Source organism: Aquimarina sp. AWH4_224, from assembly GCF_056160245.1.
In genome coordinates, this window is record NZ_JBSWWU010000016.1 from 1 (window position 1) to 91576 (window position 91576).

69 protein-coding genes, 1 rRNA gene and 1 other RNA gene are annotated in these 91576 nt (G+C 35.9%); 39 read left to right on the forward strand and 32 right to left on the reverse strand.

The window, feature by feature from the left end; genetic code table 11:
* From rrf to trhA, 3 genes are all read left to right on the forward strand, one after another.
* A 5S ribosomal RNA gene (gene rrf / locus ACXAGJ_RS22520) occupies positions 1-75 on the forward strand; the annotation flags it as partial.
* A 131-nt stretch (positions 76-206) separates the two neighbouring features.
* On the forward strand, positions 207-725 hold the full coding sequence (locus ACXAGJ_RS22525) for a TlpA family protein disulfide reductase (protein ID WP_474843158.1): 519 nt from the start codon (positions 207-209) through the stop codon (positions 723-725).
* Positions 726-768: 43 nt separating this feature from the next.
* Positions 769-1395, forward strand: a complete 627-nt coding sequence (gene trhA / locus ACXAGJ_RS22530; protein WP_474843160.1) for a PAQR family membrane homeostasis protein TrhA — start codon at positions 769-771, stop codon at positions 1393-1395.
* Between the two features lie 22 nt (positions 1396-1417).
* Here trhA and ACXAGJ_RS22535 read toward each other — a convergent pair whose 3' ends face one another.
* The 5 genes from ACXAGJ_RS22535 to ACXAGJ_RS22555 form a co-directional block, all read right to left on the reverse strand.
* Complete coding sequence (locus tag ACXAGJ_RS22535; protein ID WP_474843161.1) at positions 1418-3631, reverse strand: ATP-binding protein; 2214 nt, start codon at positions 3629-3631, stop codon at positions 1418-1420.
* Positions 3632-3914: 283 nt separating this feature from the next.
* On the reverse strand, positions 3915-4715 hold the full coding sequence (locus ACXAGJ_RS22540) for a DUF8213 domain-containing protein (protein ID WP_474843163.1): 801 nt from the start codon (positions 4713-4715) through the stop codon (positions 3915-3917).
* 100 nt (positions 4716-4815) lie between these two features.
* The gene (locus ACXAGJ_RS22545) at positions 4816-5244 is read right to left on the reverse strand and encodes a DUF4268 domain-containing protein (RefSeq protein WP_474843165.1); all 429 of its coding nucleotides are present in this window, start codon (positions 5242-5244) and stop codon (positions 4816-4818) included.
* A 1-nt stretch (position 5245) separates the two neighbouring features.
* On the reverse strand, positions 5246-5923 hold the full coding sequence (locus ACXAGJ_RS22550; protein ID WP_474843167.1) for a ZIP family metal transporter: 678 nt from the start codon (positions 5921-5923) through the stop codon (positions 5246-5248).
* The gene (locus ACXAGJ_RS22555) at positions 5923-6654 is read right to left on the reverse strand and encodes a class I SAM-dependent methyltransferase (RefSeq protein WP_474843168.1); all 732 of its coding nucleotides are present in this window, start codon (positions 6652-6654) and stop codon (positions 5923-5925) included. The genes ACXAGJ_RS22550 and ACXAGJ_RS22555 overlap by 1 nt, the downstream gene beginning before the upstream one ends.
* Positions 6655-6708: 54 nt before the next feature.
* Between ACXAGJ_RS22555 and ACXAGJ_RS22560 the strand changes: the two genes are divergently transcribed.
* The 3 genes from ACXAGJ_RS22560 to ACXAGJ_RS22570 all read left to right on the forward strand — a co-directional run bounded on the left by ACXAGJ_RS22560 (position 6709) and on the right by ACXAGJ_RS22570 (position 12161).
* On the forward strand, positions 6709-7872 hold the full coding sequence (locus tag ACXAGJ_RS22560) for a THUMP domain-containing class I SAM-dependent RNA methyltransferase (protein ID WP_474843170.1): 1164 nt from the start codon (positions 6709-6711) through the stop codon (positions 7870-7872).
* Positions 7873-7995: 123 nt separating this feature from the next.
* Positions 7996-11268 carry a WD40/YVTN/BNR-like repeat-containing protein gene (locus tag ACXAGJ_RS22565; RefSeq protein ID WP_474843172.1) on the forward strand — a complete coding sequence of 1091 codons (3273 nt, stop codon included), beginning with the start codon at positions 7996-7998 and terminating at the stop codon, positions 11266-11268.
* A 47-nt stretch (positions 11269-11315) separates the two neighbouring features.
* Entirely contained in the window at positions 11316-12161 is an 846-nt protein-coding gene (locus tag ACXAGJ_RS22570; protein WP_474843174.1) for a dienelactone hydrolase family protein, read from the forward strand.
* 67 nt (positions 12162-12228) lie between these two features.
* On the opposite strand, the gene ACXAGJ_RS22575 is transcribed toward ACXAGJ_RS22570, so the two are convergent.
* From ACXAGJ_RS22575 to rlmD, 3 genes are read right to left on the reverse strand one after another with little or no spacing between them, the layout of a single operon-like run.
* Positions 12229-12945 (reverse strand): DUF6048 family protein, encoded by a 717-nt coding sequence (locus tag ACXAGJ_RS22575; protein ID WP_474843176.1) that lies wholly within the window; start codon positions 12943-12945, stop codon positions 12229-12231.
* On the reverse strand, positions 12911-13426 hold the full coding sequence (locus tag ACXAGJ_RS22580) for a DUF6452 family protein (RefSeq protein WP_474843178.1): 516 nt from the start codon (positions 13424-13426) through the stop codon (positions 12911-12913). Before ACXAGJ_RS22580 ends, ACXAGJ_RS22575 begins: the two co-directional genes overlap by 35 nt.
* Before the next feature lie 3 nt (positions 13427-13429).
* Positions 13430-14839: a 23S rRNA (uracil(1939)-C(5))-methyltransferase RlmD gene (gene rlmD / locus ACXAGJ_RS22585; RefSeq protein ID WP_474843179.1), complete on the reverse strand. Its 1410-nt coding sequence runs from the start codon at positions 14837-14839 to the stop codon at positions 13430-13432.
* Between the two features lie 100 nt (positions 14840-14939).
* On the opposite strand from rlmD, the gene ACXAGJ_RS22590 reads away from it, so the two are divergent.
* From ACXAGJ_RS22590 to rocD, 3 genes are all read left to right on the forward strand, one after another.
* Entirely contained in the window at positions 14940-15506 is a 567-nt protein-coding gene (locus ACXAGJ_RS22590) for an RNA polymerase sigma factor (RefSeq protein WP_474843181.1), read from the forward strand.
* Positions 15496-15882, forward strand: coding sequence for a DUF6768 family protein (locus tag ACXAGJ_RS22595; RefSeq protein ID WP_474843183.1), 387 nt, complete (start codon positions 15496-15498; stop codon positions 15880-15882). The genes ACXAGJ_RS22590 and ACXAGJ_RS22595 overlap by 11 nt, the downstream gene beginning before the upstream one ends.
* 205 nt (positions 15883-16087) lie before the next feature.
* Positions 16088-17365: an ornithine--oxo-acid transaminase gene (gene rocD, locus ACXAGJ_RS22600; RefSeq protein ID WP_474843184.1), complete on the forward strand. Its 1278-nt coding sequence runs from the start codon at positions 16088-16090 to the stop codon at positions 17363-17365.
* Between the two features lies 1 nt (position 17366).
* On the opposite strand, the gene ACXAGJ_RS22605 is transcribed toward rocD, so the two are convergent.
* Positions 17367-18266, reverse strand: coding sequence for a Brp/Blh family beta-carotene 15,15'-dioxygenase (locus tag ACXAGJ_RS22605; protein WP_474843186.1), 900 nt, complete (start codon positions 18264-18266; stop codon positions 17367-17369).
* A gap of 79 nt (positions 18267-18345) precedes the next feature.
* Here ACXAGJ_RS22605 and ACXAGJ_RS22610 point away from each other — a divergent pair, with 79 nt between their 5' ends.
* On the forward strand, positions 18346-19083 hold the full coding sequence (locus ACXAGJ_RS22610) for a bacteriorhodopsin-like (RefSeq protein ID WP_474843188.1): 738 nt from the start codon (positions 18346-18348) through the stop codon (positions 19081-19083).
* A 92-nt stretch (positions 19084-19175) separates the two neighbouring features.
* On the opposite strand, the gene ACXAGJ_RS22615 is transcribed toward ACXAGJ_RS22610, so the two are convergent.
* Together ACXAGJ_RS22615 and ACXAGJ_RS22620 are read right to left on the reverse strand one after the other, a co-directional pair.
* Positions 19176-19496, reverse strand: coding sequence for a CCC motif membrane protein (locus tag ACXAGJ_RS22615; RefSeq protein WP_474843190.1), 321 nt, complete (start codon positions 19494-19496; stop codon positions 19176-19178).
* A 20-nt stretch (positions 19497-19516) separates the two neighbouring features.
* Positions 19517-19798: a DUF2752 domain-containing protein gene (locus tag ACXAGJ_RS22620; RefSeq protein WP_474843192.1), complete on the reverse strand. Its 282-nt coding sequence runs from the start codon at positions 19796-19798 to the stop codon at positions 19517-19519.
* Between the two features lie 93 nt (positions 19799-19891).
* Here ACXAGJ_RS22620 and ACXAGJ_RS22625 point away from each other — a divergent pair, with 93 nt between their 5' ends.
* Positions 19892-20104, forward strand: a complete 213-nt coding sequence (locus ACXAGJ_RS22625) for a hypothetical protein (protein WP_474843194.1) — start codon at positions 19892-19894, stop codon at positions 20102-20104.
* Positions 20101-20667 carry a Smr/MutS family protein gene (locus ACXAGJ_RS22630; RefSeq protein WP_474843196.1) on the forward strand — a complete coding sequence of 189 codons (567 nt, stop codon included), beginning with the start codon at positions 20101-20103 and terminating at the stop codon, positions 20665-20667. Before ACXAGJ_RS22625 ends, ACXAGJ_RS22630 begins: the two co-directional genes overlap by 4 nt.
* Here ACXAGJ_RS22630 and ACXAGJ_RS22635 read toward each other — a convergent pair.
* Both ACXAGJ_RS22635 and ACXAGJ_RS22640 read right to left on the reverse strand, forming a co-directional pair.
* On the reverse strand, positions 20654-21178 hold the full coding sequence (locus tag ACXAGJ_RS22635) for a hypothetical protein (protein WP_474843198.1): 525 nt from the start codon (positions 21176-21178) through the stop codon (positions 20654-20656). The two genes, ACXAGJ_RS22630 and ACXAGJ_RS22635, sit on opposite strands and share 14 nt — an antisense overlap.
* Before the next feature lie 9 nt (positions 21179-21187).
* Entirely contained in the window at positions 21188-22087 is a 900-nt protein-coding gene (locus ACXAGJ_RS22640; protein WP_474843200.1) for a hypothetical protein, read from the reverse strand.
* A gap of 299 nt (positions 22088-22386) precedes the next feature.
* Here ACXAGJ_RS22640 and ACXAGJ_RS22645 point away from each other — a divergent pair, with 299 nt between their 5' ends.
* On the forward strand, positions 22387-23535 hold the full coding sequence (locus tag ACXAGJ_RS22645) for a cysteine desulfurase family protein (RefSeq protein WP_474843202.1): 1149 nt from the start codon (positions 22387-22389) through the stop codon (positions 23533-23535).
* On the opposite strand, the gene ACXAGJ_RS22650 is transcribed toward ACXAGJ_RS22645, so the two are convergent.
* The 3 genes from ACXAGJ_RS22650 to ACXAGJ_RS22660 are packed head-to-tail and all read right to left on the reverse strand — an operon-like array spanning position 23532 to position 28807.
* Positions 23532-26003, reverse strand: coding sequence for a TonB-dependent receptor (locus tag ACXAGJ_RS22650; protein WP_474843204.1), 2472 nt, complete (start codon positions 26001-26003; stop codon positions 23532-23534). The genes ACXAGJ_RS22645 and ACXAGJ_RS22650 overlap by 4 nt on opposite strands.
* Positions 26004-26018: 15 nt before the next feature.
* The gene (locus tag ACXAGJ_RS22655) at positions 26019-27707 is read right to left on the reverse strand and encodes a M23 family metallopeptidase (protein ID WP_474843205.1); all 1689 of its coding nucleotides are present in this window, start codon (positions 27705-27707) and stop codon (positions 26019-26021) included.
* Between the two features lie 53 nt (positions 27708-27760).
* Positions 27761-28807, reverse strand: coding sequence for a glycosyltransferase (locus ACXAGJ_RS22660; RefSeq protein ID WP_474843207.1), 1047 nt, complete (start codon positions 28805-28807; stop codon positions 27761-27763).
* A 175-nt stretch (positions 28808-28982) separates the two neighbouring features.
* On the opposite strand from ACXAGJ_RS22660, the gene glf reads away from it, so the two are divergent.
* The 5 genes from glf to rny all read left to right on the forward strand — a co-directional run bounded on the left by glf (position 28983) and on the right by rny (position 32560).
* Positions 28983-30107, forward strand: coding sequence for a UDP-galactopyranose mutase (gene glf, locus ACXAGJ_RS22665; RefSeq protein ID WP_474843209.1), 1125 nt, complete (start codon positions 28983-28985; stop codon positions 30105-30107).
* Between the two features lie 85 nt (positions 30108-30192).
* Positions 30193-30483, forward strand: a complete 291-nt coding sequence (locus ACXAGJ_RS22670) for a hypothetical protein (RefSeq protein WP_474843211.1) — start codon at positions 30193-30195, stop codon at positions 30481-30483.
* Between the two features lie 7 nt (positions 30484-30490).
* Positions 30491-30781, forward strand: coding sequence for a cell division protein ZapA (locus tag ACXAGJ_RS22675; protein ID WP_073314278.1), 291 nt, complete (start codon positions 30491-30493; stop codon positions 30779-30781).
* A gap of 51 nt (positions 30782-30832) precedes the next feature.
* A non-coding RNA gene (gene ssrS / locus ACXAGJ_RS22680) (6S RNA) lies at positions 30833-30939 on the forward strand.
* A gap of 55 nt (positions 30940-30994) precedes the next feature.
* Positions 30995-32560, forward strand: a complete 1566-nt coding sequence (rny, locus tag ACXAGJ_RS22685; RefSeq protein WP_474843213.1) for a ribonuclease Y — start codon at positions 30995-30997, stop codon at positions 32558-32560.
* 59 nt (positions 32561-32619) lie between these two features.
* Here the strand turns inward: rny and ACXAGJ_RS22690 are convergent, their stop codons facing one another.
* Positions 32620-33006 (reverse strand): hypothetical protein, encoded by a 387-nt coding sequence (locus ACXAGJ_RS22690; RefSeq protein ID WP_473280364.1) that lies wholly within the window; start codon positions 33004-33006, stop codon positions 32620-32622.
* 122 nt (positions 33007-33128) lie between these two features.
* Positions 33129-34169, reverse strand: a complete 1041-nt coding sequence (locus ACXAGJ_RS22695; protein ID WP_474843215.1) for a LacI family DNA-binding transcriptional regulator — start codon at positions 34167-34169, stop codon at positions 33129-33131.
* Positions 34170-34694: 525 nt separating this feature from the next.
* On the opposite strand from ACXAGJ_RS22695, the gene ACXAGJ_RS22700 reads away from it, so the two are divergent.
* The 7 genes from ACXAGJ_RS22700 (at position 34695) to ACXAGJ_RS22730 (ending at position 51223) form a co-directional block, all read left to right on the forward strand.
* Complete coding sequence (locus tag ACXAGJ_RS22700; protein ID WP_474843217.1) at positions 34695-36311, forward strand: sodium:solute symporter; 1617 nt, start codon at positions 34695-34697, stop codon at positions 36309-36311.
* Between the two features lie 132 nt (positions 36312-36443).
* Positions 36444-40598, forward strand: coding sequence for a hybrid sensor histidine kinase/response regulator transcription factor (locus ACXAGJ_RS22705; protein WP_474843219.1), 4155 nt, complete (start codon positions 36444-36446; stop codon positions 40596-40598).
* 505 nt (positions 40599-41103) lie between these two features.
* Positions 41104-43746, forward strand: a complete 2643-nt coding sequence (locus tag ACXAGJ_RS22710) for a glycoside hydrolase family 3 protein (protein WP_474843221.1) — start codon at positions 41104-41106, stop codon at positions 43744-43746.
* 61 nt (positions 43747-43807) lie between these two features.
* The gene (locus tag ACXAGJ_RS22715; RefSeq protein WP_474843223.1) at positions 43808-46945 is read left to right on the forward strand and encodes a SusC/RagA family TonB-linked outer membrane protein; all 3138 of its coding nucleotides are present in this window, start codon (positions 43808-43810) and stop codon (positions 46943-46945) included.
* A gap of 2 nt (positions 46946-46947) precedes the next feature.
* Positions 46948-48525, forward strand: a complete 1578-nt coding sequence (locus ACXAGJ_RS22720) for a RagB/SusD family nutrient uptake outer membrane protein (protein ID WP_474843225.1) — start codon at positions 46948-46950, stop codon at positions 48523-48525.
* A gap of 11 nt (positions 48526-48536) precedes the next feature.
* Positions 48537-49736, forward strand: a complete 1200-nt coding sequence (locus tag ACXAGJ_RS22725; protein ID WP_474843227.1) for a CIA30 family protein — start codon at positions 48537-48539, stop codon at positions 49734-49736.
* 92 nt (positions 49737-49828) lie between these two features.
* Positions 49829-51223: an endo-1,4-beta-xylanase gene (locus tag ACXAGJ_RS22730; protein WP_474843229.1), complete on the forward strand. Its 1395-nt coding sequence runs from the start codon at positions 49829-49831 to the stop codon at positions 51221-51223.
* Here ACXAGJ_RS22730 and ACXAGJ_RS22735 read toward each other — a convergent pair.
* The 3 genes from ACXAGJ_RS22735 to ACXAGJ_RS22745 form a co-directional block, all read right to left on the reverse strand.
* On the reverse strand, positions 51215-51595 hold the full coding sequence (locus tag ACXAGJ_RS22735) for a hypothetical protein (protein WP_474843231.1): 381 nt from the start codon (positions 51593-51595) through the stop codon (positions 51215-51217). The two genes, ACXAGJ_RS22730 and ACXAGJ_RS22735, sit on opposite strands and share 9 nt — an antisense overlap.
* A gap of 109 nt (positions 51596-51704) precedes the next feature.
* Complete coding sequence (locus ACXAGJ_RS22740) at positions 51705-52076, reverse strand: hypothetical protein (protein ID WP_474843233.1); 372 nt, start codon at positions 52074-52076, stop codon at positions 51705-51707.
* A 120-nt stretch (positions 52077-52196) separates the two neighbouring features.
* Positions 52197-54752 carry an ATP-dependent Clp protease ATP-binding subunit gene (locus ACXAGJ_RS22745; RefSeq protein WP_073314254.1) on the reverse strand — a complete coding sequence of 852 codons (2556 nt, stop codon included), beginning with the start codon at positions 54750-54752 and terminating at the stop codon, positions 52197-52199.
* A gap of 358 nt (positions 54753-55110) precedes the next feature.
* On the opposite strand from ACXAGJ_RS22745, the gene gyrA reads away from it, so the two are divergent.
* Entirely contained in the window at positions 55111-57654 is a 2544-nt protein-coding gene (gene gyrA, locus ACXAGJ_RS22750; protein WP_473280345.1) for a DNA gyrase subunit A, read from the forward strand.
* Positions 57655-57682: 28 nt separating this feature from the next.
* Positions 57683-58966, forward strand: a complete 1284-nt coding sequence (locus ACXAGJ_RS22755; RefSeq protein ID WP_474843235.1) for a tetratricopeptide repeat protein — start codon at positions 57683-57685, stop codon at positions 58964-58966.
* A 69-nt stretch (positions 58967-59035) separates the two neighbouring features.
* On the opposite strand, the gene ACXAGJ_RS22760 is transcribed toward ACXAGJ_RS22755, so the two are convergent.
* Together ACXAGJ_RS22760 and pheT are read right to left on the reverse strand one after the other, a co-directional pair.
* Entirely contained in the window at positions 59036-60805 is a 1770-nt protein-coding gene (locus tag ACXAGJ_RS22760; protein ID WP_474843237.1) for a serine hydrolase, read from the reverse strand.
* A gap of 187 nt (positions 60806-60992) precedes the next feature.
* The gene (gene pheT / locus ACXAGJ_RS22765) at positions 60993-63419 is read right to left on the reverse strand and encodes a phenylalanine--tRNA ligase subunit beta (RefSeq protein ID WP_474843239.1); all 2427 of its coding nucleotides are present in this window, start codon (positions 63417-63419) and stop codon (positions 60993-60995) included.
* Positions 63420-63632: 213 nt separating this feature from the next.
* On the opposite strand from pheT, the gene ACXAGJ_RS22770 reads away from it, so the two are divergent.
* From ACXAGJ_RS22770 to ACXAGJ_RS22790, 5 genes are all read left to right on the forward strand, one after another.
* Complete coding sequence (locus tag ACXAGJ_RS22770; protein ID WP_474843241.1) at positions 63633-63929, forward strand: hypothetical protein; 297 nt, start codon at positions 63633-63635, stop codon at positions 63927-63929.
* A 151-nt stretch (positions 63930-64080) separates the two neighbouring features.
* A complete protein-coding gene (locus tag ACXAGJ_RS22775) occupies positions 64081-65310 on the forward strand; it encodes a peroxiredoxin family protein (RefSeq protein WP_474843243.1) in 1230 nt (409 codons plus the stop codon).
* A 128-nt stretch (positions 65311-65438) separates the two neighbouring features.
* Positions 65439-66539 carry a DUF2911 domain-containing protein gene (locus ACXAGJ_RS22780; protein WP_474843245.1) on the forward strand — a complete coding sequence of 367 codons (1101 nt, stop codon included), beginning with the start codon at positions 65439-65441 and terminating at the stop codon, positions 66537-66539.
* A 178-nt stretch (positions 66540-66717) separates the two neighbouring features.
* A complete protein-coding gene (gene pta / locus ACXAGJ_RS22785; protein ID WP_474843247.1) occupies positions 66718-68811 on the forward strand; it encodes a phosphate acetyltransferase in 2094 nt (697 codons plus the stop codon).
* A 10-nt stretch (positions 68812-68821) separates the two neighbouring features.
* Positions 68822-70006: an acetate/propionate family kinase gene (locus ACXAGJ_RS22790; protein ID WP_474843249.1), complete on the forward strand. Its 1185-nt coding sequence runs from the start codon at positions 68822-68824 to the stop codon at positions 70004-70006.
* Between the two features lie 168 nt (positions 70007-70174).
* Here ACXAGJ_RS22790 and ACXAGJ_RS22795 read toward each other — a convergent pair whose 3' ends face one another.
* The gene (locus ACXAGJ_RS22795; RefSeq protein WP_474843251.1) at positions 70175-70366 is read right to left on the reverse strand and encodes a hypothetical protein; all 192 of its coding nucleotides are present in this window, start codon (positions 70364-70366) and stop codon (positions 70175-70177) included.
* A gap of 510 nt (positions 70367-70876) precedes the next feature.
* On the opposite strand from ACXAGJ_RS22795, the gene ACXAGJ_RS22800 reads away from it, so the two are divergent.
* From ACXAGJ_RS22800 to ACXAGJ_RS22810, 3 genes are all read left to right on the forward strand, one after another.
* Entirely contained in the window at positions 70877-73456 is a 2580-nt protein-coding gene (locus ACXAGJ_RS22800) for an endonuclease (RefSeq protein WP_474843253.1), read from the forward strand.
* A gap of 666 nt (positions 73457-74122) precedes the next feature.
* Positions 74123-75595: an SMODS domain-containing nucleotidyltransferase gene (locus ACXAGJ_RS22805; RefSeq protein WP_474843255.1), complete on the forward strand. Its 1473-nt coding sequence runs from the start codon at positions 74123-74125 to the stop codon at positions 75593-75595.
* Positions 75596-75707: 112 nt separating this feature from the next.
* Entirely contained in the window at positions 75708-77669 is a 1962-nt protein-coding gene (locus tag ACXAGJ_RS22810; RefSeq protein WP_474843257.1) for an AIM24 family protein, read from the forward strand.
* Positions 77670-77672: 3 nt separating this feature from the next.
* Here the strand turns inward: ACXAGJ_RS22810 and ACXAGJ_RS22815 are convergent, their stop codons facing one another.
* From ACXAGJ_RS22815 to recG, 3 genes are all read right to left on the reverse strand, one after another.
* Entirely contained in the window at positions 77673-78590 is a 918-nt protein-coding gene (locus ACXAGJ_RS22815; RefSeq protein ID WP_474843259.1) for an AraC family transcriptional regulator, read from the reverse strand.
* A gap of 137 nt (positions 78591-78727) precedes the next feature.
* Positions 78728-79180 (reverse strand): hypothetical protein, encoded by a 453-nt coding sequence (locus ACXAGJ_RS22820; RefSeq protein WP_474843261.1) that lies wholly within the window; start codon positions 79178-79180, stop codon positions 78728-78730.
* Between the two features lie 49 nt (positions 79181-79229).
* Entirely contained in the window at positions 79230-81332 is a 2103-nt protein-coding gene (gene recG / locus ACXAGJ_RS22825) for an ATP-dependent DNA helicase RecG (RefSeq protein WP_474843262.1), read from the reverse strand.
* A gap of 102 nt (positions 81333-81434) precedes the next feature.
* Here recG and ACXAGJ_RS22830 point away from each other — a divergent pair, with 102 nt between their 5' ends.
* The 4 genes from ACXAGJ_RS22830 to ACXAGJ_RS22845 all read left to right on the forward strand — a co-directional run bounded on the left by ACXAGJ_RS22830 (position 81435) and on the right by ACXAGJ_RS22845 (position 87119).
* Positions 81435-83555, forward strand: a complete 2121-nt coding sequence (locus ACXAGJ_RS22830; RefSeq protein ID WP_474843264.1) for a M1 family metallopeptidase — start codon at positions 81435-81437, stop codon at positions 83553-83555.
* Positions 83556-83563: 8 nt separating this feature from the next.
* On the forward strand, positions 83564-84457 hold the full coding sequence (locus tag ACXAGJ_RS22835; protein WP_073314222.1) for a patatin-like phospholipase family protein: 894 nt from the start codon (positions 83564-83566) through the stop codon (positions 84455-84457).
* A gap of 1 nt (position 84458) precedes the next feature.
* Positions 84459-85382 carry a patatin-like phospholipase family protein gene (locus tag ACXAGJ_RS22840; RefSeq protein WP_474843266.1) on the forward strand — a complete coding sequence of 308 codons (924 nt, stop codon included), beginning with the start codon at positions 84459-84461 and terminating at the stop codon, positions 85380-85382.
* A gap of 129 nt (positions 85383-85511) precedes the next feature.
* Positions 85512-87119 carry a hypothetical protein gene (locus tag ACXAGJ_RS22845; RefSeq protein ID WP_474843268.1) on the forward strand — a complete coding sequence of 536 codons (1608 nt, stop codon included), beginning with the start codon at positions 85512-85514 and terminating at the stop codon, positions 87117-87119.
* Positions 87120-87227: 108 nt separating this feature from the next.
* On the opposite strand, the gene ACXAGJ_RS22850 is transcribed toward ACXAGJ_RS22845, so the two are convergent.
* From ACXAGJ_RS22850 to ACXAGJ_RS22870, 5 genes are all read right to left on the reverse strand, one after another.
* Entirely contained in the window at positions 87228-87746 is a 519-nt protein-coding gene (locus tag ACXAGJ_RS22850; RefSeq protein WP_474843270.1) for a DUF7935 family protein, read from the reverse strand.
* A gap of 25 nt (positions 87747-87771) precedes the next feature.
* Positions 87772-89346: an FMN-binding glutamate synthase family protein gene (locus tag ACXAGJ_RS22855; RefSeq protein ID WP_474843272.1), complete on the reverse strand. Its 1575-nt coding sequence runs from the start codon at positions 89344-89346 to the stop codon at positions 87772-87774.
* A 15-nt stretch (positions 89347-89361) separates the two neighbouring features.
* On the reverse strand, positions 89362-90654 hold the full coding sequence (locus tag ACXAGJ_RS22860) for an amidohydrolase (RefSeq protein ID WP_474843274.1): 1293 nt from the start codon (positions 90652-90654) through the stop codon (positions 89362-89364).
* A gap of 5 nt (positions 90655-90659) precedes the next feature.
* A complete protein-coding gene (locus ACXAGJ_RS22865) occupies positions 90660-91190 on the reverse strand; it encodes a DsrE family protein (protein ID WP_474843276.1) in 531 nt (176 codons plus the stop codon).
* Positions 91191-91327: 137 nt separating this feature from the next.
* Positions 91328-91576, reverse strand: a 249-nt coding sequence (locus ACXAGJ_RS22870) for a T9SS type A sorting domain-containing protein (protein ID WP_474843277.1), incomplete at its 5' end; no start/stop codon positions are given.

Consider the following 91576-nt stretch of genomic DNA (forward strand, 5'->3'; position numbering starts at 1 on the left):
CCATTCCGAACAGAGTAGTTAAGCCCGTTAGCGCCAATGGTACTACAATCGTGGGAGAGTAGGTCGCCGCCTTCTTTGAAAACCCTCATCATAATCGATGAGGGTTTTTTTATACCCTAAATCCAAATTAAAGCTGTGCTATAGAAATGTGAAAGTGACCTCATAACTTTCGCAGAATCCGTAATTTGGTGCTTTAAAAAAGAAGAATGAAAAAGATAGTTAACTATATCATACTTGTTTTAGCGTTGGGATTTGGTTTGTTCTATGGATACACAAAATTTACTGCAGCTCAAAAGGGAGAGCAGGCTCCTGATTTCGAAACTACATTGGTAGATGGTTCCTCATTTCAGTTATCCAAATTACAAGGGAAGTACGTGTTGTTGGATTTTTGGGGATCCTGGTGTCCTCCATGTAGAAAGGAAAATCCAAGATTAGTACAATTACATACTACTTATCCTGATCAACTTACTATTGTTACTGTGGGCCTAGAAAAAGATGCTACTTCTTGGAAAAAGGCGGCAGAAAAAGATGGGTTTGTCTGGAAGAATCAGATTGTACATCAAAACAAATTTGTAATGTTGTCTCCAATAGCTAGAAAATATGGCGTATCAGAAATTCCATCTAAGTTTTTAATTTCCCCGGAAGGAAAACTATTAGGAAAACTATCTTTTGAGGAGATTGACCAAATATTGGCTAATACAAACCTACCCCAATCACTAAAATAGTTGTAGTTTTGGAAGCTATTTGAAGCTACAACTTTAAAACATTATGATAGAACAATCTCCTGTAGAAGAAAGATGGAACTGGATTACTCATGGTCTTGGGTTTGTAATGTCCATTATTGGCTTTGTATTACTTTTGTTTTATGATACGCATCAAACAGCATATAGTACATTTACTATCGTTTTGTATTCAGCCTCCTTATTAGTGTTGTATTTTGCATCTACGGCATACCATTATTCATCAACACCAGAGTTGAAACGTAAATTTAGAATAATGGATCATATAGGTATTTATCTTTTGATTGCGGGGACCTATGCCCCTGTTACTTTAATTACGCTATTAGATAGTAAAGGGATTCTTTTATTTACTCTAGTTTGGTCTTTGGCAATTGTAGGTTCGGTTTTAAAACTGTTTTTTACAGGTCGATTTCAACTGATATCGGTTGTACTCTACTTGCTCATGGGATGGCTAATCATGTTGGACATGGATACGCTTAGCGCATTAGTAGGAGATAGTGGAATTCATTATCTCATGCTAGGTGGAGCAGCTTATACTGTTGGAATCATATTTTATGCCCTTAAAAAAATGCCGTTTAGTCACGTAATCTGGCATCTTTTTGTTTTGGCTGGAAGTATTTTTCATTTCTTATTCATATTCCGTTTTATTATATAGAATAGGAATAATTACAGTTTAATTAAGAAGCTTTAGAAATTTTACTAACCAAGTAAGAGTTTATTTTCTTGAAAAACTCTTCTTTCTTAAACGGTTTTCTCATGTAATCACAGAAACCAGATTCAGCATTCAATATCTCTGTGATTGTATCCTTTGTATCAGAAGCCGTTAAAGCGATTATCGGAATGTCTAAATTAAATTCTCTTATTTTCTTAGTAGCTTCCATACCATTCATATTTGGCATGTTTAAATCCATCAAAATAAGATCATAGTGTTTTTGTTTCACCATATCAATAGCAATAAGGCCATCATCTGCAATATCAGAAACATACCCTTTGGTTTTTAGAATATTCTGGGTAACAATTTGATTGATCTTATTGTCCTCAACAATCAGAATACTGTGATCTTGACTATTATCTAAAGTGATTAAATTTTCTGAAGGGCGTTCTGTTTGTTCTTCTTCGTTTGCTTCATGGATTTTAAAAGGAATACTGAAATAGAAAGTAGCTCCTTCTCCAGGAATACTTTCTACCTTAATATCACCGCCGTGTAGTTCTACCAATTTTCTTACGATATTTAATCCTAAACCTGTTCCGGTAGTATGATCAGAAGAGTTGGCTTGAGAGAATTTCTCAAATATAAGTTCTTGCTTATCCAACGGAATACCTCTTCCATCATCTTTTACTTCAAAGGTAATTTCGACCGTATCGTTTTCTATTTTTGGATTTTTAAAATTTAACCAAATGTTTCCTTCTCGGGTAAACTTGTTGGCATTACTAATAAGATTGATGAAAATCTGTGATAATCGCACAGAGTCACCAATTAACAGATTCGGGATAGTAGGATCAAGGTTAAGGTGTAGTGTATTTCCATTTTTATCGGCCTGATATTCAAACGAGTTTTTAATATCATTTGCCAAATTCTTTATGTTATAAACGGATTCGTCTAGTTGAATTTCATAGGATTCCATTTTTGTAACCTGAAGAACATCGTTAATCAAGTTCAGTAAATGATCAGCAGAAAACTTCATCAACTTAATAAAGTTATGATTTTCTTCATCCTTAATGCGTTCCATTAATATGGAAGATAGTCCTATTACTCCGTAAAGAGGTGTTCTTAATTCGTGACTAACAGTAGAAATAAACTTGGTTTTAACTGCAGCCAAACGATCCGATTTTTCCTTAGCTATCTTTAATTCTTTATTTTTTAAAGCAAGAGATTCTCCCAGTACTTTAGTTTTTTTATGATTATAGACAAAGAAGCAAAACAACGTCAAACACAGGAGGAGTAGGGACAAGGTAAAAATAGATACTGTTTTGGATTGCTGTGCCTTTTGGGTTTCTATAGTTTTTTTCGCCTCACTTACTGTAAGTTGTTTTTTATATCTGTCTGCTTCTAGTTTTTCGCTTTCAAGGGCTGTTTGATGGTGTTTGGTATATTTTTTAAGAATAACATATGCTTTTTCCTTGTTTCCCATTTTGATCAGTAAGCTTTCATACTTCTGATAAATGATCATTGCTTCTCTGTAAAGCTCACTTTTTTCAGCAATAGATGCCGCTAATTCAAAATTTTGTATTGCTTTTTTGTACTGCCTTATGTATGAGTAATATTCAGCAATACTGGTATAGGTCATTACTAGTTTTGGGGTGTATTCTGCGTTAGTTTTAAAGAAGCTAAGGCACTTTTGTAATAATCTTTTTGACTTATTATATCGTTTCGTCTTTAAATAAATATTCGCAAGATTCAATTGAAGAAGATGTTTGGTATATTCATCTAAATTTGAAAAATTCTTATTGATGTAGTTGATTCTTTTAAGTGCTCGTCCTGGTTTGTTAAACCCTTCTAGATAGACCAAAGCAATATTGTTATTGATATCTATAGCCACTTCATCAAAACCACTGAGTTCTTTTGCGAAAAGGTCTGCAATTTTAAAATTTTCAAGAGCTTCTTTATAATCTCTTGAAGAAAGGGATATTTTACCTAATAGATTATAAGCACTTGCTTTAAGATAGTATTGTTGTTTGGTATTGAATTTTTCGGCAATGTCTATAATAGTCTCTGAAATCAGTATGCTATTAGCTCTTCCTACTGTGTTTAACTGTTTTTCAGTATGAGATAAGGTGTTTTTGAGCTCTGAGAAAGACATATCCTCATATTCTCGGGCATGAGTATCTATGAAGAATAGACAAGTCAATAAAAGGCATATAAAATATCTAAATATTTTAAGGCTATTCATTATTTCAGTTTTGGGGCGCTCAAATATATTAAAAAAAAGTTATGTAATGGTTAAAAAGCTTAAATAATATGTTGAAAAACCGTAATTAGAAGTGTTTATCATTAAAATTGTAGGAATAAAGCTTCTTTTTTGAATAAAAACCCTTGAAAAGTGATCTCTCTTCTCAAAATATAGTTAAGTTTTTGAAAATAAAGTAGATATCACCTTTATGTATTTGCTGATACTAAAAAGGCTATTGCTTTAAAACAATAGCCATTATTGATTTATTTTTTTAGAGTTGGGGCTATCCTCTGCAACCTCTTATTACTCCAAATACATAATCATCTGCAGCTTCATTAAATTCGTCACCGCAATTTCTATCACTGGCACCTCCACTTGCATTGTTTACATTGCTACATTGATCATGATCCATACAGTCCTTTGTCCAGGCACTAGGAATCCACCATCTACCACAATCTGCACCGCATCTACCCATACATCCGTAGTTGGTTCTTGGTTTGCTACCAACCCGAACCCGATCTCTTTGATTTCCACGGGCATCATCATATTCAGCGTTTACATAAGTATTTCGTCTGATACAGGTAATGCCTTCATTCCTACTTTTAAGATTTGTGGTATTTACTTCGGTAACTACATCCCTTTTGGTATAAACATAATCTATGGGAGACTTACCCCAGTATTCTATCAAAGTTAATAGCGTATATTCTGTCATAGAAATATCTCCTTCTTTGGTAGCTAGTATGTAATCTGCAATTAGACTACCCATTTTCAACAAAGCTTCTTTTTGGTATTCCTGAAATACATGGTCATGTCCGTCAATGGCAATACTTTCGTCATTGTAGTCTACAATAGCATTGATACTTTTATTATCGATAGCGATACGAACATCAAAAATGAGATCTGCTGTTGCGGTTACTGCGTATTTTAGAGCAACATTATCAACAGTTACTATTCCTTTAAAATGATTTTCATCTTGTGCTTCTAAGCCAATTTCTTGTGCTTGTGGTGTCGTTTCTTCTTGGGTACATTGAAAGCAAATAGCAATCAACAGCACCAATGCTGAGCATTTTAATTTGTTTTTCATAATAGTGAGTTTATGTTATAGCTCAATGTACAAAAAACAAATCAAATTACGATTTTGATAATTTAGCAGGTATTTTTTTGAGTAATACCCAAATTTTAATCTAATCTTTTATAAAATTTTTATATTCTATAAAAAATGTCTCTAAAAGATCCATTTTGGTATACAAGAACTCCATAGTTTGCTGCCAGGAATTTTTGTTATGAATGCTCACTTCATGGAGTTGGCAATAGACTCTGGAAATTATTTTTCCATTATCCAATTCGTATGTAGGGTCATAAATGATGTCGGCAATGTAATCTGTAGTTAGTAAGTTTTTTAAACTTACTAATTTATCGTAGTAGTATTCTCGAATCAAATCGTCCCATGGCTCAATGTCTATGGAGACTTCTGCTTTTTTGGTGGTAAATGTAAATTTAAGGGATACATCTTTGATTTTGGTATTATATAATAGCCATTTACGTGGATATGCTTTTCCAAAAGAGGTCCAAAATTCTTGTCGTATACGTTTTGATTCTTCTTTACTAAACATGTTAAATCAAAAATGCTGTCACTGTTGCCAATAGAATAATCATCAACTTTGTGATGTTGAACTTATGACCTTCGCTACTCTCAAAAAGAATTGTAGTAGATACATGAAGAAATATCCCAATGACCAAGGCTGTGATTTCTTTATAGTATCCTTGAACGATCTCTAAGTGCTCACTCAAAAAAGTACCTAGTGGAGTCATTAAGGCAAAAACAAAAAGGGTAATCCCGATGGTTACTGGTTTGATTTTGGTATGCAGTAAGAATGTGGTCAAAATCATCGCTACAGGTATCTTATGCACAATAATACCCAATAAGATTCCTTCGGCTTGATGAATTGGAAAACCTTCTAACAATGCATGAATACCTAAACTTATAAACAATAATTTGGGTAATCGTTTGGTGTCTTTGTCCAGATGTATATGGCCGTGTTCTGCTCCTTTGGAAAAGTATTCTAGTATTTTTTGCAATAAAATACCGACCATAATCCAGATCCCTGTTTGTTTCCCGAAGTGATTGTCTTCAAAGACCTCTGGTAGTAAATCAAACACGGTGATAGCCAATAAAAAAGCTCCACTAAATGCTAGAAGCAATTTTAGATTCTTTTGATTAGAAGGTCTGAATATGAAAACAATAAGACTTCCTACAAAAATGGCGGCTATAGTTAATAAGTAATGCTTCACTATTTAAAAATTAAGATAAGTCTCGGTGAAGTTTCTTTATAAAACTTTTGAAGTTGGTAGTCACCAAAGACATCAAGAAGATGTACATCGGCCTGATCAAAATAGTCTTTAAAGTCTTCCAAACTAATTGCTTTTACCCGTTCTGTAAAAAAGAAATCTTCTCCCTGATCTTTAAAACGAATTTCTTTGACGATATACCCATTCTCTACATACCTTTGGATATGAAAGTTGATTCCCTCAACCTGTTTTTCTTCTTCGGGCACAAGGTGTTTGATTACATAATCGGTATTCAAAAAATCAATAACGCCAAAACCAGTAGCATTCAAATTGGATTTAATAGCCTTGATAGTACTTAGATTATCTTCTTCTTTGTCAAAATAACCGAAACTGGTAAATAGATTAAAAACTCCGGAAAATTCCTCGGGATAAGGCTTGCACATATCATGTACTCGGAATTTCAAAGTCTCATTTTCAAACTGAGAAGCATAAGCGATACTGTTTTTGGATAAATCCACTCCAGTAACATCAAAACCCAGTGAATTTAAATAGATACTATGTCGACCTTTGCCGCAAGCAAGATCCAAAATTTTTTCTCCTTTTTCCAAACTGAGATAACGGGTTAGGTTATCCATAAAGTCTTTGGCTTCAGTTTGATCTCTATCTTTATATAAAATATGATAGTATGGTGTATCAAACCATGATGCATACCACATTGTAGAATCTTTTAGCATAGGGCGCAAAATTAGTGTATTTTTGCCTTTTAATTATAAGAGAATACGAAGATAGTGAGCAATTCATTCAAAATGGTAGCCAAAACGCTTTTTGGCTTTGAAGAAATTCTGGCAAAAGAATTAAGAGACCTTGGTGCGCAAAAGGTAGTTGTTGGTAACCGAATGGTCAGTTTTTATGGGGATACGGGGTTTATGTATAAAGCTAATCTCTGCCTTCGAACAGCCATAAAAATATTAAAACCTGTAACTTCTCGAAAAATTAAAAATGAAAACGAACTGTATGATTTTATACAGAGTATCCGCTGGAATGATTATATGACTGTGGATGATACTTTTGCGGTGTATGCTACGGTAAATTCTGATCTATTTAATCATTCCAAGTTTATAGCGCTCAAAACCAAAGATGCCATTGTCGATCGGTTCCGTAAAGAAAAAGGTAGAAGACCTAATGTGGATTTGAGTTTTCCTGATCTCTCTGTAGATGTTCATATACAGAGAGACTTGTGCACCGTATCTTTGGATAGCTCTGGTGGTTCGTTGCATTTACGCGGATATCGAACAAATACTAATATCGCTCCAATCAATGAAGTATTGGCTGCTGGATTGTTGCTGCTTTCCGGATGGGATGGGCAATCTGACTTTTTAGACCCCATGTGCGGTAGTGGTACCATTCCTATAGAAGCGGCTATGATCGCTTGTAATATCCCAGCAAATTTAAATAGAAAAGAATTTGCTTTTGAACGATGGCTGGACTGGGATATGGATCTTTTTGAAAAAATAGAAGAAGCATGCTTGAATAAAACTCGAAATTTTCGTCATTCTATTATCGGAATGGATAAGGCTCCTTCTGTAGTACGCAAAGCCAACACGAATATAGAAAATGCTAACCTTTCGGATTTCATTAAAGTAAAAGAGCAGAATTTTTTTGAAAGTGAGAAGGAAACCGAAGGACCGCTTCATATTCTATTTAATCCCCCTTATGATGAACGACTTGAGATTAATGTCCCTGAATTTTATGGAAATATAGGGGATACTTTGAAACGTGGATATCCGGGTACAAATGCCTGGTTTGTAACTGGTAATCTTGAGGCTTTAAAACATGTAGGACTTCGGCCGTCTAGAAAAATTAAAGTTTTCAATGGTAAATTAGAGTCTCGTCTATTAAAGTATGAAATGTACGCAGGTAGTAAAAAGGCAAAGTACCAACGTGGAGAATAGCAAGTAGGAGCTAATTTTTCTAAGAGTTTTCGAATAGTTTTATGTTTTTGTTAAGAGATAATTATTGAAATAGCGATAATTTTCTGGAATCAATTAAACTATTAACTAATCACCATAATTGATATGTATCGAAAATTCACACATTTCATTATTAGCTTTCTTTTATTGGTTTCCTCTAGTTCTATAATGGGACAACGATCCAAAAATACCAATACTCAAAATTCAGTACTTACAGATTCCATTTTTACCGGGCTCAAATTTCGTAATATAGGGCCTGCGTTTATGTCAGGGCGCATTGCGGACATAGCTATCCATCCGGAGAACGAAAGTATCTGGTATGTAGCCGTTGGTTCTGGTGGAGTTTGGAAAACGGTTAACGCCGGAACTACATGGAATCCTATTTTTGACAAACAAACATCTTATTCTATTGGTTGTGTAACTATTGATCCTACCAATCACAATATCGTTTGGGTTGGAACAGGAGAAAATGTAGGTGGACGACACGTAGGTTTTGGAGATGGAATTTACAGAAGTAAAGATGGAGGAGCCACATGGGAAAACATGGGGCTGAAAAACTCAGAGCACATTTCTAAAATCATTATTCACCCAGAAAACAATAATATTATCTGGGTAGCTGTTCAAGGTCCACTTTGGAAAAAAGGAGGAGAACGAGGATTGTATAAATCTACAGATGGAGGAAAAACATGGAAGAAAACCCTTGGCGATAGCGAATGGGTAGGAGTTACAGATCTACAAATAGATCCTAGAAACCCAGATCGATTGTATGCTGCTACTTGGCAAAGACATCGTACCGTTGCCGCCTATATGGGTGGGGGACCAGGATCAGGGATTCATAGAAGTAACGATGGAGGAGAAACCTGGGAGGAATTAAAGAATGGATTACCAAAATCGTGGATGGGTAAGATAGGATTGGCAATTTCACCACAACAACCTGATATCTTATATGCAGCTATTGAGTTAGACCGAAGAACCGGTGGTGTATATCGATCATCAGATAGAGGAACCACCTGGACCAAACAATCTGATGCTGTTTCAGGAGCAACAGGACCTCATTATTATCAAGAGTTGTATGCTTCACCGCATCATTTTGAACGATTGTATTTGGTAGATGTACGTATGCAGATATCAGAAGATGGAGGAAAGACATTCAAAAGAATGAAAGAAGAGCATAAACATTCGGATAATCATGCTATAGCGTTCAAAAAGAATGATCCTAATTATCTGTTAGTGGGTACAGATGGAGGTTTATACGAATCTTTTGATCTTACCAATAATTGGAAGTTTGTAGATAATCTACCGGTTACTCAATACTACAAGTTAGCGGTAGATGATGCGCAACCATTTTATAATATTTATGGGGGTACACAGGATAACAGTACACAAGGAGGTCCTTCCAGAACAGATAATGTACATGGTATTCAAAATTCGGATTGGAAAATTGTCTTGAATTGGGACGGTCACCAACCTGCTACAGAACCAGGAAATCCTGATATCATGTATGCCGAAAGACAGGAAGGGAATTTATCGAGAGTGGACCTAACGACAGGAGAAGTAATCGATATACAACCACAACCTGGGGCTAATGAAAATTTTGAAAGGTTCAATTGGGATGCTCCAATTTTGGTTAGTGCTCACGATCCAAAAAGAATTTATTTTGCCTCGCAACGTTTATGGAGATCTGATAATCGAGGAGATAAGTGGACGGCAATATCAGGAGATTTAACCAAAAACCAAGAACGAATTGAATTACCAATTATGGGTAAAAAGCAATCTTGGGATGCTCCGTGGGACTTTTTGGCAATGTCGAACTACAATACGATTACTTCGATTGCCGAGTCACCAAAAAAAGATGGCGTATTGTATATAGGGACAGATGATGGGATTATTCAAGCCACAGAAGATGGAGGTAGTAATTGGAGGCGTATCAATGTAAATGCATTACCAGGTGTTCCTGCCACTGCATTTGTAAACGACATCAGAGCGGATCTTTTTGATGCTGGGACTGTGTATGTAGCTCTGGACAATCATAAATATGGTGACTTTAGTCCGTATTTATTAAAGAGTACAGATAATGGGAGAACCTGGAAATCGATAAAAGGGAATTTACCAAATAAGACGTTGGTATGGCGATTGGTGCAGGATCATGTAGATCCAAATCTCTTATTCATTGCTACAGAGTTTGGTATTTATTTCAGTAATAACGGAGGAAACAGATGGGTGCAATTAAAAGGAAATGTACCAACTATATCATTTAGAGATATTACTATTCAACGCCGAGAAAATGATTTGGTAGCTGCTTCTTTTGGTAGAGGATTCTTTGTTTTTGATGATTACTCGGCTCTACGTAATATTTCGGCAACAAAACTAAACCAAGAAGCGACATTATTCCCTGCAAGAGATGCTTGGTGGTATATCGCTAAGCCAGATATTGATTTTGATGATGAAAAAGGAAGCTTAGGAGCGTCTCATTATGTGGCACCTAATCCCGATTTTGGAGCTGTATTTACCTATTATCTAAAAGACGGTTACCAATCAGCTACAGAAGCTAGAAAAAAATCGGAGAAAAAGAACAAAGGAAAAGATATTGCATTTCCTGGTTGGGACAAATTGGATGAAGAAAGTATTGCATCCAAACCAGCTGTGGTGATCACAATAACTGACGATCAGGGGAAAGCAGTACGACGTATTTATGGTCCTGTTACTCCAGGATTTCATCGTATATCCTGGGATTTAAAATACCCTACACCTGATGCAGTTTCTTTGGAGACACAACAGTATCCGTTTGGAGCGCCAGAAGGATTTATGGCAGCACCAGGTAGGTATACTGCAACCTTGTCTAAAATAGTAGACGGAGTAGTTACATCACTTTCTGAACCTATTACTTTTGAAGTAAAACAATTAAGAAAAGGTGCTTTGGAAGGAGCTTCTATCAAAGAGGTAACTTCTTTTTGGAGAGATTATGAAAATACCATTAAAGAAGTTTCTGCTACAGAGTTAAAGCTAAGCAAGGCAAACAAAAAGATAAAGGCTATGCATACTGCCCTAAAAAGGGCAACTGCAGCACCTAGTGATTTGGATTCTAGAATTGCTACTCTAAGAAAGAACTTGTTAGGCATTCAAAAGAAATTTAGTGGTAGCCCATCAAAAGGGCAAGTAGGAGAGAAAAGTATGCCTACCATTCAATCTCGCATGTTTGCCATTTTTAAGGGAGTACAGCGCTCTACCTATGGGCCTACAGCTACTCATATAGAAACCATGAGTATTATCAAGAATCAATTAGCTGCAATTACTACACAATTCAATGGAGTTCAGAATGAAATGAATTCTGTGTTAAAGGCAATGAAAGAAGCAGGAGCACCTTATGTAGCTGACTAAAAGAATGAAATGTAATTTTTAAACTAACTACGTTAATATTAATCATCATGAAATACTTTGTATTATTATTTTGCTCATTACTAATTTTGAGTTGTAAACAAAACCAATCAGAAAAAGAAACCACTGCAGAGGAGAAACAAACAGAAACAGTGGTGGAGAAACCAGTTAAAGTTAAAGGAGAACAGGTGGACTATACTTCTGATAGTTTAAAAATGAAAGGATATGTTGCTTTTAACGAAAATTCTGAAGAAAAACGACCTGGAATTATTGTGGTTCACGAATGGTGGGGGCATAATGATTATGTTCGTCAAAGAGCCGATATGCTTGCAGAGCTTGGTTATGTAGCAATGGCAGTGGATATGTATGGAGATGGTAAACTTGCAGCTCACCCAGATGATGCCGGTAAGTTTGCGATGAGTGTCATGGGAAATATAGATTCGGCAACCAATAGATTTAATGCAGCTTTAGAAATGCTGAAAGCACACCCAGCTGTAGATCCAAATAAGATTGCAGCAATAGGATATTGTTTTGGAGGTAGTGTGGCGCTTACTATGGCCAATGCTGGTTTAGATCTTGATGCTGTAGCGGCATTTCACAGCGGTGTTCAGTTGCCAGTAATGCCTAGTGATAAATTAAAGGCAAAAGTTCTGGTATGTAATGGTGCAGAGGATCCGTTTATTCCTGCAGAGAGTGTAGAAAACTATAAAAAAGCTATGGATAGTCTAAAAGCAGATTATAAGTACATCGCTTATGAAAATGCGACCCATTCTTTTACCAGTAAAGCTGCAGACTCTATAGGGAAGCAATTCAATTTGCCATTAGCTTATCAAAAGGAGGCAGACGAGAAGTCCTGGCAAGAATTACAACAATTACTGAACCGAGCGTTTGAGTAACCAAAAAGATTGAAAAGTCATCATATAACAGCCTTGTGAATGAACATTTACAGGGCTGTTTATCTTTTTATCTTTTCTTCTTGAAAAGCGGTAGCAAGTAACTAATAGAATAATTGTATCCCACTCCTATGTCGCTAAAATCATTTGTTCTTCCAAATCCAGGAATGTAAAGATTGTCAAAACGATCAGGAGTTTCTTCACTTACCAAATTTCTTAAAGAGATACTCGCACCCAGATAGAAATTATGAATAAGCTCTACTTCGAGTCCTAAAACAAGTTCTACCCAACTGGCAGTTAACCCGTCTTCACTTACAGGTTCGGTAATGGTAGTTTCTCCAAAGAAATTGGTTCCTGTAAAGATGTTGTATTCGTTTAGAGTTTGATCAAAAGTTGAAAATCCGTATCGTACTCCTACGTAGATACTATTTTGCATCCCATACCAATTGTCATAAATGTTATAATCTATTCCAGCTCTGATATAGCTACCAGATCCTTCTACATTTACATTTTCTTCATCTCTGATCAACGATTCATTACCTATCTCTCCAGCAATGTATAGTTTACGATAAACTCGGTAATCGGCTTCTATTTCAAAACCTGAATAGTTGTCATCTACAGAAGTTCTAAGTATTCGAGCAAGATCAACACCTGCTCTTAATCCATATTTTTCGCCAGGAGGTAAGGTATCTCTAGCTGAGATTTTTTTAGGTTCTTCATCCTGTGCAAAAATGCAACTGGTAAAAATAATACTAATGAAAAATAAATATGTGCGCAGTTGTTTCATCTGTTACGTTCAGTCGTTCAACATTAATATTTTGTATCCAAGCACCGTCATCGCCAGCTTCTACTGGAGAGTCTGTAAGTCCCAGAAATGTCACTCTAAAACCACAAGCACTGCTTACATACTCTTCTTCGGGAGTATATTGAATACTTATAGTATCGGTATTAGGAGCTACTTCATCGTTGGTAGTATCAGAATTGATGGTTAATTGATATTCGGTGATAGACTCATTGGTTCTTAGGGGAATCATGATGGAATCCGTTACGGTTCCAAAATTAAATGGACTTTCTACGCCAACCGCTCTTACTTCTAACTCTACAGGATTTTTTATCTCTGAAGAATTATCAAAATCCAGAAACTTAATAATAAGCATAGGAGTAGTAGGGGTCCCCTCGGCACAAATATCATCTCTCTCACAACCCCAAAAAGAAAGGCTTATACCAGCCAATAGGAATAGGAATAAAGGAAATCTGTTTATTCTCATGAGTTATCTTTTTTCTAATAGTACAACGTTCTCTACATGATAGGTTTGCGGAAACATATCCACAGGTTGTACTTTGGTTACTTTGTAGTCCCTATCTAATAACGCCAGATCTCTAGCTTGTGTTGCACTATTGCAGCTTACATAAACAATTTTTTGAGGTGAAATTTGTAACAGTTGTGCTACAACGTCTTTATGCATTCCGTCTCTGGGCGGATCGGTGATTACCACTTCTGGTTGACCGTGTTGATCTATAAAGTCCGAGGTAAAGACTTTTTTCATATCTCCTACATAAAACTCAGCGTTATCAATCTTGTTTCTTTGTGCGTTATCTTTAGCATCTTCAATAGCTTCAGGCACAGCCTCTACACCGATTACTTTTTTTGCGTTTTTGGCTACAAATTGAGCTATGGTTCCAGTACCTGTATATAAATCATACACTAATTCTTCACCCGTCAAACCCGCAAATTCCCTTGTGATCTTATATAATTCGTAAGCTTGTTTTGAATTGGTTTGGTAGAAAGATTTGGCATTAACTCTAAATCGTAAACCTTCCATTTCTTCTTCTATGTATGCCTTTCCTTTGTAACAAACTACCTCTTGATCATAGATGGTGTCGTTCCCTTTGGGATTAATAACATATTGTAAAGAAGTAACCACTGGAAATTGATCAGCAATAAAATCCATGAGAAGCGTCCTTTTTTCTTCATCATCATAAAAGAACTGAACGAGCACCATGATCTCACCAGTAGAAGCAATACGAATCATTAAAGTCCTTAATAAACCTTCTTGCTTTCTAGCGTTGTAAAAAGGAATCTGATGTTCGGTGGCAAATGCCTTTACTTCATTTCGAATTGCATTACTTGGATCTTCCTGAAGATGGCAATGCTCAATATCTAAAATCTTATCCCACATCCCAGGCATATGAAACCCAAGCGCGTTTCTATTGTCAATCTCCTGATTGTTTTGGATTTCTTCTAAGGTAAGCCATCGACTATCACTAAAAGAGAATTCCATTTTGTTTCTGTAGAAGTATTGATCTTTTGAGCCTAAAATAGGAGTGATCTCTGGTAATTCTATTTTGCCTAATCTTGTTAGGTTATTTACCACTTCATTTTGTTTGTAAGCAAGTTGATGCTGATAATCCATAAACTGCCACTTACAGCCACCACAAGTTCCAAAATGTTTACATTTTGGTGTAGTGCGTTTATCAGAATAGGTGTGAAACTGGGTAGCAATACCCTCATAATACGCCTTACGCTTTTTGGTGGTTTGTATATTTACTACATCTCCTGGTACTGCATTAGTAAGAAAAACTACTTTTCCATCGGGTGCCTTGGCGATACTTTTTCCTTTGGCCCCGGCATCAATAACCTCAATATGCTCAAAAATCTGTCTTCTATTCTTTCTTGCCATAGCGCAAAAATAAGAATAGAAAGCATATACTTATTAAATATTCAGGATATCTTACAAAAGAAATGAACCTAATTACTTTTTCTTCGTCTATTCTATAGAGATGAGTTCAAAACAGACACATAAAATCTTTGATGCTTTATTGGTGTTGCAATGTCAATCCGGAAATGATAAAGCAGCTACCTTATTAATTAAAAGATGGAACTCACGATTATATCGACACGCTTGCTGGTATACCAAGAATGAAGAAATTTCTAAGGATATCGTTCAGGAAAGTTGGACAAAAATTCTTCAGAAAATTAATGAACTAAAGAACCCAAATACTTTTGGGAGCTGGGCTTTGACCATAGTTACCCGTAAGGCGATTGATTGGCAAAGAAAGCATAAAAAAACGTCTGACTTTAAAAAGGAATTTCAACATCAACAAAATAATGAGAAAATCACTGCTGAAATTACAAATAGAGAAGAGACGGTGGTTCTTTTAAGAAAAGCAATAAAAGAACTACCAGAAAAGCAACAAATCGTTCTTCGACTTTTTTATGTAGAAGAATACAGTGTAAAAGAAATAAGCGATATCGTCCAGGTTTCTGTTGGAACTGTAAAATCTAGGCTATTTACGGCCAGAGAACAATTAAAATTAATTTTAAAAAATAAGAATTATGAAAAATGAGATAAAGGATATTGATAGGTTGATCAAAGAAACGTTGAATGAAGAAGAAGCAAAGTTCTATGACGAGTTAGATGAGCAAAACATTTTTGAAATGATTGGTGGATTGTACACTACCAAAAACCGATGGATCATGATTATGATGAGTATTGTGAATGTAATCGTATTTGGTCTTTTTGTTTACTGTATTATTCAGTTGTTCAATACCGATGATACTAATGAGTTGATCAGATGGGTTGGAGCAGGTTTTTTCTGTGCAATGATCACATCAATGTTGAAGCTGTATTCATGGATGCAAATCGATAAAAATGCGTTGCTAAGAGAGTTGAAAAGATTAGAACTTCAAGTATCTTCATTAGCTAGTAAAGTGTCTTCATAATGCGGTATTCGTAAAATTTAGGATCCTCTATTTAGATTTAAAAAAAACAAGCCTGTAATCGGGGTTAAAATTAATAATTCGATAAAGATTTAGTATTTTGTGGCACTTTTAGGGATGATTTCTCTCCCACGCTGAATTTTCGATTCTTTTCGAAAGGATAAAGGTACAGAAGGAATGGTTATTTTATCAATTTAAATTATTAAAAATGGCTGTTTTAGAAAATTTAACTTCGCAACAAGCAATTGATTTAGAGAACAAGTATGGAGCTCATAATTACCATCCGCTACCCGTGGTTTTGAGTAAGGGAGAAGGAGTGTATGTTTGGGACGTAGAAGGAAACAAATACTATGATTTTCTTAGTGCGTATTCTGCGGTAAACCAAGGACATTGTCATCCAAAGATTGTGGATGCAATGACAAGTCAGGCAAAGACCTTAACACTTACCTCTAGAGCATTTTACAATGATAAACTTGGTGAATACGAAAAATTTGCCACAGATTATTTTGGATTTGACAAACTCCTTCCTATGAATACTGGAGCAGAAGCTGTAGAAACAGCGCTTAAGGTATGTAGAAGATGGGCGTACCAAGAGAAAGGCATTGCTGAAAACGATGCTCAGATTATCGTTTGTGAAAACAATTTTCATGGAAGAACCACAACCATCATATCATTCTCTAATGATCCGGTAGCAAGAAAGAATTTTGGACCTTACACCCAAGGTTTTATTAAAATAGAATATGATAATCTTACTGCGTTGGAAGATGCGTTGTCTAATAACAAAAATGTAGCAGGATTTTTGGTAGAGCCTATACAAGGTGAAGCAGGAGTTTATGTGCCATCTGAAGATTACCTAGAAAAAGCAAAGGCATTATGTGAGAAACACAATGTGTTATTTATTGCCGATGAAGTTCAAACTGGTATTGCCAGAACGGGAAGATTGCTGGCTACTTGTGGAAACTGTTCTTGTCAGGATAAAAATTGCTCGGGAACTCCTCAGGTAAAACCCGATATTCTAATCTTAGGTAAAGCATTAAGTGGTGGAGCATATCCAGTATCTGCTGTTTTGGCTAATGATGATATCATGAAAGTGATCACTCCAGGAAGTCATGGTAGTACTTTTGGTGGAAATCCAATCGCTGCCGCAGTGGCTATGGCTGCTTTAGAGGTCGTAAGAGATGATGAGCTTGCAGAGAATGCATTTCAATTGGGAGCCTTATTTCGAGAAGAAATGAACAAATACATTGAGAACTCTGATATTGTTAAGTTGGTTCGCGGAAAAGGATTGTTGAATGCTATTGTAATTAATGATTCTGAAGACAGTGACACTGCCTGGAATATTTGTGTGGCTTTAAAAGAAAATGGTCTTCTGGCAAAACCAACCCATGGTAATATCATTCGTTTTGCACCACCACTGGTAATGAACAAAGAACAATTGTTAGAGTGTGTAGCAATTATCACAAAAACTTTAAAAGCGTTCGAATAAACTACCGTTTATTGAGTTTATTCATTACCCAAACATGAGGAAAGGTAATAGCGGCTATTAAGGTAAAGAATATAGATAGAAACAGCTTATCTTCATTCCTTAATACCCAATATAAGAGTAACAAACCCAAAATTGTTACCATCCAGTATATAAAAGAGGATTTCAAGTATTTAATGAAATCCTTTTTTTTGTGCGTTCCATACAAAAAAACTACTTGATCGGCTAAAGAAGGAATACTATGCCAAAAAATGAAGTATATCGCAAAAGCCCAAAGTAAAGAAGCAGTATGGAAGACAATGTAAAAGACCAAAAGAAAAAATAGCTCTTGCACAACTTCTATCCTAAGAGTCTTTATCAAAAACAAACGAATTCCTAAACCAATAAAAGAAGTAGCACAAAAGAGAAGGATATATAGAAACCAGGTAGGTTCTGTAGCTACTCCCGTTAAATTTTGAATTATAGGATTTACTTCGCGATAGTTGGTGAAGAACAAAAGAAAAAAGATAGTCAACCCATAAAACGTATAAAACAGATCTGAAGTCAGACTAAAATTTGTCAGCTTAGCATGCCAATGCTGTTCTCCAAAGTGATATGCGCTACACAAAATAAAAATGAGTAATAGAGGAAAAGGCAATACATAGAAAAGGGCAATTCCTATAAGAACAAAACCTATGTAGAGGATAAGTACATTAAAAAAAACTCCTAGCCCTTTAATGTTATTGGCTTTCTGAATTAGTTTAATATCATTTGTTCCATGCAAAATACCCAACGATAGGATCAATGTGTAAGCCAATACATCTTCAATATCATTTTCGAAATAAGTGGCTATCCAAAGTGAGAAAAACGTAGCAATCAAGGTGAAATTTTGCAGATAGTTAATTTTGTGAGCTTTATTTTTCATTTTTGTTTAATAAATTTTTATTAAAGTTAAACAAAATTTGTTTAATCTTTATTAATTTTAGTTAAACAAAATAATAACTATGAAAAATTTACAATTATTACTTTCGATGACCCCTGAAATATCCAATACTGATTATGTTGGATTTACGTTTTTTGTAGGTTGCATGGCCATGATGGCAGCTTCCGTGTTTTTTTTCTTCTCAATGAATAGTTATGATAGAAAATGGAGGACCTCTATTTTGATTTCTGGATTGATTACATTTATTGCAGCAGTTCACTATTGGTACATGAGAGACTACTGGTACGATAATGGATCGTCACCTACATTCTTTAGGTATGTGGACTGGATTCTAACAGTACCGTTAATGTGTGTAGAATTCTACTTAATTCTAAAAGTAGCAGGAGCCAAGAAGTCGTTAATGTGGCGTTTGATCATTTTATCTGTAGTGATGTTAGTCACTGGATACTTTGGAGAAGCTGTCTACAGAGATCAAGCTTGGCTTTGGGGACTTATATCCGGTATAGCTTACTTCATAATCGTATATGACATTTGGTTAGGAAAAGCCAAAAAACTTGCACAAGAAGCTGGTGGAGCAGTGCTTTCTGCACACAAGACGCTGTGTTGGTTCGTTCTTGTAGGTTGGGCAATTTATCCTATAGGATATATGGCCGGAACTCCTGGATGGTATGACGGAATTTTTGGAGGATTAGCAATGGATGTTATATACAACATTGGTGATGCAATCAATAAAATTGGATTTGGTTTGGTAGTGTATAACCTTGCTGTGACAGCTTCTACAACTACTGCAGAGGCATAGTATAAGCCTATTTTAACTGATCAATCTACATAAAACAAAATCCCGCATCAAGCGGGATTTTTTATGATAATACGTAGAATTAATCCTTTTGATTAACCACCGTAGTTTTTCATGATTTCTTGTTGCATTTCTAGAATACCATCGTATCCTACAGTAGCAAACATAAAAATTACATACGCTAGGTAAAGAGCACTAACGATTAAACCAATGATCGCTAAAATCTTACCAGTTTTTACATTTTGATAACCCGTATACAATTCTGGATTTTCATTATATAAAGCAGTTGCTTTTTTCGCCATAACGATTGCGATAATAGCAAAAATAATTCCGAATCCGTAACAACAGCATCCCACTATAGATAGAATACCAAATACTAAAATCAGGGTGGAATTGGGTAACGTCTGTTTTTCCATAATATTTATTAATTGATTAGTTAAAAAATAATTTTCATTTTGATTACATAACTTATAATCATAGTAAGTATGGTAGTAATCATGAGACCAGCTTTGATAACCTGATCATATCTAAACTTAACAAATAAGTTAAATCCTAAAAAAATAAGTAATAATAAAAGAGGATAAATAGCAGGATACATATGAAACGCTGCTGCAAACTCACCTTTGAATAAAAGAGCTATTGATCTCTGCATGCCACAGCCCATACAATCAACCCCAAAAATCTTTTTATTAAGGCAAGGAAGCATGTATTTTTCCAATAGAAAAGGTTTTATTGTTTACTGCAATATACATAATTATGTTATTTGTCCTATAAACCTTCACAAAAATCTATTATTTGATATTTTTGCAATATGATTACAGCTAAGTTAAAAAGAGTTATAAGTTTGTTGCTTATTCTTACCGGAGCAATTGCACTCATAAGTGAAATTGCCTCCGCACAAAAGAATTATTATATACAGAGTATTGGAGTTGTTTTGTTGATGTTAGGGGTGTTTATGGTAAATGCAAAATTGTCATCAAAAGCCGAAATACAACAGGAAGAATATTTGGAAGAAGAAGAATGATAAAAATTGGAGATACCGTATCTGTTTTAGATGAACCTATTACTGGTAAGGTTATAGGAGTAAATGCTTCAGAAGTTACTATTGCATCTGATGACGGTTTTGATATGACTTTTTTGAAAAGCGAAGTGGTTAAGATTGAATCTCAGGAAATGATCATTCCTTCATATGAAGAAGTGCATGAGAATCTTCAAGATAAAGAGATTTTTAAGAAAAAACCAAAAAGAAAGAGTAGTATCAAACCCAAAGAAAGGCATTTGCCTCCTATGGAAGTCGATCTGCATATCGATAAACTCATAAAGTCCACAAAAGGAATGACTAACCATGATATGGTTACTTTACAATTGGATACCGCAAAGCGACAGCTGGATTTTGCGATTCAGAAACGGATTCCTAAAATTGTATTCATTCATGGAGTAGGGCAAGGAGTTTTAAAAGAGGAATTAAAATACCTTTTTGGAAGATATGACAATGTAAGGATCTCAGATGCGAATTATCGAAAATATGGCTTGGGAGCCATGGAGGTATATATTCTTCAAAATCCTAAATCATCTACTTGGGAATAGTAATTTCATCAGAACCAAAATTGATTCGTTCCTGTCTTACTTCAATATCTACACCACCTAAGGTAATATTTTCAAGTACAATAGATCGTGTATAAGTAATATCAGTATCTGTTTGACTTAGCTCTGTATAGGTAATAGTAGCTGTACCATTTGAACTTATCAATTCTTGTGTCACTTGTATATTAGCGGGAGGAACACTACTACAAAAATATGTGTTCCCATCAATACTGGTATCAAACTGTCTGTAGACTAAAATGTTGGTCGTACTGTTTAAGGTTACTGAGAAAGTGAGATCTGTAGGGACAGTATTCAATTCAAAAGTAGTACTAGTGAAACTTAAAGATAACGCCTGATTGATGGAAGGGTCTACCTTAAAAAAAACAAAGTCATCTCCATTAGAACAGTTTTCTATGGCAGCAGTAAAATCGAAATTGTCTTCGATCACATCTCCTTCACTACATCCTACTATAAAAGTGATAGCTATTAATAGGCAATAAATTCTAAACTTCATATACTTGTTTTACAATTCTGTGGTAATAGAAATGGTTGTTTCTCTAGATCCAAATGAGAAATTATCGTCTTGAAAATTCCCGTTATTTCCATCAAACTGTATTCCTGTAATGTTTACAGTAGTGGTAAATGTGGTTTGAACAGTGTTGTCTTTTGAAGGGGCAACGATTACTTCAGTATTTGTCGACGCTGGATCCAAATAAAAAGGTAACTCTCCGGGTGCAGCACGATCATCTCTTGGGTTACCATTTTGGTCTGCGTCTTCATTTCGAGTTAAGATTCCATCATTATCATCGTCTTCTTCCAAATAATCTGGGATTCCATCTTCATCAGTATCCCTTGGATCATCATTATCAGGAATACTGTTTGCCAATTCCTCACTGGTTAAAATATTATCATTGTCATCATCCTGATCCAAATAATTAGGGATGCCGTCTCCATCTGTATCGTCATCATCGAAGTCCCCGTTTCCATTTAAATCCTCATCTTCTGCGGGGATTCCATCATTATCATCCTCCAACGTTATAAGAGTTTCAATAGCAGCGGTTCCTGCAATACCTACCATTTCTTCGACAACAATAACATCACCAGGGGGGATGTTAGAACAATAATAATCAGCAGTAATAGCAATATTAAACTGTCTGTAGATTAAGCTGCTGTTTGCGTCATTCAAATTGATCAAAATAGGCATTGTGGTTACTTCTGTTTCAGAAAAATCAGCATTTACAAAATTGAAAGATATCGCCTCGTTAACCCCCTGATTGATTTTAAAGAAAACAAACTCATTTTCTGCAGCTCCACTACACAATTGAAGGTCAACATCGTCAAATTCGAAACTTGTAATGATGATATCACCATCATCACAGGACCATAATAGGGTTATAAAAAGAAGAAAAACAAATCTTTTCATAGATATATACACTAGTGATATTTACTTTTAAAACATTTACACAACTAAAGACGATTAAAAAAAGTAAATGTTCACTGTTATTTTAATTATCGATGTTAATAAAAGTAAATATTCACGGTTATTTTAGTCATGATTTTTGACAAAAGTAAAGGAATTGAAAGATTATAACGTGTCTTGCTGAAAATAATTTTATTTGAGTAGTTTTGTAGTGCTAAAAATTATGGATTTCTTAAAATGTTAAAGGAATTTTTATAGTTTTTTTCAGTATTCTAGAATAAACAACTAATCAATTGATTTTCATGCAAAAAGTTTATTTTGATAGTGCCGCAACCACAAGGGTAAGACCAGAAGTCATACAAAAAATGATAGCAGTATTAGAAGAAGATTTTGGAAATCCTTCTTCTACGCATGGATTTGGACGTTCTGCCAAGAATCATATCGAGCAAGCTCGTAAAAATATTGCTGGATATTTGGGGGTGAAAGCTTCCGAGATCATTTTTACCTCTGGAGGTACGGAGGCGGACAATTTGGCGCTAAATAGTGCTGTTCGTGATTTGGGAGTGCACCATATAATTACTTCAAAGATAGAACATCATGCGGTGTTGCATACTGTTCAGGAAATCGAATCTAGAAGCGGTATTAGAGTGAGTTATGTAGAGATCAAAGAAGATGGAAGTGTTGACTACGATCATCTAACGTCTCTTTTACAGCAGACTACCGAAAAAACTTTGGTTAGTTTAATGCATGTGAATAATGAGGTAGGAACTATTCTGGATATTCAAAGAGTTGGGGAGTTATGCAAAGAGCACGATGCTCTTTTTCATAGTGATATGGTGCAATCCATTGGTCATTTGGAAGTGAATTTGGCAGAGCTTCATGTAGATTTTACAGCAGTGAGTGCACATAAATTTCATGGTCCAAAAGGAGTAGGGTTTGCCTACATTCGAAAGAATTCTGGTTTGAAGCCTCTAATTTTTGGAGGAGAACAAGAGCGCGGTTACAGAGCAGGTACTGAAAGTGTTCATAATATTGCCGGTATGGATGAAGCGCTGAAATTAGCTTTTGAACATCTTACCGAAGAAAAAACATATATCCAGGATCTGAAACAATACTTTGTGGATACTCTAAAGCAAGAAATAGAAGGCGTAAAGTTTAATGCAAAGTGTTGTCAACCTGATCATAGTACCTATACGCTAATTAATGTATGCTTGCCTGTTCCTTTGGAAAAAGCAGGGATTTTGTTATTTCATTTGGATATCAATGGTATCGCGTGTTCTAAGGGAAGTGCTTGTCAAAGTGGAAGTAGCAAAGGGTCTCATGTGCTTTCAGAAATATTAACTGATGAAGATCTACAAAAGCCTTCTGTCCGTTTTTCATTTTCAAAATACAATACAAAAGAAGAAGTGGATTATGTGGTAGGTGTGCTAAAGAAATTTATTGAAGACTAGAATTTCATCCCCATTCTTACATTAAATACTCGTGGTGTTAAGAAGTTAGGAACTGCAAACTGTCGTTGACTCGAAGCATCTCTTACAAAAGTATTGGTAATCGAGTTTTGATTATCAAAAATATTATAGATCTCTACACCAAGACTTAGTTCTCTGAATGTATTGAAGAAGTTTCCTTCTTTTAAACGCTTGTTAGCATCAACCACAACATAGGATACTCCCAGATCAGCACGGCGATAATCTCGTAGTCTTGATTGAAATTCGTATGGGTCTGCAAAACTTGGTGATCCACCAGGTACACCAGTCTGGTAAACAAGGTTGAGATATCCTTTTAAACTTGGTATTGAAGGGACATAATCCTGCAACAGAATTCCGACTTTCAGACGTTGATCCGTAGGTCTGGAGATATACCCTCGATTATCAATATTCTCTTCGGTTTTTAAATATCCAATACTTACCCAGCTTTCTGTACCGGGAACAAATTCTCCGTTTAAACGAACATCTGCTCCAGCAGCATAAGCTTCGGCGTTGTTTCTTGCTCGATAACGAATTCTTACATTTTCTATGGTGTATGGATTTACGTCAGTTAGCTTTTTGTAAAACACTTCTGATGTTAATTTGAATGGACGATTCCATAGCTTAAAACTATAATCGTTACCCAACACCACATGGATGGATTGTTGCGCTTTTACTTCAGGTCGCACCACTCCGAGAGAATCTCTTAATTCCCTGTAGAATGGAGGTTGATGATAGAACCCACCAGAAACTCTAAAAAGCATATCCGCTTCCCAATTGGGCTTAATTGCGAATTGTGCTCTTGGGCTAACGACAATTTGTGAGTCTGAACTACTAACTGTAGCTCCGAAGATATTCCAGTTGTGTGTACGAACACCAATATTTGCCCAAATTTCATTATCCTTGATCGTGGAGCGGATGCTATATTGAGCATATCCCGAAATTCTATCTACTTTGGTCTCGTTGATCGCTCTTACACTGGTAAAAGGTACAATTGGACTTGCAAAAGGAGTAAAAGGCTGATCGTTGACAAAGTCATTAAACGGTGGTCTTATGGCAAAGCCAGCAGAGTCCACAATTTCGAATTCTTGTAAACGGTCTTTGATGTCTTCGTGCGTATATTTTATCCCCCAATCAAATTGGTGTTGGTCTTTTTTATAAGTTCCGCGATGCTCTGCATTAAATATGAGTGCATCAAGATCGTTTCGCGCATGAGTGAGCTGAGAACCGATACCTTCGGCAAACTCTATTTCTCCCAAATCTTCACTTCCGATATCAGTATTAACCGTTCCCAGGGCGTAAGATGCCAAAATATCAAAATGTTCTTGCTCTTGTGTTTGATATGCAGATCCTATAAATCTTAGTGTTAGGTTCTCGTTGGGTTTGTAAGTTCCCTTTAAAGCTCCAAAATAAGTGTCATAACGATCTTCTTCCTGACCTTGATAATTTACTCTTAAGGCCTGAACGGTTTGTAAGGTCCCAAAGTTGATTTGCTCAGTTATGGGCTCGTAATCGTACTTATTGATGGCTAAATTCCCTAAGAATCCCAGTTCAAAAGTGTTGGAAATGTTGTACGATAAATACGTTTGTATATCTGCAAATAATGGTTGAAAATTAGTTTCGGTATTTCGGGCATCCACTAATAGTCGATTGTCTCTATATCGCACACCCACCATACCGGATAGTTTTTTGTTTTTTGAAATAGCTCCTGCGGCTACACTTCCTCCAAGTAGACTCAAGTTAGCAGTGGCATTTGCTCGGGTGGGTCTTTTGTACGTGATATCCAGAACGGAAGAAAGTTTATCCCCATATTTTGCCTGGAACCCTCCTGCAGAAAAATCTACATTGCGCACCAAATCACTATTTACAAAACTGAGACCTTCCTGTTGCCCGGATCGGATTAGAAAAGGACGGTATACTTCAATTTCATTGATATACACCAAATTTTCATCAAAATTACCTCCTCGTACTGCATATTGTGTACTTAGTTCATTATTTGAACTCACGCCGGGAAGACTTTTTAACAATGCTTCTACACCCGCATTAGCTGATGGTGTAGTACGGATGGTTTCTGGGTCTAAAGTAGTAATTCCTTCTACTGTTTTTCGTTCTCGACCCGATATGACTACAGTGCTTATTTGTTCAACGTTGGTTTTTAGAACCGGATTCAATTCATATTCCTGATTTTCTTCAAGATTAATAGTGAATTCTAAACTTTTAAGTGCAATATGAGAAACTTTAATTGTTACCTCCTTATTGGCGGGAATGCTTAGCTCATATACTCCGTTTTGATCGGATTGTGTACCAGAATTTTCAAAACTGATATTTGCTCCTTGTACTGGTGTGTTATTTTCGTCAAGTATGATACCTTTCAACAGTGCCTTTTGTGCAACCGTACTACTGCTTATGAAAAGAGTAAAAAAGGTGAAGAGAAAGAGTAAGCGATTTTTCAAAAAAGTGAGTTGGTTTTAAGGTTTTCTATAAAATGTGGTTTCAAATGTGGCTCGATTTCCTACATTATCTAACACTACAAGTTTAAAATTATTTTCTGAATCTGTAACAATTTTGTCGTTAAAATCATAAATCAGCATTCCGGTTTTGTAGTCGTACTCCATCAAAATAAACTTTCCATTCAGTGTACCACGATAGCTTTTTACCCCGGATCCAGAGTCATTGATTTTAATTTTTAAATGTGTTGCGTTCGAGATCCACTTTTTACTTGCCACATTGATCGGAACAATGACCGGCTTTTGCGTATCCGAAAAAAGCGAATAGGTACCAAATGTTCTGGTACGTGTAGAAAAACGTTTGCCTTTTTTATAGGTTCTGGAGTAGGAGTGTTTTTTATCGCTGATAACTCTTCCGATGTACATTTTCTTTAGATCCTCATCCTTGTATCTCGACACATCAAATGCCAAGGTCATATTTTTATGTAATGGAGTCTGATCATTATGAATTTTGGCAGTTTCTCCACTAACCGATATATCGAGATAAGTATCTTCATAGAGACTTCCTTTTGGAATTAGCAAATCAAATAAACCTGAAGTATAAGTAAAGTTTTGATTAGCCAACGCAAGATCAGGAGTTTCGATGGTTTCTTTTATTTTGATCTGATTTTCTTTTTTTCCTTGTATAGGCACCTCAATGGTAGTGCTATTGTTTTTGAAATCTTTAATCTCAATCAAATAACTATATGAGAGACTATCTTTTATGGTCAAAATACCGTTGTTATCTTTCTTTTTGTAAACGGATAATGGATTATTGGGTTCGACATACAATTTACTGATCCTAGAACGGTGTTTTTTATAGTGTTCGTAATCTATTAATCGATTCACATAACGAGTTTCAGAAAATGAAAATCGGTTCATTTGAAATTTAAGATTTTCTTGACCATTAATGGCGGTAGTAATCTCAAAAACACCATTTCTATTAGCTGCTAGATCCAGTTTATCAATGGTAGAAACCCCAAACCCAATTTCTCCTAAAGCTGTAATTGGCTCTGCTTTGTAGTTTCCATTCTCTTGTGGGGTAAGTGTAAGTCTGTAGGGGAGTTGCGCTCCATTTACATGAGAATTTTTCTCTAAGCTATATACCCAAAGACTATTGATAATAGGTCTTTTGGTGTCTTGAGCGTCTATTCCAAAAAGCATAGGATTCATTGGTCTGGATCTGCTATCTCTTATTTCAAAATGTAAATGAGGTCCTGAGCTTCCTCCTGTATTACCACTATAGGCAATAGTATCTCCTTTTTTTACCGTTAAGGTACCGGATTTTGGAAAGAGTTCTATTTCATAAGATTCCTTGTCATATTGTCTTTTCTTTACATAGGCTTCAATTTCGGGAGCAAACTTTTGAAGATGGGCATACACCGTGGTATATCCATTGGGATGAGCAATGTAAAGCGCTTTTCCATATCCACCATGAGAAACTTTTATTCTACTCACCCTTCCAGATGCGCTGGCGTATACATTCAGCCCTTCTTCACCATTGGTTTTAAGATCTAACCCCGAATGGAAGTGATTCGATCGGAGTTCCCCAAAGGTACCCGAAACAACAGATTCAATATCAAGAGGGTGGGCAAAATATCCTGTTTTGAGATCATCCTGACCGTGACAAAAGAAAATACTACATATGAATATCAAAAGACTTAAACGCATAGACGAAATAGAATAGGTGTTTACGGATTATAAAACTACTTATTTTTTTAGAGTTACATTTGTTTTAAAGAAGCATTTACAGCATCTTTAAGATATCCTCCACTAATTATTTTTGTTCTGGCTTTATCAACATTAGCTTTCATGGCTAGATAATCTTCGTGAGTTAGTCCTGCTAGTGTATCGCTCAGATCGGCTAGGTTGCTAATCGCAATACCAAGTCCATTTTCCAAAACAAAAGTACTTATGGCAGCTTTGTCCCAAACAATTATAGGAAGACCACATAGCAAATACAATGATGTTTTGTGAGGGTTGTTAAACATTAAATATCGACCATATTGTCCGCTACATTCTTCAGTAGAAATACCATCCCAAACCAAACCAAACGATCCTTCAATATGATAGGCTACTACATCTGAAGGGAAAGCTCCTTGATACGATAAAACCGATGTCTCTTTAGGAGCTTTTAGTTTTTCATAATCAAAACCAATGCCATAGAGTTTCATCTTGAAATCATTCTTTTCTAAAGTGTCTAGATCATAGATGTACGAATTTTTTCCTTCACCAAAACCTCCTGCATATACGATTTCATAAGGCTTTATTCCTTTGTTTTCATTGTTTTGTGTAGGTAATCCTTTTTGAAGTATATAATCAAAGATCCCTAGCACAACAACCGGGATATTGATATTTTGTTCCAGAAACCACTTTTTCATGGCTTCATTATGAACAATGATGACGTCGGATCCTTTGATTTTTTTTAAATCCTTATCTACATTACCAGTTCGACCTTTCAAAAATCGCACATCATGAACAATAGTAATGATTTTACACCCTTTTAGTTTTGCCATAAACATGACATAATTTCTAAACTTATTTAAGGGATATTGCGTGCATAATGTACTTTTGAAAGGAAGTCTTAACAAGGCGATAGAAATACCAAAAAAGTTTTTGATGGTTCCGATCGCAGAATTGGGGATAGATGATTGTTTGAAACCAAGATTTTTAAAGCCCATATCCTTCAATATCCACTCGCAATCTGTTTTTGCTTTGCCGGCAGCATTAAAAAGGGATTTATAATTTCTTGATATATAATAGCTCCTCATAGTGTTCTAATTTCAGGAATGAAAGATACATACATTTTGTTTTTTTGTGCTACAATGGAATGATATTTTATTCGTTCACTTTTTGAGAGGAAATATGTAAAATTAAGTCACTATAAAAGCTTAGCTTTGGCAAATATTGATCTCTCAGTATATAGAGATTTTAAAAACAGAACTAGTGAAAGAAAAGAAATATGATTATTTAATTGTTGGGGCAGGACTTTTTGGGAGTGTTTTTGCTCATGAGATGACCAAGAGAAATAAAAAATGCTTGGTTATCGATAAGCGAGATCATTTAGGAGGAAATGTATATTGTGAGGAAAAGGAAGGGATTAATGTTCATAAATATGGGGCTCATATTTTTCATACCAACGATAAAAGAATTTGGGATTATGTAAATCAGTTCGCCACCTTCAATAACTATGTCAATTCGCCAGTATCTCTATCCAAAGGGAAATTGTACAATTTACCTTTTAATATGAATACCTTTTATCAGCTATGGGGTACCAAAACTCCCGAAGAGGCTAAAGCGGTAATCGATAAACAAATTGAAGAGTATGGTTCCAAATCTCCCAAAAACTTGGAGGAGCAGGCCTTGTCTTTGGTTGGGAAGGATATTTATGAAACTTTAATCAAAGAATACACCGAGAAACAATGGGGTAAAAAAGCAACAGAATTACCTGCATTTATTATAAAAAGACTACCAGTACGTTATACGTATAATAACAATTACTTTAATGATAAATACCAAGGAATTCCTGAGGGAGGATATAACAAAATCATCGAAGGATTGCTAGAAGGTGTCGAAACCAAAACCGGTGTTGACTTTTTTCAGGATAAAGAACACTTACTATCATTAGCAGATAAGATAGTGTATACAGGTAAGATAGATGAGTTCTACGAGTACAAATACGGACAATTAGAGTATCGTTCCTTGCGTTTCGAACATGAGCTACACGATATGGATAATTATCAAGGAAATGCAGTGGTAAACTATAATGATAGCGAATATGCGTTTACCAGGATAATCGAACATAAACATTTTGAATTTGGAAAGCAGGAAAAAACAATAGTTACCAAAGAGTATCCAGAACAGTGGGATCGAACCAAAGAAGCGTATTACCCTATCAATAATGACCAAAATCAAGAGATATTTAAACAGTACAAAAAAGAAGCAGAAAAGGAGGATAGCATCATTTTTGGTGGGCGATTAGCAGAATATCGATATTATGATATGCACCAAATCATAGCTTCTTCGCTAAACAAAGTACAAGAAGTTCTTAAGTTAGAAGCGAATACATAAAGCCTACAAAATTAGTTGAAAAACTATTGGGTTTTTTCAATTGGTATGTTAACTTTGTGTAACGAAGTATTGTGTAAAATTTATAATGAGTGATTTAATTGATATTGTTGATTCTCTTGAGAATAGGATAAGCAAGCTGCTTCATAAGTATGAATTAATGAAAAGGCAGAATGTAGATCTCAAGAAGAAAATTCAGGAATTAGAGGCTAATTCCTCACTCCAACAAGATGAATTAAGGCATTGGGAAGAAAAGTTCAGTGCACTCAAAAATGCCAATGCAATACTGGGCAGTGACGAATATAAAAGGGAGACCAAGCTCAAAATAAACGCCTTGATTAGAGAGATAGATATGTGTATTGCACAACTCTCAGAATAATAGATGTATGGCAGAAAAGCTTAAAATCAAACTATCAATAGCAGATCGGGTATATCCACTTACGATCAATCCTGAACAGGAAGAAGGATTGCGTAAAGCTGCAAAAAATATAGATGCTATGATAAAGCAGTTTGAGCAGAGCTATGCGGTAAGAGATAAGCAAGATGTTTTAGCAATGTGTGCATTGCAATTTGCAGCTCAGGTTGAACAAAAAAGTATAGATAAAAACGACGATATGGTTAATGTAGCAAGCCGATTAAGTGCGCTTAATGAATTGCTGTATGATCATCTGTCATAACGTTCTTTAAAATAAATAAGGTTACTGCCTGCACTAGTTGTATTTTGATAAACTCAACAAGAATTAATTAAAAAGGGTGAGTTTAAGTTGTAAAAGCGCGCCGCCTTGAGCGGATTCTTGAGCAATTTGTTAGCCCTAAACCTGTTTTTACAGAGTTTATACGAAACCTTTGCTAGTGCAGGCTTTTTTTATATATAAACATCAACAACAATTATGGATAACACTATATTTTTGATTGTAGCTTCAGTGGTGGGGTTAGTGGTAGGTTTTATTATCGCTAAGGTGCTGGAGCGCAGTAAAGCATCAGAAATTATTAAAAATGCTAAAAAGACGTCGGCAAGTATTGTCAGAGAGGCTAAGAGTGAAGGAGAAACAATCAAGAAAGACAAAATATTACAGGCAAAAGAAAAATTTATTGAACTGAAGTCTGAACATGAGAAAGTAATTCTCTCTCGTGATAAGAAAATTGCCGAAGCAGAAAAAAGAACTAGAGATAAAGAATCTCAAGTATCCAATGAGCTTTCTAAAAATAAAAAATTAAATGTAGAGCTAGAGGATAAAATTAAGACGTACAATCAGCGTAATGAGTATCTAGACAAAAAACAGACAGAACTTAAGAAATTACATAAAAGTCAGGTACAACAACTTGAGGTCATTTCTGGTTTGTCTGCCGAAGAAGCTAAAGAACAGCTGGTAGAGTCTTTAAAAGAACAGGCCAAAACAGATTCGATGGCTTTGATTCAAGATACGATTGAAGAAGCAAAGCTCACAGCTCAACAAGAAGCAAAGAAAGTTATTATTAATACGATCCAAAGAATCGGAACTGAAGAGGCTATAGATAACTGCGTTTCTGTGTTTAATATTGAGAGCGATGATGTAAAAGGTAGGATTATTGGTCGAGAAGGAAGAAACATTAGAGCAATAGAAGCAGCAACAGGAGTAGAGATTATTGTAGATGACACCCCTGAAGCAATTATTTTATCCTGTTTTGATTCTGTGCGTCGTGAGGTTGCTAGATTATCACTTCACAAACTGGTAACTGATGGTAGAATTCACCCAGCTCGTATTGAAGAGATTGTAAAGAAGACTAAAAAACAGATTGAAGAAGAAATTATAGAAGTAGGTAAACGAACAGTAATCGACCTAGGAATTCATGGTTTACATCCCGAGTTGATTAAAACCGTAGGGAGAATGAAATATAGGTCTTCTTATGGTCAGAACCTGTTGCAACACTCCAGAGAAGTAGCTAAACTTTGCGGAGTAATGGCGGCAGAACTGGGGTTGAATCCTAAATTAGCCAAAAGAGCAGGACTTCTACATGATATTGGTAAAGTACCGGAAACTGAAACAGAGGTGCCTCACGCAATCCTGGGAATGCAATGGGCAGAAAAATACGGGGAGAAAGCAGAGGTTTGTAATGCCATTGGAGCTCACCACGACGAGGTAGAAATGACCTCTTTGATATCACCAATTATTCAGGTTTGTGATGCTATTAGTGGAGCAAGACCAGGAGCAAGACGTCAGGTTTTGGATTCTTATATTCAAAGATTAAAAGATTTGGAAGAAATAGCGTTTGCATTCGATGGAGTGAAAAAGGCTTATGCGATACAAGCAGGACGTGAACTTCGTGTAATTGTAGAGAGTGAAAAAGTAAATGATGAAAGAGCATCAAGCCTTTCTTTTGAAATTTCACAAAAGATTCAAACGGACATGACATATCCAGGGCAGGTAAAAGTGACTGTGATTAGAGAAACAAGGGCTGTAAATATTGCAAAATAAACGGTTAAGTATAATATATTTGGAAAAGTGAAGTCGTTTGGCTTCACTTTTTTTTATGGCTAGTCGTGATGCTTTTTTAAGATCTCTTCTTTCCAATCAATAGCTTCTTCCAAAGTTTCGAACAACCTAAAATCTTTTTTGAAAAACATCTTTTCCATTTCAAATTGTTGTTTTTGCTGCGGATCTGGAGATACTACCGCGAACCCCATTAGATTGGGTATTTTGGAAGACTCTGCATGAATGATTGGGTTTATAGAAAAAGAATGTACTCGATGAGATATGTATACAAAAGGTTTGTTTTTGTAGTGTATGTCGATCAGCTTAGCGAATATTTTGAGATTCTCTGGGGTAGTTGTTACGCCCTCATGTATTCTTGAAATTACATAGTTTTCATAAACATCTAGGTCGCAAAAGTCTAGATTATAGGATGTAATCATTTGTGCCATAGATGAGTAAGCTGGAATTTTAATTTAAGATACGAATAATTTTCGTGAGTTTTGGGCTTAACCTTCTATATTTTAAACACAAATGGATAAAATATCTTAAGTAACTACGATGTATATAGAAGTTAGAAGACTTCAACAATACTCTTGGTACTTTCCCTTTCTATCAAGTTGGTTTTAATCACTTTGGTGGTGTAAGTTGTTGGAGTGTCTGTTTGTTCTATTCTATCAATTAGCATTTTGGCAGCAATTTCACCCAAATAGGTACTATGCTGACTTATTGTTGTAATAGAAGGGCTTACATAGCGAGGTAATATCCCATTGGTAAAACCAATGATTGAAATATCTTCAGGAACTCGGTATCCTCTGGATTTTACTAGTTTTAAGGTGTTGACTGCTGCGTCTTCTTCAAGACAAAGGATAGCATCCACTTTTTTAGAGTCTAGCATGATCTTCAATAAAGTATTGATGTCATTAAATTCGTCTACTTTCAAAATTAAGGCATCATCAATGGGTAGTTTCGCTTCCAAAAGTGCTTGCTTGTATCCTTCTAATCTTAATTTACCCACGCTTAAACGATGAATATTGGATACAATAGCGATATTTCGACATCCTGTATTGATGAAATGTTTGGTGGCGTTATAAGCTCCTTCTTTATCATTTACAACAACCTTATCACAATCAATAGCATCAGTAATACGATCGATCATCATCATTGGGATACCTTGATTTATGGTATTTTGAAAATGTCTAAAATCCTTTCTTACCTGGGTTTCTTCAGCAATGGATAAAATAAATCCATCCAGATATGAATTTTTTAAAAGTTCGATAGCTCCGGCTTCCTTTTCAAGAGATTCGTTAGAGATACAAGTGATAAGATTGTATCCTTTTTCGGTAGCTATTTTTTCGATACCAACAAAAACTTTAGTAAAAAATTGATTCAACATATTTGGGATAATGACTCCAATGGTTTTAGCATTTTTTTGTAACTCTACCTTTGGATCTATCATGAATGATTTATAATTATGAGCTTCAGCATATGCTCTAATTTTTGTTTTAGTTCCAACGCTAATTTCATAACTGTCACTAAGCGCTTTTGATACTGTAGCGATAGATACATTGAATTCTTTCGCTATTGTTTTTTGAGTGATTCTATTCTTTTTCATACCGGACAAATTTCTAATATGAGTTTTAATACTGATTACTATTACTTTTAATCAAGACCTTTTCATAATTAAAAGTTTTTAGTAGTTCTTATTGAAATTTAAATCATTTTTTTGCCAATTAATTAGCATTATCGCATTAATTGATGTTTAGAATTTAAAATACAACATGATTTATAGGAGTTGCTTCAAATGTGATATAAGCAGAAGAGTCAATTTGAAATTCGGGGCATAAAAACGATATAAATCGTATGACTATGAAAAAGGATTGCCATCAAAATCGCAATCGACTTTTTAGGATATTCATAATTAAAGAAAGACTACTCATATCATATTAACAATCTCGTAACTTTTGATGCATCATGATTTATAGGATTTGCTTCAAATGTGTTATGCTGTTGCATGTTCTTATGATAGTTTTGGTTTTTATTAAGATTTTAAGTTAAAAAGAGAGTATTTGTTAGTAAATGTTTTGTCATTTTAAGAAAAATATATTCTCGTGTAATAAAACAACAGTAATCATAGGATATGGAATCAGTCTTGAGGCAATTAGATTGGGTGGTATTAGGCACCTACTTTTTAGCATTAATTGGAGTTGCAGTATGGGTAATATTGCAAAAAAATAAGGATACGGCGGATTATTTTTTGGCAGGGAGAAATGTGGGATGGTTCGTAATCGGGGCTTCTATTTTTGCTTCCAATATCGGGTCAGAGCATGTTGTAGGTTTGGCAGGAACAGGGGCAGAATCTGGAATGCCAATGGCACATTACGAATTGCATGCATGGATAGTATTGCTTTTGGGATGGTTATTTCTTCCTTTTTATATGCGTAGTATGGTATTTACTATGCCCGAATTCTTAGAAAAACGTTTCGACAGCCGTTCAAGATGGTTTTTATCTGTGTTTTCATTAGCCGGATATGTAATTACTAAGGTTTCTGTGACCATTTACGCGGGTGGAATTGTAGTTTCAGAATTGCTAGGTATTCCTTTTTGGTATGGAGCTATTGGGATAGTTGTTTTCACTGGTGCATATACCATTATTGGAGGAATGAAAGCCGTAATCTACACAGAAACCTTACAAACAGTTGTGTTAATAGTCGGATCGATTATTATTACCTATCTAGGACTTCAAGAAGTTGGTGGATGGGAAAATCTAAGAGCAACAGCAGGTTCGGATCATTTTAATATGTGGAGACCAATGTCTGATCCAGATTTTCCTTGGACCGGTTTATTAATAGGAGGAACTATAGTAGGGGTATGGTATTGGTGTACTGATCAATATATAGTACAACGAACTTTGGCAGCAAATAATATTAAGATCGGTAGGAGAGGTGCGATTTTTGGGGCATATCTCAAGATACTTCCGATCTTTATTTTCCTGATCCCTGGGATCATAGCTTTCGCCTTAGCAAAACAAGGAGTTCTAGAATATGAAAGAGCAGATGAAGTATTTCCAGTGCTTGTAAAAACATTATTACCTACAGGAATCAAAGGTTTGGTGGCTGGTGGTTTGATGGCTGCATTGATGAGCTCTTTGGCCTCAGTATTCAACTCTTGCTCTACGATATTCACCATAGATATTTATAAAAAATTGAAGCCAGAAACTCCTGAAAAAAAGTTATTAAATATCGGACGAGTGGCTACAGCATTGGTAGTGATTTTGGGAATTATTTGGATCCCGATTATGAATAAAATAGGGGGCGGAGTATTATATCAATATCTGCAAAGTGTTCAATCTTATATTGCTCCTCCTATCACTGCAGTTTTTGTCCTAGGGATTATTTGGAAGAGAGTAAATTCAAAAGCGGCAATTGTAACCTTGTTTTCCGGATTATTGATTGCAGGTTTACGTATAACTGCCGAGATTAGTAAAGATGATTTATCTGGGATACTATATAAGTTCGCCACCATCAACTTTGCACATATGGCTATTTTTATGTTTATTTTTTCCGTTTTGGTTTGTATTAGTACCAGTCTGGTAACGGCTCCACCAAATTATCATGCGATCAAAGGATTAGCATTTGGAACACTTTCCCAGTCTCAAAAAGAAGAGGCCAAAGCTAGCTTTACATGGTTGGATGTAGTGTTATCTGTTTTACTAGTAGTAGTTGTAATTGCTGTATTGACTTATTTTACAGGATAATTGAATGGAGGTTATCGTCAGAAATAGCTTTTTGTTGGGTCACTCTTTAGGTAAAGTTGGATGGTAAAAAAGGCAATAAAATATAAATACAGAAAAAGATAGTAACTTTAGTTTTTGTAATACCCCGCGTTTATGTACATCAATAGGACCATATTTTTAATCTTCTCTTTCCTGTTATTGATGACTCATCTTTGGGGACAGGAACCTCCTGCAGATTTCAATTTTGTGTCCACAAAAGATGGAATTTCGAAAACAGCGGTGTCTACCATTATACAGGATCACTATGGTTTTATTTGGATAGGAACCAACGGAGCTGGGATTCATAGATATGATGGTATCGAATATATCTCATATCCCGATACCTCCAAAGATTCAGTATCCATAAATAGTAGTATGATTTTTTGTACGTACTTGGATAAGAAAAACAGATTGTGGGCAGGAACAGAAAGTGGTTTAAGTCTATATGATAGAGGCCAGGATCGATTTAAAAATATAAGCCTAACCAAAGATGCAGATAATGGTTTTAATAACCATATGGCGGTGAGTAGCATTACCGAAGATCATGAAGGCAATCTATTTGTTAGTGTTTTTGAAAAAGGATTATTTAAGCTCGATACCGAGGATTTTGAAGCACATCATATTCCTAATATTGGTTTTAGTACAACGTCAAAAACCGGGATTTTAAATATTTATACCCTGAAAACAGATAGAAAGGGTAAAGTATATGCAGGTACTAATGTTGGTCTCAAAGAGTATGATCCAGACACACAAACGCTCAGACCTTCGTTGTTTTTGTCTAATCATGATTCTAAAACCATTCAAGAACCTATTCAATCCTTATTCATTAGTGAAGAAAATAATATCTGGATTGGAAGTTTATCTTCAGGATTATATAAGGTGGATAGACAAGAGGAGGATGTAGAAATATTGCATTTACCCATAACTTCAAAGAGAATATTATCATTAGCGGTAGCATCCGATGGAACTATTTTGTGTGGAACAGAGAATGACGGGCTTTTTCATATTGACAAAGCGGGGAACGTGATCAAAAACTACTTGTTTGATAAAAAAGATGATAGCAGTATTCGTTCTAATTCCATATGGTCATTGTTCCTGGATAAAAATGATAGAATCTGGATGGGGTATTACAATAGTGGTATCGGAGTATATGACAAGCTGTACGATAAGTTTGAACAAATAGAAAGTCTGCCAAGTATTGCTAATTCTCTGGAAGCAAGTGCGGTTACAGGGATTGTACAGGACCAGAAGAACAGATTTTGGATGAGTATGGATGGTGGAGGAATAGATGTCTATGATCCGCAAACCTCGAAGTTTAAACATATCCATACAAAAAGCAAGGATTTTGAGGGTTTAACTAGTAATGATATTCAAGCCATTTATTTTGATAGTAAAGAAAACCTATGGGTAGGGAGTTGGAATAGTGGAATATTTCTTTTGAAAAAAGGGTCACAACAATTTATTAATTTTAATCCAACAAATACCAATGGAGTACTAACTACTAATAGTATTTTGAGCTTTTCTGAAGATTCCAATGGTAAAATTTGGATAGGCACCTTTTATGGTGGATTATTATCTTATGATTATGATCGCGACAAGATCACACATCATAACAGTAAGGTATTCATGCAGCAGAACATACAAACAAGTTCTATCAGGAGAGTTCTTGTAGATCATAATGATCATATTTGGGTGGGAGCAACTACAGGTTTGTTTAAGGTAATTCCGCAAGAGCAAAATACCTATTCAATTGTCTCTATTCGGCAAAAGATGTCTCCAAAAAATCAAAACTCTCTAAATGCGAATCATATTTTATCTATTTACGAAAGTTCGGATCATATGATTTGGATAGGAACCCGCGGACAGGGATTGTGTAGATATGATGAAAATCAAAATGCTTTTACATGGTATAACCAACAGAATGGTTTGCAGGAAGAAAATGTTTCTGCTATTATTGAAGATCAGGATGGTCATATTTGGGTGAGTGGAAATCAGGGAATTCATAAGTTGGATGTTCAAACCAATAAAGTTTCAGGATATAATGTAAATGATGGTTTGTTATCTAATGATTATAATTTCAATGCGGTACATCGAGACGAATCTGGCAATCTGTATTTTGGGAATTATAAGGGAATCGATTACTTCAACCCTAGAAATATCAAGATCAATACAAGTACGCCTAATCTATACCTCACCGGTTTTAAGTTGTTTAACAAAAATGTAGTTCCCGGCGAAGAAGACTCACCGTTAAAACAGGTGATTTCTGAAACCGATAGCATTTCACTAATGCATACCCAATCCGTTTTTACTATAGAATATGCAGGAGTAAACTATACGAGACCAGAAAAGAATCAATACGCGTATTATTTAAAGGGTTTGGAAGAATCCTGGAATTATGTAGGCAACATGAGAAGTGCTACCTATACCAATTTGGATTATGGAAATTATACGTTTAAAGTAAAGGTGGCTAACAACGATGGTGTTTGGAATGAAACCCCATTAGAATTAAAAATTACCATATTACCTCCTTGGTGGAAAACAAATTGGGCAATTGCTGCTTATGCGTTACTGTTTTTACTAGGCGTTTATTTATTGAATACTCTAACTCAAAATAGGATCAAAGAAAAACAGCTCATTGAAAACGAAAGGGAGAAAAGAATAAAAGAAGAAGAGTTAAACAATAAAAAATTACAATTCTTTACCAATATTTCGCATGAGTTTAGAACACCTCTAACTTTAATCATCAATCCAATTATTGATATTATCAATAGTAAGAAATATCAATTTCCTGATGAAATAAGAGAAAAGCATCTTGTTATTCATAAAAATACAGATCGACTTTCCAGGTTGATCAATGAGCTCATGGATTTCCGAAAATTGGAAATGAATAAGTTAAGAGTGAAAGCGGAGCGTTTGGATATCATTGATTTTGTAGTCGAGGTGGTGAGTTATTTTAAACAAGAAGCATATCATAAAAATATAAGTTTAGGTGTAGAGCATAACGTGGATACCCTAGAAGGGTGGGTAGATAAAAGCATGATGGAGAAAATCATTTTTAATCTTTTGTCCAATGCATTTAAGGTTACTCCCGAAGGAGGAAATATTTTAATAGAAATCTATAGTAATACGCTCGAATCTGAAGAGAATACTGGCCAGCAGAATACTTTTGAAATTTGTATTTCTGACACAGGACCAGGACTCAAAAAGGGACAATTGGATAAGATTTTTGAGCGATTTTACCAGGTAAATAATCTTAACAAGTGGTATTACGGAGGTACAGGGATAGGGCTAGAGGTGGTGAGAGGATTAGTAGAATTACACAAAGGAAACATCCTGGTGGATAGCGAAGTGGGTAAAGGGACCACTTTCAAAGTAATTTTACCATTGGGGAATTCTCATTTTCAGGAAGATGAAATGATCCTTAATAAATCAGTAGAGGGAAAACCTAAGATTGAAAATATAGTTTTGTCTGCTCCAAAGGAACTAGAGGAAGAGAAAAAACAAGAATCCAAAGAACACAGACTTCTTATCGTCGAGGATAATACCGAACTACGTAATTATCTCAAAAGAGAATTGATCGATCGATATAAAATTTTTACGGCTTCCAACGGTGCAGAAGGTTTGGAAAAAGCCAAAAATGAAATCCCAGATATTATCATTACCGATGTAATTATGCCAGAAATGGATGGTTTTGATTTTTGTTCCGCAATAAAGAATGATATTCAAACCAGTCATATTCCTCTGTTGATGCTCACTGCCAAAACCATGCATGAAGATCGTTTAAGAGGGATAGAATCTGGAGCCGATGCTTACTTGAGCAAACCATTTGATCTTAGGGTGCTGAAGTCACGTTTATCTCAATTATTGACTAGTAGACAATTGTTGTTTAATAAATACTTTAGTGCTATAGTAGATAATGATATCGAAACCAACACTACTTCTTTGGACAAGGATTTTATTGAGAAGGTATTGAACTATATCAATGAGAATATTAGTGATCCTAATCTTGGTGTAGAATCATTGGCCTATCAATTGAACCTAAGCAGAAGCCAGTTTTATCGAAAAATCAAAACCCTGACTGGACAAACAGCTAATCAATTTTTAAGAAACATCCGTTTGCAAAGAGCCAAACAAATTTTGGAAAAAGGACATAATAATATTAGTGATGTTTGCTACCAGGTTGGATTTTCTTCACCATCATACTTTACAAAGTGTTTTAGAAATCATTTTGGTATCCTACCAACCGAGGTCGAAACAGAACAATCCTAATGCTATATTTTTTTCGACACGGCAAATTGAAATCTAATTCAATTGGAAATTCTCAAGAATAGATATAGGATGCTCTCCATTCATAGTAGTATAGCCGTAACAATCGCACACCATCATACCAATCACTGAAATGACTTCATAAAGTGAATGGTATCATGCTTTACGCTTCAAAACAAAGCCTTTACCAAAGTAAATTAACGATCAATGCTCTTTGGTAATAGCAATTATGTAGCCTTGTATTCTCATTCTGAAGCATGCTCTTGTTTAACTGGGATTATGCAACAAATTTTGCAGTTAATGCTCTTTTTGTAGCATTATTTTTTCATATCCGTTTCTAAATTGTTAAAAAATTCAGGACTAAATAATGGCATGAAGAAAAAATATTCGAGGCTAAAGATTTTAGTAGAGATTATGTTGATAGGAATTGTATTCGGGCTCCTTGTTTTGATCTTGAGTTTTATGTCATGAAATCATTAAACAACAATAAAATAGGAAACAACAACCAATGAAAAAACTCTTGAAGCTTTGTAACGTAATTCTCTTAGCATTGCTATTGCAATTAGATATGGGATGTATGGCAAAAAAGGAATATGAATACAAATTTCAAAATCCAAAATTAGACGTCACAGAACGAGTAAATGATTTAATAGATCAGATGACCCTTGCAGAAAAAGTCTCTCAGATGCGGTACGATGCGCCTGCGATTGATCGCTTGGGCATCCCTGCTTATAATTGGTGGAATGAATGTTTGCATGGAGTAGCAAGAGCAGGAGAGGCCACAGTTTTTCCTCAGGCCATAGGGATGGGCGCTACATTTGATAAATCATTGATGTTTGAAATAGGTACTGTAATTTCTGACGAAGCCCGGGCAAAACATCATCGCTTTGTAAAAGAGAATAAACGAGGCATATATCAGGGACTTACATTTTGGACTCCTAATATTAATATTTTTAGAGATCCCAGATGGGGGCGTGGACAAGAAACCTATGGAGAAGATCCATATCTCACCGGTAGAATGGGAGTGAACTTCATAAAAGGTTTACAAGGAGATGATCCCAAATACTTTAAGGTAATTGCTACTGCAAAACATTTTGCGGTGCATAGCGGACCAGAAAAATCCAGACACGAAGACAATTACCATACTTCAGACAAAGATCTTAAAGAAACTTATCTGCCAGCTTTTGAAGCAGCAATCAAAGAAGCTAATGTGCAATCCGTAATGTGCGCCTATAATAGATATAGAGATGAAGCATGTTGTGGGAGTAACTTGTTATTAAATGATATTCTTAGAAAAGAATGGGGTTTTGATGGGTATGTGGTTTCAGACTGTTGGGCGATCAACGATTTTTGGGAGCCGAATAAACATGGGTTATCCAAAGATGCGGTAGAGGCTTCTGCCTTGGCAGTAGATAGAGGAACGGATCTAAACTGTGGAAATGTATTTGATCCCAACCTTACGGATGCTGTTTTAAAAGGAATCGTAGATGAAGCCAAAGTTGATCGAGCATTAGCCAGATTGATGGAAGCCAGGTTTAAATTGGGAATGTTTGATCCTGATCAAATGGTGCCTTGGTCTGATATTTCTTATGAAGTTGTAGGCAGTGAAAAGCACTATGCCTTGTCGGAGAAAACAGCGAAAGAATCCATAGTACTTTTGAAAAATGAGAAGCAAACATTACCGCTAGATAAAAACATTTCTTCCATTGCTGTTATTGGACCTAATGCAAATTCAAAACAAGTGTTATTGGGGAACTACCATGGGACTCCTCATAACCGAATTACCCCTTTAAAAGCAATTAAAGAAAAACTACCTAACGCTCAAGTATATTATGCCAAAGGAAGCAATATCGCACAAGGGTGGCCTTTACTAGAACCGATCCCGTCAAATGCTCTTAAAAATGGAAATAACCATGGGTTAGAAGGAGAGTATTTTGACAATCAAAAATGGGAAGGAACTCCAAAATTTACTAGAAATGATAGTGTAATAGACTTTATATGGATGCCCAAAAAACCAATTGATGATTTAGTTTCGGATGAGTTCTCTGTAAAATGGACAGGACAATTGGAAGCTCCAAAAACTGGCAAGTATCGAATTGGATTACGAGCCAGCAGCGGAGGGAAATTTTATGTCAATGACACTTTAAAGTTTGAGTTTAGTGATGACCATGAACCTAAGACCAGATACTTTGATACTGATTTGACCCAAGGGGAAGCAAAAGATATAAGAATAGAGTTTTTTAACTATCATACAGATCCACAGGCGCAATTAGTATGGGCGCACATGGATGAAGATTTGCTATCAACAGCTATAGAACTGGCTAAAAAGTCTGAAGTAGTAGTACTATGCTTAGGACTCTCTCCTGATATTGAGGGAGAAGAAATGCCAGTGGTACTAGAAGGATTTGATAAGGGGGATCGATCAGAGATTTCTTTACCAAAATCACAACTAAGGCTTATGAAAGAGGTAGCCGCTCTTGATAAGCCTATAGTTTTGGTTTTAATGAATGGAAGTGCATTATCCGTGAACTGGGCTGATGAGCATATACCCGCAATTGTAGAATCTTGGTATCCAGGAGAATTTGGTGGAAAAGCCATTGCAGATGTGCTATTTGGGGATTACAACCCAGCGGGTCGCTTGCCAGTAACTTTTTATAAATCCACAGAAGATCTTCCGGATTTTAAGTCCTACGATATGACCAACCGTACCTATAAGTACTTCAAAGGAGAACCTCTGTATCCTTTTGGACATGGATTATCCTATACCAATTTTACCTATGATCACCTGGAAATACCTGATGAGGTCAAACTTAATGAAGATATTCCAATTACTGTTGAGGTTACTAATACGGGGAAGAGAGAAGGAGACGAAGTAGTACAACTTTATATATCTCATAACGTCCAGGATGAGGATACTCCGGTACACTCGCTAGTAGGTTTCGAGCGGATTCATCTGAGTGTAGGTGAAACCAAAAAAGTAAGCTTCAAAATTACCCCAAAGCAATATGCTCGTATAACTTCAGAAGGAAAAATTGATATCACTCCCGGATCAATTCAATTTCATGTAGGAGGAAAACAACCTAACCTAAAAACCAATCCTAAAGGAGCAGAATTGATACAAGTACTTACAAAAACAACCACCCTTAAATAAACAGAAATATGAAAACAAAAATTGCTATACAACAGTTTATTAATAATCAAAAATCACACTTATGATCAAACTCAAACTTGCAATTATTGCAATACTCATAATTGGAATACAACCCGTTTTATCGCAAGGAGATCGTATAACTGGTATGGTAACAGATCAGAACAACTCGCCATTACCAGGAGTTACTGTGTTGGTAAAAGGAACCAGTAACGGTACAACTACAGATTTTGACGGGAATTACGAGTTAAATGGAGTTTCTAAAGGAAACATCATACAATTCTCATACCTGGGGATGGAAACCGTAGAAAGAATTTACACAGATTCAAAACGCATCAACATCGTCATGACTCAGGATGCCACCGATTTGGATGAAGTCGTATTAATAGGATACGGAGAAAGTAGTAAAAAAGACTTAACCTCTGCAATTTCTACCATCAGTGCAGAAACGCTAGCAAAGCAAACTATCCCCAATATTGATCAGGGAATTCAGGGGTTAGTCTCCGGTGTTACCGTGACCCGAAGTTCTGGACAACCAGGTGGAGCAGTTTCCATACGGGTTAGAGGGATCACATCGGTTACAGGAACCAACGAACCTCTTTATATCATTGATGGGGTAAACGTAACCAATGCTTCTACGCAATCTTTCAATTTTTCTCGTTTTGGAGGTACAGGAGGGCAAACAGCGGTAAGTCCACTTTCTGCATTAAATCCAAATGATATCGAATCTATAACAGTACTAAAAGATGCATCTGCGGCTGCCATTTATGGTGCTCAAGCATCGAACGGTGTGGTGCTGATTACCACAAAACGAGAAAAGGTAGGAAAAGCCAAAATCAGTTATGAAACCTACGGAGGAGTGCAGTTTGCTCCAACTTTGATTGATATGATGAACCTTAGAGAGTATGCTGCGTATACTAATGAAGCCAGACAAACACCATCAGTAAATCTCCCGCCGCTTCCTCAATTCGAGGATCCTAGTATTTTGGGAGAAGGGACAGATTGGCAGCGCGCTATTTTTCGAGCAGCACCAATCACAAATCATCAACTGTCATTGTCAGGCGGTAAAGAAAATGCAAAGTTTTATGCATCAATCAATTATTTTGACCAGGAAGGAATTGTTATTAATTCTGGGCTACGAAGATTTGGAGCTCGATTAAATTTGGATTACAAGGTAAATGACTGGTTGAAATTTGGTCATAATATTAATTTGAGTAATTCTCTTGAAGAGGTAGGGTTAAACGATTCTCGAAACGGTACCATTACTACAGCTCTACGACAAACCCCCGATATACCCATTAGAAATCCAGACGGAACCTTCGGATCTCCAGATAATGTGCTCGGTAATACTGCAGCGTTAAACCCTGTAGCATCTGCAGAGATCAGAAGTAGTACACTAGAACGATATAAAATCAATGGAAACCTATTTTTGGATCTGCAACTAGCAAACAATTTAAGCTTTAGAACAGATCTTGGATACGATTACAATACAGCTAAAACAGAAAGCTTTTTTCCAACCTTTGATTTTGGATCTATTAAAAATGATACCAATACAGCATTTAAGTCAGCAAACGAAGGTTTTTATTATCTGTTTAAAAACTACTTGACCTATTCACCACAATTTGGAGATCATAGATTTAGATTGTTATTAGGGGCTGAGGCACAGAAGAGCCAATTTCAAGGTTTATCTGGTCAACGATCAAATTTCCCAAGTAATGAAGTGGATGGCTTAAATACGGGTGACGCCGAAGAGTCGTTGGCAGAATCTTTTGAGGGATCTAGTACTATCGCGTCTTACTTTGGTAGAATCAATTATAATTATTTAGACAAGTATTTGCTATCTGCCTCGGTGCGATATGATGGATCTTCAAAATTTGGTCCGAACAACCGTTGGGGAGTATTTCCATCAGCTTCGGCAGCATGGGTAGTGAGTGAAGAGCCATTTATGGAAAGCGTTTCCAACGTATGGGATTACTTCAAGATAAGGGTAGGATACGGTACCAGTGGTAACCAACAGATCAGTGATAATCTTTTCAGAACCTTGCTTAGAAATGTAAATACAGCTTTAGGGAGTGGGTTTAGCGCCGCAAACTTTCCAAATGCAGATGTCGCTTGGGAATCGTTGATTTCGCCTAACCTGGGAGTAGAATTAGGATTCTTGAATAGTAAAATCCGATTGGATGTAGATGTATATAGAAAAACGTCAAAAGACTTTTTGGCTATTCAACCCTTACCAGGCTTTTTAGGAAGTTTGAACTCCTTGTCTTTTATCGGCATTCAACCTCCGGTATTGAATTTTGGAGAAATGATCAACGATGGTATTGATGTGAATTTGTCGACAAAGAATATTAATAAAGAGCATTTTAGCTGGGATTCCAATGTTGTCTTTTCTCTATATAGAAATGAAATCAGAGAACTATCCAATGATGATGATGCCATTATAGGAACTATACAAGATGAGGATGTTATAGCCGATTTAACCAGATCGCAAGTAGGACAACCCATCGGAATGTTCTTTGGTTTTGTTACCGATGGTTTGTTTAGGTCTCAGGAAGAACTAAACAATGGCCCTATTCCTGCAGAAAGCTCTATTAGTGAGGCCAACGGAACGTGGCTAGGAGATATTCGATTCAGAGATTTGAATGATGATGGCGTTATTGATGCCAATGATAGGACATTCATCGGGAATCCGCATCCGGACTTTACCTTCAGTATTACCAATAACTTTAGATACAGAATGTTTGACTTATCGATCTTTCTTCAGGGGTCATATGGTAACGATATTTACAATTATACCAGAGTTTTTACAGAAGGAATCAATCGTTTCAACTCTAATCAAGCAGCTACAGTTATTGATAGATACAGTGCTGCAAACCCTAACGGAAGCTTACCAAGGTATTCTGATGGTGATAGAAATGGAAACACAAGAGTGTCTGATCGTTTTATTGAGGATGGTTCTTATCTCAGGATACAGAGTGTAACATTGGGGTGCACATTGCCAAAAGACACATTTGGTAAAAACAACTTTTTTGATCGGGTACGAGTATATACCATTTTACAAAACATATATACACTAACGAATTATTCCGGTTATGACCCAGAAGTAGGTTCTTTAAATCAAAGTGCATTACTGAAGGGAATTGATTTTGGTAGATATCCAGTTCCAAGAACTATTACTCTTGGACTTAATGTTCAATTTTAATTATGAAAAAGGAAAATAATATGATGGGTATGAAAAATAGTTATAAAATTTTTACACACGTTTTGATGTTGATCTTTCTCGCTTCTTGTGGAGACGATTTTTTAGAAGTACCGGTAGTAGATACAATTACCGAGGATAATTTTTATATGACCGATGATCAATTACTAGCTGGAGCAAATACATTATATGGTCAGGCCTTTTTTACCACCAATGACAAGTTTATGTATTCTTTGGATATGTTGGCGGGTAATTCTATAGGGTTCGAAGCTGATGCGCCTTATAAACTGTTTGCGGTGGGAGTCAATAACAGAACACTTTTAGAAGGCTGGGAAGGTTTTTACAAAGGGATTGCTGATGCCAATCAACTATTAAAGATTATTGACCAAGGCTTAAGTCCTGATATTTCTGAAGAGGTTAAAAATCAGGTAGAAGGAGAAGCTCGATTTGTAAGAGCTTTCGCATACTTCTATTTGGTACGATTGTGGGGAGAGATTCCTGTGATTGATCAGATTACTGCAGATACTTCTACCAGGTACCGTTTAAATACAGTACCTAGTATCTACGCCTTTATCGAAAGCGATTTGAAAAAAGCTGCAGATCTATTACCGCTTAATCCTTCGGATCAACGTCGAGTAGGGAAAACAGCTCCCTGGGCATTTCTTGCAGAAATGTATCTGACTTTGAAAGACTATGAAAATGCCAGAGCATATGCAAAAATGGTCATCGATAGCGGATTACATAGCCTGCAGACCAATTATCAGGATCAATTTATAAATCCATCGTTAAGTGTAAACAGAGAAGGGATTTACAGATGGGTTTGGACTTCGATCAATGGATTGTGGGGAATACAAAATACGAATCAGGCATATTTGATCGATGATGATGATCTGGTTGGTAACAACGGAGCTTTCGGCTCTGTAGCACCCAGTGTAGATTTGTTTTTGGCGTTCGACAAAGTAGCAGATCCTGGAGAAGAGGATTTACGACGTAAATGGATCATTATGGAACCTGGGCGACAGTATGATGAGTTAAAAACTGTGGATGGAGGGTATACTTTTCCTGAAAATGGTGATAATTCGGCCACCAAAATTCGATATCGAAAATATGTGGTGGGCTCTCTAAATGAACATCCTAACGTATTTTTTATGAGAACTGAAATGAGTACTCAACTGATGAGGTATGCAGATATCTTATTGATATACGCCGAAGCTATTTTAGGAAACGGCGCATCTACCGGAGACGCACAAGCAATAGACGCCTTTAACCAGGTTAGAAGAAGAGCAGGTCTTACAGAAAAAACGATGATCAGCAAAGAGGATCTTATGAATGAGAGAAGAATAGAACTGGCTTTAGAAGCTGGTAAATTCTGGTTGGATTTATTACGAATGGATAGAACTATGGCACGCGATATTATTAGAGTACAGAACAGAGGTACGGCAAATAGCTTAGTGCCGTTAGATACTGATCCTGTGTTTGTGACAGATATAGATAACGCCAATTTTCTTTTTCCTATTCCAGCTGCAGAGTTGTCGTTTATAGATACAACAAGTCCAGCGGTAGATTATGTAATTAATGATTAATACGATACATCATGATAAGAAATAATAAATCAAGATTTTCTATCTATAACTTACTGGTTTTATGTTTGCCATTGGTGGCATTCATAGTATTATCCTCTTGTGAGAACGATAGTAAAGAAGAAACCTTTGGAGATCCTGTTATCTCAAATATATTATCGTTGGGAGACGATCCAAGGATCAATTCGGGTTTCCCAGACGTCCTGGTAAGAGTAGAAGGTAGTGGTCTAAGTAATATGAAAGAGATCATTTTTGACGATAAAATTAATGTAGGCTTTAATACTACTTTGAATTCTGATATAGCACTCTTCTTTAATGTTCCCTTTGATGTAGATCTAGGGAGCCGTTTTGGAAATCAAAATGTAACTTTTAAAAATCAATTTGGTACAACCGTGTCTACGGAGTTTGAGATTATACAACCAGAACCTACTTTAACTGTTCAGGATACTTTTGCGCCAGATAAAGCCGAGGCAGGAGTAGAAATTCGAGTATTTGGAGATTGGTTTTTTAATGTTGAAGATGTTTTGATCGATGGAGAATCAGTAGGAGGATTTACCGTGGTTTCTCCACAAGAACTCACCTTTATATTCCCAGAAGGAAAAACCGAAACTACAGAATTTACTCTGGTAACTGCTGCGGGATCGGTCTCAAAAGATTTACCGATTCTAGGAGGTATTGTTGAAATTTTGATCACAGATTTTGAAGGAAACGGAATTCCTAGTATCAATGATGATTATCCTTCGGATTGGTTTAGTTATGGAGACAATATGTTCCGTATTGCAGCTGGAATTGGAGCGGACGGAAGTACAGGTGCCGAAATTATATGGGATGATACAGGCACTGATCCTTTTACGGGAAGCTCGCATCAAAGTATAGCATCAGTGACCACTTCTACAGATGCCGAGAATGCATTTTTGATCATTGATATTAACGGAGATGGATTTCCTGGTACGGTGATGGAATTTGTTCTGGAAGATGATCGAAGTAATTGGCTATTCAAAGTTCCATTGGAAGGGACAGGATGGCAAACCTTACGATTAAGAATGTCTGATTTTGGTTTTAGTTTTGATCCTGGTAATCAGAGTAATGGTGATGTAAATCCATCTACCATTATAGCGGTAAAAATGCAGATCAGCCACGAAGGAGGAGCAGGAGTGGTTCCGTCTGGATACAAATATGATAATATCAAATTCGAAGTTTTAGAACTGGAATAAATAAGTAGTAGATTAATAAGACAGTAATACCAACAGGGAGAAAGGAATGCAATTTTTGTTGTATGATCTTCTCCTTGTAAATCATAAAAAATATGTTACGAATAAAAGAAATAAGTAAAATGCTTTTCCTAGCAATGGTGTCTCTTGCCATGATGATTTTTGTCTCATGCTCTGATGATGATAGTGATGATCAAGGACAGGGAATAATATCATCGCCAGTTGCAAAAGCAGCCTCAGAAATAGCTTTTACCAGTTTTAGAGCCAATTGGGATCCGGTATTTAGAGCAGGAGAGTATCAATTGGATGTCTCAGATAATGCAGGTTTTTCTTCATTTTTGCAGGGGTATGAAAACAGATCGGTGAATCAATTGTTTGAAACCGTGTCAGGACTAGCTCAAAACACCCAATATTATTATAGAGTACGAGCTGTTGTGGATGGAGGAATCTCGGGAAATTCGAATATTATTGATGTAAGTACCGATACCAAAATTGCTGATGATGTCACTTTGAAACAAGCAGCAGAAAATAATTTTCTAGTAGGCGTAGCCGTTTCTGCCGCTAGGACTGAAATAGCAGCTTATGATGAGGTGTATAAAAGAGAGTTCAATAGCATTACTGCCGAGAATGATATGAAAATGGCTTCTGTATTTACGGGCATTGATGGGTCAGGTAATATCATTTATGATTGGAGTAAAGTAGATGCATTGATCAATTATGCTGAAACGAATGGCATGAATGTGCATGGTCATACTTTGATTTGGCATCGTAGCGTACCGGAAGCATTAGAAAATTTTGCAGGAACGGATCAGGAATTTGAAGATTTGATCGAGCAATATATTAATGCGGTGTTTACCAGATATAAAGGTAAAATCAACTCTTGGGATGTGGTAAATGAAGCTATTGACGATGATCCCGCTGTTCAATGGAGAAATACCTTGTTTTTGCAAAGAATGGGGGAGAACTATGTTCAAAAGTGTTTTGAATTTGCAAGAGCCGCTGATCCAGATGTAAAACTGTTTTATAATGATTACAATATGACTTTTGATGCTACTAAAAGAGGTAAAGTGTTGACGATGGTAGATAATTTGAAGGCTAGCAATTTAATTGACGGAGTAGGATATCAAATGCATATAGATTATAATTTCCCGAGTAGACAAGAAATACAAGAGGCTACCGACGAGTTGGTTGCAAAAGATGTACTTATACATTTTGCAGAACTTGACGTAAAAGTAAACGCTGCTGATGATTTAACTGATTTCACTACAGAGCGATCAATGGCCCAAGCAGCAAGGGTAGCGGAGATAGTAGAAATTTTTAACGCAATTCCTCAAGCTCAAAAGTATGCTATTACGCTTTGGGGGCTTAAAGATGATGATACATGGTTAATTCCAGAAAATAATGGCAGACCAGAATGGCCACTTTTATTCGATGCCTCTTTCGAGAAAAAAGAAGCCTATTTTAGTTTTATAAAAGTATTATTAGACTGATGCCGCTTTTTTGAGCAATGCATCTTTCCATCGCAGTGCTTCAATCATAGAAGAAAAGTACTTCAGATCTTTTTTGTAGAAAGAACCCTCTAATTCAGAAAGTAATTTTTGTCTGGGGTTCTTTGATACTACAGCGATACCAAGCATGTTATCGATCTTTTTGGTTTCGTGGTATACGGTGGGATTCACTGCGTATGAGTGTATTCGATTAGAGATGTACACAAAGTTTCTGTTGTTAAAATGGGTATTTACAAATTCTAATAGAATCTTATTGTGCTCGGGTAAAACCAAAAAACCAGAAGAAATAGTATTGGTGAGGTAATTTGGATGTACTTCGACCGTAGTAAAACCTAAATCATAGTATTTTATCATTTTCAATAATGAATTACTATATCTAAGTATGGCTAATGTGCCTTTAATTTACGATAAAACTAGATTAAACAAAAGTTAAAATATCAATGCTTAGGTGCATAAAGTGTGTTTACTGCCCTTTTTTTAGCAGTTTGTTTTTCCATTTCAAGGCATCTTCCATAGTCTCAAAGTGCTTAAATTCTTTGTCGAAAAATGTTTTCTCGTAGGTAGTTTGTGTTTTTTGAACAGGATCTTTAGAAACCACTGCAAATCCTTTTAACTGTTCGATCTGGGCTGTTCTTATATACACTATTGGATCAACAGAATAGGAGTGAATCCTATGTGTAATATATACAAAAGGGGTATCAAAATGACTTTCCGCTATTTCTATCAAGACAGCATTATTCTGTTTGTCGACAGTAATGCCTTCATTCATTACTGCAAGTACATAATCATCATGAATTTCCAGGGTGCAGAAATCAAGGGTATAAGATTTAATCATGTATTGTTAGTTAGCTTAGCGCGATCAATGTAAAAGGAAAATCATAAATATCAAATTCTTTGAGATAAAAAAAACCGCCGTTTATCAACAGCGGTTTAAACATATTACTATTTTTGGATCTTATGATTCGGTAGATTTTTCAGCCTTTTCGATGCTGATCGTCAATTCTCCAGAATCATCTATATCCATAAAGATACTATCTCCTTCTTGAAGTTTAGCATTAATAATCTCTTCGGCAAGAGCATCCTCAATATATTTTTGAATAGCTCTTTTCAAAGGTCTAGCTCCATATTGCTTGTCAAATCCTTTTTCGGTGATATAGTCCTTCGCTTTTTCACTTAAAGAAAGATCATAACCAAGACCTTTGATTCTTCCATACAACTTATCAAGTTCGATATCGATGATCTTGTGAATATCTTCTCTTTCAAGCGCATTAAACACAATCACATCATCAACTCGATTCAGGAATTCTGGAGCAAATGCCTTTTTGAGTGCGTTTTCGATCACTCCTTTGGCATAATCTTCAGCTTGAGACTTTTTGGCAGTGGTTCCAAAACCAACACCTTGTCCAAAGTCTTTAAGTTTACGAGCACCGATATTAGAGGTCATTATGATAATGGTGTTTCTAAAGTCGATTTTACGACCTAAACTATCTGTAAGATAACCATCATCAAGTACCTGTAACATCATATTGAACACATCAGGATGCGCTTTTTCTATCTCGTCTAATAGAATCACAGAATAAGGTTTTCTTCTTACCTTTTCGGTAAGCTGACCTCCTTCTTCGTATCCAACGTATCCCGGAGGTGCACCAATTAGTCTAGACACGGCGAATTTTTCCATGTATTCACTCATGTCGATACGGATCAATGTATCTTCACTATCAAACAGCTCTTTTGCTAAAACTTTTGCTAATTGTGTTTTTCCAACACCTGTTTGCCCTAAGAAAATAAAGGAACCAATAGGTTTGTTAGGATCTTTCAACCCGGCACGATTACGCTGTATTGCTTTTACTACTTTATTTACAGCTTCATCCTGCCCAATTACCTTTCCTTTGATCAAATTAGGAAGTTCTGCAAGTTTGTTGCTTTCGGTTTGAGCAATACGATTCACAGGGATTCCTGTCATCATAGAAACTACATCTGCCACATTTTCTTCATCTACAGTTTCTTTATGAAGTTTGGATTCTTTTTCCCACTGTTCTTGGGCTACACTCAGTTCCTTTTCCAGGTTTTTTTCATCATCTCTCAGCTTTGCAGCTTCTTCATACTTCTGTTTTTTGACTACGCTGTTTTTTAATTCTCTAACCTCTTCCAATTTCTTTTCGAGATCAAGAACTTTCTTAGGTACGTCAATATTGGTGATGTGTACTCTAGAGCCAGCTTCATCCAAAGCATCGATAGCTTTGTCTGGTAAAAAACGGTCGGTCATGTATCTATTCGTAAGCTTAACACAAGCTTCTATAGCATCCGGTGTGTAGCTTACATTATGATGCTCTTCATACTTCTCCTTAATATTGTTAAGGATTTCTATCGTTTCTTCAATGTTTGTAGGTTCTACAATTACTTTTTGGAAACGACGTTCAAGTGCTCCGTCTTTTTCGATGTATTGACGATACTCGTCCAGCGTAGTAGCACCTATACATTGTATTTCTCCTCTTGCTAATGCCGGTTTGAACATATTAGAAGCATCAAGGCTTCCGGTTGCACCACCTGCACCTACAATCGTATGTATTTCATCTATGAACAGAATGATATCATCATTTTTCTCCAGTTCATTCATTACCGCTTTCATTCGCTCTTCGAATTGTCCACGGTATTTTGTTCCGGCTACCAAACTAGCGAGATCCAGTGTAACCACTCGTTTATCAAAAAGAATACGAGATACTTTTCGTTTCACTATGCGAAGTGCCAAACCTTCGGCGATGGCGGATTTACCAACACCAGGTTCACCAATTAGCAAAGGATTATTCTTTTTACGACGGCTCAAAATTTGAGATACACGTTCAATTTCTTTGGATCGACCTACTACAGGATCAAGCTTTCCTTCTTCTGCCATGGCGGTAAGATCACGACCAAAATTATCCAAAACAGGAGTTTTAGATTTCTTGCCGGCTTTACTACCAGAACCTGGAGAATTAAACGGATTTTCTTTTGAAGCATCTCCTGTTAAATCATCATCATCTTCAGAGAAGGATTCTGCTTTTGGGTTGTCTAGATATTCTTCTTCGTTTGCGATCATATATTTAAATTGGTCTTTAACATTATCATAATCTACTTTTAAACGATTTAAAAGTTTCGTGGTTGGGTCATTTTCGTTTCTCAAAATACATAGCAATAAATGTGCGGTATTAATTGAGGAACTTTGAAATAATTTGGCTTCCAGAAAGGTTGTTTTTAAGGCTCTTTCTGCTTGCCTGGTTAAGTGTAAGTTCTTTTTTTCGTTTGAAGCAACTGCTACATTGGGGTTTGCAGGGCTTAGAATTTCAACTTTTCTTCTTAAGTTAGTTAAATCTATGTCTAACGCATCAAGGATACTAATTGCTTTTCCACTTCCATCACGCAATAACCCTAACATAAGATGTTCTGTACCTATAAAGTCATGCCCTAATCTAAGAGCTTCTTCTTTACTATAGGCAATTACATCTTTTACTCTAGGTGAAAAATTATCATCCATATAATCTCTTTCTTTTTCTATATAACTAAAATAATAATTTTTGGAATTACTATGGCAAAAACTATTCCTTTTAATCGATGATTAACAAATATATTGTTACAAAAGGCTAATTTGTCATGTAGTTTTGCCCAATTTTCACTAAAATCGATGACCTGATCGATTCTCTTTTTTTGCATTTCTTGGTAAATAGACAAAAAAAGCTGTAATAATCAAAACCTATGTTTATAGACTTATTAACGATACCAAGTACTATTTTTGTTAATAAATTGCGTATATTACATAGGTAATTGGGTGTTAAAAACGTCTTAATTTACTTAAATTAGCGCGTTTAATAATTCAATTTCAGAAAAAAGTTTTTATGGCAGAAGGAGAAAAACTTATACCTATTAATATTGAGGATGAGATGAAATCGGCTTACATCGATTATTCGATGTCAGTTATTGTATCTCGTGCACTTCCAGATGTTAGAGACGGTTTAAAGCCAGTACATCGACGTGTATTATATGGTATGTATGAATTGGGAGTAAGAGCTAGTAGCGCCCACAAAAAATCAGCTAGAATTGTAGGGGAAGTTCTAGGTAAATATCACCCACACGGGGATACTTCGGTATACGACACTATGGTTCGTATGGCCCAGGAATGGAGTTTGAGATATATGTTGGTTGATGGCCAGGGTAACTTTGGGTCTGTAGATGGGGACAGTCCGGCAGCAATGCGTTATACCGAGGCAAGAATGAGAAAGATATCCGAAGACATGCTTGCGGATATAGAAAAAGATACAGTAGATCATACCTTTAATTTTGACGATACATTACAAGAACCAACAGTACTTCCTACAAGAGTTCCGGGATTATTGATTAATGGTGCTTCAGGTATTGCAGTAGGTATGGCAACCAATATGCCACCACATAACTTAAGCGAAGTTGTGGATGGTACTATCGCTTATATCGATAACAATGATATCGAGATTGATGAGCTAATGACTCATATCAAAGCTCCTGATTTTCCAACGGGAGGTATCATTTATGGATATGACGGCGTAAGAGAAGCATTCAAAACAGGTCGTGGTAGAATCGTAATGCGAGGTAAAGCCAGTTTTGAAGAGGTAAATGGTAGAGAGTGTATTATCGTTACCGAAATACCTTATCAGGTCAATAAGGCAGACATGATTAAGAAGACTGCCGATTTGGTGAATGATAAAAAGATAGATGGTATTTCTTCGATTCGAGATGAATCCGATCGTAAAGGAATGCGTATCGTTTATGTCTTGAAAAGAGATGCAATACCTAATATTGTATTGAACCTTTTATATAAGTACACTGCGCTTCAATCTTCTTTTAGTGTAAATAATATTGCACTTGTAAAAGGAAGACCGCAGTTGTTGAATGTAAAAGAAATGATTCATCATTTTGTAGAGCACAGACACGATGTGGTTGTACGCCGTACAAAATATGAATTAAGAAAAGCCGAAGAAAGAGCACACATATTAGAAGGATTAATCATAGCTTCAGATAATATTGACGAAGTGATTGCATTGATTCGTGCCTCTGCAAATGCGGAGGAGGCTCGTGAGAAGTTGATTGAGCGTTTCAAATTATCTGAGATACAAGCCAAGGCAATTGTAGAAATGCGATTGAGACAGCTTACAGGACTGGAGCAAGATAAACTTCGTGCAGAGTACGAAGAGTTGATGAAAACCATTGAAGATTTAAAAGACATTCTTGATAAAAAAGAACGTCGAATGGATATCATCAAAGAAGAGCTGATCGAAGTACAGGAAAAATACGGGGATGAGCGTCGTTCTCAAATAGAATATGCAGGTGGTGATCTTAGTATAGAGGATATGATCCCTGATGAAAAGGTGGTGATTACCATTTCTCATGCAGGATATATCAAAAGAACATCGTTAAACGAGTATAAGAAACAAAATAGAGGAGGAGTTGGACAAAAAGGAAGTACTACTCGTAATGAAGACTTCTTAGAACATCTGTTTGTGGGTACTAACCACCAATACATGTTGTTCTTTACTCAAAAAGGAAAATGTTTCTGGATGCGCGTATACGAAATACCAGAAGGAAGTAAAACTTCAAAAGGTAGAGCCATCCAGAATTTGATCAATATCAGTCAGGATGACAAAGTGAAAGCATTTATATGTACTCAGGATTTAAAAGACGAAGAGTATATCAATTCACACTATGTCATAATGGCAACGAAAAAAGGTCAGGTCAAAAAGACATCTTTGGAACAATATTCCAGACCGAGAACGAATGGAATCAATGCCATTACCATTAAGGACGAAGATGAGTTACTAGAAGCTAAACTTACCGACGGTAAAAGTCAGGTAATGCTCGCTGTAAAATCTGGAAAAGCGATACGCTTTGAAGAGGAGAAAACTCGACCTATGGGTAGAGGAGCATCTGGAGTTAGAGGAATTAGATTGGCAGATGAAAAAGACGAAGTAATTGGTATGGTTGCCGTAAATGACATGGAAAGTAATATCTTAGTAGTGTCAGAAAACGGATACGGAAAACGTTCAAAACTAGAAGATTATAGAATTACCAATAGAGGAGGTAAGGGTGTTAAAACCATTTCTGTAACTGATAAGACTGGAAACTTAGTAGCGATAAAGAATGTAACTGATTTGGATGATTTGATGATCATCAATAAATCGGGTATCGCGATAAGACTTTCGGTCGAAGATTTAAGGGTAATGGGTCGTGCCACTCAGGGGGTTCGATTGATTAACTTAAAAGGTAAAGATTCTATTGCTGCGGTAGCAAAAGTAATGCACGATGAAGATGATTTGGAGAACGCAGAAAATGCTGACGAAATCGCCGAAGCAAATATAGATACTGAAGATGCCGGAGATGGCACGAATATTGATAAGAAAACTGAAGAATAATTAAATCCCATTAAAAAAAAGACGAGTAATGAAGACTAAATTTATCTTAGTGTTATTCCTAGCGATTAGTACTATTGGATTTTCTCAAAAAGAAGCAGCAAAAGCTTTAAAAGCGGCCAACAAAAATGTAAAGTCGGGTAATTTGGATGCAGCTGCTGATGCATTGAATGCAGCAGAATCACAAATGGATGGAGCTGAGGCTAAATTAAAAGCGCAGTTTTACTATTTAAAAGCTCAAGTACTTTCTGGTACTGCTGGAGAATCAGTAGACAAAATGGAAGGAGCTGCCAATGCTTATGTGAAAGCAATGGAAATAGAGAAAGAAGCTGGAAGTTCGAAGTATACAGCTGATGCTTCTCAAAAATTACAAACTTTACGTCAAGCTTTGGTAGAAGGAGCTATCAAAGATCAGAATGCTAAGAATTATAAAGACGCTTCTGAAAAGTTATATGTAAGTTATAAAACAAACAAGCAAGATACTATCTATCTTTATTATGCAGCAGGAAATGCTGTGAATGGTAAGGATTATGATACAGCTCTTAAATACTACAACGAATTAAAAACGATTGGGTTTAGCGGTGTTGCCACAGAATTTGTAGCGACCAACAAGGAAACTGGTGAAGTAGAGCCATTCGACTCTAAGCAGACCAGAGATCTTATCGTGAAGTCAGGAACTCACATCAAGCCGGAAGAGCGTGTTACTGATTCTAAAAAAGGAGAGATTGCTAAGAATATTGCATTGATCTATATCACTCAAGGTAAAGATGAAGAAGCAATGAAAGCAATTGAAGATGCTAAAGTAGAGAATCCTAATGATACTTCTTTATTACAAGCTGAAGCAGATGTATTCTATAAATTAGGTAATCTCGAAAAGTATAAGGAAATTATGGAGCAGATCGTTGCAAATGATCCTGAAAACCCAGACTTGTTATATAATCTAGGGGTTAGTGCTTCTCGTCTTGGAGATAATGACCAGGCACTAGATTACTATAAGAAAACTTTAGAGTTAAAGCCAGACTATACTGCAGCACAAATCAACGTTGCAGCATTGATCCTTGGAAAAGAAAAGGCTATCGTTGATGAGATGAATAACCTTGGTACTTCTAGTAAAGATTACAAGCGTTATGATGTATTGAAAAAGAAAAGAGAAGACGTTTATAGAAGTGCTGTTCCTTATTTGGAAGGAGCTTTAAAAAGCAATCCTGATAATGTAGAAGCTGTTCGTACTTTAATGAATATCTTTTATCAGTTAGACGATCCTAAGGCTGACGAAATGAAAAATAAGCTTAAGGCTTTAGAAGGAGGCAACTAAAAAACCTTCAAAACAATAATAAAAAAACCGGAAGCCAAGCTTCCGGTTTTTTTATTGTCCAATTGTATGCTAATCTTCATTGTATGGAATGTAATTATTCCATTTCCAAGGGGTAAACGTATCACCTAAAGCGACTTCTAAAAGTTCTTTAAAAATGGTATTTCCGTTATCGCTATTGGTCATGATCATAATGCCTTTCCCAGTTGAAGGAAATACAATAGAATAATGCTGAAACCCGTCATCACTATGCCCTCCCTTAAAAGCTCCAATACCATAAGGTGTAGTAAATAGATTCCACCCTAAACCTGAACTTAAATGAATAGCATCATAGGTATCGGTTGTTCTAGAAGAATATGGACCAAAATGTCTTTCTGATCGTATTCTAATCTGAGGCGTAAAGATCTTATTCCATGAATCCTGGCTAATGATTTTTTGTTGTAATACTGCTTCTAAGAATAGACTATAATCTATAGCAGATGTTTCTAGCGTACCACCACCTCTTGGTTCGTTATCAATATCTTTTGGTCTTGTTTCACCAGAAGAGGAATGTCCATAAGCAAAATCCTTTTCAAATTTGTTATTCCATTGATAGCTAGAATTATTCATAGCTAATGGAATGAAGATTTTTTCCTGAGCTAGATCTTCTAAACTTCTGTTTAAGATTTTTTCAAGAACTACCTGTAAGTAGATATATCCTTCTCCCGAATATCCATATTTGCTCCCTGGTTCAAAATTCACTCTTAATTTCTGATCTTTCTCAAACCAGCGATAGTTATTAAAACCAGTGGTGTGATTAAGGCACATTCGAGCTGTGATTTTGTGATATAAGGTGTCGTTTTTTAAATCTGAAAAATCATCATGCCATCTTGTAAGTGGCTTGTATTCATAGATTTTTTTTGGAAGATAGGATTCCAAAGGGGTATCCAAATCAATTACGTTTTCTTCTACCAATTTCATGACAAGTATAGCAAAAACGGATTTGCTAAAAGAAGCTCCGTATATATTTGATGAATCGTTTAAAAACTCTTTTTTCTCATAGTTTTTGTATCCAAAAACCTTTTGATAACTGATTTCATTGTCATTTAGTACTGTTACAGCAGCACCATGCACATTCGCTTTTTGTAAAAGTTGATTAATTTTTAGGGTTAAAGAATCCTTGGATATCGTAGATCCATCCAACCTGGTTACATTATCAGTAATGGGGCTTTTGCCATTACATCCTGTGATCAAAAATGTGGTAAGAACCAACAGAATCCCTAAATTCTTTAAATTGTTGGTTTTCCTTCTTAGAAATGGTATAGATGGTGGATAGTAGCATTTTTGTGAATTTATTGCCGATATCAAATTGATAATCATAACGATTAGGGTGTAGGGTATAACAGCAATGAATAGGAGAAACCCAATTCTCTGTATTGTTACCAGTGCGATGAATGATAAGGCAAGTAAAATAGTCATGGTGATTTGAAAATTTACAATAGCTCTCCCATGTTGATCGTACACTTTATTGTCTTCACGTTTATGAATCCATAAGAATAGAGGAATGAGGATATTGCAAAGAGGAATGACCATTCCCAAAATAGGAACACCATGCATTAATAAAAGCCATTTTTTTTGAATGTCTTCTTCTTTTGGGTTTTCTAAGACCAGAAGGTCTTCAACTTCTATTTCCAAAGCATTGGCCAGGAGCTTAATGGTTTGTAAGTGAGGTCGAACTTCACCTTTTTCAATACGTTGTATAGTTCGTATGGTGACTGTAGTTTTTACCGAGAGTTCTTCTTGAGTATATCCTTTTTTCTTTCGTTGATAGAGTAAATTTTTCGCTATTGATTGATCATTCATGATTTTTAATTTTTAGTTGAAACAAAGCTATCAATAGCGCCTCGTTTTTGTTACGACATTTAGGTGTCACCTATCTGTCATTTTAAGGTATAATAGGGACTAAAGGGTAAATTTAATGATATGATAAACAAAAAAAGTCCTGATTCAAAATTATCAGGACTTTTAAAAGCGTTTATAAATAGAAGATTTATCTCAATTCTGCTCCAAGTTTGTTTTCAAAATTACCTTGAAGTTTTTTCATTACTTTATCTACTTGTTTATCTGTAAGCGTTTTTTTATCGTCTTGAAAAATAAAACTAACCGCATATGACTTTTTGCCATTAGGAAGGTTTTTTCCCTGATAAACATCAAACAAATTGATTTCCTTTAGCAATTGTTTTTCCGTTTGTTTGGCAATGGTTTGAATCTCTTCAAAAGAAACGGTATTGTCTAACAGCAATGCAAAGTCTCTTCTTACTTCTGGGAATTTTGGAATTTCCTTAAACTTAATTTTGGTATGCTTTGCGTACTCCAGAACATTATCCCAATTAAAATCAGCATATAATACTTCTTGAGAAATAGAGAAATGTTTTAAAACAGATCTTTTTAGGATACCAAAATCTACCAATTTTGCTTTTCCAAGGCTGATTGAAATCCCCTCGGCAAACTGATCATTTTTTACAGCAGTAGTTTTGAGCCTGGTTAATCCCAATCGTTCTAAAATCGATAGGATAACTCCTTTCAAATAAAAGAAATCAGTGGGTTGCTTACTGTTTTTCCAACTTTCTACGGTTCTGTTTCCAGTAACAATAAGACTCAAATGCTTGTTTTCTACGCGAGAATCATCATAATTGTGGTACGTCTTACCAAACTCAAAGAACTTAAGGTCAGCTCGTTTTCTGTTGATATTGTACGATACCGCTTCTAATCCTGAATACAACATCGACTGACGTAATACCGCAAGATCATTGCTCAATGGATTCAGCATTTCCACATTATGTGATTCATTAAGCTGCTCACTAAGTTGAATATATTCTGGAGAGGTCAATGAATTGGCCATCATTTCATTAAACCCTTGTCCAATTAATTGATTAGATATCGTGTTTTGTACAGTGTGATCTGCAAACTTATCTATGTTAGCAATAGAAGCATTTAACTTTTGAGTGAATCCAATATTGTTGTATCCATATACTCGTAAGATTTCTTCAATCACATCTGCCTCTCTTTGTACATCATTTCTGTACGCAGGAATGGTAAGTCCAGTTCCTGATTCAGATACACTATTGATCTTGATATCCAAAGAAGACAAAATACTTTTGATCGTATCCTGTGGAATCTCTTCACCAATCAACTTTGTTGCATTTTCATAAGACAAAAAGACTTGGAAATCCTCAATTTTCTTTGGGTACAGGTCAGTAATTTCACTAGAGATCGTACCTCCAGCCAATTCTTTAATAAGTAAAGCGGCTCTTTTTAGAGCATATTCTGTAATATTTGGATCGATGCCTCTTTCAAACCTGAATGAAGCATCAGTATTTAATCCATGTCGTTTTGCTGTTTTTCTAACACTTACTGGATTAAAATATGCACTTTCTAGAAATACGGTAGTCGTTTTTTCGGTTACTCCGGAATTGATTCCTCCAAAAACACCTGCAATACACAGTGGTTTTTTTGCATCACAAATCATCAGGTCTTCTTCATGAAGTTCTCGTTCAACTTCATCAAGAGTAGTAAACTTAGTGCCAGCCGGCAAAGTTTTTACTTCGATTTTATTTCCTTCAATGTATTGTGCATCAAAAGCGTGTAATGGTTGCCCCAGTTCATGTAGTACATAATTGGTAATATCCACCACATTGTTTTTTGGGGTAATTCCAATGGCTTTTAATCGATGTTGTAACCATGTAGGAGATTCTTTCACCTCGATATCCGAAATGGTAACACCACAATATCTTGGAGCTAAGTCAGCATCAGCTACTTCAATATCAATTTTATGTAATCGATTTTCTACAGTAAAATTACTAACCGAAGGAGTAATAAGTTCTAGATTGATGTCTTTTTGTAAAAGTCCAGCTTTAAGATCACGAGCAGTACCCCAATGACTCATAGCATCCGCACGGTTTGGAGTAAGTCCGATTTCAAAAATATGATCATTTTCAATATCAAAAACTTCCGACGCTTTTGTACCCACAGAAATATCTGCATCCAACACCATAATTCCGTCATGACTGCTTCCAAGACCAAGTTCGTCTTCAGCACAAATCATTCCGTGACTTTCTTCTCCGCGAATTTTCCCTTTCTTAATGGTCCATTTTTCTCCCTTGTCGTCATATAGATTTGTACCAATAGTTGCTACAGGAACTTTTTGACCTGCAGCCACATTGGGAGCACCACATACGATTTGAACTGGTTCTCCGTTCCCCAAATCTACTTTTGTAATTTTAAGTTTATCCGCATTTGGATGCTTTTCGCAACTCAAGACCTGGCCTACTACTACACCTTCTAATCCTCCTTTTACACTCTGATAGGTGTCAATACCTTCTACTTCAAGACCTAAATCGGTTAGTAACTCTCCGGTTTTTTCTGCGTCCCAATCTATATGAATAAACTGTTTTAACCAGTTATAAGAAATTTTCATTGATGATTATTCTGATTTTAGTCGGTAAAGATAATATATTGAGCAGAGCAAACAAACAAGAATGTGAGGTTATCAACAAGGTAATTTTAGTTTCTTGAATTATAGATGTTCAACAAATTTTTAGGGATCTTATTTATTGGATTGAGTGTAAAATATTAAATATCAAAAGTAAATGCTTATTTTTGATAACTAGTAAGCCCTAAATACTAAAATATGAAAGGAATAAAACTAATGGTATTGCTATTTACCTTTTTGCTTTTCGCAGGTCATGATGGATTTGCTCAAAGAAAGGTAGATAGAAAGAAGAAAGAAGAGACTACTAAGGTTAGGAAAAAGACTGGGAAAGAAGAAGGGGCTGGAATGAAAGAAGCAGTCGCTAAGAGAAAAAGAACTTCTAGAAAGGAAGCAAAAAGAGATCGTGCGAGACGTATAAGAGCCATTGCAGAGAAAGATAGAAGGCGAAAACAGTCTTCAGAATCGAAAAAAAGAAGAAACTCAGGAGATAATTAATACATAATGCTCCTCATAAATAAATCAAAATGTCTGGAAGATTTTTTCTGGGCATTTTTTATTTGAATTCTTGAAAAAAAGAACTTTTATTTACAATTGGATAAATGACAAGTGTTCTGGTGCAATACTTAAAATATAGAATCATAAGAATATGAAAACACAAATAATAACTGGGGCTTTACTTACTATTTTTTTAGTGAGTTGTAAGAAAGAGGATAAAAAACAACCTATAGATCTTTTAGAAGGACCTTGGCGAGCTTCTCTTACTGTTCAGGATAACGAAGAACTTCCGTTTCTTTTTGAGGTAATGGAAGATGAAACGCTAAAAATATTTAATGCAGAAGAAGTTATAGATGTAGATGAAGTAGAAATTTATGGAGATTCTATAAAGATAAAATTCCCGGTTTTTGAAGGGTATGTTGCTGCCAAATTTGAAGATTCTCTTACGATCTCAGGAAGTTTTATAAAAGAAAGTTTGGACCGGGTTGTTCCTTTCAAAGCTACTTTTGGAGAACAAGATCGATTTGATATTGCTACTCCTCCTTCTACAAATATTACCGGAAATTGGGAAACAGTTTTTAGTCAGGATAACGAAGAAGATCGCTACATAGCAAAAGGCATTTTTAATCAGAACGGAAATATAGTTTCGGGTACATTTAGAACTACTACCGGAGATTATCGTTATCTAGAAGGTGTTATAAATGGTGATCAATTACAGCTCTCTACCTTTGATGGAGCACATGCGTTTTTGTTTACGGGTAAAGTTACCGATAGCACTCTAAACGGAAATTTCTATTCGGGAAACCATTGGAAAGAACCATTCGTTGCCAAAAGAAATGAGGAGTATGAATTACCTTCAGAAGATAGCTTGACTTTTATTAAGGAAGGTTATGATGGTTTAGAATTTAGTTTTCCGGATACCGAAGGTGCTATGGTTTCATTAGACGATGATCGATTTAAAGACAAGGCCGTAATTGTACAGATCATGGGAACCTGGTGTCCTAATTGTATGGATGAGACCAAGTATTACGTAGATTTTTATAATAAGAATAAAGAAAAAGATGTCGCTTTTGTTGCACTTGCTTTTGAATATGCAAAAACAAAGGAAAGAGCGGTAGCGTCGATACATCGTTTACAAAAGAAATTAAATGTACCATATCCTATTTTATTAGCTCAGCACGGTACATCCGATAAGAAAAAGGCACAAGAGAAACTACCAATGTTAAACCATGTGTTGTCCTATCCTACTACAATTTTTGTAGATAAAAAAGGAGAGGTTAGACGTATTCATACTGGATTCAACGGACCAGCTACGGGAAAAAAGTATGAAGAGTTTACAGCAGAATTTGAGCGATTTGTAACAGAGCTCGCTTCTGAGTAGTAGGCTTTAACAATCAATTATGACTTTCATTTGGAGTTTAACACTTAGGTAACATCTGGATTCGTTTTAACAATTTAAATTGGTGACCTATAGTTTTAATTAAAATATTTATTTCAAAAATGTCAGTCATGAAATCACTTAAACAATTTTCTATATGTCTGTTTGGGGCATTAATGTTAATGGGTACACAAGCGAATGCCCAACTTAATGTACCAGAAGGCAGTCAAAGAGGAAAAGTATCTCAACGTGTTGGGATTACAGATATCACTATCGATTATGGTAGACCAAGTGTAAAAGAACGAGAAATCTGGGGGAAATTGGTTCCTTATGGATATAACAACCTTGGGTTTGGTACTTCTACAGCTGCTCCCTGGAGAGCAGGAGCTAACAATAACACGATCATAGAATTTTCCCACGATGTAAAGGTAGAAGGTAAAAACATTAGTGCGGGGAAATATGGATTACATATCGCAGTAAAAGAAGATGGTGGAGCAACCGTTATTTTTTCAAAAGATAATAATGCCTGGGGAAGCTATTTTTATGATGAAAAGAATGATGCTTTACGTGTAGATGTGCAAACCAAAGAAGTTCCTCATACTGAAGTATTGACATTTTCATTTCCAGAATTTGAAGCCAACAGTGCTGTAGCTGCACTACGTTGGGAGAAAAAGGAAATTCCTTTTAAGATTGAAGTAGATGTAGCAGATATTGTTATGAAAGGAATCGAAAGCGATCTAAGAAACTCTCCTGGGTTTACGCAAACAAACTGGGATAATGCAGCCAATTATGCGTTTAATGCAGGAAAATTAGATAAAGCATTAGAATGGGTGAATGCTTCTATTAGTGGTAATTTCTTTAGTAAGGAAACTTTTGGTAACCTATCACTTAAATCTAATATATTAGCAAAACAGGGTAAAACAGCTGAAGCGATGACTTTTGTTGATAAAGCAGCCAAATTAGGTAATGCAACCGAGGTCTTTAGACTAGGAACTGGACTCATTGGTCAAGGTCAAAAAGATAAAGCCTTAGCAATTCTTAAAGACAATGTAAAGAACTCTAATGGAGCATGGCCTTCTAACTATGGGTTAGCCAAAGGATACGCAGCAACAGGAGACTTTAAAAATGCAATCAAAGCAATCAATACTTCGATGACAAAAGCACCGGATAGATTTAAGCAACGTCTTACTGGAGAATTAGAAAAGCTGAAAAAAGGTGAAGATATCAACTAGGTGACACAACATATTATTTAGAATGCAAAAGGTTTAGAGTATTTCTAAACCTTTTTTTATGGATATCAAATTACTTTTGTTAATATTATGAAGGGAAAATATAAATGAGTTCATTCAGGTAGAATGAGATGTTAGATCTATTGTTTGAACTATCTTTGCACCAACCAAATTTATAACCATGAGTAAAGCTGTTTATATAGCAACCATCGAACCTAATAGTGGTAAATCTATTGTGGTTTTAGGTATGATGCGTATGCTATTAGGAAAGGTAGCCCGAGTAGGGTATTTCAGACCAATTATTGATGATCCTAAAGAAGGAGAAGTAGATAATCATATCAACACCGTAATTTCTCACTTCGAATTGGATATTAATTTCAAAAATGCCTATGCCTTTACAAGAAGTGAAGTACTTCAGAAGTATAATAAAGGAAAATCCGGAGAGATTATAGACGAAATCATCCGAAAGTATAAGAATCTGGAAGAACGATTCGATTTTATTCTGGTAGAAGGAACTGATTTTTCAGACGAAGGAAGTATCATTGAGTTTGATATCAATGTGATTATCGCCAAAAACCTTGGGATTCCTGCAGTGATTGTTGCTAGTGGTGTAGATAAGAAAAATGAAGAAATCGTTGGTAATCTCAAATTAGCATTGGATACATTCAATAGTAAAGATGTTGAAGTATTAGCTATGGTAGCCAACAAAGTAACTCCAGGTTGTGAAGATGAATTGCAGTCTGCCTTCAACAAGAATTTTGGTAATGGAGTAGATAATATAGTAATACCAAAAATAGATGCCCTTATCAATCCTACAGTAAAAGAAATTGTAAATGAACTGGAAGGAACTGTGTTGTTTGGTAAGGAATACCTGAATAATCAAGCGGGTAATTATGGAGTGGGAGCAATGCAATTACGTAATTACCTAACACATATCAAAGACAATAGCTTGGTGATTACACCAGGTGATCGTGCCGATATCATACTGGGAGTGTTACAAGCGAATATCTCAGATAATTATCCAAAAATATCCGGGATTATTCTTACGGGGGGTATTGTTCCTGAAAAACCTATTTTAGATCTTATAGAAGGAGTTTCGATATCCTTCCCTATTGTATCGGTGCCCAGCGGTACCTTCTCGATTACGAATAAAATAGGAGCGATTAGATCCAGAATTTATTTAGACAATCTACAGAAAATAAACACTTCGATCAGTACATTCGAAAAATATGTGAATGAAGACCGTTTGGCAGAAAAGCTAGTTACGTTTAAATCCGAAGGTTTAACCCCGAGAATGTTTCAATACAACCTTTTGAAACGTGCTTTAAAACATAAGAAACACATTGTTCTTCCAGAAGGTTCTGATGAAAGAATCCTTAGGGCTACGTCAAGATTATTAGCTTCAGATGTTGTAGATATTACCTTGATAGGAAACGAAAAGAAACTAAGAGCTAAGGCAACCAAACTTGATATTCCAATTGATTTTGATAAGGTAAATGTTGTTTTCCCAACAGAATCTCCGAATTACGAGGACTATGTACAGACATTTTATGAGTTGAGAAAGCATAAAAATGTGAATCTGGATATGGCCAGGGATATGATGGCAGATGTCTCTTATTTTGGAACAATGATGATTTATAAAGGTCACGCAGACGGAATGGTTTCTGGGGCAGTGCATACTACTCAACATACCATACGTCCTGCATTGCAGTTCATTAAAACAAGGCCAGGGGTAAAGGTAGTGTCATCTGTGTTTTTTATGTGTCTGGAGGACAGAGTATCTGTATTTGGAGATTGCGCGATTAATCCAAACCCGAATGCAGAGCAACTGGCAGAGATTGCAATATCTTCTTCAGAATCTGCAGCTGCATTTGGAATTGAACCTAAAGTAGCCATGTTGTCTTATTCTTCCGGAACTTCTGGAAAGGGTGAGGATGTGGAAACCGTTAGAGCCGCTACAGCTATTGTTAAAGAAAGAAAACCTGATCTTAAGATAGAGGGGCCAATTCAGTATGATGCCGCTGTAGATATGAGAGTGGGGCAAAGTAAACTACCGAACTCAGAAGTAGCGGGACAAGCCAGTGTATTAATTTTCCCGGACTTAAATACCGGAAACAATACGTATAAAGCGGTACAAAGAGAAACAGGAGCGCTAGCTATTGGACCGATGTTGCAAGGCTTAAATAAACCAGTAAATGATTTAAGTAGAGGGTGTACGGTAGATGATGTATACAACACAGTTATCATAACAGCTATTCAGGCACAAGGACTATAAAAAGAAAATCATGCAAATATTAGTACTCAATTCAGGAAGTTCTTCTATCAAATTCCAATTGTTTCATATGCCAGAAGCCAAAGTGATTTGTTCTGGGCTGGTGGAGCGAATAGGATTACAGGATTCTAAAATAAGCTATAAGACAGATGATGATAAAATAGAAAATGTTCTAGACATCAAAGATCATAAAGAAGGATTGCAGTTGGTCGCCAATTATTTGATGGATCCCAAAGTAGGTGTGCTCAAATCTGCTTCAGAAATCAATGCTGTTGGACATAGGGTTGTACATGGTGGGAGTACGTTTACTCAAACAGTAACCATTACTGAAGAGGTGAAAAATAAGATTAAGAAGTTAGCAACTTTGGCTCCTTTACATAATCCAGCCAATTTGCAGGGGATTTTGGTAGCTGAAGAAATATTCCATTCTGCTAAACAAATTGCAGTTTTTGATACCGCCTATCATCAAACGATTCCTGTAGAAGCCTATAAATATGCGATTCCAAATTCGTTTTTAGAAGAACATAACATCAGATTATATGGGTTTCATGGGACCAGTCATAAATACGTATCCGAGAAAGCCATTGATTTTTTAGGACAAGAAGAATCCAAAATTATAAGTATCCACTTGGGTAATGGATGTAGCATGACCGCTATAGAAAATGGTAAAAGTATTGACCATACTCTAGGGTTTGCACCAATGAATGGATTGATTATGGGTACTCGTTCTGGAGATATAGATCCAGCGGTTATTTTTCATATGGTAAATGCGTTAGGATATTCTTTGGATGAAGTAAATGCACTTCTGCAGAAAGAAAGTGGTATGCTTGGATTAACTGGATATAGTGACCTTAGAGATATTGAATCTGAAGCCGAAAAAGGAAATGTAGCATGTAGGTTAGCATTAAAAATGAGTGCTTATCGAATTAAAAAATTTATAGGTGCTTACGCGGCTATTATGAATGGACTGGATGCGATTGTATTTACAGCGGGGATTGGCGAAAATTCTGATACCGTAAGAGCTCTGGTTTGCGAGGATATGGACTTCTTAGGAATCCATTTGGATAAAGAGAAGAATAAAGAACGGTCCAAAATGGCAAGAGATATTTCAGTATCAACTTCTAAAGTGAAAATTCTGGTAGTACCTACTAATGAGGAATTAGAAATCGCTAAACAGTCATTTGAACTACTTTCATAATAGTAACAGACCTACATAAAACAAAAGAATGACGATCATTATCGTCATTCTTTCCTTATGGACCAAAATTTATTATCAGCTTTGTAAGCTTTCAATCTGTTACCAGCATGAATTTCGAAATTAGTGTTTCATGCAATAAATACATTGGCAAGAAGTGAATACAGATACCTACGCCCAAACGCAACTTCCATTGGATTGACAATAACCGTAGTCACAAAAAACAATGCCGTTTGGAGTGGTGATACAACATCTTTTTGGACCATTACAGTATGGTCTTAGTACTCCAAACGCCCCATTGATTTCTTGCTGATCTTTTTTGTTTAATACTTGTACATCCTTAAGGTTTAGAATTTTTTTCATGGTTTAAATATTTAAGAGTTAGTCTATTGATTAAAATTGTAAAAGAACTTACAGGACTGAGTAGCTATTTGGGAAAGACAGACAAACTGATTAAAGCTTGCCTGTCATTAGGTTTTATTGAGTATGATCTGATATGATTATCTTTCAACTATTTAAGTCAAAAAGTATAACTTGGTTTAATTCTAAAATTACAGATGTGTTCATAATCAATATTCATAATAAAGGTATACTAAATACAGGAAAATCAAATATTCCAAATCCACATTCTTTTTGCGGTTTTTGTATCAATTATCCTGTTTGAAGTAAATTTCTTATAGCTATTGTGAGAAATAACTTATTAACAAGAAGCTGAAAATGTAAATTGTTGATTTTTAGAACTTTAAATTGTTTTAAGGGCGTAAAACACAGGTTGTCAACATACTACATAATGATTTGGTAACATTTACTAATAGCAGATTAAGCAAAATAATTTTAGTTTCGGCATTGATTAACAAACTAACTCTCAACACAATGAAAAAGACATTACTTTGGATAATGTTGGCGATTTGCTCTATTGCAACTGGCCAAGTACCATCATACTATAATGATGTAAATCTTACTTTATCGGGCACAGCTTTACAAAATGAACTAGCTGCAAAAGTAACCAATACACATACCAACTTTTTGACCTATACTCCTGGAGTCTGGAACGCTTTACAACAAACAGATCTGGATCCTAATGATGCTTCCAGAGTATTTTTGATTTATGGGTATAATGATACCGATGGCAACTCGACTACGGATAGAACCAGAGGTGTGAATAATAACGGAGGAGGATCTACCGATTGGAATAGGGAACACGTATACCCAAGATCTTTGGGTCAGCCTAATTTAGGAAGCGAAGGACCAGGATCGGATGCACATCATCTTAGACCAGCAGATGTACAACGAAACTCATCCAGAGGGAATAGGAAATTTGCAGATGGTACTGGTAATTCTGGAGCAACTGCACAAGGACATTGGTATCCTGGGGATGAATGGAAAGGAGATGTGGCTAGAATGATGATGTATATGTATATCAGATATGGAAGTCGTTGTCTGCCTACCAATGTAGGGGTGGGAACTGCAGCCAGCAGTGATGCAAATATGCTTCAGTTATTCTTGGAATGGAATGCCGAAGATCCGGTGTCTCAATTAGAATTACAACGAAACCCAATTTTAGAAAATATTCAAGGGAATAGAAATCCTTTTATAGATAATCCGGCATTCGCTACTCAAATTTGGGGAGGGCCACAAGCCGAAGACCGTTTTGGGAATACCGGAGGCGGAGGAGAAGACACCGTCGCACCTTCAACACCAACAAGCTTGACTGCGAGCGGTGTTACAACAACTTCGGTAAATTTATCCTGGAATGTTTCAACCGATAATATAGGGGTAACGGGATACGATGTATATAGAAATAGTACGTTTTTAGGAACATCAACGTCAAATAACTATTCAGTAACGGGTTTATCTGCAAATACATCATACACTTTCTTTGTCAGAGCAAAAGATGCTGCAGGCAATATCTCTGGTAATAGTAATACCGTTAATGTAACTACTCAGGATAATTCCTCGGGAGGAGGAAGCGCTACAGAACTTTTTATTTCTGAATATGTAGAGGGGTCTTCGAATAACAAGGCCATAGAAATAGCCAATTATACTGGTTCATCAGTAAATCTATCTGGATACGAATTAAGAAGACAAACTAATGGTTCTGGTTCCTGGTCTTCGGGAGTTGCACTATCAGGAACTCTTGCTAATAACGATGTTTTTGTAGTGGCTAATAGCTCGGCAAGTACGGCAATATTAAATGTTGCAGATCTTACTACCGGAGATTCTAGCATGACGTTTAATGGAAATGACCCTGTTGGATTATTCAAAAACGGAACCCTGATTGATATTGTAGGTACATTTAATGGAGGTTCTTCGAATTTTGCTAAAGACACTACTTTGAGAAGAAAATCGAATATTTCTTCTCCTTCTACAACATATACGGTATCAGAATGGGATTCTTTTTCGCAGAATACCTTTGATGATTTGGGAAACCATAATTTTAATGGAGGAGGAGGTTCTGGTCCAGATACCCAGGCTCCAACAACTCCAACAGGAGTTAGTGCGAGCAATATTACTCAAACTACTTTAGATCTAAGCTGGAATGCTTCTACCGACAATGTTGGCGTTACTCAATATGAAGTGATCCAAAACGGAGTAGTACTAGGAACCACTGCTACAACTAATTATTCTGTTTCAGGATTGTCGGTTTCTACAACTTATACTTTTGAAGTGATTGCTTACGATGCAGCCAATAACGCTTCAAATAGTGCATCGATCAACACTACCACTATTGGTGAGGTGTTGGTGTACTGTGCCTCAAGAGGAAATAATGTAAATTATGAGTTTATTGATTATGTTGGTATTGGCGGTATTGCCAATGCTACGGCCGGAAATGGTGGATATGGTGACTTTACCAGTCAGACAGGAAATCTACCTTACGGTTCGAATACGATTGTACTAAGCATTGGATTTAGAAGTGCATCGTATACAGAACATTGGGGAGTATGGATCGATTTTAATAAGAATGGTTCTTTCGAGTCTTCAGAGAAAGTGGTTACTGGATCCACTTCTAATGCAGGAAACTTATCCTATACGTTCACAGTTCCTTCTTCTGCACTAGCAGGTACCACAAGAATGAGAGTTGCGATGAAATGGAATGGTGCACCAACACCATGCGAGACTTTTGGTTATGGAGAAGTAGAAGATTATACGGTAAATATAGGAACGTCCTCGACTCGTGCTTCGGAAGTTATAAAAACTGATGGTGTTTTGCAGGAAGAAGGAAAAGTATTCGCTGCGAAAATAACGCCTAATCCTACATCCAATTTTATGAAGATTAAGGTTGCAGATCAAAGAGAGGCTACTTTCACTTTGGTTACTGTTCAAGGAAAAATCATAAAAAAAGGTAAGGTAACCGATAATAAGGTGCATCTAGATGGCGTAGCACCTGGTTTATATCTGGTCAACGTTAATGATGGAAATCGAACAATTTCCAGAAAAGTGATCGTGAAGTAGATACTAACAATCATCATAATAATATTAAAAAACGCCTTTGCATTTTGTAAAGGCGTTTTTTTGGTTTACCTAGAAGGAAAAGATATTCTTTTTTGATAAAAAAATGTAGGTAATATCTTGCAATCTGACTTTTTAAGAGGCAGAACATGCGCTTTATACTATTTTAATAGTTAAATATTTGTTTTTATTTACTAGTATATTACGATGAAATACACTTTTTTAGAAGTAATATGTAGGTTTTTTGAAGTTTATCGAGTCGTCTTGTAGTTTTTTTCCTATCAAATTGTCAGTTTTTTCGCGGGTTTTGAAAGGTTTTATTCATTCGGCTTAAATATTTTGCGGAAAAACCACGTCTAGAGTTTTCTTTTAAATCGTAAATTTAGAATAGATCAATACTTGATCTTTGTTCGTATAAAACCTACTTAAAAGAAAGCTATGAATAAGAATTATTTTTACTGAGTCTTGGTTAGATCATCCCTCAATGATCTATATTCATTTCTAAGTATCTAGTAAGGCCTTCCCCAAAGCCTAATTTTCTCACAAGTCAGTCCGGGTTTTTAGTTACGTATACTTAATGTATATGCCGTTTGGTATAATTCATTGATCTAATTGCAATGCTGATCAAATGAATAACAATTTTTGTGTAATTGGAAATATAATTGAAGAATGAACATATCTACTAATTTTAATGTGTTTTGTGATCGTTTACAAGTGTCTGAAAACAAAAAATCGATCATTACACTCCGTTATAACGCTATCTGTAAAAAATTGAATAATGACTTTTGGGATATAAATACCGATGATGGCGGTATCTATGTAGGTAGCTATGGTAGAGGAACGGCAAGTGGAAACATGGATAAAGTAGAAATGATATTTGAAATGCCGTCTCAATTGCTCTCCAAATACGCTAATGAGAAGGGTAAAGCACAATTTAAATTCTTGAATGCTGTTCGGAAATCGATAGCTTCTGTATATCCAAATACAACAATCGAAAATGGAGATTTTGGCATTAGAGTTCGTTTTTTCGACGGGATGTACTTTTTTATTGCTCCAGTATTTTATAAAGATAATACCCATCACCTTTATGCAGATTTATGCAAAGGAGGGAGTTGGAAGGAAAAGAATTTCCGAAAAGAGGAAGAAATCATAAAGATTGAAGATGAAGAGGTTCTTCATAATTTTACGCAGTTGTGTAAAATGGCAAAAGCATGGAAATGGCATTGTGAAATTCCGATTGAAGATGCGCTAATAGATACCTTAGTCTGTAACTTTTTGAATTCCTGGTCCTATAAGAAAGAGTCCTATTCTTATTATGATATTATGTGTAAGGATTTCTTCGAATTTCTTACTAATCAAAGGACATTCAAAAAGGAATGGAATCATATCGGTGGATTTCTTGTGATTCCAAATGCATTAAATTTCAGATACAAGGCAATCATGGCATATCATAAAGCAGAAAGCGCAATCATTTTTTCAAGAGGAAATGAACCTTGGTTGGCAGCTCAAAAATGGAAGGAAATCTTTGGGAACGATTTTCCAGATACAGTTGCTGTAAATAGACAACTTAAAGAATTAAAAAACAATGTCTCACAAGTGCATAAGGCGCAAAAGGCGTGGATTAAAAAATTAGAAAGACAACGACTTATAGTTATTGTAGCTCAAATATTATCTGGGATAATGATACCAGGGGCTCTGGCAGCTTTAGAGTTATTTGATAATTTAAATATTGGTTTTATGTTGTTTATGTTGGCAACGACAGTGTTTATTATTACCCTCGCTTACAGAAAAACAAATCATATTACTACCATTTTGAGGCATAAAGTATCGGCTTCGTTTACCAGTACTATACAACAACAACTACAGGAGTTGATTAGAGATTTTAATGATCAGGATATTGATGTGGCTATTATCAAGGACAAGAAACAGAAAATTATCTCGAAGTTACGATCATTATGTATTGTAACTCCAACAAGTAGTAGCAAAAAATATGTGGAAGCGATTCATAGACTGCGAGAAAAAGCTTTTCTTAGAAACTATACTACTAATGCTGATGTATCTGGATATTTTGTTCCTTCATGGAGCACACATCAGTTCCAAAAAGATGGATACATACAGCCTATTTTTAATTATCAAAACTAATCGCTTAAGTAGTTCTTTTTTTCTCCTTTATCATCTTTAAATTTTATAGATGTAGTAGGATTTATTGGTAATTACCTATCTTGTAAGGAAATAACCAACTTTATCTTTGGGGATGATAGATTTCACACGTCTTAAACAACGGCTGTATAGTGATGGGCCAAAAGGTCTCTTTTTATTCATTGTTTTATTAGGAATTCTACCGGCAATAGAAGACTTTTCTCTTTTTGCTGTTTTTGGGTTTTCGATAACCAAGTTTCATGTTCATGAAGAGTTCCGGTTATTGTATTCAATACCTTTATATCTAATCCCAATTGCCCTATTACTGGTAATGCATGGTAGAAGCTATTCCCGAATTTTGGGCTTGTTGCCAGCTTTTTTTGCTGGATATGTGCATTTGGTAGGTACTTCAGAAAATGTCTCTTTAGAGCAATATGAAGCGTTGATAGGGATTCTTCATTTTGCATGCTATAAAATTGCATTTTTATACTTCATCAAAGAAGGAAAACTACGATCACTACCATTTGTGTTGATTTTGGTTGTCATTTGGATTTTGCTCGATATCCAGCACCTTATACTTTTTCTTACGTATACAATTCTTGTTCGCTTCTTATATCTAGCTTTAAAACAGAACATCTCAATTTTCAAGGAAACAGGGATGAAACGAACCTTGTTTCTTATGGCGAAATCCTTTCTGTATTGGTCTCCTTTATTGATTTTTATTATTCCCGGGGCAATTATAAGTTCAAAAGCGAATAAAGCAGCAATCGATCAGATTTATGATCACACTTTTATGGAATCTACAGATCAAAGTAGAAAGTACAAACGGGATCAATTTGAAAAAGATTTAGAGTATTCATTGGAAGCAGAAATGATATGTATGAAGGAAGCTGTAGAGAATGGAACAGGCAGAATGAATACCATTGTCAAAAATAAAACCGAAAAACTAGATGAAGAAGTTGGGGAGGTATATAAGGGAGTTTTTAAACCAAAACTTACGGATATAGCTCCTTTCTTTAAGGATGAAGATTGTGGGTTTTGGGGGAAACTCAATTTTCCGTGTCAGGCAAAGAACAGTGCAAAAGAAACGGTACGAGATACCTATTCAGAACAACGCAGATTGATGCTATCGGGACTCACCGAAATGGTACGAAACTCTGCAAATAGTACAGAAGAAGAGGTCAAGCAATCTACAGAACAGATTAATGCTGCAATAAACCAAGAGATAGATGGGGCGATTGGGTACATGAAATTTACAGTGCAATCTAGTTTTGACATGATTATTTTTATCAATCTGCTTTTGGATATTGCTTTTGGCTTTTTAATCCTAAAGAGTTTTATGTATGTGTTTTCGAGAGTTGCATTCTCTTCAGACGATGAAAACTATGTTACACTGTTAGAATCTAATGATATTCAGTCCAGAGGGAAGTTGATAAAACATGGTAACGAATTTCATATAGATCCAAAAACAGTAAATGAAGACTACTATTTATCCCGATCTTTTGAACCTAGTGGTAGGGCTCCTAAATTTTCTATTCCTCAATGGAAATCAGCAATTGTAGGCAGAATTTTAACTCGAAACTATGCTATGAACAAGGTCATTCTAAAATCCAGGCCTGAAGAAGTCTATTTTAAAGCTATGGGAAGTCATGAGTTTGTAGAGTGGGATATACGAGAAGGGGAAGAAGTGGTGTTTCATTTCAAAAATTTTGTGGGAATGAGTGAAGGGATTACGATCTCTGCTCTAGTGAGTTTGCGTTTGACCTCCTTGCTTTTTGGGCGTATTATATTTACCACGGCCAAGGGACCAGGGAAACTAATTTTGCTTACCAAAGGAGAACCGATCACTGCAGATCATGTTACAGCCAATGCTAGTGTGGCCACTAGCAGGATAATGGCCTGGCAAAAAAATACACGTTTTAATGTAGAATCTGAATTAAATCTGGTCGATGTATTTATGAGTGGGATTTATCTTAAAAAGAAAGAGAACGATCTCATTCTTATCGATGCCGATGTAAAAGGCCCCTCAAAAAATGGAATCGTTCGTTTTATAAAGAATTTTATATTACCCGTGTAATACTTATTCCACAGGAATGCAGAAGTCTACGATACACTTTTTTTCTGGATGCTCATTAAAGTTGTTATGGTAGATTTCATATGGATCTTGGGCTGCTTTTTTGTATCCATTTTCATTCATCCATACAAATAAGCCCGTCCATGCTTTTTCAAATTCTTCTACACCAATGGTATAACTACCAACAATACATCTGCTATTAGGGATCTGTATGCGTCCCAATTCATTACCTAATTTTACAGAACCATCAATAGCGATACAAGCGCTCATTCGTACTTTATCTGGAGCAGTGATTTTAAAACTATCATGATAAATAGTGATCACTTTTGTTTCCGGAATATCTAACAACCCTTTGGGAATTGCCCATTTCATCAAACTGTCATAAGCTTTTCCTAAGTTTTGAGCGCCTATAGCGGTTACATAGGCTAGTTCGGTTTGTGGCATTTCTTTTACTTCTATTTTTGCGTTCATGGTAACCCATTTTTTAAGATTAATAGTGTTACAAATGTATTCTTCGAACAGAAGCTCTTGTTGTCCATTCTTGCTTTTGACTTTCCTTATCTTGCTATATTTGCTAGGTGTTTGTTCTCTGAATTGAGAAGGGCTTATTCCATAAAATTTCTTAAATGCTTTCGAAAACGCAGAGCTGCTACCAAAACCATATCGAGTATATATATCAGTAATTGAAATGTCTTTTCGACGAGAGAGCAAGGCTGCTGTTTTTTCGATTCGTTTTCGAGTAATGTAGACGTTCAGAGGTTCTCCTGTAATCAATTTAAATACTCTATGAAAGTGAAAAGGGGAGTAGTGCGCAATAGTGGCTATAGATTCTAAAGAAAGGGGAGAGTCCAAATGATTATCGATATAAACAAAGACATTATTTATTCTTTTTATGTAATCATTTTGTGATTCAATATTATCCAAAGTTTTCTTATTTGTAATTATTGGTAAGGAAGTCAATAATATCCTCTAATGTCAGGAATAGTATATAAAAAATCCAGGACCAAAATAAGAATTAAATATGGCTAATAAGCATTTAGAATTCTTTTCTCAATTTATTTTTAATTATTAGAGGCAAATAATAAATGTGTTCCTTTTTTGTCTTTTGTGTCCAGTTTGATCGCCAATACTTTATTTGGAGACTGAAAAACATGGGTAGTAGCGTTTTCTTTTTTATCAGATTTGGATAGGGTATACTTGGTCAAAAATTTGGATAACAACGTAAGTACATAATTATTATCGTTAGTAAGATAGGCGACTTGTTTGGTTTTCTTGTTGATACGAACACCATAAAAATAAGGGCTTTCCTGATTCCATTGGTAAAAAACATATTTTTCATTAGGTTCTTGTACCTCTAAGAAATTTCTTTGTTTTAAATGTGAATTAAAAGCAGACATGTTTCCTGATGATGCTAAATCTGAAAGGGTATACCAATCCTTTTCGTCAAGATGTTGTGCAAAATTAGAAGTACAATATAAAAGGCAACCTAGTGTAAGAACAAATAAAAATCGCATACTAATTCATTTATGTATAATAACGGAAGAGTAGGTGATTTATGATAGACTAACTGATGTAGTTCCAGATATTCTTATGTTTTGCCATTTGCTGATAGGTGTATAGCAGTACTTTGTTTTTGTCCATCGCCAAAGAAGGATCTTCTTTTAACACTTTCATGGCGTAGTACCGAGCTGTTTTTAAAATCTCGTTGTCCTTTACGATATCTGCTATTTTCAGATTCAAAACACCGCTTTGCTGCGTACCCATAATATCTCCAGGTCCTCTAAGTTTAAGATCAACTTCGGCAATATCAAATCCATCATTGGTTCTTACCATGGTTTCAAGTCTTGTCTTACTGTCTGATGATAATTTGTGACTGGTCATAAGGATGCAATAGCTTTGTTCTGCACCTCGTCCTACACGTCCTCGTAATTGATGTAGTTGAGAAAGTCCAAAACGCTCTGCACTTTCGATAATCATAACACTGGCATTAGGCACATTCACCCCAACTTCAATCACCGTTGTTGCGACCATAATTTGGGTTTCACCTTTTACAAAACGTTCCATCTCATAGTCTTTGTCGGCAGGTTTCATTTTACCATGTACAATAGAAATCTGATAATTAGGCATAGGGAAGGAGCGGGCAATACTTTCATATCCATCCATCAGATCTTTATAATCCATGGCTTCAGACTCTTGTATCAAAGGATAAACAATATAGATCTGTCTTCCTTTTTGGATTTCATCGGCAATAAATTTAAACACCTTTAATCGGTTACTATCATATCGATGCACTGTTTTGATGGCTTTTCGACCTGGTGGTAATTCATCAATAACTGAAATGTCCAGATCTCCATACAAACTCATCGCCAAAGTCCTGGGTATGGGTGTAGCAGTCATTACCAGAACATGGGGAGGGTAATCATTTTTGTGCCATAATTTTGAGCGTTGTGCTACCCCAAATCGATGCTGCTCATCGATAATGGCCAATCCTAAATTTTTGAATTGTACTTTATCTTCCAAAACAGCATGCGTACCAATTAGAATATGTAGAGATCCGTCTTCTAATTCCTGATGTATTATTTTTCGTTCTTTGGCAGTAGAACTCCCCATCAACAGTTTTACATTGATATCCATGTCTTTGGTAAGTTCTGTAATACCTTGGTAGTGTTGGTTTGCCAAAATAGCTGTAGGAGCCATCAAACAAGCCTGGAAATTATTATCGATAGCCAATAACATGGCCATTAGTCCTACAATCGTTTTCCCAGAACCTACATCTCCTTGTAGCAATCGATTCATCTGCGCACTACTACCAATATCATTTCGAATTTCTTTAATCACTCTTTTTTGAGCATTCGTGAGTTCGAAAGGCAAATGCTCTTTGTAAAAAGTATTGAAATAAGTACCTACTTCTATAAAAGGATACCCTTTTATTTTCTGTTTTCGGATCAGTTTTTTGGAGATTAATTGGAGTTGAATATAAAATAGCTCTTCAAATTTAAGTCGGTATTGAGCCTTGGACAGCAATTCCTGACTTTTTGGAAAATGTACATTAAAAATGGCTTCACTTTTTGAAATCAGTTTTAGCTCCTCCAGAATTTCTTTAGAAAGGGTATCATAGAAACGCACCTTAGTTTCTACAAACAATTGCTGCATCATCTTCATGATCACACGATTGGTAATCCCTTTGTTCGATAATTTTTCTGTAGAAGGGTATACCGGTTGCATAACCGTTCTCAGGTTTTGCTCATGTTCTGCGAGCAGTTCCATTTCTGGATGCGGCATGCTATACCCGTTATAATACTTTGTTTTACCAAAAATTACATAGGATGTATTGAGTTTCAGGTTTTCTCGAATCCATTTGTGTCCTCTAAACCAAACCAGTTCCATCTCTCCGGTATCATCAATAAATTTGGCAACAAGACGTTTTCCTCTTTTTTGCTCTACGGTTTTGATATGAACAATTTTACCTACTATTTGTACTTCGGCAGAAGTTCTTTGCAATTGATTAATCTTGTAATAGTGAGTTTTGTCAATATATCGGTTCGGAAATAAATTGATCAAATCCTGATAGGTATGAATTCCTAATTCTGAACGCAAAAGATCCGCGCGAGAAGGTCCAACGCCTTTTAAGTAATCTATTGGTGTTTGTAAGATATTAGTATTCATTAGGACGAATATAGTACTTATTGACATATTGTTCAATGCCAAATTTGTCACAATGCTGCTGTAAATTCGTTATTTTGGCAAAACATTTGATTTACCAATTTTATGAGGCTTTTTATATATAAGTTGTGTACCATTTTTTCACTGTCCCTTTTTGCTCAAGAAACGGGTACAAGTGTCAAAAAAATAAGTTTAAAAGCACAACCTTTTGTAGATTTTAGCAATGCAAAAGTTAGGATTTCCTTATTTCCAGAGCAGAAACAAATTAAAGGTATGGTGACATACGACTTTGAGGTAGTAAGTAATACACCGTCTTTTTGGATTGATGCTCAAAAAATGACGATTAAATCGGTTGCTTTAGACAACAAAGAAGTCAAATTTGAATATGATGATTCCAAAATCCTAGTTCAATCAGATTTTAAACAAGGCAATACTCATAAAGTATCAGTGAGTTATACTGCTTCACCCACAAAAGCATTGTATTTCGTTAAGGATTATACCGGAAATGATCAGATTTGGACACAGGGCCAAGGGAAATATTCTTCAAATTGGGTACCTAGTTTTGACGATATGAATGAAAAGGTGGAATTTGATCTTACTATCGATTTTAAAAAAGGTTTTGAGGTAATTGCAAATGGTAAGCTTGAAAAAATGGAAGCTATCAATGATTCGGTTAATCGTTGGCAGTATGATATGCAATTCCCAATGAGTAGTTATTTACTAGCGTTTGCAGCAGGGAAGTATGAAAAGGTGGTGGAAACATCAGCCAGTGGTATCCCATTGGAAATGTACTTTTATCCGGAGGCAAAAGACAAATTTGAGTCTACGTATAAGCACAGTAAGCGCATGTTTGATTTTTTGGAAGACGAAATAGGATATGCTTATCCATGGCAGAATTATAAACAAATACCTGTTAAGGATTTTCTATATGCAGGTATGGAAAATACGGGAACCACTATTTTCTCTGATGCTTTTCTAGTGGATGAGATCGCATTTGTTGATAGAAACTATATCAATGTAAACGCTCACGAACTGGCCCATCAGTGGTTTGGTGATTTGATTACCGAAACCGAAGGAACTCACCATTGGTTGCAAGAAGGCTTTGCTACTTATTATGCACTTTTGGTAGAGAAGGATATTTTTGGAGAAGATTATTTTTTGTACAAATTGTATGAAAGTGCAGAGCAGCTTACAGAATTATCAAAGTCAAAACAAGCTACTTCGTTGTTAGACCCCAAAGCAAGTTCATTAACGTTCTATCAACGAGGAGCTTGGGTGTTATATGCGCTTCGAGATCTTATAGGAGATACCAGTTTTAAGATTACAATACATAACTTCCTAGAAAAGTATAAGTTTAAGAATGTCGAGACGGCAAACTTTTTTGATATTGCAGAAGAGGTATCCGGTAAAGAATTAGATGATTTTGTGACCTTATGGTTAGAAAACGTTGAGTTTCCATCGCAACAAGCTTTGGATATTTTAACCAAATCAGCTTTTATCAAAAAGTACCTCGGCTTAGCCCAAGAGCGCACACAGCCCATAGCGGGCAAATGGGGAACGCTTGCAAAATCACTTGATTTTCCGGTTAATGATTATATCGGGCAGGAAGTAGTATACCAACTCGCAGGAGATACCTCTCCAGAAGTAATCGCTCTATACGATCAGGCATTCGAAACGAACAATATATTTGTTAGACAAGCTATAGCAAGTACCTTGAGTAAAATACCCAAAGGATTACAAGAACAATACGAGTCATTACTGAAAGATGATTCGTATGCTACCATAGAACCTGCATTGTACCATTTGTGGGCAAATTTCCCAGAAAAACGAAGTGAATATTTGGAAAGCACTAAAGAAATAATAGGATTCAATGATAAAAATGTGAGGATTCTATGGTTGGTTTTAGCATTAAGCACCCAAGAGTATCAAACGCAAAATCATCAAGGTTTTTTCCAAGAATTATCAGGTTACACTTCATCCAAATACAATTTTAGTACGAGAGAAAATGCATTTGCCTATTTGGAGAGTTTACAGGCGTTTTCAGAGCAGTCTATGATAGATCTGGTAGATGGTGCTACGCATCACAATTGGCGTTTTAGAAATTCGTGTCGAAAAATATTAGATAAACTCTTGAAAGAAGAAAAATATCGAAAGAAATATGTAGATTTAAAGAATAGTTTACCAAAAAATCAACAGGATTTTTTACAAAAAAAATTAACCCCATAATGTAAAATATGCGAGCATTGGTAATTTCTGGCGGAGGAAGCAAAGGAGCCTTTGCTGGAGGAGTTGCACAGTATCTAATTAATGATTTGGGCAGGAAGTACGATCTTTTTATAGGTACTTCTACGGGTAGTTTGTTGGTATCTCATTTGGCACTCTCCAAGATTGAAGAAATCAAAAAATTCTACACTTCAGTAAACCAATCTTCGATATTCAGAAACTGTCCTTTTATTGTTAAAAAGAAAAGAGGATATACCAATATTAGTATCAATCATTTTAATGTACTTCGTAATTTACTAAAGAAACGAAAGTCTTTTGGGGATAGTCGAAACCTTAGAGATCTCATAGAATCTGCCATCTCGGAAACCTTTTTTGAAACTTTGAAGTTCAATTACCCAGAGGTAATCGTAACAGTTACTAACCTTTCTACAAATAAAGTAGAGTATAAGTCCGTTAAAGAATGTGAGTATGAAGATTTTTTGGATTGGATCTGGATTTCTTGCAATTACCCACCTTTTATGAGTTTAGTACGTAAAAATAATTGTGATTATGTAGATGGTGGATTGGGGTCAATGGTACCTATAGAAGAAGCTATCCGAAGAGGAGCAACAGAGCTGGATGTAATTGTTTTGGAGACCGAAGTGAATTACCTCAATCGTATGCCTACCAAAAACCCATTTTCTCTGATTACCAATATGGTAAATTTTATGATGGACCAAATCGAACATCAAAATATTAGAATTGGCAAATTTCAGGCAAAAGAATACAATGTAGCTATGGATTTGTATTATACGCCTACAGTGTTAACTACAAATTCGTTGATTTTTGATAAAGAAAAAATGACAGAGTGGTGGACAAGAGGCTACAAATTTGCAAAACAAAAGAACCTATCTAATAGACTGTAATATGAAAGCCCTAGTTATATCAGGAGGAGGAAGTAAAGGAGCCTATGCAGGAGGCGTTGCTCAATATTTGATTCAGGAACAAGGAAAGAAATACGATTTGTTTTTGGGAACTTCTACTGGGAGTTTATTAATTCCGCAATTGGCGTTGGGCAATGTCGAGAAGGTCTATGATATTTACACTAACGTAAATCAACGAACGATTTTTAACGTAAATCCTTTTCGAGTACGAAAAAAAGGAAACAGAGAATTCGTTTCTATTAATTTTTTGTCTTCATTGTGGCAATTTATCAAGTTGAAAAGAACATTTGGAGAAAGTAAAAATCTGCGTCGGGCCATACGAAGAAATTTTACAGAATTAGAATTTAGAATGGCACAGGAACGTGTAGAGGATGTAGTAGTAACCGTTTCTAATCTTACCAAAAGTAAAACGGAATACAAATCGATCAACGATTTTTCTTATGAGGATTTTTGTGATTGGATCTGGATTTCTTGCAATTATATTCCTTTTATGAGCTTAGCTACCAAAAATGGTTGTGAGTATGCTGATGGAGGGTTTGGATGTATGGTTCCTATCAGAGAAGCTATAAAGAGAGGGGCAACAGAGGTAGATGCTATTATTCTGGAATCCGAGAATATGGAGCATAACAAAGTATTAGGTAAAAATCCGTTTTCTTTGATGGTCAACTTGTTTGGATATATGTTGGATCAGGTAGAAGGACATGATACCGTTCTCGGTAAACTAGCAGCCGTAAACAAAGATGTTCCTCTCAACTTATATTACACTCCTTCAAAACTTACGGAAAACTCTTTGGTCTTCAATAAAAAATTAATGCGTAGCTGGTGGCGTCAAGGTTTTGAATATGCCGAACAAAAGGCTAAACAAGCCGAAGAAAATAAACTTAAGGATATTGATATGGCGGGATAAACCTGCTCTTTCAATGGTTAAATATTTTGTTCTCAGTAATTATACCAATTTTGTTAAAATAGTGATTTACTCTCTGGTATGAGGCTTTCGTGATATAGATATTTGTGTATAACCAAAAACAAATATATTATGCAAGTATTACCAACAAAAATTCCGGAGTCTTTTAAGATTACAGATCAATATGTTTGGTTACCAGACATGTACACGCTTCCTGCAACTATTAGCTACGATGTAATTTGCGGTAGTGAATCAGATGAGTTTCTACCATGCTTTTCCTTCACTAGATCCGAATGGGACAGTGCCTCTTGCGATGCTTTATCTTGGTATGCATCGCCACATCGTGATGATTTTACCTTTAGAACCGATTTATTTCGTGATTTTCCAAAAGTAGATCGACTGTCACCTCCGTTTAAACCTGCTGTGGGTGCTAAATTCTCTGTTTCTTGTAGTATTGATAGTACATCTGCAACGTATTCCATAAATGGGAAGCCATATGCCAAAGCAACCTATACCAATGATACGGTTCCTATTCAAGGGTATTTTGGTTTTGCAAAGTATCAAACGGAGAATATTACAGTAGAGAATGTAAAAACAACTGCGAAAAGCGTGTTGCCACCTGCAAGTGATGCTGATAAGAGAATACTTGTAAATGCTTTAGTGAATATGCTAGAAATCTTGGGTGTTTTGCTTAGCGGACAATCCACAATTATCACTAAAGTAACTCAAAGTGAAGCAGAAACGATGATCCGTAATGCGATTACTGCATACCGACAGACACCTAGTTTAAACAGTTTATCTCTTGACCAAGTGCATGCAGCAATTGATCGGGTTTATAACAAAGTGTACTCAGATGTATCATCTTTCTTTGATGAAGAAATTGCAGAACAAAGTTTAATGGCAGCATCGCAAACAGCAATGGCTGCTGGGTCCATTTTCTCATTCTTTCCTTTGGTTTCTGTGATTTGTGACGGAGCTGCCTTGGCAACTATGGCAACCGCCTTAGGATTAGAAATAGATCTGGAAAAGAAAGGACCAAAAATTGTTACAGAAGCAAATAGTCTTAAAACAACCATTGATCAACAGCCAGAATTGGCGCCTGCTAAAGTTTGGAATGATGCTAGATCTGCTGAAATCCTAACTTTAGGTCGTTTAAATGCTGGTATGGCTAGTTACCGAGGAGACTCAAGTCTGTACTCATTAATTTATGTTATTGATGTAAAAACACCTGGATTGACAGATGATCAATTGTTTGATGCCGTTAAAAAACTATGTATCGACACTAACGATTTGGCTGCCAAATTACCTAATTTGGGAGATAAGTTATATGCCGTTGTTTCTGCAGAAAACCCTACGGAAATTAAACAAGCTACTGAAGCAATGACAGAAATAAGTCAAGAAGTTGCGCAGTTGGTAGGAGCGATTATAGGAACTGTAGTTTTTGGAGCTAAGTTATCGTACAACGTGTATAAAAATTACAATTCTATAAAAACATCATGGAATGCAATTGAAGGAGATCCAATACCTGAAGGTATGGAAGGTCGTTGGACTAAAACAATGACTACTTGCGATAAGATTTCTGCTGGAGTAGGTGCTATCGCCGGAGTTTTTGGAGCTAGTATGGAAATCTGGCAAGCGATTAAAACGACTAAACAAAAAGATGAAGCATTAAAAACCATTACTGATAATCGGGATTCAATTAAGGAATACTATGATTCTGTTTTATCACATGTTCATTAATATTTTTTGCCGTACGTATAATTAATTAGATAAAAAGAAGCCATCCTTTTTAAGGGATGGCTTCTTTGATTTTTTTGTCTCTAATTGATATATCAGATACTATAGAAATTAAAACAATTCACTAATTTCTGCCTTAATGCCTGTCAGTGCAGCATCACTAGGGGATCCTTTTTCTATAATTTCTGTTAGAAGAACTTCTCTAAGCTTATCTGCAGAATCTACTTCGGGTTTCAATCCAACTTTTCGGATCATCGCTATGGTAGTATTTTTTGCTGTTTTAATGGTATTCCAGCATTCATCAGAAACATAAATTTGCTGGGTGAGATTATGCTCAAATTCTTGATCGATGGTATGTACTAATAACGAAATGTATTGCTCTTTTTCATCTCCAACAGGAGCCATTCTAGTTAATAATTTACCAGGAGAAATACGTTCAAGAAATAAAGCCATGCGTTCATAAGCCTGTAAACGAAGAGGTAGCGCTTGTTTTTGATTTTCTCGATGTAATAGAAATCTACGACGTCTCTCTTCATTACTGGTATGTAACTTGAAAAAATACAGCGCTATAATAGTAATTAGTGTGGCGGGTATCAGAGATATAAGTAAAGGTACGATATCAAAATCCATTGGTAATAGAAATATTTTTTAATTGTTATTCGTGAATCAGTTTTTGGTAATGACCGCCAAGATACGTACATTCTTTTAAATCTTGTGCACAGGTATATGCGACCGGTGTTTTGGTATATCGAAACGATTCTTCTAGAGTTTTGGTTAGTTCTCCGTCATCTACATTCAAATCAATGTCTTGCATAGTAAATTGGCACGGGTGTTCATAACCAGAAGCGTGTGTAATTTCAATAAATTCTTTTCGAAAAGTTTTAAAATATTGAGCTAGGCGATCAGATTTTAGAGGAATATCAATGCCTTTCTGTAACCATTTACTTTGGGTAGCCACCCCACTTGGACATTTGTTGGTATGGCATATTTGAGCTTGAATACAACCAATACTTAGCATAGCTTCTCTGGCGACATTGATACAGTCAGCCCCCATTGCGAATGCCATTGCAGCTTTTGCTGGAAACCCTAATTTCCCACTGCCAATAAATACGATACGTTCATCAAGCTTATACTTTTGAAAAATCTTATAAATCGCTGTAAAACCGTACACCCATGGTAAGGATACGTGATCTGCAAAACTGGGAGGGGCAGCTCCTGTTCCTCCTTCACCACCATCAATGGTAATAAAATCAGGGCCCTTTCCACTTTCTACCATCAGTTGTGCTAGAAGTTCCCATTGTTCAGTTTTACCAATTGCAGCTTTAATCCCTACTGGCAGGCCGGTTTCTTCTGCAATATCTTCTATAAATTTTAAAAGCCCTGGTACATCAGAAAAAGCAGTATGAGTAGAAGGGGAGAGTACATCTTTGCCCTGTTCCACACCTCTGATTTTTGCTATTTCAGGAGTGATTTTGGCTCCGGGAAGCACACCTCCTTTACCAGGTTTAGCTCCTTGGGAGAGCTTGATTTCGATCGCTCTGATAAAAGGATTCTTTTCTATCAATTCTTTCATTTTTTTCATAGAAAAATTCCCATCCTTATCTCTTACACCAAAATATCCAGTTCCAAAATGAAAAACCACATCTCCGCCATTGCTATGATAGGGAGAAAGTCCTCCTTCACCTGTATTGTGATACGCATTCGCTTTTTGAACCCCAATATTCAGAGATTCGACAGCTCTAGCCGATAAAGAACCAAAACTCATAGCAGAAACATTGATTACCGATCCTGGTCGATACGGTTTTCTACGCTTATTATGAAGTCCCATTACTTTTGCACAAGGCAGAAAACTTTTATCCTTTGTGTTTGGATGTTCTTTACTTGTTTTAAAAGGAATCATACAGTTTTTTACAAAAAGGTGTTGGTGTAAATAGATGTCCCTATCTGTACCAAAACCTTCGTAATTGTTTTCATTTTTTGAAGAGGCATAGACCCAACCTCTTTCTATACGATTAAAAGGCAATTCTTCTCTATTGTTGGCAACAAAGTACTGTCTGATTTCTGGGCCGATACTTTCCAGTAAATATCGCAAATGACCAATGATAGGAAAGTTATGACTAATCGTATGTTTTTTGTTGAAAAATATGTCTCTTATGGCGACAAGCGATAGTGCGATAATAATCCATATCCACCACGATATCGAACCTAAAAAATTAAGAATATTTTCCATAAGCAGTTACGTTATTTATTGAGCGTTAAGATAATCTATAGTTAATTGCGACATTACTTTTACTCCAAGTACAAGTCCGCTTTCGTCGATATAAAAATCAGGAGTGTGATGTGCTGGCGGTTGATCTGTATTTGGACTCATACCACCTAAGAAGAAATAAAAGCCAGGTACCACTTCCTGGAAATACGAGAAGTCTTCACCACCTGTTGTTGCCTTTGACAATAAAACATTTTCTTTACCTGCAACTTTCTGAATGGTGGGCAACATTTTTTTAACCAGATCTGGATCATTATAGGTAATAGAGGTATTATTTTGAAAGCTTATGGTTGCTTCACCTCCATAAGCCTTAGCAATAGCAGGGACCATTTCTTTCATCCTACGGATGATTAATGCCCTCATAGGGGGAGCTAATGTTCTTACCGTACCTATAAGCTCTGCACTTTCAGGTATAATATTAAATCGTACACCACTGGTGATTTTTCCAACGGTGATCACTGCTGCTTCATTTACCAAAGGAGATTCTCTACTGATAATGGTTTGCAAACCATCTATAATTTTTGCAGAAATTAGAATAGGATCTACTCCGCTCCAGGGTGCCGAACCATGAGTTTGTTTTCCTTTTACATTAATTACAAAACGCTCTACTGCCGCCATGGTACCACCCGATTTGTAACGTATTTTGCCCACAGGAGTCCCTGAATTAATATGTAATCCAAAAATTGCATCTACATCTGGGTTTTTGAGTACCCCTTCTTTAATCATCAATTTAGCACCTCCTTCTTCGCCTGGAGGAGGACCTTCTTCTGCAGGTTGAAAAATGAATTTTACCGTTCCGTTTATTTTGTCCTTGTGATTGGATAATATCTCCGCAACACCCATTAATATAGCAGTATGAGTATCATGGCCGCATGCATGACTGACACCAACCTCAGTATCCAAAAAAGTGGTTTTTACGGTAGATTTAAAAGGGACATCTGCTCTTTCAGTAACCGGTAGTGCGTCAATATCTGCTCGTAGTGCTATAGTTTTACCTGGATTGTCTCCCTTTAATACAGCAACGACTCCTGTTTTTGCAATATTTTCAGATACTTCTAGGCCTAAATCTTTTAAATGTTTCGCTATTTTTTTTGCTGTTTCAAATTCTCGATTAGACAATTCAGGGTTTTGATGAAAATCTCTCCGCCATTCGATTACCTTCGATTCTATCTTTTCTGCCATAGCCTCTATATCGGCATCCATTTGTTGTGCTTGCAAAGAGCAGAACCCTAACAAAAGAGCAGTTAAAAATGAGAGTGTGTTTGTTTTCATTATAATTAAAAATTAATAAGTCTGTAGTTTTCGTTTTGTAATTGTACCAAGGCAGTCATAGCAGATAAAGCAAATTTTATTTCTGGAAGTACATCGCTTCTGTTTATTCCTCGGTAGGCAGCTGTTTGTCCGCAAAGTATCACTTGTACACCATTGTTATGAAGATCTGCAATTAATTTCGCGTTCGGATTTTCGATGCCAAAACGACTTTTGTATTTTTCGTTTGTAAGGATGTCATTGGCAGCCGCACCATGAATTACGATAGCTACACTTAATTTATCTTTAGGCACTCCCGCATCAACATGCATGTTTAAATACCTGGCAGCGGTATTGATCAGGGGATTTACTTTTGTGGTGTCCTTAAAACTTCTTCCTACATCAAAAACGACTTTCAATTCATTAGTAAGATCCGTTTTGAAATCAGGGTTTGCTACCTCAAATGTTTTTCCAAAATCAGTGATAATCTGTCCTTTTTTTTGAGCAAACATTAGAAGTGGAAAAAGGAAAATTAAGAAAGTTGATAATCTGTTTTTCAAGTTTTGTGTTTTGATTTCTAAAGATATTCAAAAATCTATTAAAGCAAAGTTAAAATCTGATTTAGAATGTTTTTAAAATTACAAAGTCCATTAACTAAAAGAGTTAATGGACTTTTCTTAAATAAGGTTTTGTTTATCTATTGTTTAACAAATTTTCCTATAGACTCATTATTAATTAAGATAAAATAAAGGCCTGATGTTAAATCGTTAAGATCCAAAATTTCGTTGGGCTCAGACTGATACACAATTTGCCCTAAAACATCTACAATACGAAGATCAAAATCGTTTGCAGTTATTCCTTCAATATTCAATAACTGATCAGACTTAAGAGGGTTAGGGAAGAAAGAAAATTCTCTATTGTCTAAACTTAAATTAAGTTGCGATCG

What these genes read in the sequence shown, in the direction of transcription:
- ACXAGJ_RS22525 (WP_474843158.1), top strand. Translation starts at nt 207, where the DNA reads ATGAAAAAGATAGTTAACTATATCATACTTGTTTTAGCGTTGGGATTT.
- trhA (WP_474843160.1), top strand. Translation starts at nt 769, where the DNA reads ATGATAGAACAATCTCCTGTAGAAGAAAGATGGAACTGGATTACTCAT.
- ACXAGJ_RS22535 (WP_474843161.1), bottom strand. Translation starts at nt 3,631, where the DNA reads ATGAATAGCCTTAAAATATTTAGATATTTTATATGCCTTTTATTGACT.
- ACXAGJ_RS22540 (WP_474843163.1), bottom strand. Translation starts at nt 4,715, where the DNA reads ATGAAAAACAAATTAAAATGCTCAGCATTGGTGCTGTTGATTGCTATT.
- ACXAGJ_RS22545 (WP_474843165.1), bottom strand. Translation starts at nt 5,244, where the DNA reads ATGTTTAGTAAAGAAGAATCAAAACGTATACGACAAGAATTTTGGACC.
- ACXAGJ_RS22555 (WP_474843168.1), bottom strand. Translation starts at nt 6,654, where the DNA reads ATGCTAAAAGATTCTACAATGTGGTATGCATCATGGTTTGATACACCA.
- ACXAGJ_RS22565 (WP_474843172.1), top strand. Translation starts at nt 7,996, where the DNA reads ATGTATCGAAAATTCACACATTTCATTATTAGCTTTCTTTTATTGGTT.
- ACXAGJ_RS22570 (WP_474843174.1), top strand. Translation starts at nt 11,316, where the DNA reads ATGAAATACTTTGTATTATTATTTTGCTCATTACTAATTTTGAGTTGT.
- ACXAGJ_RS22575 (WP_474843176.1), bottom strand. Translation starts at nt 12,945, where the DNA reads ATGAAACAACTGCGCACATATTTATTTTTCATTAGTATTATTTTTACC.
- ACXAGJ_RS22580 (WP_474843178.1), bottom strand. Translation starts at nt 13,426, where the DNA reads ATGAGAATAAACAGATTTCCTTTATTCCTATTCCTATTGGCTGGTATA.
- rlmD (WP_474843179.1), bottom strand. Translation starts at nt 14,839, where the DNA reads ATGGCAAGAAAGAATAGAAGACAGATTTTTGAGCATATTGAGGTTATT.
- ACXAGJ_RS22590 (WP_474843181.1), top strand. Translation starts at nt 14,940, where the DNA reads ATGAGTTCAAAACAGACACATAAAATCTTTGATGCTTTATTGGTGTTG.
- ACXAGJ_RS22595 (WP_474843183.1), top strand. Translation starts at nt 15,496, where the DNA reads ATGAAAAATGAGATAAAGGATATTGATAGGTTGATCAAAGAAACGTTG.
- rocD (WP_474843184.1), top strand. Translation starts at nt 16,088, where the DNA reads ATGGCTGTTTTAGAAAATTTAACTTCGCAACAAGCAATTGATTTAGAG.
- ACXAGJ_RS22605 (WP_474843186.1), bottom strand. Translation starts at nt 18,266, where the DNA reads ATGAAAAATAAAGCTCACAAAATTAACTATCTGCAAAATTTCACCTTG.
- ACXAGJ_RS22610 (WP_474843188.1), top strand. Translation starts at nt 18,346, where the DNA reads ATGAAAAATTTACAATTATTACTTTCGATGACCCCTGAAATATCCAAT.
- ACXAGJ_RS22615 (WP_474843190.1), bottom strand. Translation starts at nt 19,496, where the DNA reads ATGGAAAAACAGACGTTACCCAATTCCACCCTGATTTTAGTATTTGGT.
- ACXAGJ_RS22625 (WP_474843194.1), top strand. Translation starts at nt 19,892, where the DNA reads ATGATTACAGCTAAGTTAAAAAGAGTTATAAGTTTGTTGCTTATTCTT.
- ACXAGJ_RS22630 (WP_474843196.1), top strand. Translation starts at nt 20,101, where the DNA reads ATGATAAAAATTGGAGATACCGTATCTGTTTTAGATGAACCTATTACT.
- ACXAGJ_RS22635 (WP_474843198.1), bottom strand. Translation starts at nt 21,178, where the DNA reads ATGAAGTTTAGAATTTATTGCCTATTAATAGCTATCACTTTTATAGTA.
- ACXAGJ_RS22640 (WP_474843200.1), bottom strand. Translation starts at nt 22,087, where the DNA reads ATGAAAAGATTTGTTTTTCTTCTTTTTATAACCCTATTATGGTCCTGT.
- ACXAGJ_RS22645 (WP_474843202.1), top strand. Translation starts at nt 22,387, where the DNA reads ATGCAAAAAGTTTATTTTGATAGTGCCGCAACCACAAGGGTAAGACCA.
- ACXAGJ_RS22655 (WP_474843205.1), bottom strand. Translation starts at nt 27,707, where the DNA reads ATGCGTTTAAGTCTTTTGATATTCATATGTAGTATTTTCTTTTGTCAC.
- ACXAGJ_RS22660 (WP_474843207.1), bottom strand. Translation starts at nt 28,807, where the DNA reads ATGAGGAGCTATTATATATCAAGAAATTATAAATCCCTTTTTAATGCT.
- ACXAGJ_RS22670 (WP_474843211.1), top strand. Translation starts at nt 30,193, where the DNA reads ATGAGTGATTTAATTGATATTGTTGATTCTCTTGAGAATAGGATAAGC.
- ACXAGJ_RS22675 (WP_073314278.1), top strand. Translation starts at nt 30,491, where the DNA reads ATGGCAGAAAAGCTTAAAATCAAACTATCAATAGCAGATCGGGTATAT.
- rny (WP_474843213.1), top strand. Translation starts at nt 30,995, where the DNA reads ATGGATAACACTATATTTTTGATTGTAGCTTCAGTGGTGGGGTTAGTG.
- ACXAGJ_RS22690 (WP_473280364.1), bottom strand. Translation starts at nt 33,006, where the DNA reads ATGGCACAAATGATTACATCCTATAATCTAGACTTTTGCGACCTAGAT.
- ACXAGJ_RS22695 (WP_474843215.1), bottom strand. Translation starts at nt 34,169, where the DNA reads ATGAAAAAGAATAGAATCACTCAAAAAACAATAGCGAAAGAATTCAAT.
- ACXAGJ_RS22700 (WP_474843217.1), top strand. Translation starts at nt 34,695, where the DNA reads ATGGAATCAGTCTTGAGGCAATTAGATTGGGTGGTATTAGGCACCTAC.
- ACXAGJ_RS22705 (WP_474843219.1), top strand. Translation starts at nt 36,444, where the DNA reads ATGTACATCAATAGGACCATATTTTTAATCTTCTCTTTCCTGTTATTG.
- ACXAGJ_RS22710 (WP_474843221.1), top strand. Translation starts at nt 41,104, where the DNA reads ATGAAAAAACTCTTGAAGCTTTGTAACGTAATTCTCTTAGCATTGCTA.
- ACXAGJ_RS22715 (WP_474843223.1), top strand. Translation starts at nt 43,808, where the DNA reads ATGATCAAACTCAAACTTGCAATTATTGCAATACTCATAATTGGAATA.
- ACXAGJ_RS22720 (WP_474843225.1), top strand. Translation starts at nt 46,948, where the DNA reads ATGAAAAAGGAAAATAATATGATGGGTATGAAAAATAGTTATAAAATT.
- ACXAGJ_RS22725 (WP_474843227.1), top strand. Translation starts at nt 48,537, where the DNA reads ATGATAAGAAATAATAAATCAAGATTTTCTATCTATAACTTACTGGTT.
- ACXAGJ_RS22730 (WP_474843229.1), top strand. Translation starts at nt 49,829, where the DNA reads ATGTTACGAATAAAAGAAATAAGTAAAATGCTTTTCCTAGCAATGGTG.
- ACXAGJ_RS22735 (WP_474843231.1), bottom strand. Translation starts at nt 51,595, where the DNA reads ATGATAAAATACTATGATTTAGGTTTTACTACGGTCGAAGTACATCCA.
- ACXAGJ_RS22740 (WP_474843233.1), bottom strand. Translation starts at nt 52,076, where the DNA reads ATGATTAAATCTTATACCCTTGATTTCTGCACCCTGGAAATTCATGAT.
- ACXAGJ_RS22745 (WP_073314254.1), bottom strand. Translation starts at nt 54,752, where the DNA reads ATGGATGATAATTTTTCACCTAGAGTAAAAGATGTAATTGCCTATAGT.
- gyrA (WP_473280345.1), top strand. Translation starts at nt 55,111, where the DNA reads ATGGCAGAAGGAGAAAAACTTATACCTATTAATATTGAGGATGAGATG.
- ACXAGJ_RS22755 (WP_474843235.1), top strand. Translation starts at nt 57,683, where the DNA reads ATGAAGACTAAATTTATCTTAGTGTTATTCCTAGCGATTAGTACTATT.
- ACXAGJ_RS22760 (WP_474843237.1), bottom strand. Translation starts at nt 60,805, where the DNA reads ATGAATGATCAATCAATAGCGAAAAATTTACTCTATCAACGAAAGAAA.
- pheT (WP_474843239.1), bottom strand. Translation starts at nt 63,419, where the DNA reads ATGAAAATTTCTTATAACTGGTTAAAACAGTTTATTCATATAGATTGG.
- ACXAGJ_RS22770 (WP_474843241.1), top strand. Translation starts at nt 63,633, where the DNA reads ATGAAAGGAATAAAACTAATGGTATTGCTATTTACCTTTTTGCTTTTC.
- ACXAGJ_RS22775 (WP_474843243.1), top strand. Translation starts at nt 64,081, where the DNA reads ATGAAAACACAAATAATAACTGGGGCTTTACTTACTATTTTTTTAGTG.
- ACXAGJ_RS22780 (WP_474843245.1), top strand. Translation starts at nt 65,439, where the DNA reads ATGAAATCACTTAAACAATTTTCTATATGTCTGTTTGGGGCATTAATG.
- pta (WP_474843247.1), top strand. Translation starts at nt 66,718, where the DNA reads ATGAGTAAAGCTGTTTATATAGCAACCATCGAACCTAATAGTGGTAAA.
- ACXAGJ_RS22790 (WP_474843249.1), top strand. Translation starts at nt 68,822, where the DNA reads ATGCAAATATTAGTACTCAATTCAGGAAGTTCTTCTATCAAATTCCAA.
- ACXAGJ_RS22795 (WP_474843251.1), bottom strand. Translation starts at nt 70,366, where the DNA reads ATGAAAAAAATTCTAAACCTTAAGGATGTACAAGTATTAAACAAAAAA.
- ACXAGJ_RS22800 (WP_474843253.1), top strand. Translation starts at nt 70,877, where the DNA reads ATGAAAAAGACATTACTTTGGATAATGTTGGCGATTTGCTCTATTGCA.
- ACXAGJ_RS22805 (WP_474843255.1), top strand. Translation starts at nt 74,123, where the DNA reads ATGAACATATCTACTAATTTTAATGTGTTTTGTGATCGTTTACAAGTG.
- ACXAGJ_RS22810 (WP_474843257.1), top strand. Translation starts at nt 75,708, where the DNA reads ATGATAGATTTCACACGTCTTAAACAACGGCTGTATAGTGATGGGCCA.
- ACXAGJ_RS22820 (WP_474843261.1), bottom strand. Translation starts at nt 79,180, where the DNA reads ATGCGATTTTTATTTGTTCTTACACTAGGTTGCCTTTTATATTGTACT.
- recG (WP_474843262.1), bottom strand. Translation starts at nt 81,332, where the DNA reads ATGAATACTAATATCTTACAAACACCAATAGATTACTTAAAAGGCGTT.
- ACXAGJ_RS22830 (WP_474843264.1), top strand. Translation starts at nt 81,435, where the DNA reads ATGAGGCTTTTTATATATAAGTTGTGTACCATTTTTTCACTGTCCCTT.
- ACXAGJ_RS22835 (WP_073314222.1), top strand. Translation starts at nt 83,564, where the DNA reads ATGCGAGCATTGGTAATTTCTGGCGGAGGAAGCAAAGGAGCCTTTGCT.
- ACXAGJ_RS22840 (WP_474843266.1), top strand. Translation starts at nt 84,459, where the DNA reads ATGAAAGCCCTAGTTATATCAGGAGGAGGAAGTAAAGGAGCCTATGCA.
- ACXAGJ_RS22845 (WP_474843268.1), top strand. Translation starts at nt 85,512, where the DNA reads ATGCAAGTATTACCAACAAAAATTCCGGAGTCTTTTAAGATTACAGAT.
- ACXAGJ_RS22850 (WP_474843270.1), bottom strand. Translation starts at nt 87,746, where the DNA reads ATGGATTTTGATATCGTACCTTTACTTATATCTCTGATACCCGCCACA.
- ACXAGJ_RS22855 (WP_474843272.1), bottom strand. Translation starts at nt 89,346, where the DNA reads ATGGAAAATATTCTTAATTTTTTAGGTTCGATATCGTGGTGGATATGG.
- ACXAGJ_RS22860 (WP_474843274.1), bottom strand. Translation starts at nt 90,654, where the DNA reads ATGAAAACAAACACACTCTCATTTTTAACTGCTCTTTTGTTAGGGTTC.